Consider the following 115,343-nt stretch of genomic DNA (forward strand, 5'->3'; position numbering starts at 1 on the left):
CCGAGCGTGACCCGCGTCCATCTGCCCGGCCGGCCCCGGTGGCCAGATGCTCGTCCATCTCGGCCTCCAGCGCGGCCTGCATCAGGTGCTGGGCCAGCTCGGGCAGCAACCCGCCCTCGCCCATCAGCCGCAGTCCCTCCCCGCGGACCTTCTCGGCCGCGAGCGCGGCCAGCTCCTCCAGCAGCTCGCTGGACAGACCGTTCGGTGACACCGGCATCGACTTCACGTCGGCACCCTCAGCGCTCACGCCGACCTCGGCAAGCGACACGCTGTCCACGGTCTCGATCAGGTGACCAGCCGTCATATTCATCAGGCTCACTCCTTCGTGGAGACCCACACCTGATTCATGACACTCCCCCGATCTCCTCTCGGGCACCTGCCCCAGTACGCGCACGCTGCGTGAGACAGCAAGAGACCCCACCACGGCGGGGGTTCGTGGTGGGGCCTCGGGCAGCGCGCTCGGGGCGCGGCAGGCTACGCGGTGGCCAGGACGCGGGCTCGCTCGTTGAAGTCCGCGACCAAGGGGTGACTTCCGAAGGGGATCATGCGCCGTTGTACGTCCTGCACTGCTTCGATGGCGCGTGACGACTTGACTCGGCGGGCAAGGTCGAGCGTTCGGACGCTTGCCGAGTGGGCCGCCTCCAGGTCCCGGTTCTGCAAGTGAGAGACCGCAAGCGCCGCTTGTGACATGGCGCCACGACGGGCTCGATTCTGCGCACGTGCGTGCTGGATGGACTGCCGAGCGTGCTCCGCCGCGTTCTCTGCCTGTCCCAAGTCCCGGAAGGCGTTGGCGTGCTCACCGTGGAGATAGGCGGCATCGATGAACTTAGCCCATGCCGGTTCCTTGGCGTGGTCCACGCGGCTGAATGCCGACTCGGACTGTAGGATCGCACGGGCAGTAGCGGCCTTGTCCCCGAGTACGGCGAGCGCTCGCGCTTCCAGTGCCCAAAGGTCCGCCAGGCACGCGGCGGAGTCCACCTTTGCGAGCCCGTGCCGCCCTGCCTGGGCGAGCCGGCGCCCTTCCTCGGGGCTGCCTGTCAGCGTGGCCTGGTCGGCCATACCCGCGAGCACGTGAGCACCGAGGGCAGCGTCGTGCGATTCCTCTGCGAGCCGCAACGCTTGAATCAGGAAGCGTTGGGCGGTCCCGTGCTCGCCGTCGTCGTACGCCATCCATCCCAACAGGTACGTCTGTTCGGCCGTGGCAGCGCATAGCGCCCGCCGCACGTTGTCCGAGTAGGTGCGTCGCAACAGCGGGTAGACGTGCTCATTCATGTACTGCGTCAAGAGCAGTCGGCCCGAGCCTCCGCCCTGCATCACGTCCGTGTCTTGGAATGCGCTGAACATGTTTCGTACGTGCACGACGTCTTCAAGCCTGACTCGGGGGCCTGGTTCGGGCTTCTGATCAAGGGTGTTGAGCAGCCAGTCCCGTGACGGGCCGATACCAGCAGCAGCGGCGAAGGGTGCCGCCGCCAGGAACTTCCTGCGATCCATGTCCGCTCTCCCAAGCTCGGTCACCGACTCGACCGTCGAGGCCCAAGATGAGCTGTACGTCAGCGGGCGGTCAAGGTCGGGTTCCTCACCTAGCCCTAGGTCATACGTCGTGATGCGCCTGCCGAAGTGCTCTGAAAGCACATCGGCGATCAGCCCCGGCAGCGGAGCGCGCGGTTCCTGCCCGCCAAGCCATCGGCGGACCGCCGTTGCGTCCGGGCAGATGTGTGGGTGTCCAAGGCTCACCGCTCGGGCGTGCACGCGTCGTGCCAACTCACCCTGAGTCATAAGCGATCTGGCGAACGCGTCCGCTAACAGGTGATTCGGTTCGCGCATCGCGCCCGTCCTCTCGATGCCGGATCAAGTGCCAGGGTTTGCCACCCCTCATCAAGCTACCTCGGACGGCCTGTTGCCAGTTGGCTTGTCTAGCAACTCACCGGAGCGAAGGGGGTAGTGAATGCCTCAGCGTGACCCCGACACACAGAGAGCCCAGCCGGTCGAGGGCGGGCAGGATGAGCGAGAGCGACCGCAGGTCGGCGCTCTGGTACTGGACACCGGAGCGGACAGGGTAGGCGAGTACCGGAGCGCTAGCGCCCGTGGTTGGCTGCTGCGCCCGCCTGGCGGCGGCTCCTGGTGGTACGCGGACCCCGGCGATGTGCGGCCCGCTGGAGTGATAGAGCGGCTGCGGGCGGGGGCTGCCGTGGCCAATGCTGCCAGCCTGAGCCGTTGGACGGATGCGCTGTGACCCGCACCGTGTTCCGGTTCGTGGACCACACCGTGACGCCGGACACGGCTCCGGATGCGCCGCCGACGTGGCACCGGTTCCGCTGCCTGGGCGAGGACGAAGCGGGCCGGGCGTGCGGCGCGCAGTCGCCGGGCGGTGAGGACTTCGCGGCCGAGCAGCGCTGGACGTTCGAGCACTTCCGCGACCACCGCGACCACACCAGCTACGCGCAGGCCACCGAGCGACCGTGGCTGATCGTGCCGGGCAGGACGGGGGCGGCATGCCGACGCTGACCGCGTACTGGGGCGAAGTCATTGCGGAGGGGGCGCCGTACAGCCTCCCGGGGCGGGTCGTCCGGATCGTACTGGGTGAGCGCACCGCAGCAAACCGCCGCTTGGCGCTGCGCTGGCTGCGCGGCCAGGCCCACCGGATCGCGGACGGGCTGGACCCCGGTCCCGCCGGGATCGTCGGCACCTGCGTGAACCGGACGCCGAACGGACTCCCCGACGTGCCGCAGCAGTTACGGGACTGGTGCACCGACGACGACCGCCAGGCCGCCGCACTGGCGCAACTCACCCGGGGCGAACCCGTCGCCCTCGACATGGCCGACCACACCGGCCGCTACTACCTCGCGGTGTGGCCGATCTGCATCCCGGTGACCCTCTCTGACCTGCTCACCACCGCCCGCGCAGCAGTGTGACCCCGCGCCCCACAGACACAGGAGACGACCGACATGCGCCGCACACGAGGTGAAATACAGGCAGCTCGCGAAAAGGCGGTCGCCAGCAAGGCCGAGATCATCAGGCGGTACCGGGATGGTGAGTCGATGAAGTCACTTGGCAAGGCGTTCGAGGTGGACGAGACGTGGCTTGCGTCGCAGTTCGATGGCTGGGGCGAGCACCGATATCGGTGGACCCGATACCTCCCGCGACCTCCGTTCCCGCCGGTGGACCGCCTCACCCGGCCGGAGCGGAAACCCCAGAGCCCCCCAGGGACGGCAAGGCCCATGGCTGACACCTGATACTCCCGCCCCCTGCCGCCCGTCTGGGCGTTCTCGCAAAATCTCCCAATGATCGCGACAGGGGACGGGCCCCGCCCCGGCCGGCACGAGCTTTCCAGTCCCGCACTCAGCGGGGCGGGCTCCGCTCGATCGGACCGCCGACCGGGGCGGGTACCACCGCACAGCAGTCACCGAAGGCGCGTTGCCACTGTTCGGGGTCGTGTCCGTATGACCCCGGACGGCACCTGCCATATGTCCCGGGGCAGTTGGTCCGACCTGACCGGCTAACAGAGCCGCCCCGCCTGCCTTCCCCTCCCCAATACAGGCAGGCGGGGCCCTCAAGCAGTTCGCTAGGCCCCACACGAGCCCCGGCCACCACCGAGACGGAATGCCTTCCAGAGGTGGTCGGGGCTTCCGCGCGTCACGGCGCCGACTGCCCCCCGGACTGCTGCGGGGACTCGCCAGCGGACCGGTCAGCCACGAAGGACCCCATGCCGGGCTGAGTGGTGATCAACCCTTGCTCTCGCAGCTCTCCTATTGCTTTCCGCAAGGTCTTCCGGTTCACCCCGAACTCTGGCCCAAGCTGCATCTCCGACAGCAGGTGATGCGGCCCGTAGTCGCCACGTTCGATACGGGCGCGCAACGTCTCCGCAATCTGCTGCCACTTCGGGCGGTGGGGGTCGTACTCCATCACGAGCATGACCGTACCTGCCCGGGTCGGCCCGGCACGGCCAGGAATGACCACGGATAGCCATGGACAGGGGGGGACAGGCTAGCTACCGTCAGATGAGAAACGCCCCGACAGACCGCGTAGGACCGGTCCGCCGGGGCTCCGGCCGAACAGCTTTCTAGGAGCTGACCGACACATGCGCGATCTTATCGCCCGCGCCCTCATACGGGCGCTGCACTTGCTTACCTCCAGGAGTCGCCCCGGGCGACACGGGGCCCACCGGCTGCCGCGCCATGGTCGGGGGGCACCGGCGGAAGGCTTTACGCACCCGCCGATGGCGGGACCCGCGTCGGGCAAGTCCGGGGGGCCCCGGGACAGAAGGGCGGGCAGGCAGGAGCCTGCCCCGGTGCCTGGCCAGCGTACGGCCCCCCGAACATGCCCGACCCCACCCCCGACAGGACCCCGCCCAAAGCCTCCCGCCGCCGCCCGCTCGCAGGCTCCCCGCCCTGTTCCCCCGTTCTGCTCCCGCATCGGCCAGCCGATCCCCACGCACCTGCTTGTCCGCACAATGCCGCCCCGAGCCGAGGACATCCGGCTTGTGCGCCCATACGTGGAGGCTTGGGAGCGGACCCAAGAGCGGGAGAGGCAGCGCGAGCGGCGCACCGCAGCGGCTCTTGCCGCTATGGGCATTGACTACCCGTACCCCGCTCTGGCGGGGGTGCGGTGATCATGAGCGGTGCCGTCTTCGGAGCACCCACGTGCGGTGACCACCGCACAGCCGCCAAGACCGACCTTCCGTGTGTGCTCGACAGCAATCACCGGGGGGATCACATGGACGCCTACGGGCAGTGCTGGCCGCAGGTCACCCCTAAGAACTGCGTCCGGTGCAAGCAGCCCACCGACGGCCCGGTCCCCGTCCACACCATCGAACGAGCCAGCGGCCCGGCGTGGACCGTCTACGCCTGCCCGGACTGCGGCCCTCTGCTCACCCCCGGGACTGACCCCGACCGCTGATCAAGCACAGAACACAGATGCCCCCAGGCAGCAACGGCTGTCTGGGAGCACCTGATCTCTGCCAACCCGCATATCAAGCGTCTGACCTGGGTAAACTATGAATAGGGGAAGTACCTGCCCTGGGGGGGTTCGTTGCGTAGTTGCGCTTGTGTTCCCTGGGGTTGCCGGGAGTCTTGATCCGGGCCCGTCGGCTGTGGCATATATGTCTAGACCAATCATGGCGACCGGGAGGCACCATCGTGGCGCGGATTCGCGGGCTCGCCGTGCTCACCGGCGCCGCCGCACTGCTGTTGGCCGGGTGCGCGGCCGACCACCGGGACAAGCAGCCGCCCACCGCGCCGACCGCCGTCACCGCCCAGGCCGGCAGCGCCACCGCCGCCCATGTGATGTGGCAGCCGGCCACCGACAATGTGGCGGTGACCGGCTATCAGGTGTGGTCGGGCGGCGCCAAGGTCAAGGACGTTCCCGGTTCGCTGACCATGGTCGATGTCGCCGGGCTGCGCCCGTCCACCCGGTACGTCTTCACCGTCCGGGCCGTGGACGCGGCCGGCAACCTCTCGCCGCAGAGCACCGAGGCCACCGCCACCACGCTGTCGGCGGCCACCCAGGACGACCGGCCGCCCAGCCGGCCCACCGAGTTGCGCGGCCGGGCCGACGGACCCCGGGCCGCCGTGCTGACCTGGCGGAAGTCCAGTGACAACCTGGGGGTGGCCTCGTACGACGTCCTCCAGGGCGGGGTGAAGGTGCACAGCGTGGGCGGCGGCGGGACCACCGCGCGGATCACCGGGCTGCGGCCCGGGGTCGGCTACGCCTTCAGCGTCCGGGCCCGGGACGCGGCGGACAACGTCTCGCCGGAGAGCACCGCCGTGGACGTCACCACCCCCGCCGCACCGGGCGACGGCCCGAGCACCGCACCGACCGGACTGAGCGGCAAGGCCCGCTCGGCGGCCGACGGGTACTACCTCGACCTGGCGTGGACCCCGCCCGAGACCGGCGGCCAGGTGACCGACTACCAGGTCCACCTGGACGGAGCGCTCGCCACCACGGTGGTCTGGGGCGCGGGCCAACCCCAGGACCGGGCGAGCTACAGCCTCCCGATCGGCACCGAGCCGCATGCCTCCTACACCGTCAGGGTCCGTGCCCGGCTGCCCGACGGGGACTGGGGCGAGCTCTCCGCGCCGCTGACCGTCGCCACCGGCGCCCCCCGCCGCTGACCCCGCCCCCGCCGGGGGACGTCACCAGGCGACGGGCAGTTCGTGCACCCCGTAGACCACCATGTCCTTCCGGTACCGGATCTCCTCGAACGGGACGGCCAGCCGCAGGTCCGGCAGCCGCCGGAAGAGCGTCTCCAGCGCGATCTGGAGCTCCACCCGGGCCAGCGGCTGCCCCAGGCACTGGTGCACCCCGAAACCGAAGGCGACATGGCGGCGGGCGTCCCGGGAGAGGTCGAGCCCGTCGGCGTCCGGGAAGACCGCCTCGTCCCGGTTGGCGGTGGAAAGCATGCAGATGACCCCCTCCCCGGCGCGCACCGGGTGCCCGCCGACGACGGTGTCCTCGATCGCCACCCGGGGCAGCCCGGTGTGCACGATGGTGAGGTAGCGCAGCAACTCCTCGACGGCCGCCTTGACCTGGTCGGGTCCCTGGCGGAGCCGGTCCTGCTGGGCGGGGTCGCGCAGCAGGGCGAGGGTGGACAGCCCGATCATGTTGGCGGTGGTCTCGTGTCCGGCGACCAGCAGCAGCCGTCCCATGGCGGCCACCTCGCGCGAGCTGAGCGCGCCGCGCGCCGACAGCCGGCCGAAGATGCTCTCGTCCGGGTCGCTCCGCTTCTCCTCGGCCAGCCGGATCAGGTAGTCGAGCAGGTCGCGCTGGGCGCGGTCGACCTCCTCGGCGGCGGCGCTGGTGTCCAGCAGGATGCGGCTGCGGTCCTGGAAGAAGGCGTGGTCCTCGTACGGGACGCCGAGCAGCAGGCAGATCACCAGCGAGGGGATCGGCAGGGCGAACTCGGCGACCAGGTCGGCCGGCGGGTGGTGGGCCGTCATCCGGTCCAGGAAGTCATCGGTGATCCGCTGGATCTGCGGGCGCAGCGTCTCGGTCCGCTTGACCATGAAGTCGGCGGTGAGCATCCGGCGCAGTCGGGCGTGCTCGGGGTCGTCCATCCGGATGAAGCTCACATCGGTGGCGAGCACCTGGCGGTTGCGGGTGAGGAACGGGAAGCCGGGATGGGTGGCGTCGGCGCTGAACGCGGGGTCGCGCAGCACCGTCCGGACGTCCTCGTGCCGGGTGACCAGCAGGGAGGTCGAGCCGTCCCAGAGGGTGATCGGGGTGACCGGCCGCTCGCGCTGCGCCTGCTGGTAGGGCGGCGGCGGCGCGAACGGACAGCTGCCCCGGGCGGCGGGGTAGGCGAGGGGTTCGGCGGATTCCACGGTCGTCATCGCGGGGGTCTCTCCTTCGCGAACGGATGCGGGGCGCGATCGGATGCGGGGCGCGGACGGATGCGGGTGCGCGATCGGATGCGGGTGCGCGGCTGCCGGGCGGTCGGGCGGTCGGGCGGTCGGGTTCAGCCGTCGTGGACGGTGATGGCGCCGGCCGGGCAGAACGACGCGGCGTCGCGGACGGCCTGGTGCGCTCGGGTAGCGGGGGCGGGGTCGAGGAGGACGACGGTGCCGTCGTCCTCGGACTGGTCGAAGACCTCGGGGGCGGCCAGTACGCACTGGCCGGAGCCGCAGCAGCGCTGGGCGTCGATGCTGACTCTCACGGCGTTCGCCTCCTCGGGAGGGGCGCGGCGGGCACTCCTCGCAAGTTGTATAGGTCATGCCAAGGTAAATTAGCTGACTAAGGCAACTAACCTGCCGTCACATTAGCTCGCCCTCCGTATACACAGGAAGGGCGAACCGCCCCCCTCGCCCACTTTGGCCGGTTCGCCCCGGTGGCCCACCCCGCCCCCTTGCACCCGGACCGCTACAGTGCCCCGCATGCCGGAACCAGTCGTACGGGACACGACCGCCGCCCTGGAGCGGGTCCTGGCGTCGCTGTCCTACCTGCTCACCCGCTCGCAGGCACACGACCGGCAGGCGGCGCTGGCCGGGGTCGGGCTGAGTCGGCCGGACGCGCATCTGCTGCTGGCCCTGGAGAGCGGCGCGGGCGCCTGCCGGGTGGGCGACCTGGCCGACCGGCTGCTGGTCGAGGCGTCCCATGTGACCCGCCAGGTCGCCCGGCTCCAGGCCCGTGGCCTGGTCGAACGCTCCGCCGACCCGCTGGACCGCCGGGCCCGCCGGGTCGTCATCACACCACAGGGCACCGAGGTGCTGGCCCGGCTGCACCACGCCAACCGCGCCCTGCTCGAACAGGTCCTGCACGGCATCGACGACCCGGACCTCGCCACCACCGCCCGGGTCCTCAGCCGGATAGTCGAGCGCTACGCCCGCCGACTGCGCACCCAGGAGGAGCCACGGCCGCCGTCCGCACCGGAGCACGGGCCCGCCGACGTCCGGGCCGACAGCAGACGGGGGTTCGGCGCATAGGCTGTCGGGCATGACCACCTTCACCGCAGCCGCCGCGATCCTGCCGGTCAGCGACCTGGCCGGCGCGGCGGCGCACTACCGCGCACTCGGTTTCACCGTGGAGCCGTCCGGCTCCCAGTACGCCTTCGCCCGGCGGGGCGGGGCGACGGTCCATCTGGCCGTGGTCGACCGGATCGACCCCGCGACCAGCAACTCCGCCGTCTACCTCTCCGTGGTCGACGCCGACGTGCTGGCCCGGGAGTGGGCGGCGGCAGGCGTGGCCGGGCAGTTGGTGGACCCGGTCGGCACCCCGTACGGGATGCGCGAGGGCGCCCACATCGACCCCTGGGGCAACCTGCTGCGCTTCGGCTCGTCCGCCCAGCGGGTGCAGTCGTGATCGTCCGGGCGGCGCGGCCGGAGGAGGCCGGGCCGCTGAGCGAGCTGGCGCTGCGGTCCAAGGGGCACTGGGGCTATGACGCGGCGTTCCTGGCGGCCTGCCGGGCGGAGCTGACCCTGACGGCGGACCAGCTGGCGGCGCGGCGGACCCGGGTGGCCGAGGACGGCGGCCGGGTGCTGGGCTTCACCACCCTGGAGGGCGATCCGCCGGACGGGAAGCTGGGGATGTGCTTCGTGGCGCTGGAGGCCATCGGCCGGGGCGTGGGCCGGCTGCTGTTCGACCGGATGGCGGCCGAGGCCCGGACGCTGGGGTTCCGGCGGCTGACCATCGACGCCGACCCCAACGCCGAGCCGTTCTACCTGGCGATGGGCGCGGTGCGCATCGGCAGCACCCCCTCGGGCTCGATCCCGGGGCGGGTGCTGCCGCTGCTGGCGTACCAGGTGGTGTAGTCGCTCAGGTGGTCCGGGCGGGTGGTGCGGTCCGGTCAGGTGGTGCGGTCCGGTCAGGTGGTGCGGTCCGGTCAGGTGGTGTAATCCGCGTTGATCCGCACATACCCGGCGGACAGGTCGCAGCCGTAGACGGTGGCGGCGGCGTCGCCGGTGCCCAGCGCGACGGTGATGGCGACCTCCGGCTGCTTCATGATCTCGGTGAGCCGGGCCAGGGCGTCCTGGTCGACCTGGCCCGGGTAGACCTGGAGGCCGCCGAAGGCGACCCGGACCCGGGCCGGGTCGATGTCGATGTCGTCGGTGCACTTGCCGACCGCCATCACCACCCGGCCCCAGTTGGGGTCGGCGCCGTGTACGGCGGTCTTGACCAGCGGTGAGTTGACGACGGCCTTGGCGACCCGCTTGGCCTGGTCGCGGTCGCGCGCCTCGCCGACGGTGACCTCGATCAGCTTGGTGGCGCCCTCGCCGTCGGCGGCCAGCTGCCGGGTGAGGTCCAGGCAGACCTCGGTCAGCGCGGCGGTGAAGGCGTCGGGGTCCACCGGGCCGGCCGCGCCGTTGGCGAGCAGCGCGACGGTGTCGGAGGTGGAGGTGTCGGTGTCCACGCTCAGGCAGTTGAAGGTGGTGCCCACGGCGGCGCGCAGCGCGGCGTCCAGCCGGTCGGCGGGGACCTCGGCGTCGGTGGCGAGGTAGGCGAGCATGGTCGCCATGTCGGGCTCCAGCATGCCGACGCCCTTGGCGACGCCGACGATCCGGGCGTTGCCGACCCGGGCGGTGGCGGTCTTGGGGCGGGTGTCGGTGGTCATCATCGCGGCGGCGACGTCCAGCGGGGAGGCGGTGCGCCGTACGGGCCACCGGGCGGCGGCGGTGGCGAGCGCGTCGCGTACCGGGTCCATCGGCAGCGGGCGGCCGATGACGCCGGTGGAGCCGATCAGCACCTGCTCGGCGGGGACGCCGAGGGCGGCGGCGGCCAGGGCGGTGATCTCCTGGGCATCGCGCTCGCCCTGCTCGCCGGTGGCCACATTGGCGTTCTTGGCGACGGTGACCACGGCCCGGGTCCGCCCGGCGGGGGCGTGCCGGCGGTTGACCACGACGGCGGCGCCCGCGAAGAGGCTGCGGGTGAAGACGGCCGCGCTGGTGCAGGGCCGGTCGGAGGCGAGCAGCGCCAGGTCGTCCCCCTCCTCGTCGCGCAGGCCGATCCGTCCCGTCCAGGCGTGGAAGCCCTGCGGCCAGCCGTTGGGTGCGTCGGTCATGGGGCGCTCCTCTGCGTCGTGATTGCATAGGTATTCTGACTTACGCATAGCTTGCCGGGGCAGGGTGGTGACCGCAAGCGACTTGTCCGCCACCCACCGGCGGGTCGCACCCAAGATCCGGGTTAGTGTGGGGGCGGGGAGGGGGTGCACCATGACCGTGCTGGTGAACCTGGGCGTGGCACCGGGGAGACCGCCCGCCGCGCCGGGTCCGATCGGGGGGCCGGGGGCGTCGCGGCGCGCGACACGCGTCGCGGCTGCCGTCCGCGCGACACCGCCGGCGGCCACCATGGTGGCTGCGCCCGGCGTCCCACACCCACCGCCGACCTGGACGGTTGCCGCGCGCGGCGCCGTGAACGCGCCGGGTGCCGCACTCCGCGCGCTGCCCGCCCGGCGCCGACCACAGGAGGCCCAGCGTTGACCGAGCTGACCGGATTCACCTACCCCGAGGTCGGCGCCACCGCCACCGAGCCGCTGCCCGGCGGCTACCAGCACCTGCGTCACCGGATGCTGCTGGGCCACGGCCGGGACGTGCTGGAGGCGGCGGGCGCGGCGGTGCTCGACTGGCGGATGCACCGGGCGATGGGCGTGAAGATGTACACCCCCGCCGAGCGCGCCGCACCCGGCGTCGGCGTCGACGTGGCGCTGGGAGTCGGGCCGCTGCGGGTCCTGGCGCCCTGCCGGGTGGTCTCCACGCTCACCGGGCCGGACCGCTTCGGCTTCGCGTACGGGACGCTGGCCGGCCATCCGGAGTGCGGCGAGGAGGCCTTCATCGTGGAGATGGGCCCGGACAAGGCCGTCTGGCTGACGGTGACCGCCTTCAGCCGACCGGCCCGCTGGTTCACCCGCGCCGCCGGGCCCGTGGTGCCGGTCGGTCAGCGGCTGTACGCCAGACGCTGCGGGCAGGTGCTGCGGCGGCTCGCCATCGGCTGAGTGCGCCCCCGCCGCCCCCTCCGCTCCCACCAGTAGCCACGCACAACACCCTAGAAGGTCATGAAAAGTCCTTTACCGTCTGGTCATCAATCGTTCGTGATCGTGAAACACCAGGGCGGCAGCCTGATGCCATGGACCACCTGTCGAAGCACCACCGCTGGCGCCGGGAAGCCGTCGAGCTGTCCGCCGTCTTCCTCGCCGTCGCAACCGCCGACCTGGTCGCGGGAGTCGTGGTCCACGGCCACGACGGACCCGCGCTGCTGCTCGCCTCGGCCGGAGCCCTGCTCGGCACGGCGCTGTGCCACCTGGGGTGGGCGCACCGCCGCGGGCACGCCCCGCCCGGTCCGGACCCCACCGCCGGGCCGGTGGCCCCGGTGAGCGCGGTCGGACCCGAGCCGGCCGGGGGCGGCATGCTGTGGCGCATCCGCACCACCGTCGCGGACACCCCCGGCAGCCTGGCGGCGCTATGCGGCGCGCTCGCCCGGCTGCGGGTGGACATCGTCACGCTACAGACCCATCCGCTGGCGACCTGCACCGCCGACGAGCTGCTGGTCCGGGCGCCCGCCGAGCTGCCGCGCGCCGAGCTGGTCGGCGCGGTGCTCGCGGCGGGCGGCCGGGACGCCTGGATCGACCGGGCCGACCCGCACGACCTGGTGGACGTGCCGACCCGCATCCTGGGGCTGGCCACCCGCACCGCGCTGGACGCCGCCGAGCTGCCACTCGCGCTCCGCCAGCTCTTCGGCCCCTGCGCCATCCGCTCGCTGCCCGCCGTGCCGGACGACCCCGCCGTCCCCGCCCAGGCGGACGGCCCGGCGGCGGGCTCGGCGGACGGTACCGTGCTGCGGCTGCGCGACCCCGGCGGCGGCGTGCTGAAGCTCTCCCGGCCGCACCTGCCGTTCACCCCCACCGAGTACGCCAGGGCCCGCGCCCTGGTGGAGCTGGACGCGGTGCTCGGCCCCCGGCTGCCGGCCCACCGGGAGACCGTCACCCTGACGGCGGGCAGCGAGGTCACCGTGCGCCGGGCCGGCCCCGACGACCGGCAGGCCGCGCTGGAACTGCACGGCCGCTGCTCGGCGGAGACCCTGCGCCGCCGCTACCACGGCCCGGTCGGGGACGCGGACCGCTACCTCGCCCATCTGCTGGACCCCCGCCACGGGCAGACGCTGGCCGCCGAGCTGCCCGACGGGCGGATCGTCGCGCTGGCGCACCTGCTCTGGGACGGCGACAGCGCTGAGGTCGCGCTGCTGGTCGAGGACGGCTGGCAGCAGCGCGGGCTCGGCGGCCGACTGCTGAGCCGGCTGGTCGCGCTGGCCGCCGAGGCGGGCATGGCGGAGGTCTACGCGGTGACCCGGTCCTCGGACACCGCGATGGTCGCGGCGATGCGGCGGCTGGGGGTGCCGCTGGACTACCACGTCGAGGACGGCACCACGGTGGTCACCGCGCACCCGGTGCGGCCCGCCGAGCGGCTGGCGCTGCCCCGGTCGGGCGACCCGCTGGGCTGACAGATCGCCGGGCTGACGGGCCCGCTGGGCTGACGGCCGTCGGTACGGGCGGGGGCGCCGCCCCCGCCCGTACCGCTCTCCCGGTCGCTCCTCCCCCGGTCACTCCACGGTGACGCTCTTGGCCAGGTTGCGCGGCCGGTCGACATCCCGCTCCAGGGCCACCGCCGCGTGGTACGCCAGCAGTTGCAGCGGGATGCCCAGCAGCAGCGGGTCCAGCTCGGGTTCGTTCTTCGGCACCACGATGGCGTCGTCGGCCAGCCGGGGGTCCGGCACCCGGTGGCCGACCGCCAGCACCCGGCCGCCCCGGGCGCGGATCTCGCCCAGCGTGGTGAGGTTCTTGTCCAGCAGCTCGTCATCGGGCACCACCGCCACCGTCGGCAGCTCCGGGCCGATCAGAGCCAGCGGACCGTGCTTCAGCTCGCTCGCCGGATACGCCTCCGCGTGGACGTACGAGACCTCCTTGAGCTTCTGGGCGCCCTCCCGGGCCACCGGCCAGCCGCGCACCCGGCCGATGAACATCATGCCGTCGTGCCGGGCGTACTCGGCGGCGAGCGCGGCGATCCGCTCCTCCTGGGCGAGGATCTCCCGGATCTGGCCCGGCAGCGCCGCAAGCCCGGCGCAGATCCGGCGGCCGTCGGCGGGCGACAGGTCGTGGACCCGGCCGAAGTGCAGCGCCAGCAGCGCGAAGGCGACCGCCGTGGAGGTGAACGCCTTGGTGGAGGCCACCGAGATCTCCGGCCCGGCGTGCAAGTAGAGGCCGCCGTCGCACTCGCGGGCGATGGCGCTGCCGACGGTGTTGACCACGCCGAGCACCCGGCCGCCCTTGCGCTTGATCTCCTGGACCGCCGCCAGCGTGTCGTAGGTCTCGCCGGACTGGCTGACCGCCACATACAGCGTGTCGGCCTCGATCACCGGGTTGCGGTAGCGGAACTCCGAGGCGGGTTCGGCATGGGCGGGGACGCGGGCCAGCTCCTCGATGAGCTGGGCGCCCATCTCCCCGGCGTAGTACGCGGAGCCGCAGCCGAGGATCTTGACCCGGCGGATGGCGCGCAGCGTACGGGCGTCCAGGTCGAGACCGCCCAGGTGGGCGGTGTGGAAGCGGTTGTCCAGCCGGCCGCTCAGGGTGCGCTCCACGGCGGCGGGCTGCTCGTGGATCTCCTTGACCAGGTAGTGCCGGTGGCCGCCGGTGTCGTACGAGCCGGGCTCCCAGTCGACCGTGGAGGGCACCTTGGCGGTGGTCCTGGCGTCCTCGGTGAAGGTGCGGAAGCCGTCGGCGCGGACGGTCGCCAGCTCGCCGTCGTCCAGGTGGACCACCTGGCGGGTGTAGCGGACCAGGGCCGCGACGTCGGAGGCGGCGAACATCTCCTTCTCCCCGATGCCCAGCACTATGGGGCTGCCGTTGCGGGCCACCACGATCCGGTCCGGCCGCTCGGCGTCCAGCACCGCGATGCCGTAGGTGCCGACCACATGGGCCAGCGCACGGCGGACGGCGTCCTCCAGTTCGACGCCTTCGGCGGCGTGCGCGGCCACCAGGTGGGCCAGCACCTCGCTGTCGGTCTCCGAGGCGAAGGCGGTGCCGTCGGCGGTGAGCTTGGCGCGCAGCTCGTCGGCGTTCTCGATGATGCCGTTGTGCACCACGGCGATCCGCCGGCCACCGTCCAGATGCGGGTGGGCGTTGGCGTCGTTGGGTTCGCCGTGGGTGGCCCAGCGGGTGTGGCCGATGCCGGCCGTGCCCTTGAACCGGGCGGGCATCGCGGCGGCGAGGTCGGCCACCCTGCCCCGGGTCTTGCGCAGCTTCAGCCCGCCGGAGCGGCCGCAGACCGCGACCCCGGCCGAGTCGTAGCCCCGGTACTCCAACCGCTGGAGGCCCTCCAGCAGGATGGGGGCGGCGTCCTTGGGGCCGATGTACGCGACGATTCCGCACATGCGGGGCTCCTCCTGGTGTGCTGGTGGTGGAAGCGGCTCTCAGCCGTAGACGATGCGCCGCAGCTGCCGGGCGGACAGCTCGGGGGCGGCGACCCGGCGGGCGGGCAGCTCGTCCGCGATCCGGCCGAAGATCTTCTCGTTGGTCAGGCCACGCGCCTGGAGTTCGCCGTGGCGGCGGCGGACGTACTCCTCGGTGCTCTCGGAGAAGTACGCCAGCACCTCTGCGATCACCCGCGCCGCCTCGCCCGGTGCCAGCGGGCTGGTGCGGGTGAGGTGGGCGAGCAGGTCCTCATGGGGGTGCGGTGGGTGGGGCACGGAGCAAGAGCCTAGGCATTCCGCGACCGGAAGGCCAAGATTTCTGCCCGAATTCGGGCAGGGGAGGCGCCCTTTCGCTCCCCTGGCGACAGTTCGACCCCGGCGGGCGGCCGGGCCCACCCGGTCGGTGCCACCCTCCGGCGCGTACGATCGACAGCGTCCGCAGCGCCGACGACGCCGCCCCGGGACGCGTACCGCCCTCTCCACCGCCTGGAGCACCGACGTTGAGCCAGACCCCCGATGCGCAGACCCCCGATGCGCGGACCCCCGATGCGCGGACCCCCGATCGGCAGTTCCCCGGTGAGGGCCTTCCCGGTGAGGACTTCCGGGCCGCCGCCCGCGCGGTGGCCGACCTGGCCGCCGACTACCTCGGCGCGGTGGCCGACCGCCCGGTGTGGCAGCCCACCGACGACGCCGGGCGCGACCGCCTGCTGAACGCCCCGCTGCCCGCCGGGGGCCGCCCGCTGGCGGAGCTGCTGACCGCGATCGAGGACGAGGTGCTGCCCTACCCGATGGGCAACGGGCACCCCCGCTTCTTCGGCTGGGTGAACTCCGCGCCCGCCCCGGCCGGTGTGCTGGCCACCCTGGCCGCCGCCGCGATGAACCCCAGCTCGGCCGGGGGCGACCACGCCGATGTGCACCTGGAGCGGGCGGTGGTGCGGTGGATCGCGGAGCTGGTCGGCTTCCCGCACCGGCCCGGCGCGGGCATCCTCACCTCCGGCACCTCGATGGCGACGGTGCTCTGCCTGGCCGCCGCCCGGGGCCGGGCGGCCCGCGAGGACGGCTGGGACGTGCGCGCGGACGGCCTCGCCGGGATGCCGCCGCTGGTGGCGTACTGCACCGGCGAGACCCACTCCTGCGTACGCAAGGCCGCCGAACTGCTGGGCATCGGCAGCCGCCGGCTGCGGACGGTCCCCACCGACGCCGACGGGCACCTGGACGTGGCCGCGCTGCGCGGCGCCGTGGCGGCCGACCGGGCGGCCGGACTGCGGCCGTTCCTGGTCGCGGCCTCGGCCGGCACCGTCAACGCCGGTGCGGTGGACCCGATCGACGCCATCGCGGACGTCTGCGCGGACGAGGGGCTCTGGCTGCACGTCGACGGCGCGTACGGCGCCTTCGGCGTGCTGGACCCGCTGATCGCCCACCGCTACGCGGGCATGGAGCGCGCCGACTCGCTCGCGCTGGACCCGCACAAGTGGCTGGGCGTGCCGGTGGACTGCGGGTGCGCCCTGGTCCGGGACGCCGCCGAGCTGCGCGGCACCTTCAGCCTGGTGCCGCCGTACCTGCGCGACGAGGAGTCCGGCGGGCTGGGCTGGTTCTCCGAGTACGGCATGGAGCAGACCCGGCCGTTCCGCTCGCTCAAGGTCTGGGCGACCATCGCCCACCGGGGCCGGGACGGCATCGCCGCCGACATCGCCCGCTGCACGGCGCTGGCCCGGCGGCTCGGTGAACTGGTCGAGCGGGACCCGCTGTTGGAGCTCGCCGCCCCGGTCGAGACCTCCATCGTCGCCTTCCGCCACCGGGCGCCGGGGCTGCCGCCCAAGGCCGTGGACGCGCTCAACCACGACCTGCCGACCGCCGTGCAGCGGCGCGGCCGGGCGTTCGTCACCGGCACGGTGCTGGGCGGGCACGAGGCGCTGCGGGCCTGCCTGCTCAACCCCGCCACCACCGAGGCCGACCTTGCGATCCTGCTCTCCGAGGTCCACGCCGCAGCCGCCGACCTCGCCCGGTAGCCGGGCCGCGCCCCCCGGGGCTCACCCGGGGGCGCGGGGAACCGCGCGAACAGCCGCCGCCGTCAGGCGGCAACGCGTCGTCAGCCGCCGACCGGGACGCCCAGTCCTGCCAGCACCTCCGCGCCGGGCAGCCCCGCCAGGGCCTTGCCCGGCAGCAGCAGCTTGGAGCGGCGCAGCCCGCTGCCGATGACCAGCCAGGGCGCCTCGGCGGCGGCCGCGTCGACCAGCAGCGGCCAGTCGGCGGGCAGGCCGACGGGCGTGATCCCGCCGTACGCCATGCCGCTGCGGCTGACCGCCTCGTCCATCGGCGCGAACGACGCCTTGCGCGCCCCCAGGTGACGGCGGACCACGCCGTTGACGTCCGCCCGGGTGCTGGCGAGCACCACGCAGGCGGCCAGCGTCACGGTGGAGCCCCGCTTGGCCGCCATGACCACGCAGTTGGCCGACTCCTCGGGGCGCACCCCGTAGGTCTCGCAGAACACCGCCGTGTCCGCCGCGTCCGGGTCGGTGTCGACCACCAGGACCGATTCCACCGGCTCCGGGCCGCGCCAGGCGGCGAGCGCGGCGCCGACCGGTCCGGCGACCAGGTCGGGGCGGTCGACGGCGGGCCAGGCCCCGGCGAAGGTGCCGATCGGTGCGCTGTCCATGGCGCGCTCGTACGCCGGGCCGGCCGTCACGACTCACCGCCGGCGGGGGTGTGGACCAGGGCCAGGGTGAAGCCGTCGTAGCCCTTGCCGCCCACCGTCTGCACGGCCGTCGCGGTGACGCCGGGCTCGGCGGCGATGAGCTCGTTGAGCCGCCGTACGCCCTGCACCGACGGGTCGGGGCTGTCGGGGTCGACCACGGCGCCGCCGCGCACCACGTTGTCCACCACGATCACCGTGCCGGGGCGGGCGAGCTTCATCGCCCAGCGGAAGTACTCGGCGTTGCTGGGCTTGTCCGCGTCGATGAAGACCAGGTCGAACGGGCCGTACCCCTGCGCGGCCAGCTGCGGGAGGGTGTCCGCCGCCCGGCCGAGCCGCAGCTCGATCCGGTCCGCCAGACCGGCCCGCTCGAAGTTGGCGCGGGCGACCTCGGCGTGCGCCGGGTCGATCTCCAGGGTGACCAGCCTGCCGTCCTCGGGGAGCGCGCGGGCGAGCCAGAGGGTGCTGTAGCCGCCGAGGGTGCCGATCTCCAGGATGCTGCGCGCCTGCTGGACCCGGGCCAGCAGGTGCAGCAGCTTGCCGTGGTTGGGCGAGACGTTGATGGCGGGCAGTCCGGCGGCGTCGCTCGCCGCCAGCGCCTCCTCCAGTACGGGGTCGGTGCCGACCAGGGCGCCGGTCAGGTACTGGTCCACTGCCGTCCACTGCTGCTGCGTCATGACGCTCCTTCTCCGGCTTCTCCAGCGGGATCACTCAGCGCCCATCATCACCGACGGCGCGCCCGCGCCGCGCCCGCCCCCGGGTTTCAGCGCGGGTCACCGGGGACGGGCGGGACGGAGACGACCATGGTGAGGCGCAGCGGCCGGTCGGCGGTGTTGCGGTAGCCGTGCGGCAGGGCGGCGTCGAAGGAGGCCGTGGTGCCGGTCGGCACGGTGTGGTCCTGGCCGTCGACGGTGAGGGTCAGCTCGCCCTCGTCGACCCGGACCAGTTCTACCGTGCCGGGTGGGTGCCGGTCGGAGGCGTAGCCCTCCCCCGGCTCGATCCGCCAGGACCACAGCTCCAGCGGTCCCGGCGCCTCGACCCCGGCCAGCAGGGTGCCGGTGCTGCCCGCCGGGGTGGTCCACAGCTGCACCGCCTGCTCGGCCGGGACCAGCCGTACCGCCGTGCCCTCCGCGTAGTCCAGCAGCCGGGCGATGGACACCCCGAGGGCGTCGGCGAGCCGGACGACGGTGCCGACGCTGGGGTTGGTGCGGGCCTGTTCGATCTGCACGATCATGCCTCGGCTGACGCCGGAGCGGGCCGCGAGCGCGTCCAGGGTGTGGCCCCGGTCGGCGCGCAGCCGTTTCAGGTTGCGGGCGAGCGCCTGTGAGACGAAGTCGGTATCGGGCACGCCTGACATCCCCCTGGTCCAATAAAGTGGCTCGTGCAGTGCAGCACAGTGCACTAATCTTGCGCTGTACTCAGCGTCCATCCAACCGCACCGCCCCACCGCACTGCGAGGTAGCACCGTGCCGATCCACTCCCCGGCCACCCCGTGACCGCCCTGTTCGCGCTGCTGGCCAGCCTGCTGTGGGGTGCGGCCGACTTCGGCGGCGGTCTGCTCACCCGGCGGCTGCCCGCGCTGGTCGTGGTGGTCGTCTCGCAGGTGGTGGCCGCCGTGCTGCTGCTGGTGGCGGTGGTGGCCACCGGGGCGCTGGGCGACGCCGGGCCGCAGCTGCTGTACGCGGCGGGGGCCGGGCTGATCGGCCCGCTGGCGATGTTCTGCTTCTACCGCGCGCTGGCCATCGGCCCGATGGGCGTGGTCTCGCCGCTGGCCACCGTGGGCGTCGCCGTGCCGGTCGGGGCCGGGCTGCTGCTGGGCGAACGGCCGGGCGTCGTGCAGGCCGCCGGGATCGCCGTGGCGCTGGCCGGGGTGGTGCTGGCGGGCGGCCCGGAGTTCCGGGGCGCCGCCGTGGCGCGCCGCGCGGTGACGCTGACCCTGGTGGCGGCGTTCGGCTTCGGCGCGGTGATGGCGCTGATCGCCCACGCCTCGCCGCACGGCGGCCTGCTGCTGGCGCTCTGCGTCCAGCGGCTGTGCAATGTCGCGGTCGGCGGCGGGGCGCTGCTGCTCGCCGCCCGCCGGGACCCGGCCGCCGCGCTGCCCGCCGAGGGGCTGTGGCCGGGCGTGCGGCCCCGGCTGGCGGCGCTGGGCGTGGTGGGCGTGGCGGATGTCACCGCCAACGGCGCGTACGCGCTGGCCGCGCGCGGCGGGTCGGTGTCGGTGGCGGCGGTGCTGGCGTCGCTGTACCCGGTGGCCACCGCGCTGCTGGCCAGGGGCGTGCTCGGGGAGCGGCTGCGCCCGGTGCAGGCGGTGGGGGCCGGGCTGGCGCTGGTCGGCACGGTGCTGCTGGCCGCCGGCTGACCGTCCGGACGCCGCTGACCGTCCGGACGCCGCAGGCCCGCGCCGCCGGGGGCGGAGCGGGCCTGCGGGGGGCTTTGCGGGGTCGTCGTTCAGTCGGCGGGGGTGGCCACCGGCTTCTCGGCGGGCTCGCCGGTCGGCTCCTCCGAGGCGGCGGCAGCCATGCGGCCGGCCCGCCGCTTCATCAGCAGGAACGATCCGGCACCCAGGCAGACCGCCAGCACCAACCCCAGGTAGGAGAACCGCTTGAGCCAGTCCTCCGCCACCACGCCCAGGTAGTAGACGCCCGCCGTGGTGCCGCCCGCCCAGATGGCGCCGCCCAGCACATTGGCGGTCAGGAACTTCCAGTACGGCATGCGCAGCGCGCCCGCCAGCGGACCGGCGAAGATCCGCAGCAGCGCGACGAAGCGGCCGAAGAAGACCGCCCACATGCCCCACTTCTGGAACGACCGCTCGGCGGAGGCCAGATGCTCGGGGCCGAAGTGCTTGGGGAAGCGCCTGCCCATCCGTTCGAAGAGCGGCTTGCCGCCCTTGCGGCCGATCGCATAGCCGATGGAGTCGCCGATGATGGCACCCGCCGTGGCGCACACCCCCACCAGCAGCGGGTCGACCGTGCCGTGGGACGCCAGCAGCGCCGCACTGACCAGGGCGACCTCACCGGGCAGCGGAATGCCCAGGCTCTCCACCCCGATGATCAGCCCTACCAGTGCGTAGACCGCCCCCGGGGGGACGCTCTCGATCCACGCGTCGATGTGCAACGCCGCTACCTCCGTGGCGGTGGGTGACTGCTGCCTGCCGCCGCGAGCCTATCCCGGGCGCTGCCCCCGGCGGCGGGTCAGGCCGACGGCCGTCCGCCACGGGGCTCCCCTCCACCCTCGCACGTCCGCGCCCGCCCCGGGCGGGACGGGCGTGGCGGCGGCGCTCCGGGTCAGCGGGCGCCCGGTCCCGTCTGGGTCGCCAGGTGCTGTACGACGCAGTCGGGACCCGGGAAGATCAGCGCCTCGTGCCCGTCGTCGAAACGCACCCGGTACGGCGGGGAACCGCCCTGGCCGAGAACCTCTGTGATCCGGCCCGTCCTGTCCTGGGCACCGACCGTGCGGCCGTGGATGTGCACCATGTCTCCGATGGCGGCGTTCATGTCAGGCCCTCCTCTCACCGTGATGCCTCTCCTTCGTTGGTATCAGGCATGGGCCGCCCTGTCACCCGCTGACCGCGGCCGCCGGGCCGGCCGGGCGTGCGGAGGGGCCCCGCCGACGGCCCGGCCCGCGCCGCTCCTATCCTGATCAGCGCGTCGGCGCGGCCGGCGAGCCACCGGGTTCTAGGGGGGACCGTGTTCGGAATCATCCGGCCATGCAGACATCGGCTGTCCGAGCGACTGCGCACCGCGTGGACCGCACATCTGTGCGGCCTGTGCCTGGCGCTCCGCGACGACCACGGGCAGCTCGCCCGGACCGCCACCAACTACGACGGGCTGATCATCTCGGTGCTGGTCGAGGCGCAGTCCGCGCCCGGCGGCCCCGCCGGGCGGCGTACCGCCGGACCGTGCCCGCTGCGCGGGATGCGCACCGCCGAGGTGGCGCGCGGCGAGGGGGCCAGGCTGGCGGCGGCGGTCTCGCTGGCGCTGGCGGCGGCCAAGGTCCGCGACCATGTGGAGGACGGCGACGGGGCCTTCGCCCGGCGGCCGGTGGCCGCCGGGGCGCGGGCCGTCGCCGGGCGCTGGGGGCGGCAGAGCGCGGGCGGCGGCGCCGGGGTGGGGTTCGACACCGGCGTACTGCTGGACGCGGTCGCCCGGCAGGGCGAGCTGGAGCGGGCGGCCGGGCCCGGCACCTCGGTCCTGCTGGTCACCGAGCCGACCGAGACCGCGACCGCCGCCGCCTTCGCCCACACGGCGGTGCTCGCCGGGCGGCCGGGCAACGGCCCGGCGCTGGCGGAGGCGGGCCGGCTCTTCGGCCGGCTGGCCCATCTGCTGGACGCGGCCGAGGACCTGCGCGAGGACGCCGAGCGCGGCGCCTGGAACCCGCTCACCGCCACCGGTACCGACCTGGACGAGGCGCACCGGCTCTGCCGGGACGCGGTGCACGGCATCCGGCTGGCGCTGCGCGAGGTGGAGTTCAGCGAGCCGGCGCTGGCCCACCGGCTGCTGGCCCATGAGACGGGCAGCGCGGTGGCCCGGGTGTTCGGCGGCCCCGGCCACGGCCGCGCCACCGGCGACCACGGCCCGCAGCAGACGCCGCCGCAGGCGCCCGACACCCCGGACGAGGGCGCGCCGCCCGGCTGGGTGCCGCAGGGCCCAGGCTTCGGCCCGCCGCCGGGCGGCCGTCCGCCGGCCCACCGCAACCTGCTGGCCGGGTGCGCGGTGTGGGCGATGATGGCCTGCACCTGCCAGCTGTGCTGCCGCGAGCAGTACCCGGACCCCTGGACGGGGCGCACCCGGCACGGCGCCTGCCACTACACGGACTGCGACTGCTGCTCCAGCTGTGCCGACTGCGGGTGCGACGGGTGTGATTGCTGCGACGGGTGTGACTGCTGCGATGGCTGCGACTGCTGCGACTGCGGGAGCTGATGACAGCGGTCGGCGGCCGCCGCCACGACCCGGCGGGGCACAGCCGCGTACCCGAGACACCGCGACCGGGTACGTACCCGCCGGAACCCGCCGTCATGGCCACGGCGGGGCCGTCCGCGCCGTGCCCAGGGCCGAGCACCTGGCCGTGACCGCCGGGCCGACCGCCGCAGCGGCGAGACCCGGCCGGCCCCGGGAGATCACCACCGGGCAGGGCCGGCCCGGTGCAGAGCGCGGCGGTGGCGCTGGGGAGGACGAACTGCACGAGCAGCGGCCGCCCGCTGCCCAGCCGTTGGAGTGCCGGCGCGGAGCCGCGGCCCGGCGCGCGACGGCCGGGGCAGGACGGCGGGGATCGCGGCTCCGGCGCGGGCGGGCCGTCCGGCCACGCCCTCGTGCGCCGCCCCGGGTGCGCCGACCAGGCAGGCGATCATCCTGTGACTGCCGGTCACCGGCACGGGCGACCGTCAGCGGCAGTCGTCCGGGGCGAAGTCGAGGTGGACCACCGACGGCCGCTTGGCGCGCAGCACCGGTACGCGTGCCACGTACGACAGCAGCGCGGCGGCCGGCCCGGCGCCGCGCGGCGGCAGGACGTCGCGCACCCCGACGACGGCGGGGTGCGCGGTGCGCAGCCGCTGCTGCTCGGAGGCGTCCATGCCCCAGGGCATCGGCGGCGCCTGGAAGCCGCCGGTGCGCAGCTTCCCCTGGACGGCCAGCCGGCTGAACCAGCGCGGTACGGCGTCGAAGACCAGCCCGCCGCCGGGGAAGTGCTCGGCGCAGCCGGCGATCAGGTCCCGTACCTCGCCGGGGCGCAGATACATCAGCAGCCCCTGCGCGGTGACCAGCACGCCGTGGCCGGCGTCCACCTCGCGCATCCAGCGGTCGTCGGTGGCGGAGCAGGCCAGCAGCCGCTGCCGGGGGCCGGGCGGCAGCAGCTTCCGGCGCAGGGCCACCGAGTCCGGCAGGTCGACGGTGAGCCACTGGGCGCGGCCGTTGTCGATCCGCCAGAACTGGGTCTCCAGGCCCTCGCCCAGGCAGACCACGGTGCCGCGCGGGTGGCGGAGCAGGAAGTCGGCCACCTCCCGGTCGAAGCTGAGCACCCGCTGCGCCTGGAACCGCGCCTGGAACCGGACGGCCGCCGCCGAGGGCGCGCCGAAGCGCTCCGCGAAGGGGTAGTCCAGGGTGTCGACCAGCCGGATCGCCATCGGGTCGGTCAGCAGGGCGTCCGGCCGCCGGGCCTCCACCGCGCGGTGGTAGAGCGTCCAGAGCGCGGTCTGCGGCACCGGGGCGAGCGCGGTGGCTCCGGCGGCGGGCTGGTCGTCGGCGGTCATCGGCGCCCCTCTCCCTGCGGCCGGTCCGGCGGTGCGGTCCTGTCCGCCATTCTGGCACCGGGCCCGGCGCGGCGCCGCCGGGGCGGGATCAGGAGAGGGTGAAGGCGCCGTCCGGTGGGGGCGGCGAGGGCCGGGCCGCGCTGTCGTCCACCGGTTCGGCGGCGCCGATCAGGCGGTCCAGGGCCTCCCCGGCCACCACCCGGGCCGGGAAGGGGTCGGCGGCCAGCCGCCGGGCCAGCTCCCGGACCGGTACGGGGCGCCGCGAGCCGACCAGCACCACATTGCCGAAGCGGCGGCCGTGCAGCACCTGGGGCTCGGCGAGCAGGCAGACCTCGGGGAGCACCGCCCGTACGGTGGCGGCCTGGCCCCGGGCGAAGTCCAGCGGCGGGCCGTCGGCCAGGTTGGCGGCGTAGACGCCGCCGGGGCGCAGCACCCGGGCGGCCTCGCGGACGAACTCCACGGTGGTGAGGCGGGCCGGGACCCGGGAGCCGCCGAAGACGTCCGCGAGCACCAGGTCGGCCGAGCCGTCCGGCGCTTCGGCCAGTGCGGTCCGGGCATCGCCCACCGCGACCTCGATCCGTACGCCGGGCCCCTGCCAGGGCAGCTGCTCGGCCACCAGCTCGACCAGCGGGCCGTCTATCTCCACCACCCGCTGCCGGGAGCCGGGGCGGGTGGCGGCGGTGTAGCGGGGCAGGGTGAGGGCGCCGCCGCCCAGGTGCAGCACGTCCAGCGGGCGGCCGGGCTCGGCGGCGGCGTCCACGACATGGCCGAGCCGGCGGGCGTACTCGAACTCCAGGTGCCCGGGGTCGTCCAGGTCGACGTACGACTGCGGGGTGCCGTCCAGGGTCAGCAGCCAGGCGCGGGGGCGGTCGACATCGGGCAGCAGCCGCGCGATGCCGAGGGCGACGGCCCGGTGCACCGGCACCGGCTCGTCAAGGGGTTCTTCCGGTTCGGCCACCATCCCCCCATTGTCGACCACCGGCCCCCACCCCGAACACACGCCCGCCCATCCAGGGGCGCGAGCAACCGCGCGAACAACCACCCACCCCGGCGAACGCCGAACCCCCCGGCACCCCCCACCGCCGGTGGCACCCGACCCACCCACCCCCATAATCGGCTTGTCCACCCACTACCGGCCCAGCGAGGAGATCCGGAAGGCCCGGCTGGCGGGCTGAGCCGCCCCCCGGTCCGGCTCAGCCCGCGCGGCACGGGCGGGCGGGTCAGACCCGCCCGGGGGCGCCCTTGCGCAGCGCGCGCAGGTACTCGCGGTTCATGGCGGCGATGGACGGCAGCGGGATGCCCTTGGGGCAGGCGGTGGCGCACTCGCCGGTGTTGGTGCAGCCGCCGAAGCCCTCCTCGTCCATGGCCCCGACCATGCCCAGCACCCGCGTCTCACGCTCGGCGGCGCCCTGCGGCAGCACATTGAGGTGGACGACCTTGGCGGAGGTGAAGAGCATCGCGGAGCCGTTGGGGCAGGCGGCGACGCAGGCGCCGCAGCCGATGCACTCGGCGTGCTCGAAGGCGGTGTCGGCGGCCTGCTTGGGTACGGGGGTGGCGTGCGCCTCGGGGGCGGAGCCGGTGGGGGCGGTGATGTAGCCGCCGGCGCCGATGATCCGGTCGAGGGCGGAGCGGTCGACCACCAGGTCCTTGACCACCGGGAACGCGGCGGCCCGCCACGGCTCGACGTCGATGGTGTCGCCGTCGCCGAAGTGCCGCATGTGCAGCTGGCAGGTGGTGGTCCGCTCGGGGCCGTGCGCCTGGCCGTTGATGACCATGCCGCAGGCGCCGCAGATGCCCTCGCGGCAGTCGTGGTCGAAGGCGACGGGTTCCTCGCCGCGCAGGATCAGCTCCTCGTTGAGGACGTCCAGCATCTCCAGGAAGGACATGTCGGGGCTGATCCCCTCGACCTGGTAGGTGGTCATGGCGCCGTCCTGCTCGGGCGAGCGCTGGCGCCAGATGCGCAGGGTGAGGTTCACGCGTAGCTCCGCTGGGTGGGGTGGACGTACTCGAAGGCCAGGGGTTCGCGGTGCAGCACCGGCGGGGCGCCGTCCGCGTACTCCCAGGCGGCGACGTACGCGAAGTGCTCGTCGTCGCGGCGGGCCTCGCCGTCGGGGGTCTGGGACTCCTCGCGGAAGTGGCCGCCGCAGGACTCGGTGCGGTGCAGCGCGTCCAGGCACATCAGCTCGGCCAGCTCGAAGTAGTCCGCGACCCGGTTGGCCTTCTCCAGGGTCTGGTTGAGTTCGGTGCCGCTGCCGGGCACCCTGACCCGCCGCCAGTACTCCGCGCGCAGTTCGGGGATGCGCGCCAGGGCCCGGCGCAGTCCGGCGTCGTTGCGGGCCATGCCGCACTCCTCCCAGAGCAGTGCGCCCAGCTCGCGGTGGAAGGACTCGGGGGTGCGGTCGCCGTCGGCGGTCAGCAGCCGGTGCAGGCGGTCCTCGGTGACGGTGACGGCCTCGGTGACGGCGGGGTGGTCGGGGGCGACGGTGTCGTGCGGGTGGCGGGCGAGGTAGTCACCGAGGGTGGCGGGCAGCACGAAGTACCCGTCGGCCAGGCCCTGCATCAGGGCGCTGGCGCCGAGCCGGTTGGCGCCGTGGTCGGAGAAGTTGGCCTCACCGATGGCGAACAGGCCGGGGACGGTGGTCATCAGGTCGTAGTCCACCCAGAGGCCGCCCATGGTGTAGTGGACGGCGGGGTAGATCCGCATCGGCCGGGAGTAGGGGTCCTCGGCGGTGATGCGCTCGTACATCTCGAAGAGGTTGCCGTACTTCTCCGCGACCTCGGCCCGGCCCATCCGCTCGATGGCGTCCGCGAAGTCCAGGTAGACGCCCTGGCCGCCGGGACCCACCCCCCGGCCCTGGTCGCAGACGTTCTTGGCGGCGCGGGAGGCGATGTCGCGGGGCACCAGGTTGCCGAAGGAGGGGTAGGTCCGCTCCAGGTAGTAGTCGCGCTCCTCCTCGGGGATCTGCTCCGGCGGCCGGGTGTCGCCCTTGGCGGCGGGCACCCAGATCCGGCCGTCGTTGCGCAGCGACTCGCTCATCAGGGTGAGCTTGGCCTGGTGGTCGCCGGAGCGCGGGATGCAGGTGGGGTGGATCTGGGTGTAGCAGGGGTTGCCGAAGTACGCGCCCCGGCGGTGGGCCCGCCAGATGGCGGTGGCGTTGGAGTTCTTGGCGTTGGTGGAGAGGTGGAAGACATTGCCGTAGCCGCCGGAGGCGAGCACCACGGCGTCGGCCAGGTGCACCGAGATCCGCCCGTCGACCAGGTCGCGGGCCACGATGCCGCGCGCCCGGCCGTCGACCACGATCAGGTCGAGCATCTCGGTGCGGGGGTGCATCTCCACCGCGCCGGCGTCGATCTGCCGGGAGAGCGCCTGGTACGCGCCGAGCAGCAGCTGCTGGCCGGTCTGGCCCCGGGCGTAGAAGGTCCGGGAGACCTGGACGCCGCCGAAGGAGCGGGTGTCCAGCAGGCCGCCGTACTCGCGGGCGAAGGGGACGCCCTGGGCGACGCACTGGTCGATGATCTGGACGGAGACCTGGGCCAGCCGGTGCACATTGGACTCGCGGGAGCGGAAGTCGCCGCCCTTGACGGTGTCGTAGAACAGGCGGTGCACCGAGTCGCCGTCGTTGCGGTAGTCCTTGGCGGCGTTGATGCCGCCCTGGGCGGCGATGGAGTGGGCCCGGCGGGGCGAGTCCTGGTAGCAGAACTGGACGACCCGGTAGCCCTGCTCCGCGAGGGTGGCTCCGGCGGCGCCGCCGGCCAGGCCGGTGCCGACCACGATGACGGTGTGCTTGCGGCGGTTGGCCGGGTTGACCAGCTTCGCTTCGAAGCGGCGGCGGTCCCAGCGCTCGTGGACGGGGCCGCCGGGGGCCTTGGTGTCCGCGATGGGGTCGCCCAGGGTGAAGGCGGCGTGCCCGGCGTGTTCGGCGTGCCCGGGGTCGGCGTCGGGGTTCGGGGAGGAGGGGTTCACGGTCAGTCCACCAGTCCGGTCAGCACGGCGACGGGTACCACGAGGAAGCCCACCGTCAGCAGCGCCGCCAGGGCGTTGGCGGTGGCCTTCAGGGCGCGGTCGCGGGTGCGGTTGTTGGCGCCCAGGGTCTGGGCGGCGCTCCAGAAGCCGTGCCGGATGTGCAGGCCGAGGGAGAGCATCGCGGCGATGTAGATCACGTCCACGTACCAGACCCGGAAGTCCGCGACGATGTTCTCGTACGGGTGTCCGGCCTGGCCGCGCGGGTTGAGGGTGCCGGTCGTCAGGTCGAGGATGTGCCACACGATGAAGAGGCCGAGGATCACCCCGCCCCAGCGCATGGTGCGGGTGGCGTAGCTCGCCCGGACGGGCGGGCGGTGCGCGTACCGCTGCGGGCGGGCCTTGAGGTCGCGCCGGCTGAGCTGGTACGCGGCGACGCCGTGCAGCACCACGCAGGCCACCAGGGCGAAGCGCTGGAGCCAGAGGTACCAGTTGCTGTGCAGCACCGGCTCACCGATGGTCCGCAGCCACGCCGCGTAGCCGTTGAAGTCGGTCGGGCCGAAGAAGACCTTGAGGTTGCCGATCATGTGGGCCACGAGGAAGAGCAGCATGAGCACGCCGGTGCCGGCCATGACCGTCTTCTTGCCGACGGTCGAGCCCCACAGGGTGCGGAGGGCGGACGGGTGCGCCGTCCGGGTCGCCAGAGCCATGACATATGACGTTACGGGGCGATGCGGTCACAGGTCCAAGACATGAAACGGCTCGTTTCGATAGGCGATGGCTATCGTGGTGCGATGCAGTTGCAGCAGCTCGCCTACTTCCTCGCCGTCACCGAGACCCGCCACTTCACCCGCGCCGCCGAGCGGGTGCATGTGGCGCAGCCGTCGCTCTCCCAGCAGATCAGGGCACTGGAACGGGAGTTGGGCGCCGAGCTGTTCAGCCGTGCCCGGGGCAACATCACGCTCACCGACGCCGGGGAGGCGCTGCTGCCGCTGGCCCGGCGCATGCTGGCCGACGCGGAGACCGCCCGCCATGAGGTGCAGGAGCTGGCCCGGCTGCGGCGCGGGCGGGTCCGGCTGGGGGCGACCCCCAGCCTCTGCACCGGCCTGCTGCCGGACGTGCTGCGCGCCTACCACCACCGCCACCCGGGCATCCGGCTGCTGGTGGAGGAGGGCGGCTCCCGGGACCTGGTGCGCCAGCTGGCGACCGGCAGCCTCGACCTGGCGCTGCTCATCCTGCCGCTGCAGAGCCATGACCCGGCGCTGGCCACCACCGAGCTGCTGCACGAGGACCTGGTGGTCGTCTCGGCCGCCGACGCGGAGCCGCCGGCCGGCGGGCAGCCGGTGCGGGTGGCGGATCTGGAGGGGCGGCCGCTGGTGATGTTCCGGCGCGGCTACGACCTGCGGGAGTTCACGGTGCACGCCTGCCGGACGGCGGGCTTCGAGCCGGTGTTCGCGGTGGAGGGCGGCGAGATGGACGCGGTGCTGGGCTTCGCACAGGCCGGGCTGGGGCTGGCGGTGGTCCCCAGCATGGTCGCGGAGCGGCGGCCCTTCGTACGGGTGACGCCGTTCGCCGGGGACGGGTTGCAGCGCACCATCGGGCTGGCCCACCGCAGGGATGTGGAGCCGCCCCGGGCCGCCCGTGAGCTGCGCCGGGTGCTGCTGGAGTACCTGGACCGGGCGGCCGCCGCCGGGGCGCTGCCGGCGGGCACCCGGCCGGCGCGCCCGGGGGCCGGCGGGGAGCGCACCGAGGGGGCGCACGACCGCGCATGACCAGCGCACAGCCGACGCGTGCGACGGGGCAAAAAAGGTTGAGTAGAAAACTTGACGAGCACAGGACAAAGCTGGCTTGATTGGGGGGAACTCAGACGCATCGGCCGATGCAGGTACATGCGGTGAGCGCGCTCACAAAGGGGTTGGCGCAATCTGCCGCGACCGCGATCCCCATTCCTGGAGCCTCCTGGTGAACACACCCCTGCCCGAGCGCTGGACCAGCATCGTCCTCGGGCTCTTCCGCATTGTCACCGCCTTACTCTTCGTCTGCCACGGCGCGTCGAGCCTCTTCGGCATCCTCAACCCCTACCAGCAGCCCGCCTTCCTGGCCTGGCCCGGCTGGTGGGCCGCGCTGATCCAGTTCGCCGGCGGCATCCTGGTCGGCCTCGGGGGGCTCACCCGGCCCGCCGCGCTGCTCTGCTCCGGGTCCATGGCCTATGCGTACTTCACGGTGCATCAGGAGCACGCGCTGTGGCCGATCCAGAACGGCGGTGAGGCGCCCGTGATGTTCTGCTGGGCCTTCCTGGTGATCGCCGCCGTGGGTCCGGGCGCCGCCGCGCTGGACGCCCTGCTGCTGCGCCGCAGCGCCACCACCGCCGCCGAGTCCGCCGCCCCGGCGGGCAGCGGCCGGGAGCCGGCCGCCCTCAGCGACTGATCTCCGCATCATGGGGCGCGGGCGCGTCGACCGCGCCTCCATGCAGGCGGGTACCGAGTGGCATGCTGTACCTACTGGTATGTACAGTCACGGCATGTCCACTTCCGAGCGGCTCATCGAGTCCACCCGGCAACTCCTGTGGGAACGCGGCTACGTCGGCACCAGCCCCAAGGCAATCCAGCAGCTCGCCGACGCCGGCCAGGGCAGCATGTACCACCACTTCAGCGGCAAGGCCGACCTGGCCCTCGCCGCCATCCGGCGCGACGTCGAGCAGCAGCGGGAGCTGGCGGAGGAGGTGCTCTCGGCGCCGGGCACGGCGCTGGAGCGGATCTCCGGCTATCTGCTGCGCGAGCGGGACGTACTGCGCGGCTGCCCCGTCGGGCGGCTGGCACAGGACCCCGACATCATCGCCAGCCCGGTCCTGCGGGAGCCGCTGGAGGAGACCTTCCACTGGCTGCGGAACCGGATCGCCCAGGTGCTGACCGAGGGCCGGCAGCGCGGTGAGTTCACCCGCGAGCCGGACCCCGCCGCGACGGCGGCCGTGATCGTCTCCGTGGTGCAGGGCGGCTATGTGCTGGCCCGCTCGGCGGACAGCACCGAACCGTTCGACCAGGCCGTCACCGGGGCGCTGGCCCTGCTCGCGGCGCACTGCTGAGGGGCGCGGCCATGGACGCGATGCAGTACGAGATCACCCTGCCCGCCGACTACGACATGGAGATCATCCGCCGTCGGGTGGCCGACCGGGGGCACCTGACGGACGACTTCGCCGGCCTCGGCCTCAAGGCGTACTGCGTGCGGGAGCGCGGCGTCGACGGCTCGCCGGTCAACCAGTACGCGCCCTGCTACCTGTGGGTCTCCACCGAGGGGATGAACCGCTTCCTGTGGGGCCGCGGGTTCGGCGGCCTGCGCGACGACTTCGGCCGACCGCCGGTCCAGCACTGGACGGGTCTGGGCTTCCGGCGCGGTCCGGCGTGGGGGTCGCTCCCCCGGGCCGCCACCCGCAACCTGACGCCCGTCCCGGCGGACGCCGACCCGGTGGCGGCGGTCGACCTGGCCCTGGCCGAGGCCGCCACCCGGGCGGGCGCCGCCGGAGTGCACTCCACCGCCGTGGCGATCGACACCCGGCGCTGGGAGCTGATGCGGTTCACCCTCTGGCAGGACGCCGCGCCGGACGACGCCCAGGGCACCCGCTACCGGGTGCTGCACCTGTCCGCGCCGCAGCTGTCCGAGCTGACCGTCGGGAGGCACTGGTGAGCGAGGTGACGGCGTCCGGCCCGGCGGCGTCCACCGAAGCCCGGCCGGACCGGGCCGGGCGGGGCGGCGGCTGCCGGACGTACTGACGGACGCCGAGCCCCAGGCGAGCACCCTGCCGGGGCTTGCCGATCGGCGGGTTCGGTGGCCCCTACCCCGCACGGCTCCCGCGGATCACCAGGCGCCGTGGTCGGCCAGGCCCAGCGCCAGGACGGCCGCCGCGGTGGCGAGGAAGACGATCCCGCCCACGATGTTGCGGGAGCCCACCCGCAGGTGGGCGATGATCGCGCCGATGAAGTACAGCACCAGGCCGACGGCGGCGAGGGTGCCCAGCAGCGGCACGGCGAGCCCGGCCAGCAGCCCCACGGTGCCCGCCGCCAGCAGCATGCCCAGCACCGGCACCCACCTCCGGGGCACGCCCTTCATGTCCGCCTGGGTCTTGGGGTATTCATGGCCGATCAGGTAGGTGACGGCGGCGGCACCGTTGAAGACCGCGCCGAGGATGGTGACCGTGACATAGGCGGCGAACACGATTGCTCCGTCTCTGTGGGGAACAGTGCGGGGCACCCCGCTGTGGGATGCCGTTCTCCTGGATGACAAGCCGGCCACTCGATTGGTGACATCGGCTGGCAGCCGGGTGCGCCAGTGGTCGCGACCGCCTGGTCGCCCTGCGCCGGGACGGGGTCCCCCTGCTCCGGGACGACCGCCTCGGTGCCGCGTCTGCGCGGCCCGGCGGGCTCGGATTCCGACCAGCCGTTCCAGCATGAACCGGTCATCCGAGGACGGCTCGATGGACAACGACTGGACCAGGGAGCGGCCCTCGGGAGGTGCGCCCGGATGGTGTCGGCCTCGGCGAATCACCGCCGGCGACCGGGCAGTCCATGAGCCGGTAGCCGCCGCCGAGTGAGATCCCGACGGCGTCTTCCCAGCCGTCCGAGCTCATCGCCTGCTCCACCGCGTGCTCCGGACCGCTGTCGTCCTCGGCCGCGTACCAGCGGACGAAGGTCATCCGGCGCGCGAGGTAGGTCACCGGCAGCGGCCCGGATCTGCGGCTGGTCGGCGAAGAGCGCCACCGCCCACCCGGCCCGGTCCGGGTCGCGTTCCACGCTCACCAGCCGGACCCCCTCCCGCGCGCCGGAGGCCAGCCAGGCCAGCCCGACACCGAGCCCGGTGCCGGTCTCACCGATCGGCGCCGGGGCGCCGGCGGCGCGGGCGTGCAGCAGGCGGCCCTGCTCGGGGCGGCAGGAGTGGGCGAAGCCGTGCCGCCGGGCGGCCCCTACCGCGCGCTCCACCAGCGGCGGCAGACCCCGGCTGTCCGCGTACGCGTCCGATCCTCCCCGTGACATGGCGTCATCCTGTCGCGTCCCCGTCCCCGTCCCCGGCGGAAGCCGTCGCACATACCCCCCGGGGTAGCATGGAACCTTCCCGGCCCGGACAGGAAGAGGCACCCGGTGAAGGTGGACGAAGAGGCGACGACCGCAGTCCTCAACCGGCTGCGGCGGGCACAGGGCCAGCTGGCGGGCGTGATCGCGATGATCGAGGCGGGCCGCGACTGCAAGGACGTGGTCACCCAGCTCGCGGCGGTCTCCCGGGCGCTGGACCGGGCCGGGTTCAAGATCCTGGCCAGCGGGATGCGGCAGTGCCTGGCGGCGGGCGCGGACGGGCCGCCGATGAGCGAGGAGGAGTTGGAGAAGCTCTTCCTCACCCTCGCCTGACCGCTCCGCCGCCCCCTCGGCGCCGCGCACCGGCCGGGCGGCGGCTCACCGAGGCGCAGCCCGCTGTCCCGCAGCCACCGGTCCGCGAGGGCGCGGTTCACACTGCGGGTGCCGAGGGAGAGGTAGACGTTGCAGCCGCCGGCTGGTCCACTCGCCGTTGCGGCAGAGCCGCACACCGCACGGCTTGGCGCCCGGCAGGCCGCGCGGCGGGGACTCCCACGCCACGCCCATGGTCAGCGGGCCGAGCACCGCGACCATGGCGTCCAGTTCGGCCTCGGTGCTGTCGTCCTCGTCCTCGGTGTCCTCATCCTCGGTGTCCTCGTCACCGAAGGGCGCGGTGGCGCCGAGCGAGAGGTGCGCGCCGTCCGGCAGCGGCCGGAGCGCGGCCGGCTCCGGCCGCAGTCGTACGTCCAGCAGCAGCCGGTAGTCGTCCGCCACCACCCGGTACGCGATGCCCTGCCCGTCCAGGGCGGCGAGCAGCGCCGCCTTCACCGCCGGGTTGCGGGACACCATGTGCTGGGCCCGGGGCAAGTGGGCGATGGCATGGGCGAGTTGGTCGGCGGTGGTCACCATGTCCGGCTGCGCCCGGGGCGCGCTGAGCTCGGGGCGGCCGTGGCTGCGCAGCAGGCCACGGGTCCGGGCGAGCGCGGCGGTGGGCAGCGGCTCGGACAGCCGGTAGGGGAGCGAACTGCTCATGGGCGTGGCTTCCCCCCGGGGCCGCTGGGCGCCGCCACCCCGCGATTCAAGCAGGCCGACCGGGACGGCCCACCACGGCGACGGGGCGGTACGCCTAACCCGCCAGTGCGCTACGCCAGTCGGTGGCCCCGGCCGGGGTCTGCCGGTTGTGCGGCAGCCGGGCGAGCAGCGCGGCCAGGCCGCAGGTGCCGGACAGCCCGGAGTAGACCAGTCCGGCGCCGATGCCCGCCGCGACCCAGCGGGCGCCGGGCCGTACCCGGTCCAGCAGCAGCGCCGTCAGCACGATGCCGCCCGCCGTGAACCGGACCTGGCGGTCCATCGCCCACACCTGCCGGGCGCCCGGTATCCGGTGCAGTTCGCGGCCGGCCGCCTGCCAGGCGCCGGTGCCGCCGGTCAGCGCGGCCGCCTCGACACCGGCCTCGGCCAGCAGGTCGCGGGCCCGCTCCGAGCGGACGCCGGAGGCGCACACCAGCAGCAGACCGCGCCGCTCGGCGGCGGCGCGCAGCGCCGGGACGGCGTCGGGCAGCTCGTCCAGCGGGATGTTGACCGCCGCCGGGAGGTGGCCTGCGGCGAACTCGGCGGGTGAGCGGACGTCCACGACGGTGAAGGCGTCGGGTGTCACCTGCTGCGCGGTCAGTTCGGTGCTGGGCATGGGGTGTCCTCGGGTTCGGTGGTTGCGGGGCGTCCCGGTGGGTTGCCGCACGGGGGTGGGCCGCAGTGCCGGATATACCCCTGCCGGTATTCCCCACCGTACAGGACGACACCCCCGGGGGTATCGCCGCCCGCTGGAATGCGCGGGCGCCCGGCGGTGCTGAAGCTGGAGAACCTGCCAGTCGCTCCCCGCGAGCCAGTCGCCCGAGTGCACCGGTCGCCCAGTGCCGTGGTTGCCCCGCGCTTCCGCCACCCTGCGCTTCCGTCGCCCCGGGCGGCGGTCGCCCCCATGAGGAAGTGAGGACGCCATGACCGCTGCCGGTCCCCTGGACCAGCCCCGCCAGCCGTACTCCGCCGGTCGGCAGCCGATCGACGGCGAGCCGCCGGCGCCGCTGGTGACGTCGTGCGGTCGCCTGATCAAAGTGGCGATGCTCTGCTTCGGCTCCCTGGACCGGCCGTTCGCCCGGATCGCGCTGGAGATCGGGCCGGAGCGCGGCGGTGCCTCCCGGGTCTGGGCCGGGCTGCACCCGCAGGAGGCCCGCCGACTGGCCGGGCTGCTGCTGGAGCAGGCCGCCCGCGCGGAGCGGGAGGACGGCGGCGCCTGCGGCTGACGCCGGGTGGCGGGCGGTGACCTCGGACCGTGACGGTCCGCAGCAGCTGGCAGAGTGGGCCCGTGCTTCAGACTTCCGCGCGGCTGCTGCGCCTGCTGTCCCTGCTCCAGACCCGCCGGGACTGGACCGGCCCGGACCTCGCCGAGCGGCTGGGGGTGACGCCGCGCACCGTGCGGCGCGACGTGGACCGGCTGCGCGAGCTGGGCTATCCGGTGCACGCCACCCCCGGCTCGGCGGGCGGCTACCGGCTCGGCGCCGGGGCCGCGCTGCCGCCGCTGCTGCTGGACGACGACGAGGCGGTCGCCGTCGCGCTGGGCCTGCGGACGGCGGCGGGCGGCACCGTGGCGGGCATGGCGGAGTCCTCGGTACGGGCGCTGGCCAAGCTGGAGCAGGTGCTCCCCGCCCGGCTGCGGCACCGGGTCGGCGCGCTACAGGCCGCCACCGTCTCGCTGACCGGCGCCGGCCCGACGGTCGGCCCGGAGCTGCTCACCGTGATCGCCGGTGCCTGCCGGGACCGGCTGCGGATGCGGTTCGGCTACCGGGACCGCAGCGGCTCGCAGAGCCGCCGGAACGCGGAGCCGCACCGGCTGGTCTGCACCGGGCGGCGCTGGTACCTGGTGGCCTGGGACACCGACCGCGCGGACTGGCGGACCTACCGGGTGGACCGGATCACCGAGCCGCTGCCGACCGGCCCCCGCTTCCCGGCCCGGGAGCTGCCGGAGGGCGCGGCCGCGCGGGTCTCCCGGGGGGTGTCGACCGACGGCTACCGCTACCGGGCGCGGATCACCCTGCGGGCACCGGCCGAGGTGGTCGCGGCGCGGACCAGCCCGACCTCCGCCCAGGTGGAGCCGGTGGACGAGCACAGCTGCGTACTGCGCACCGGCTCCGACTCACTGGACGCGCTCGCCATCCACCTGGCGATGCTCGGCGCGGACTTCGAGGTGCACGAGCCGCCGGAGCTGGTGCCGCACCTGCGGGTGTTGGCCAAGCGGCTTGAGCGGGCCGCCACCGCGTCCGGCGGCTGAGCCGGGCGGGGCGGCCAGGGCCGCCCCGCGCCGGGCTCACACCTGCTGCTTGCCGAGGGCCTGCGTCCGGGCCAGCCGGCGGGCGAAGACGTCCTCGCGCTGCTCCGCCATCCGCCGCAGCGCCTCCTTGCGGTCCCGCTTGGCGAGCCGGTCCAGGTAGAGATGCCCGTACAGGTGGTCGGTCTCGTGCTGGAGGCAGCGCGCGAAGTAGCCCGCACCCTCGATGACCAGCGGATTGCCGTACTGGTCGAAGCCCCGCACCACCGCCCGGTCGGGCCGGGCGACGGTCAGCGCGGGCCCGGGGACGGACAGGCAGCCCTCGTCGTCCTCGACCAGGCGCCGCTCGCCGGGGCCCAGCTCGTCCAGGACCGGGTCCAGGATGTGCCCGACATGGCGCACCCCGGACTCGTCCCAGCAGTCGTAGACGAACAGCCGCAGATCCACGTCGACCTGGTTGGCTGCCAGGCCGCAGCCCTCCGCGACCTGCATGGTGGCGAACATGTCGTCGATCAGCCGGGCCAGCTCCTCGCTGCCGAAGCCGGACCCGGGGCGGCACGGCCGGTGCAGCACCTCCTCACCGACGACGGTGACCCGGCGCACCGAGCCGCGCTCCGCCTCCGGCGGTGTCTCCGGGTAGGAGTCCACCGGCACGCCCAGGACTCGGACGCGGCGGTCGACGGCGCCGGGGCGGTGGGCCGGTTGCTGGGACATGGTGCGGCTTCTCCGTTCGCTGAGGGTGCCCGGTGGGGCCGGGGGCGGCCGGTCGGGCGATGCCGGGGCCAGTCTGCTGGAGGCCGGACGGTGGTGGGGCCGTTTCCGGTCAGCCCGGCCCGGCGGTGGTGGCGTCGATCAGCGTACGCAGCACGCCGATGCGGTTGGTGGTGAGGGAGACGGCGCCGGTGCGCAGCAGCCGGGCCATGGTCCGGCGGACGTCCACCGTCCAGGCGCTCACCTGGAGTCCCGCGTCCCGGGCGTGGCCGACCAGCGCCGGGGTGACCAGCCCGAACGGCAGGTTGAGCAGGTGTGGGCGCAGCTCGGCCAGCAGGGCGGCCGACGGCGGGACGGGGGTCCACCAGGTGAGCGAGATCTCGGCGGCGGGCGCGTGGTGGCGTACGGCGGCCATGGCGGAGAGCGGGCCGCAGTAGACGACGTGCCGCTGGGCGCCGAACCGTTCGACCTCGGCGCAGGTGGCCGCCACCGGGCCCGCGTCGTCCAGGTCGATCATCAGCAGGGGCGGCCGCGCGGGGTCGGGCCGCCGGGTGGCGGCGACCTCGCGCAGCGCTTCGGCCAGGGTCGGTATCCCCGCCGGGCCGCCGATCCGGCCCAGTTCGGTGCGCAGTTCGGCGAGGGTCAGTGCGGCGAGCGGCCGGTCCAGGCCCCAGAGGCGGCGCAGGGTCGGGTCGTGCAGCAGGACGGGGACGCCGTCGCGGGTGAGCCGGACGTCCACCTCCACGGCGTCGGCGCCCGCGGCCAGGGCGGAGCGCAGCGAGGGCAGGGTGTTCTCACGGTGCCGGTACGGGTCGCCTCGGTGGGCGACGGCCCGGGGTGCGGGGATGTGCACGGCGGCGGCCCGGTCAGCCGGGTTCGACGACGACATTGGTGGACTTGACCACGGCCACCGCCGGGGCGCCGGGTTCCAGGCCGAGTTCCTCGGCGGACTCCCGGCTGATCAGCGAGACCACCCGGAACGGTCCGGCCTGGATCTCCACCTGGGCGGCGACGTCGCCCAGCACGACGTGGGTGACGATGCCCCGGAAGCGGTTGCGGGCCGAGGAGGGTCGGCCGGCCGCCTCGGCGTTCTCCGGCCGGGCGAGTTCGCGGGCGAAGGCGGCGAGCTGCGCGCCGGGGACGATGCGGTGGCCGTTGTCGTCCCGCTCGGCGGCGAGCCGTCCCGCGTCGACCCAGCGGCGCATGGTGTCGGCGCTCACGCCGAGCATGGCCGCCGCCTCCCCGATCCGGTAACTGTTCACCGGTCGGCCGGACTGCACCATCGGCTCCTCCTGTTCCTGCCGGACGCCTGTTCCTGCCGGACGTGGCTGTGATCAGCGCCATCCTGCCCTACGGACCACTCGGGAGGGGACTTCGCGTACCGGAGATTAAGCTGATATTCAGACCTAAGCTGCATGATTCGGGCATGACGGCAGCGTGAGTGCAGGGAGCGTTCCATGGGGCAGGGCCAGTGGCCGGACGGCGGCTTCCACAGCGACGTGACTCCCCCACCCCGCCCCCGGGCCACCGCCGCCCAACTGGGCGGCCGGATCGCCTTCGGCATCGCCGTCACCGCCGGACTGATCGCCTCGGTCGCCCTGGGCACCCCGGCCCTGCGGGGGCCCGACGCGGGCCACGACACCACCACCACGCACCACTCCGCGACGGCGCCGCGCTGAGGGGCGGCCGGGGGTGCGGGCGTCATGGCCCGGGGGGCGGCGGCGGTCTGCTTTCGAGTGAGAGTGGGTGCGGGGTTCGCGGTTGCGGGGAGTGCGGCGGGGGTCTGCGCGCGGCTGACGGCGGTGCGGGGTTGTTCGCGCGGTTCCTCGCGCCCCTGACAGGGTGCACGGCTGCGGACTGCCTACGGGTGACGGTGGGTGCGGGGTTCGCGGTTCCGGGGAGTGCGGCGGGGGTCTGCGCGCGGCCGACGGTAGTGCGGGGTTGTTCGCGCAGTTCCTCGCGCCCCTGACAGGGTGCACGGCTGCGGACTGCCTACGGGTGACGGTGGGTGCGGGGTTCGCGGTTCCGGGGAGTGCGGCGGGGGTCTGCGCGCGGCCGACGGTAGTGCCGGGTTGTTCGCGCAGTTCCTCGCGCCCCTGAGGGGGTGCACGCTTGCGGACGCCGACCCGGCGGCCACCCAGGGGCGCGAGGAACTGCGCGCCCAGCCCACCGCGAAGGCGCACCCGTCGCGCCCTGAGATCGCCACCCGGCGCCGGAAGGCGGAGCACGGCGGCCCGGTGCGCGCGGGCGGGTCAGGGGGTGCCGAAGAGGTCGTGGTGGACGGCGTCGAGGGCGGTGAGGACGGCGCCGCCCAGCACCGCGCTGCCGGGGACGGTGCCGGGGCGGACCAGGGTGCGCAGCGGGGAGAGGTCCGCGAGGCGGGCGGCGACGCGGTCGGCCAGGTCGGTGCCGCCCGCGCGGCCGACCTCGCCGCCCAGCACGACGCACCCCGGGTCGAGGACCACGCAGAGCGTGGCGGCGCCGACCGCCACCCGCTCCGCGAGGGCGTCCAGGAACGGTTCCCCGGCCGGCCCGGCGGCGAGCGCGGCCCGTACGGCGGCCTCGGCGGCCGGGGCGTCGTCCGCGTCCGGGGCGGGCAGCCCGTGCACGCGGGCCAGGGCGCAGACGGCGGCGCTGGCGGCCAGGCTGTGGAAGCCGCCGTCGCAGACGGTGGCGCTCGGCAGTCCGGCGGTGCCGGGCACCGGCAGGAAGCCGATCTCGCCGGTGCCGCCGGAGGCGCCCCGGCGCAGCTTGCCGTCCAGGACGACGGCGGCACCGACGCCGTGGCCGAGCCAGAGCAGCACAAAGGTGTCCCGGTCGCGGGCCGAGCCGAGCCGCTGCTCCGCGATGCCGGCCAGGTTGACCTCGTTCTCCAGCAGGACCGGCACTCCGAGCCGCTCCCGCAGGGCCCGTACCAGGTCGGCGTGCCAGCGGGGCAGCCCGCCCAGGTCGCTGAGTTCGCCGGTGGCGGGGTCGACCAGGCCGGGGGCGCCGACCATGATGGCGTGCAGGCCCTGCGCGGCGCCGGCCCGGCGGGCGGCGTCGGTCAGGGCCCGTACGGTGTCGTCGACGATGCCGTCGGGGGTGGTGCCGGGGGTGACCGGGAGTTCGGCGGTGGCGCGGGTGGCGCCGGTGAGGTCCGCGACGGCGATGCCGACGCCGACGGTGCGTACGTCCACTCCGGCGATGTGGGCGCGGCCGGCGACCAGGCCGTAGAGCCGCGCGTTGGGCCCGCGCCGGGCCTCCCCCGCCTCACCGACCACGGTGACCAGACCGGCGTGGCCGAGGCGCTCCAGCAGGTCGGCGACGGTGGGGCGGGAGAGCCCGGTGAGCGTCCTGAGCTGGGTGGCGGTCAGGGAGCCCCGTTCGAGCAGCAGTCCGAGCGCCAGGCGGTCGTTGATGGCGCGGGCAGTGCTGGGGGTGGCCGTACGCGCGGTGTTCATAGGTCTGCATCCTCCCAGACGTCGACAGAAACTTTTTCTATCAGGGACCCTTCCTGATAGTTTCTCTCGGGGCCCGGCCCGCCGGACGGCGACCACGCCTGCCCGCACCACCGCTCACTCGCCAACCGCAGGGTCGCGCAACCGCGCACCGGGGGAGGAAGAAGTACGAATGGACCAATCCGCCGTCCGCAGAGCCCGGATCTCCGTGGCCGCGGTCTTCGCCATGCACGGAGCCGTGCAGGGCAGCTTCGCCACCCGCATCCCCTGGGTCCAGGACCGGCTGGACCTCAGCGCCGGACAGCTGGGCGTGGCGCTGATGATGCCCGCCCTCGGCGCGTCGGTGGCGATGCCGCTGGCCAGCCGGATCGTGCACCGCTACGGGGGCCGGGCCGCCGTACGGGGGCTGCTGGCGCTCTGGTGCGCCGCGCTGGCCCTGCCCGCCGCCGCCCCGGGACTGCCGTGGCTCTGCCTGGCGCTGCTGGTGTTCGGCGCCTCGGCCGGGATGGCCGACGTGGCGATGAACTCCCAGGGCGTGGAGGTCGAGCAGCGGCTCGGCCGGTCGATCATGTCGGGGCTGCACGGGATGTGGAGCGTCGGCGGCCTGGTGGCCTCCGGCTTCGGCGTACTGGCCGCCCACGCCGGGGTCGACGCCCGGCTGCACCTGGGCGTGATGGCGGCGGTGCTGGTGGCGGGCGGGCTGGTGGCCACCCGGGGGCTGCTGGACATCCGCCCCGCCGCCGAGGAGGAGGCACCGCCCCGGTTCGCGCTGCCGCCCAGGGCCGCGCTGGCGATCGGGCTGGTCGGCTTCTGCGCGGTCTTCGCGGAGGGCGGCAGCGCCGACTGGTGCGCGGTCTACCTCAAGGACATCACCGGCGCCTCCGCCGGGTTGGCGGCGGCCTGCTACTCCGGCTTCGCGTTCACCATGGCGGGCGCCCGGCTGGCCGGCGACGCGGTGGTGCGGCGGATGGGTCCGGTACGGGCGGTACGGCTCAGCGGGGCGGTGGCCACGGCCGGCGGCCTGCTGGTGGTCGTGGCGGACACCCCGGCGCTGGCGATACCCGGCTTCGCGCTGCTCGGGGTGGGCATCGCGATCGTGGTGCCGCTGGCGTTCGCCGCCGCCGGCAAGAGCGGCAGCAACCCCAGCCAGGCCATCGCGGGCGTCGCCACCATCACCTACACCTCGGGCCTGGTGGCCCCCGCCGCCATCGGCCTGCTGGCCGAAGCCACCTCGCTGACCGCCTCGTTCGGCCTGGTCACCGTACTGGTGGCCGCCCTGGTGCTCTCCGCAGGCACCCTGCGCGGCGCGGCGACCCCGGCCACCGCACCCGCCGCAGCCCCGGCGGTCTCCGACGCCACGAGCTGAACGACACCCGGCGCCGCCCACCCCACCCGGGGCGGGCGGCGCCACCGAGCCCGGCGGCGGGTGGGCTGCTCCGGTGGAGGTCAGTCCAGCAGGCCCCGGCCGAGGACCAGCAGGCCGCCGACCAGGGCGAGGGAGAGGACCAGGCGGCGGACGTGGTGGTCGGGGAGCCGGGAGCCCAGCAGGCGGCCGGCCACCGCGCCGCCCGCGATACCGGCCGCCGTCAGCAGCCAGCCGGGGGCGGCCAGCTGGGGCGGGCCCTTGACGGCGACCGAGAAGGCGTTGACCAGTACGCCGTAGAACTGGGCGTTGGGGACGAACTCCCGGACCGGCCAGGCGGCGTTCATCGCGTACAGCGAGACGGCGGGACCGCCCACCCCGGCCGCCGAGTTGAGGAAGCCGCTGGCCGCGCCCGCCACCACGGCGCCGCCCCGGCCGCGCAGCGCCGCCACCCGTACGCCGCCGATCACCAGCAGGACGGCGGCGGTGACGGTGACTCCTATGGAGATCAGCAGCGCCCGCTCGGGCAGTCGGTCGGCCACCAGGGCGCCGACCGGGACCGTACACGCCGCCGCCAGCACCAGCGGCAGCATCGCCGCCATCCTGACCTGCCGCCAGCCGCCGCCGCACAGGCCGATCGCGCTGATCGCCCCGGCGGCGCAGTTGGACAGCAGCACGCCCTGACCGGGCCCGACCAGCAGCACCAGACCGGGCGCCGCGACCAGGGCGAAGCCCACGCCGCTCATCCGCTGCACCCCGGCGCCGAGCAGCACCACGGCGCCCAGCAGCAGTTCGGCGCCCAGCGGCAGTCCGGCGCCCAGTGGCAGTCCGGCGGTGGTCACGATGCGGCCTCCTCGCCCCCGGTGGATCGCGCCGGGACCGACCGTAGGGCCCCGGGGCCGCACCGGGACAGCGGTTTTCCCCGCCGCCTCGTACTGCCCCGCCCCGCCCGGCCTCAGACCAGCAGCCGCAGCCGGGTGGCGGCGATCCCCACCCGTACGCTCTGCCCCCAGGTCAGCTCAAGGGCGTCCGACTCCACGCCGTCCCCGAAGGCCACCAGCCGGTCCGACTCGACGGTGAGGGTGAGCCGGTCGCGCGCGCCGAGCAGGCCCTGCACCCGCTCGGTGCCGGTCGCGGGCGACGGCCACGCCTCCCGGACGAACCAGGCCAGCTCCGGCGCGGCGGGCGCGGGCAGCGCCAGCGCGCTGCGCCGCTCCAGCCAGCTGGACCGGCACCAGCCGGTGGCGCCGGTGCCGGTGCCGACCAGGACCCCGGACGACGCCTGCGCCTCCGGCGGCCCGTCACCGACCGCGAGCCGGTAGCGGGCGGTCTGGTGGCCGGGCTGCCCGAGGTAGACCTCGTTGAGGGCCAGCAGCCGCTGGGTGTCGTCGGCCACCGCCTCGACCATGGTCCGCTCCTCCAGTACGGCGGCCGGGGCGGCGGCGGCCCGCAGCAGCCGGGCGGCCCGGTCGGGGCGGTGCCGGACCAGTACGCCGGGGTTGCGGCCCGGGTCGGTGTCCACGCCGATGACGGGCTGTCCGTCGAGGTACTTGGCGGCGTTGGCGACCAGGCCGTCCTGGCCGACCACCACCACGAGATCGTCCGGCGCGAAGAGGAACCGGGCCAGGTCGGCGCGCTCCACCCGGGTGTGCCGCCAGTCCAGCGGCACGGCGGCGGCGACCTGGGCGAGGGCGGCGGCGGTGCGGTGGTGCCGCTGCTCGGTCTCCTTGAGCGAGCGGCCCCGGGCGGCCAGGAAGAACGCCGCCTGGCCGGGGGTGCCGTGCCGGGCCAGCAGCTCCTGGTACTCGGTACGGCGGTGGACGACCACCACCCGGGGCGCGAGCGCCATCAGCCCTCCCCCGGTCCGGTGGCGGCGCCCAGCCGGGCCAGCAGCCCGGTGACCAGGTCGGGGGTGAGGGTGACGCTGTCGATGCGCGGCAGGTGCTCGGCGAGCCGGAGCAGCGCCAGCGCCCGCAGGGTGGCCGGGTCGACCTGCTGGTGGGCCGTCAGCCAGGCGGCCTCGGCGGCGGCCCTGGCGTCGCCCAGCGCGCGGGCGGCGCCCGCGTCGGCCTCGGCCAGCCGGGTGCGGCGGGCCGCCTCGGCCTCGGTGCGCAGCCGGTCGGCGGCGGCGCCCTCCCCGGCCTCCAGCCGGTTGTTGGCGCCCTGCTGGGCGAGCAGCTGCTCCTCGCGGCGGGCCAGCTCGATCTTGCTGTCCAGCTCGTTCTCCGCGATGGCCCGCTCCCGTTCCACGGCGACGGCGCGGCGCTCGTAGGTGGCCCGGTCGGCCTCCTGCTGGACCAGTTCCCGGGCGGGGGTGCGCAGTGCCCGCTCCACCTCGGGTTCGGGGCGCAGCGCGACCACCCGTACGGCGATGACGGCGAGGCCGGTCTCGGTGAGCCGGGGGTCGGCGGTCAGTCCGGCGGTGACGCGTTCGCGGACGGCGGTGACGCCGTCGGTGAGGGCGTCGGCCAGCGGGGTGCGGGCGAGCAGGGCGAGGGCGTGCTGCTGGGCGGTCTCGGTGAGCAGGGCGCCGAGTTGGTCGAGCGGGGCGGACCGCCAGGCGCCGCTGTCGGGGTCGATGCCGAAGTCGACGCGGGTGGCGGCGACGGCGGGGTCGGTGATCCGGTAGGTGACGGTGGCCTGGACGGTGACGTCCTGGAAGTCGGCGGTGCGGGCGTGGAAGAGCATCGCCAGTTCGCGGTCGTCGACGGGTACTTCGGACAGGGCGGCGGTGAGCGGCCGGAACCAGAAGGCCAGGCCGGTGCCGTCGTGGGCGAGGGTGCCGCCGCGCTGGTGGCGGATGTGGGCGGTGGGTGCGGCGCGCAGGTGGCGGAAGCCGAAGCGCCTGGTGATGTCGGCCATGAGAGTCCCCTTTTCGTCACTATGACGATAGAGCCCTACTCGCTTATCGTCAACAGGACGAGAACGGAGGTACGCCGCCGCTGCCGCTACGCTCGACCCGATGCCCGAAGAGCTGCCGCAGACCCCCACCGCCACCGGCGTACGCCGGATCGCCCGCGCCCTGGTCTCCCCGCGTGCGCGGCTGACCCTGCTGGCCCTGCTGCTGGCCGGAGCGGCGGGCTCACTGCTGCTGTGGGACCCCCGGGAACTGCTCGACCACGGCTTCACCTCGCTGGTCCCCGGCGCCTGGGCGGGCCCGGCCTTCGCGGCGCTGTTCGCACTGAGCACCCTGGCCTTCGTCCCCAAGCCGGTGCTCAACGCCGCCGCCGGCGCGCTGTTCGGCATCCACCAGGGCCTGGCGCTGGCCGTCGCGGGCACCACCCTGGGCGCCGCGCTCGCCTTCGCACTGGGGCGCGGCCTGGGCCGGGAGGCACTGCGGCCGCTGCTGCGGACCAGGCTGCTGGCCGCGCTGGACCGGCGGCTGACCCGGCAGGGCTTCCGCAGTGTGCTGCTGCTGCGGATCGTGCCGGGCATCCCGTTCGCCGCCGCCAACTACGGCGCGGCCTTCTCCGGGGTGCGACCGCTGACCTTCGTCACCGCGACGGCGCTCGGCGTGCTGCCGGGCACGGCCGCGTACGTGGTCGCCGGTGCCTCGGCCGCCTCCCCCACCTCCCCCGCCTTCCTGCTGTCGACCGGTCTGATCGTCGTCATGGGACTGCTCAGCGTGGTCTCGCTCTGGCGGGCCCGCCGCCGCTGAACGAACCCGGAGGCGCGGCCGCTCCCCTGTAATGAACCGACAAGGTCTGGCCCATACTCCGGCTGCTGTTCACGCGTCAGCGCCCTGCCGGAGCAGCGGCCCTCACCCGGCGACCGCAGGCTCGCTGCTTCCAAAGCCCCGGCAGCTGACCGCCCCGGCTGGGGCGGACCCTACGGGCAGACCCGGGCGTCCGCACCGCCTGTCGGCTGCCGACCCGGGCCGCCGTCCGGGCCGCCGGGCCCGGCGACGGCCTCCCGCAGCCGGGCGAACTCGGCGGCCAGCGCCGGGGCCGGCCAGTGCGCGTTCAGGCCGCTGGGGTTGGGCAGCACCCAGACCCGGGTGCCGCCGATCGGCTCCGGCTGCGGCCCGACCGTGGCGCGCGGCGCGGCGAAGGCGGCCCGGTACGCGGTGATGCCCACCACCGCCAGCCAGCGCGGGCGGTGCCGCAGCACCTTGCGGGTGAGGATGGCGCCGCCTTCGGTGAACTCCGCCGCCCGCAGCTCGTCGGCGCGGGCGGTCGCCCGCGCCGCGACATTGGTGATGCCCAGGCCGAGTGCCAGTAGTTCGCCCTGCTCGCGGGGCAGGTACTGGCGGTCGGTGAAGCCGGAGCGGTGCATGGCCGGCCAGAAGCGGTTCCCCGGGCGGGCGAAGTGGTGGCCGGTGGCGGCCGACCAGAGCCCGGGGTTGATGCCGCAGAAGAGCACCCGCAGCTCGTCGGCGATCACGTCGGGGATGGTGCGGTCGCGGGCCGCCTCCAGCTCGGCGGGGGTGGGCCGGGCGGCGTCATGAGCGGGCAAGGGAACCCTTCCGGCGTACGGGGACTTCAACGGCGGCCTCCAGGGTAGATCCCCGGCCCGCGCTCACCCGTACCGGTCCGCCGTGGCCCGCGCGGCGGCCGCGACCCGCTCCCGCAGTTCGGGCGGCCCGATCACCTCGGCCTCCGGGCCGAGCCCCAGCAGGGCGCCGACGGCGTGGTGCAGGGACTCCACCGGCAGGGCGACCCGGATGCGGCCGTCCGGGCCGGGCCCGGCGGCCTCGTCCACCGCGCGGGCCTGGACGGGGGCGAACAGCGCCCGGACCCGCCGGGCGCCGGCCTCGGTGAGCAGCACGTCGGCGGTCTCCGTGTACATGGTCCGCTGGAAGCTGCCGGCCGAGCCGTCCCAGAAGGCCGCCAGGTCGAAGCCGGGCCGCCGGGTGAACGGCTCGCCCGGCTCGCACTCCAGGATGCGCGCCACCCGGTAGGTGCGCGGCCGGTCGTCAGTCTCGGCCACCAGGTACCACTCACCGGCCTTGAGGACGACGCCGAGCGGCCGGACGGTCCGGTCGACGTCCGCCGGGCCCCACTTGCGGTAGCGCAGCCGCAGGGTGTGCTGCCGCCAGACGGCGTCCGCGACCGCCCCCAGGTGCGGCACCGGCGAGGTCTCGCTGAACCAGCGGCCGGGGTCCAGGTGGAAGCGCTCGCGGATGCGTTCGGCCCGAGCCCCGGTCTCGGCGGGCAGCGCGGCCAGCAGCTTCAGCCGGGCGCTGGCCAGCTCGGCGCCCAGGCCCAGTTCGGCGGCCGGTCCCGGCAGGCCGACCAGGAAGAGCGAGTCGGCCTCGTCGGCGTTCAGCCCGGTCAGCCGGGTGCGGTAGCCGTCGAGCAGCCGGTAGCCGCCGTCGGGCCCCCGGTCGGCGTAGACCGGCACTCCGGCGGCGGCCAGCGCCTCCACATCGCGGTAGACGGTGCGTACCGACACCTCCAGCTCGGCCGCCAGCTCGCCGGCGGTCAGACGGCCGCGGTTCTGGAGCAGCAGGAGCAGGGAGAGCAGTCGGTCGGCTCGCATGGGGCGATTGTGCCTCGCCCGCGCCGGCCGGGGCGGACCCGGGCGCCTCGGCGGCGGTGCCCCCGGACGGCGGGCCGGTGGCCGCCCCGCCCGGCGCCCGGAAATGGGCTCGCGTCCCGGGCGGGGCGGGGGTCAGGATGTCCGGCATGACGGAGACCCGCACCCCACCCCCGTTCATCCTCGGCGAGCGCGCCATGCTCGACGCCTGGCTGGACTACCACCGCGCCACCCTGGCCCTGAAGTGCGAGGGGCTGGACGACGACCAGTTGCGCACCCGCCCGGTGCCGCCGTCCTCGCTGTCGCTGCTGGGGCTGGTGCGGCACATGGCGGAGGTGGAGCGGCACTGGTTCCAGGGCATCCTGGGCGGCCTGGACTTCGACCGGGGCCACTACTGGACGCCGCAGCGGCCGGACGGCGACTTCGACGACGTGGACGGCGCGGACCCCGCCGAGGCGTTCGCCACCTGGCGGGCGGAGTGCGCGGCCTCCCGGGCGGCCGCCGCGGGGCTGCCGCTGGAGACGCTGGGCAAGCGGCTGCGGGGGCGCGAGCAGGTGTCGCTGCGCTGGATTCTCATCCACCTGATCGAGGAGTACGCGCGGCACAACGGCCACGCGGACCTGATCCGCGAACAGATCGACGGTGTCACGGGAGAGTGACCGGGCGTCAACCCGAGGTGACGCCCGGTCGGGCGCGGAACCGTTTCAGCGGGCGGCGGCGTCGCAGCAGGTGCCCGGTGTCGCGGGTGCCGGTACCCGAACGGCGGTCCCGGGCGGGCGGCGACCGGGTGATCAGTGCGATACTCGGACAGTTCCGGCGAGTGGATGACACGTCAGAAGGCGGGTAGGCCGCCGGAGCAGAATGTGACGGGATGGGGAGGCGCGGCATGGGAGCAGTTCGTGACGAGCACCACGGGTGGCTGATGCCCTCCGGCGGCTACGCGGCCCCCGTGTACGAGGACCCCTGGGCGACCGAGTCGACGGCCCAGGCTCCGGCCGAGGCGGCGCGGATCGTCTCGGTGCGCCCCACCGGCTTCGAGACCGCCCGGGTGGTCGGCGAGCATGTGCGGGCCGGCACACCGGTGGTCATGGACGTCTCCGAGATGCCGGACGGCGACGCCAAGCGGCTGGTCGACTTCGCCTCCGGGCTGGTCTTCGGCACCCGTGGCAGCATCGAGCGCATCGCGCGCCGGGTCTTCCTGCTGGCGCCCCCCGAGGTCGAGGTGATGGTCATCGACGGCCCGCTGGACGAGACCGGGTTCTACAACCAGAGCTGACCGCCCACAGCTGACCACGCAGTAACCCCCCGGAAGCCGGTGGGCGGCCTGGCCGCCCACCGGCTTCCGTCATGCCACCGGCCTCACCCCTCGGAGACACCGACCATAATTCTGAGACATCAGTGTCTCATCTGCTCTACACTTGCCTCATGGCCATCGACCGTGACTCAGTCCTGGACGCCGCCGTCGGCGTGCTCTCCCGGCAGCCCACCGCCGCCATGGACGACATCGCCCGCGCGGCCGGGATCAGCCGCGCCACCCTGCACCGGCTCTTCCCGGGCCGGGACGCGCTGGTGCGCGAGGTCGGTGCGCTCGGGCTGCGCCGGTTCTCGCAGGCGCTGGACGACGCCGCCATCGAGCGCGGCGACCCCGTGGCGGCCGTCCGCCGACTGGTCGACGCCGTGGTCCCGCTGGCCCAGCTCTGCTCCTTCCTCACCGGGGAGAGCAAGCTCTACGAGGACACCGAGATCAACCAGTCCTGGGACCGGCTCGACGGCCGCATCCGCGCCCTGTTCCTGCGCGGCCAGCAGGAGGGCGCCTTCCGGATCGAACTTCCCGCCGCGTGGCTGAGCGAGGCATTCCTCGACCTGGTCGCCGGGGTCGGCTGGGCCGTCCAGGACGGCCGCCTCGCCCCCCGTGACAGTGTCCACGCCCTCGCCGAGCTCTTCCTCGGCGGCGCCATCAGGAGACCCGCGACACCATGACCACCGCCGTGCACCATCCCGGGGCAGCGAACCCCCCGAACCGCCCCACCACCGGTCCCGGCCGCCACCGCTGGCTCGCGCTGGCGGTGCTGGTGCTGGGCGTGCTGCTGGTGGCGGTGGACGCGACCGTCCTCTCGCTCGCCATCCCCTTCATCAGCGCCGACCTGCGGCCCAGCGGCACCCAGCTGCTCTGGATCGGCGACGTCTACTCCTTCGTCCTGGCCGGACTGCTGGTCAGCATGGGCTCGCTCAGCGACCGCATCGGCCGCAAGCGGCTGCTGCTCTGCGGCGCGGCCGGATTCGGCGCCGCCTCACTGGTCGCCGCGTACGCACCGGGGCCGGGCTGGCTGATCGCCGCCCGCGCCGTGCTCGGCGTCGCCGGGGCCACCGTGATGCCGTCCACCCTGTCGCTGATCCGGTCCCTGTTCCCGGACGACCGCGAGCGGGCCACCGCCATCGGCATCTGGGGCGCCGCCGCGACGGCGGGCGCGGCGGCCGGTCCGCTGGTCGGCGGCTTCCTGCTGGAGCACTTCTGGTGGGGGTCGGTCTTCCTGATCAACCTGCCGGTGATGGCGCTGCTGATCGGGCTGGGCGTCCGGCTGCTCCCCGAGTCCCGCGACCCCCGGCCGGGCGCCTGGGACCTGCCCGGCGTGCTGCTGTCACTGACCGGCATCATCGGCGTGGTGTACGCGATCAAGGAGGCCGCCGTACACGGGCCGCTACGGCCGGACGTGCTGGCCACCGGCCTGCTCGGCGCCGCCGCCCTGGTGGCCTTCACCCGCCGCCAGCTGCGGCTGCCGGTGCCGCTGCTGGACGTCCGGCTCTTCAAGGACCGCCGCTTCACCGCCGCCGTACTGGGCGCGCTGCTCGCCCTGGTCGGCCTGTCCGGCGTGCTGTTCTTCGTCTCGCAGTACCTCCAGCTGGTCCGGGGCTACTCCCCGATGCGGTCCGGGCTGGCCGAGCTGCCCGCCTTCGCCGGGGCCGTCGTCACCGGGCTGCTGACCGGGCGGCTGGCCCGGCTGGTGGGTGCCCGGGGCGCGCTCAGCGGCGGGCTGCTGGTGATGGGGCTGGGCCTGGGCGCGCTCGGCTGGGCCGGCGCCGACACCGGCTACCTGCTGCTCGGCACCGCCTTCCTGGCCATCGGCGCGGCCGAGGGCCTGGTGTACACGCTCAGCACCGACCTGGTGCTGGGCAGCGCCCCGGCCCCCAAGGCGGGCGCGGCCTCGGCCGTCTCGGAGACCGCGTACGAGCTGGGCGCGGCGCTGGGCATCGCGCTGCTCGGCTCGGTGGTCACCGGCCTGTACCGCAGCGGCCTGGTGCTCCCGCCGGGGCTCGGCGCCAGCACCGCCGAGCACGCCCGGGACTCGCTGGGCGGCGCGGCCGAGGCCGCCGCCGAGCTGCCGCAGCGCACGGCGGGCGCGGTGCTGGAGAGCGCGCGGCACGCCTTCATCCACGGGATGAACATCGCCGCGCTGCTGGCCGCCGTGGTGCTGACGGCCGCCGCCGTCGGCACCTGGCTGCTGATGCGCCGCCCGGCAGCCGACGCCGCCGATCAGACCGGCAGCGGCAGGTAGCCGGTGATGCGCTCGCGCAGCGAGCGCGGGTCGAGGCCGTGCGCGGCGAGGTGGTCGGCCATGGTGCCGTAGCGGCGCAGCTCCTCGCGGGCCACGCCCAGGCCGAGCAGCCGGTGCGGCCGCTGCTCCAGGGCCTCGGCGGCGAACGGCACCGAGGTGCCCGCCAGGTACGGCTCCACCAGTACGGCGTCGGTGGCCCCGCCGAGCGCGGCGCGCAGCGCGGCGCCGTCGAAGGGCCGCACGGTGGCGGCGTACAGCACGGCCACGTCCAGGCCCTGGACGGCGGCGAGCACCGCGTCGAGCATCGGGCCGACCGCCAGCACCACGCCCGCCGTACCCGGCCGGACCAGGGTGAAGCGGCCGGGGGCGACCGGCTGCGGCGCCGCGTTCTGCTGCGCGGAGAGCCGGAGGTACACCCGGCCGTCGGCGGCGGCCGCGTCGCGTAGCAGGAGCTCCACCTCGTCGGGGTGGCCGGGGATGTGCACCGTCCAGCCGGGCAGGGTGTCCAGCAGCGCCACATCGCCGGGCGCCTGGTGGGTGCGGCCGCCGGCCGGCCAGTCGTAGGAGCCCATGGCGCTGACCAGGACGGCGGCGGCGTCCTGGTGGCCGAGGTCCAGCTTGAGCTGTTCGAAGGCCCGCTCGACCAGGAAGCTGGCGAAGGTGTGCGCCACCGGGCGCAGTCCGGTCAGGGCGAGGCCGCCGGTGACGGAGACCAGCAGCTGTTCCCGGATGCCGACGTTGAGCACCCGGTCGGGGTGGGCGGCGGCGGCCTCGGTGAAGCGGTCGGCGGAGATGTCGGCGAGGACGAGCGCCAGGCGGGGGTCATCGTCCAGCAGGCGGCTGGTGGTGGCGGCGAAGCGGTCGCGCATGGTGGGCATGGCAGCGGGTTCCCTCGGGTTCGGTGCGGCGGGGGGCTCGGTCGGCTGCTGGGGCTGAGCGCTCGGGTTCAGCGCTTGGGTTCAGCGCTTGGGTTCAGCGCTTGGGTTCGACGACGGCGACCACCGCGTGCGGGCGCCCGGGGTGCGGCACGGTGAACGCCTCGTACAGCGCCGCGTGGTCGCGCCCGTCCACGGTGCGGGTGGACCAGCCCTCGACGGCGAAGCGGGTGGCGATGCCGCCGCTCCAGCCGTGGGTGGCCGAGGAGTTGTCCACCACCACGGTGTGCAGCGACGCCAGGCCGACCGCACCGGCATAGGCGATGGCCTCGTGGTTGCTGCCCTCGTCCAGCTCCGCGTCCCCGATGAGCGTCCAGACCCGGGGCTCGGTCAGGCCCTGGGCGCGCAGGCCGAGGGCGGTGCCCACGGCGAGCGGCAGACCGTGGCCGAGCGAGCCACTGCCGATCTCCACGCCGGGCAGCAGCACCCGGTCGGGGTGGTGGCCGAGCGGGGAGTCGAAGGCGCCGAAGCCGGGCAGCAGGCCCGGGTCCAGGAACCCCTTGGCGGTGAGCACCGCGTAGTACGCCATCGGGCCGTGGCCCTTGGAGAGCAGGAAGCGGTCCCGTTCCATGTCGTCGGCGCTCTCCGGCGTCACCCGCAGTACCCGGTCGTAGAGCACCCACAGCACGTCCAGGGTGGAGGTCGCCGCCGGGCCGTGCTTCTCGTCGCCGGTCATCAGAGCCATCAGGTGCGGCAGGTCGCGGTAGCCGAGTGCGGCGTCCTGGCTGGTCAGCATCATGGGACGATGATGCAAGTTCAAGTGGACTTGAGGTCAACCCCGTACCATCGGGGAGGTGACCGCACGCAACGACCGCCTGACCATCGGAGAACTGTCCGCCCGCAGCGGCCTGGCCGCCTCCGCGCTGCGCTACTACGAGGAGCTGGGCCTGATCCACTCCGAGCGCACCCCCGGCGGGCAGCGCCGGTTCGGCCGGGCGACGCTGCGCCGGGTGGCCTTCGTCCGGGCGGCGCAGCAGGTCGGCCTCTCGCTGGAGGAGGCGCGCGGCGCGCTGGACGCCCTGCCGGAGAACCGGCCGCCCACGGCGGCCGACTGGGCGCGGGTCGCGGCGGCCTGGCAGCGCCGGATCGACGCGCAGATCGCCGAGCTGGAGCGGCTGCGCGCCAAGCTGGGCGGCTGCATCGGCTGCGGCTGCCTGTCGCTGCGCAAGTGCCGGCTGTACAACCCCGACGACACCGCCGCGCGGACCGGCTCCGGCGCCCGCTATCTCCAGGGCGCCGAGCCGCCGGCCTGCGGGTAGCGGGCGGCCGGAGCCGCGCGGTCGGAACCAGGAAGTCAGAGCCGGGCGGTCAGATCTGGTCGGTCAGATCTGGTCGGTCAGATCTGGTCGGTCAGATCTGGTCGGTCAGATCTGGTCGGCCAGCAGCCGGGGACGGCTGTGGCCGGAGCGACGGGCGCCCGGACCCGGCCGGTGCAGGAACCACTCGGTGCCCAGGCAGAGCCGCCGCAGCCGGGGCTCCTCGAAGGCGGCGATCCGGGCGCCGCGCTCGAACTCCGAGGCGTGCGCCCGGATCGCCTCCCACTTCACGTCCAGCCAGGGGCGGACGTCGACGGCCGCCGAGATCCGCTCGTCGGGGGTGAAGGGCAGCGGGATCTCCATGCCCAGCTCGGTCAACTGCCGGACCAGCGACTCCGGGAGCGTGGCCAGCCAGACGGAGTGCACCGCCCACGGCGGCCCGGCGTCCGGCTGGAGCTGGGCGTGGGCGGCGGCCTCCACCGCGGCCAGCACCGCGCGGTGCACCCGGACGTGGTCGGGGTGCCCGGACACGCCGAACGCGTCATAGGTGGTCACCGCCGTGGGCCGCAGCCGGCGGATGCGGACGACCAGCTCCGCGACCAGGGTGTCGAACGGCACCTCGCACAGCGACCCCGGGCCGCGCCCGGCGGGCCCGGAGTCGCGGTGGCGCAGGATGTCCGGCTCGCCCGCGCGCAGCACGGTCAGCGCCTGGGCCAGCTCCTTGGCGCGGGTGCCGCTGGGCGCGTACGGGGTGCCCTCGGCGATCTCGCCGTCGGTACAGGTGACCACCGCCGTCGGAATCTGCTCGGCGGCGTGCTGGGCGAGCACTCCCCCGGTGAAGAGTGACTCATCGTCAGGGTGCGCGTGCACGGCGAGCAGTCCCCGCTCCCGACCCATCCCTTGCCTCCCGTCAGGCCGCACCGCCGCTGTCGCGCCGCGTGGCCCACAGCCTAGCGATCCGTGACCGCCCGTGGCCGCAGACCCTCCCGCCCGGCGGCGTCGAGCCGGGTCCGCTGGCCGGGGTCCAGGACGAGGTCCACGGCCGCCAGTGCCTCGTCCAACTGGGCCGCCGAGCTGACCCCGAGGACCGGGGCCACCATCGGGTCGCCGCCCAGCTGCCACGCCGGCACCACCTGTCCTGGTGTCGCCCCGGTCTCGGCGGCGACCTCGCGCAGCGCCCGCAGCCGGTCTTCGGTGCCGGGGTGCCGGTACTGCTCGGGCAGCGGCCGGTCAGGGCAGGTGTAGGAGCCGTTCAGCAGCGGCGAGTACGCGAGCAGCGCCAGGTCGGGTTCGGTGCGGACCAGGTCGAGCAGCGGGTCGTCGGCCCACCGCTGAACGCCGAAGTCGGCGCCGTACCGGGGTCGCAGACAGCTGTGCCGCTGCTGGACGGCCTGGAACCGGGGCCGGTCACCGGCCAGCCTGCGGGCCTCCGCGATCCGGTCGGCGGGTGGTTGCTGACGCCGACCACGCCCACGGTGCCCGCCTCGGCCAGGGCGGCGAGCACGTCGACGGCGGTCTCGGCCGGCGGGACGTGGCGGTCCTCGATGTGGCCGGGGTAGAGGTCGATGCGGTCGGTGCCGAGTCGGCGCAGGCTGCCCTGGACGGCGGCGCGGACGGCCCGCTCACCGAGCCCCTCGGCGTTGGCGGTCCACTCGGTGCCGCGCGCCGGGTCGGGCCGGGCGCCGACCTTGGTGGAGAGACCACCGTACGGTCGCGGGCCCGGCGCGCGGCCAGCCAGCGGCCCAGCAGCAGTTCGCTCTCGTCGCCGGTGCGGCCGTCGATCCAGCAGGGGTAGTTGTTGGCGGTGTCCACGAAGGTGCCGCCTGCCTCGGTGAAGCGGTCGAGGAGGGCGAAGGAGGTCTCGTCGTCCACGAGGGTGCCGAAGTTCAGCGCGCCCAGGCAGAGCGCGCTGACCTCGATCCGGTGGGGGCCGCCGATGGGGTGGTCCGCACGATGGGGGTTCCCTTCCCTGGGGAGGTCCGGTGTGCCGGAAAGGAACGCTAGGAGTTCGCGCGCTCTCCAACGCAACCCGCGCGCCCCCAGGGGGCGCACCGACACTCCGCGAACAACCCCTCCACCCACCAGATTGCAAGGAACCCTCCCAGCACCCCCGCCCACCCCAGGGGCGCGAGGAACTGCGCGAACAACCCCCCACCCACCGCACCCGCGAAACCCGCCAAGCCCCCCACCCGCCCAGGGGCGCGAGGAACTGCGCGACCAGCCACCCAGCCCCCGTGAACCAGCCCGCAGACCCCGCCCCGAACCCGCCCCAACCCAGCCCGCAGACCCCGCCCCAACCCAGCCCAGCCCAGCCCAACCCAACCCAGCCCCCTCAGCCGGTCACCCGCCCCACAATCTCCTCACACAGCTCATGCGTCACCAGCGCATCCCGCGCGGACACCACCCGCCCCGCCCGCACCGCCCCCAGAAACGCCAGGCACGCCTGCTCGATCCCCCGCTGCCGCGCCACCGGCACCCAGTCCCCGCGCCGCCGCACCGTCGGCTGCCCCCGGTGGTCGACCACCTCGGCCAGGTTGCGGACCTCCCGCTTGCTGTCGGCCCCGGAGACTTCGAGGATCTCCTCCGTCGAACCGCTCACCCGGTTCATGATCCCGAGCGCGGTGAACCCGTCCCCGGCGAGCGTCAGCACCACATGGTGCAGCTTGCCGTCCCGCACCCGGGCCCGTACGTCGGTGTGCCGGATCTCGCCGGGCACCAGGAAGCGCAAGGTGTCCACCACATGGATGAAGTCGTCGAACACGACGGTGCGCGGGTCCTCCGGCAGCCCCTCGCGGTTCTTGCGCAGCACGATCAGCTCGCGCGGCCGCTCCAGCGCCTGCGCGTAGCCGGGCGCCAGCCGCCGGTTGAAGCCGACCATCAGCGACCGCCCGGCGGACTCGGCCAGCTCCACCAGCGTCCGCGCCCCGGACAGCCGGTAGTCCAGCGGCTTGTCGACATAGACGTCTACCCCGGCGGCCAGCAGCCGGCTGACGATCGGTACGTGCTGCTCGGTCGAGGCGTGGACGAAGGCCGCCCGCACCCCCGCGCCGATCACCGCGTCCAGGTCGGTGTACCGGTGCGGGAGGCGGTAGGCGTCGCCCAGCCGGTCGAGCTTGGCCCGGTCCCGGGTCATCAGATGCAGGTCGAGGCCGGGTTGGGCGGTGAGTACCGGCAGGTACGCCTTCTGCGCGATGTCCCCCAGTCCGATCACCGCCACCGGAATCGTCTCGCCGGTCATGTCCGCTGCTCCCCTCACCGCAGGTCAGTGATCGGTGCAGCTTACGCGGGGCGCCGGCGGCCCCCGGATCAGACCCCGGCGGCCCGTACCTCCGTGTGCAGCCGGGCCGCCAGGTCGGTCAGCTCCGCCGCGTCCCGCGCGCTGCCCTGGAGGTCCAGCAGCACTTCGCGGGCGCCGGCCGCCGCGTGCGCGGCCACGTCCGCCACCAGTTGCTCGACCGTGCCGACGAACGGTTGGCGCCGGTCGGGCGCGACGGGTTCGCGGGTGAGCCGCGCATTGGCCCGTACGCAGTAGCCGAGCCGGTCCGGGTCGCGGCCGTAGGAGGCGGTGAGCTCGGTCAGCTCCCGCCAGCGGGCGGCCAGCAGGTCCGGGGGCGCGCCGGTCGGCAGCCATCCGTCGGCGCGGCGGGCCAGCCGGTCCAGCGCCCGGCGGCCGCCCGCCGCCAGGTAGACCGGGATCGGGCGGGCGGGCTTGGGGCCGACCTCCGCCTCCTGGACGGCGGTGCGGCGGCTGCGGTACGAGACCGGGTTGGGGCCCCAGACCGCCGCGCAGACGTCCAGCAGGTCATCCAGCGCCGCGCCGCGCTCGTCGAACGGGACGGCGCCCGCCGCCTCGTACTCGTCCAGCGACCAGCCCGTCCCGAAGCCCGCCAGCACCCGGCCGCCGCTCGCCGCGTCCAGCGAGGCCAGCGTCCTGGCCAGCGAGAACGGCAGGTGCAGCCCGGCGACCAGCACGCTGCTGCCCAGCCGGACCCGCTCGGTGACGGCGGCGGCCAGCGCCAGCACCACCAGCGGGTCGGCCACCGACCGGTAGGAGTCCTGCCAGGCCAGTCCGGCGATGCCGTACATGCCCTGCCGCGGGTTCTCCGGGACCAGGACCCGTTCGAAGACCCACAGGCTGTCGTAGCCGATGCGCTCGGCCTCCCGTGCCACCGCCACCACGTCGTGTCCCAGGTCGTACTGCTTCATCTGCGGCAGTCCGAGCCCCAGCCGAATCGTCATGGGCCGATCCCTGCCCAGCGGCCCGCGCCGCCATGTTCGGCGGATCGGGTGTCGGCCGGGCTCAGCCGATCCGGGCGGCGGCGGCCCGCAGCGCGTCCAGCACCGGGCGGATCAGCGGGTGCTCCTCGGCGCCGCGCCGGACGGCGGCGAAGACCCGGCGGGTCGCGGCGACGCCGTCGGCGGGGCGGACCACCACACCGGCCAGGTCCATGCCGCGCAGCGCCGAGCGGGGCACCAGGGCGACCCCGGCTCCGGCGCCGGCCAGGGCGACCACGGCCCGGAAGTCGTCCGAGGAGTGCACCAGGCGCGGCTGGAAACCGGCGTACTCGCAGGCCAGCACCACCACGTCATGGCAGGGGTTGCCGGGGTAGGGGCCGATCCACACCTCGTCCGCCAGGTCCGCGACCGGCACCCGGTCGGCGGCGGCGAGCCGGTGCCCGACCGGCAGTACGGCGTCGAAGGGCTCGGCGTACAGCGGCACCCGGGCGAGCCGCTGGTCGTCCTCGCGCGGCGCGCCCCGGTACTCCACGGCCACCGCCAGGTCGGCCTGCCCGTCGAGCACCATTGGCAGGCTCTCGTCGCCCTCGGCGTCGCGCACCCGCACCCGGATGCCGGGCGAGCTGCGGGCCAGCTCGGTGATGGCCGGGGCGAGCACCAGGCCGATGCCCGTGGCGAAGGAGGCGACGGTGAGCTCCCCGGCCGCGCCGGAGGTGTACGCGGCGAGCTCGGCCTCGGCCCGCTCCAGCTGGGCCAGTACGGCGTTGGCGTGCCCGAGCAGGATCTCCCCGGCGGCGGTCAGCCGCACGCCGCGGCCGTGCCGCTCCAGCAGCCGGTGGCCGGTCTCCTGCTCCAGCGCGGCCAGCTGCTGGGAGACGGCCGAGGGGGTGAGGTACAGCGCGGCGGCCGCGGCGGTCACCGTGCGGTGGTCCGCCACCGCCCGCAGGGTGCGCAGCCGCCGCGTATCGATCACCCGTTCATCCTGCCAGGGCGGCCCGCGCGGCGACGAACGCGGCGACCGCCCGCTCCACGTCGGCGGTGCTGTGCGCGGCGGACAGCTGCACCCGGATGCGGGCCTGGCCGTGCGGGACCACCGGGTAGGAGAAGCCGACCGCGTAGACGCCGTGCTCCAGCAGCAGTTCGGCCATCCGCCCGGCCACGGCGGCGTCGCCGATCATCACCGGGGCGATGGGGTGGTCGCCGGGCAGGATCTCGAAGCCGGCCTCGGTCATCCGGCGGCGGAACAGCGCGGTGTTGTCGTACAGCCGCTGCCGCAGACCCGCGCCGGGACCGGTCTCGCCCTCGTCCTCCAGCAGGTCGAGCACGGTGAGCGAGGCGGCGGCGATCACCGGGGCCAGCGAGTTGGAGAACAGGTACGGGCGGGAGCGCTGGCGCAGCAGGGCGACGATCTCGGCGCGGGCGGCGACATAGCCGCCGGAGGCGCCGCCGAGGGCCTTGCCGAGGGTGCCGGTGAGGATGTCGACGCGGTCCATGACGCCGTGCAGTTCGGGGGTGCCGCGTCCGCCGGGGCCGACGAAGCCGACGGCGTGCGAGTCGTCGACCATCACCATGGCGTCGTAGCGGTCGGCCAGGTCGCAGATCTCGCGCAGCGGGGCGAGGTAGCCGTCCATCGAGAAGACGCCGTCGGTGACGATCAGGCGGCGGCGCGCGTCGGCGGTCTGCTTGAGCTGCTGCTCCAGGTCGGCCAGGTCGCGGTTGGCGTAGCGGTGGCGGCGGGCCTTGGAGAGCCGGATGCCGTCGATGATGGAGGCGTGGTTGAGGGCGTCGGAGATGACCGCGTCGCGCTCGTCCAGCAGGGTTTCGAAGACGCCGCCGTTGGCGTCGAAGCAGGAGCTGTAGAGGATGGTGTCCTCGGTGCCCAGGAAGCGGGAGAGCCGCTGCTCCAGCTCCTTGTGGACCTCCTGGGTGCCGCAGATGAACCGCACCGAGGCCATGCCGTAGCCCCAGCGGTCCAGCGCGGTGTGGGCGGCGGCGACCACACCGGGGTGGTCGGCCAGGCCCAGGTAGTTGTTGGCGCAGAAGTTGAGCACCTCGCCGGGGCGGCCGCCGGCGGTGACGTCGACGGCGGCGTTCTGCGGGGTGCCGATGACGCGCTCGGGCTTGTGCAGCCCGGCGGCGCGGATCTCGTCCAGGGTGGTGCGCAGCTCGTCGCGTACCGAATCGAACATGGCGGGGAGGCTCCTTGGGTGCTCGGGTGATCCGGGCTCAGGCGGTCCAGTCGAGGATGACCTTGCCGCAGCGTCCGCTGGCGGCGTCGTCGAAGGCGGCGTCGAAGTCCTGGTAGGAGTAGCGGCCGGTGATCACCGGGCTGAGGTCCAGACCGCCCTCCAGCAGCACCGACATGGCGTACCAGGTCTCGAACATCTCCCGTCCGTAGATCCCCTTGATGGTGATCATGGAGGTGACGACCTTGGCGAAGTCGATCGGGAACTCCTGGGCCGGCAGGCCGAGCGCGGCGATCCGGCCGCCGTGCGTCATGTTGGCGATCATGTCCCGCATCGCCTCGGGGCGGCCGGACATCTCCAGGCCGATGTCGAACCCCTCGCGCAGGCCCAGCCGGCGCTGTCCCTCCTCGATGGAGGTCTCCGCGACGTTCAGCGCCAGGCTGACGCCGACCTCGCGGGCCAGCTCCAGCCGGTAGTCGCTGACGTCGGTGATGACGATGCTGCGGGCGCCCGCGTGCCGGGCGACCGCCGCCGCCATGATGCCGATCGGACCGGCCCCGGTGATCAGCACGTCCTCACCGACCAGCGGGAAGGAGAGCGCGGTGTGCACCGCGTTGCCGAACGGGTCGAAGATCGCGGCAGTGTCCAGGTCGACCGGCACCCGGTGCACCCAGACGTTGGCGGCCGGCAGCGCCACGTACTCCGCGAAGGCGCCGTCCCGGCCCACACCCAGGCCGACCGTGCTGCGGCACAGGTGGCGGCGGCCGGCCAGGCAGTTGCGGCACTTGCCGCACACCAGGTGGCCCTCGCCGCTGACCAGGTCGCCGACCGCGATATCCACCACGTCGGCCCCGGTCTCGGCGACCTCGCCGACGAACTCGTGCCCCAGCACCAACGGGGTGCGCACCGCCTGCTGCGCCCAGCCGTCGTACGCGCGGATGTGCAGGTCGGTGCCGCAGATGCCGGTGCGCAGCACCTTGATCAGCACCTCGCCGGGGCCGATGGACGGCTCGGGCACGTCCATCAGCCACAGCCCGGGTTCTGCCTTCTCCTTGACGAGTGCCTTCACGGCTGCGGCTCCTGGGTACGCGCGGGTGGGCCCGGCCGCGCGGTGGGGAGCGGGCAGGGCGGAAGGAGCCCTGCGTACGGAGAAGACCGCACCGGGCAGAGAGAAATCTGCCCGGTGCCGGGCTTTCAGTCCATCGAGGTTTTCTTAACCGGAAGCACAGCTGAGCTTCACGGTCAGCCCTGCTGCTGCCAGTCGGCGTACCGGATGCGGGACACCTCCCGGATGCCGCCGGTGGCCCCCCACTCGTCCCGGCCCAGCCGGGACAGCGGCCGCAGCAGGTCGATCCGGGGGTGCCCGTCCTCCACGACCTCCTCGCGCACCGCCGCGTGCACGACCTGCCCGAACACCACGGTGGAGTTGCCCAGCCGCAGCGTGCTGTGCAGCCGGCACTCCAGCGCGACCGGCGACGCGGCCACCCGAGGCGGCCGGACCCGCAGACTGGCCTCGCGCTCGATGCCGACCGCGTCGAACTCCCCCAGGTCGGCGGGGAAGTCGGTGGCGGTGGCGTTGATCTGCTCGATGAGCGGCTCGGGCGCGAAGTTCACCACGAACTCGCCGGTGGCCTCGGCATTGCGCAGCGAGTCCTTCCGCCCGACCACGGTGAACTGCACGATCGGCGGCTCGGTGCAGGCCACCGTGAAGAACGAGTGCGGCGCCAGGTTGGCCGTCTGCCCGTCCGCCGCCAGCGTGGACACCCACGCGATCGGCCGGGGTACGACCACCGCCGTGAGCAGCTTGTAGAACGCCCTGGAGTTCATGGCCTCAGGGTCGAAGTCGATGCGCATGCCGCTCAGTATCCATCCCGCCCCGAACCGCAGACCGCACCCCCAGCTCAGCGATCCGAGCCCCGGAGCCAACAGCGCGACGGCCGCCACCGCCATACCCCGGGAGGACGACTTCGAAGTGCCCACCCCGGCCCGGCCTCCAACCGCCCGGCGGCATACCCGCGCATCTCCTCCGATCGCTCGGGGCTTGTAGCGGGCGGCGCGGGTCGGCGTCAACTCCCCCTGCGCGGTGAGGGAGGCAGGCTTTACGCTCGCGTCCATGGCGGATTTGACCTGGGCGGAAGTAGTGGCGAAGGGGCAGGCGGACCCCGGTCTGACCTTCGCGCGCCGCAAGTGGCAGCAGGCGGGGAAGTACGTCTGGGTGGAGCCTCCCACCGTCATCGCGGCGCCCGACGGCCGGCAGTACCCGATGTGCGCCACCGTGTACTTCAAGGACGTCGATGATGTGGTCAAGCCGTACTGGCCCAGCATGGACGGCATGGTCGAGGCGAACGACTGGTACGAGGGCGTCTCGGGCCGGCCCCGCGAGGGGTCCTGACCGCCGGGTTGGGCGGCGTCGAGTCCCGCGTACTGGGAGGTGCGGGCTCGCCGGGTTCGCTCCGTGGCCGTCTACCAGCTCTCGCCTGTCGTGCCGTACTGAGCACACCTTCCTGACACCCTGTCCGGCCGGGCCCTGGTCGTCGCCGTTGAGGACGGCCGGGAACTCGGCAGCACGGTGCACGTGCACAGCCATGCTGTAGTCGCTGCCCAACGGCCGGGCGCTGCCGCCGGACTGGGCACTGCGGATACCCCAGGGCTTGCGTGACGTGCTGCGTTTCGCGATACCGGAGGCGTTGCGGGCAGTCGGCCCGTCCGGGCTGATCAGGAGTCGCAGTCGGCGCAGGGTCTCTCGCAGTGCGGCCAGGAGGGCCCGGTCCTCGGTCTGGTACCGGGGTCGCTGGTTGCCGAGTTGTCTTGCAGGGCCGTGAGTTGGTGGCGCAGGGCCAGGATCTCGATGTCCTTCCCGTGGTCGCTCATCGGTAGTTGTCGTAGGGCGGCGAAGGCATGGGAGACCGCGAGGTAGGCGAAGCGGACCAGTACGAGACCCGATCACGTCCGACTGCGGACGCGGAAGCACCAGAGAGTTGACCTGCACGGACGTAATAATCGGCACCCACAGCGAGGACACCTCGACGCCGACGAAGTGCCACCCCTCGCGCAGGGCGGCGACGCCTGCGGGTCCCGCTCCAGACCCGCCGTTGACCATCTGGTTCGATCGAGCCTGGTGTCACACCCCTCTGACCTGGGCTGACATCACAGCCCACGACACCCATGTCCTCAGAACGTCGCCGGGGCCAGGTTGGCCGTCTGCCCGTCCGCCGCCGGCGTGGACACCCACGCGATCGGCCGGGGTACGACCACCGCCGTGAGCAGCTTGTAGAACGCCCTGGAGTCCATGGCCTCAGGGTCGAAGTCGACGCGCATGCCGCTCAGTATCCCGCGCCGACCTTCGAGGGCCGCACCCCCAGCTCAACGGCACGGCCCTCGACTTGTCCGAGCACCCGCCGTGGCCGGGGGCGTCGACGAAGCCGGTGTGCCGCCGGTCCCGGGTCAGGCGCCATTTGCCGGTCTCCGCATCCTGTTCCCGGCTCGGCCGTCCGCGGCGGGTCTCGTCGATGCCCAGGACTGTGACCTGCGGCAGAGGTGCCTCGGTGACGTCGCGGGCCTGCGTGTGGAAGGCTTCCATCACGGTCGGCCGGGACAGATGCAGATCCCGTGCGGCCTGGATGACCGTGGAGCCGGCATCCCGTATGCGGCGCCCGGCCGTATCCCGCAGCCGGGCGGTCAGCCTGGCACCGGCCGGAATCTGCGGCATCTGCTCCGCGAGGGACCGGCGCGGCAGCCGGCCTCGCGACACCACCAGCGGCGCTTGTGCCGGCGGGACTCCAATCCGCTCTCACCGTAAGGGAGATCACGTGGCCGGGTCACCGCCGAGCCCTTGACCCGGGTGGCGAACACCCCGCAGGCCGGGCAGGCTCTGGCTGTCTCGTCCGTCGGCCAGCCGCTCAACCCACGCGGCGGACACCCCGTCGAGGTCGAGCAGCAACGTCGTACCGTTGACCAAGCCCGTGGCCCCGGCATGATCGTTCCGCGCCGAGAACAGAGATGATCACGCAGGCCCACGGGCATCGCGCGTCCGGGGCCGTGCCCAATGCCTCATGGCAATCGGCCGAGTGTGGTTCGCTGCTGGGGTGACTCAGGACTTGGAGACCGTCGCATTCGAATCCGCCGAGGCATTCCGGGCATGGCTCGGCGAGCACCACGCCGTCTCGCCCGGCATCTGGCTCAAGCTTCGCAAAAAGGGCTCCGGAATCGCCGCGCTGGACTACACCCAGGCGCTCGACGTGGCACTCTGCTACGGCTGGATCGACGGCCAGAAGGCAAAGTTCGACGACCAGTGGTGGCTCCAGCGGTTCACCCCGCGCAAGCCGCGCAGCAAGTGGTCCAAGGCCAACCGGGACAAGGTGGCCGCCCTGATCGAGCAGGGCCGGATGCAGCCGCCGGGACAGGCCGAGGTCGACCGCGCCAAGGCAGACGGCCGCTGGGAAGCCGCCTACGAGGGCGCGAAGACCGCCACGGTGCCGGACGACCTCACCGCGGCCCTGGCCGCCGACCCGGCCGCGGCGGAGTTCTTCGAGACACTGGACCGGCAGAACCGCTTCGCGATCCTGTACCGGATCCAAGACGCCAAGAAGGCCGAGACCCGGGCGCGCCGAATCGAAAAGTATGTGGCGATGCTGGCGAAGGGCGAGAAGCTGCACCCGTAGTCACGGCGAGGGACCGTGGCCGTGCGCTGCTGCGGACCGAACTGGTCGCCGATGCCCTGCGGGCCGCCTGCCGAATCCGTCGTCCCGGCGGTCCGGTGGTCTTCCGCTCGAATCGCGGCTGCCCGTACACCAGCCGCGACACCAGCCGCGACGCCAACCGCGAAATCACTGACCTGACCTGGCGCTCGCTCGCGCTCGGCGGCAGGTCTTCCACGTTCGTCACCACGTTCGTCACCACGTTCGCGGACGGCGGGGACGGCGGGGACGGCTGGGACGGCTCAGATCTCACCGCTGTGCGCGCGGGGGCGGCCGGGGCGCGGCTGTGGACCACCACCGTGAACAGCGGGCTGTCGGCCGGTACGGACATCGTCTTCGACGGCACCACGATGTTCGTCGCCGGTGCCGCGCGCTACGCCGCCGAGGTCCGGACCGGCGGATGGCGCCGGCAGTACGCCCCGCCAGGACCGCCGCCGAGCCGCTTCCCCATGGCGGCCGGCGCCGGCCACTGCCGTACGCCCGTCGGGACGTCGGTGATCGCGCCGGCCTCAGCCCGACCAAGCGGCGACCGGGCCGGCCACCGACCCCGAAGTGCTCGACGGCCTGGTCATGACGGACTGGGGCGAATGCCACGGCCGACAGGATCGTCTGGCATCTCGCTGATCACGGATCTCCGGGTTTCCCGGCGGACGTGAGCAGCCCATTCCCTACGATGCTGGCGGGAAGTCCCTCGGGTAGCCCAGGATGTGGCATCGGCCTTCGCGACAGGCATCACCGAGCAGACATCGGAAGGTGCAGGAGCGGAGGGGGACCGACGTTGCCGTCGCATGCCAGTCGACCTGTGGAGAGGGAGCGCTCATGACAACCCATCAAACAACCATGATCATGGTCGGTTTAGCGTTGATACTCGCGCTCGCGCATGTGCTCGGGCGCCTCGCGCGGCGGTGTGGCCAGCCGGCGGTCATCGGCGAGATTCTCGCAGGCATCCTACTCGGTCCGACCCTGTTCCATGGCGCCTTGTCGGAAACGCTCTTGCCCCCGGACGTCCGGCCGATGCTCACCACGCTCGGCAACCTCGGAGTCGCCCTCTTCATGTTCCTCGTGGGCGTCGAACTCGACTACCGGCTGCTGCGCGGGAACGGGCGTGCTGCGGCCGGGGTATCCGTCGGGTCGATCGTCTGCGCGTTCGGACTCGGTGTCCTGCTGGCGCTCCACCTGTGGAATGGCCACGCGGTCGGACACCGGCTCGGCTTCCTGCTGTTCATCGGCGCGGCCATGTCCATCACAGCGTTCCCGGTACTGGCCCGCATCCTCACCGACCAGGGCATCCAGCACACGCGGGTCGGTGCGCTGGCCATGGCGAGTGCGGCCGTCGGGGACGTGGTCGCCTGGCTCCTGCTCGCGGCCGTGCTCACCTTCACCGGAGGCCAGAACTCCTGGCACGTCCTGCTGGTCGTGCCGTACGCCCTCGCCATGGTGGGGGTGGTACGGCCGCTGCTCGGCAGGCTCCTGGCCGCGCCGGAGCGGGGCCGAGCCGACCTCGAACGTGGGGCTGGGGAGCGGGGAATCGGAGCCGGGCCACTCTGCGCGCTGACGGTGCTGCTCCTGATGTCCGGCGCGCTGAGTGAGTGGTTCGGGCTGCACTTCATCTTCGGCGCGTTCCTTGCCGGCGCGATCGTGCCACGCCATGGCACGGAGTGGCTGCGCGCGGCGATCAGGGACCGGTTTGAGACGATCATCTGGATCTTGCTGCCGGCGTACTTCGCCGTGGCAGGGCTGAAGGTGGACCTGACCACGCTGAGTGGCGGCGGACTCGGCGATCTGGGCCTGATCCTCCTCGTGGCGATCAGCGGCAAGTTCGGCGGCTCCTACCTCGGAGCACGGGTCGCCGGCCAGTCCGGGCGATCGGCGACGACGCTGAGCATCCTCATGAACACCCGCGGCCTCACCGAACTGATCATCCTTGGCGTCGGCCTGCAACTGGGACTACTCGACACGGACCTGTACTCGCTGATGGTGGTCATGGCCCTCGTCACCACTACCATGACCGCGCCGCTGCTGCGCTGGGCCTACCCGAGCCAGATGATCGACGCGGATCTGCGGGAGCTGGCCGAGGAGTGGAACAGGGCATCGAAGCACACCAAGCTCGACCTGCCCGTGGGCGCGAAGCCGTCGGAGGGGCAGCATTGACCACCGCTCCCCCGGCGGGGCTCCGCTCCTCCCCCCGGCCGCCCTGACTGCTGAGGAGTTGGGTGCATGCCCAACTCGCCCGGCCGCCCCGGAACCGTTCCCCGGCCCAGGACGGGGAACGCGAGCATGTCGTGGGCGTACCCACTCTTTCTCCTTCGTCTCTGCCACCAACGTCCATAACGTGAACGGGATTGACACGGCATGACAGGGAGATATTCTCTAGTGATCATGTCCTCGGGTCCCCGCTTCGTGCGGTGCGCACACGTCGACCTCGGTCACGTCTCCAGCACGCAGTCAGGGATCCTGCAAAGTCGGATCTCGTCAGCATCCGTGCTGGCCGGCGGAGGTGTCGAGGATGTTGAGCAGGGCGGTGAAGGGCTCGTGTGACCGGTCGCGGACGGCGGCAGTGATGGCGTTCCCGCCGCAGGCGTGGAGTCGCGCGAGGCCGGTGCTGCGCAAGGCGGCGATGTTCTCGGGGCCGTGTCCGGTGCGGGTACGGGAGCGGTCCTCGTCTCAGAGGGTGTCCCTGACGTAATGCACCTTGTTTTCGATGTGCCAGTGCGACCACACGGCCGATGCGAGGTCTTCGGGTTCGGCCTGACGGCCGGGCCGGGTCGGCGCATCCTGCGGTGCCCTGGTGAGCCAGTGGCCGATGGCGGCTCAGCAGCCGGTCCCGGCCGACACCGCGCAGGCCGCCGCTTCGACCTGGGCGCGCAGCGGGTAGCGCCGTCCGCGTCGCCGAGGCGGGTCCTGCACCTCCGGCGGGCCGTCCACCCGGGGACGGTGCGGGGCAGCACGGCGGCAGGCACGGCAGGCACGGCAGGCACGCGAATCACCGAAACTCCCTTGTCTTTATGCGAGTCGGCGGCTCACCTGCCGCAACGGAGCTTCGGTTCATCCGGTCACGCCCCCACCGACCAAAATCTTCACAAGATCACGGCGACTATGCGAGAGCCCTGGCATGGGCGTGGGGGGAAGGATTGTGGGTAGGCCGGAAAATCCGCTCGACTCGGAAGACAGTCCGATTGTGGCGTTTGCACATGACTTGAGGAAGTTGCGTTGCAGATCTGGGCAGCCCAGTTACCGGCAAATGGCCAGGGTTGCGCTGTTTTCCGCGTCAGTACTCTCCAGCGCTGCGGACGGCCGGCGGCTGCCGACGTTGCAAGTCGCGCTTGGCTACGTCCGCGCCTGCGACGGTGACCTCGGCGAGTGGGAACGGCGCTGGCGTAGTGTCGCCCGGGAATGCGATGTGGAGGAGGCGGAGAAGGACGGGCCGTTGGGGGCTGTGGAGCGGCCTGCCGACGGGGCAGCCCTGCGGGCCAGGCAGCGGGATGTGGGGGTTCCGCGCCCGGCGCAGCTCCCGCTGGGGCCGGATGAGCTCATCGGTCGCGGTGCCGAGCGCGCGTGGGCTCTCGGGCTGATGAGGTCACGACGGGGCACCCGGGTGCCGCTCATAGTCAGCGGGCGCATCGGGGTCGGCAAGACCGCATTCGTGCTGGTGCTTGCCCGGGAGATGTCGGCGGACTTCCCTGACGGTCAGCTGTATCTCGACCTCGGTGCGGACGAGATGAGAGACGTTCCGGTCTCCCAGATCATGGCAAGTGCCCTCAGGGCGCTTGCCGTGCCGCCGGAAAAGATTCCGCACAGTACGGGCGAGTCGGCCGCTCTCTTCCGGTCCATACTTTCCTCTCGTCGAATCCTGGTCGTATTGGACAATGCTCAGGGCGAGCAACAGATTCTGCCCTTCCTCGTGGAGGCACTGTGCAGTCAGATCCTGGTGACCGGCCGTGCGCGGATGCTGGGTCTCGACGGGGTGGCACGGATGGATGTCGGTACGCTCGGTCGCCCGGACGCCGTAGCCTTGATCCAGTCGATCGCCGGCCCGGAGCGGACGCGGACGGAGTGGGAGCCGGTCGTCCAGATCGCCGAGCTCTGCGACGACCTTCCCGTGGCCTTGAGCATCGTCGGCAAGCAGCTGGCTGCCCATCCCTGCTGGACGCCGGTGGACGCTCTGCGGTACCTGAGGGAAGGAGAGGGCTTCGTCGCCAATCTGCAGGTGGGGGAGCTGAGCCTGCGCGGCCGACTGGCGGCAGCCTATGGACCCCTGTCCCGGCGGGCGAAGGTGGCCCTGAGGTACGTCTCCGAACGCGGTAGTGCAGGGGTGTACCCGGGGGATCTTGCCGAGGTCCCGGGAATCGGCGGGGGGTCCCCCGTACTCGTGCTGGAGACGTTGGTGGATGCGGGTTTCCTGGGTACGGCGACCGGGTCCCGCTACACGATGTCACCACTGCTGCGGTCGTTCGTGTTCAACCACTCGGGATTGGCGGGCCTAGGAGCGTGAGGGGGTGCGGCGATGACGGGCGGGCGCACCGTGGTGCGGGTCGGCCACGGCGCGCAACTCCCTCGAGCCGGCCCGCGACCTCGGCCGGACGCGCGGTGAGCTCCTCGATCTGCGTACGCAGATGCTCGGCGCCCTGACCCGCTGCCCGTTCCCGGTCGGCGAGCTTGTCGATCAGCGGCTCGATCTGCGTGGCGGCCTCCGCGCTGTCCGGTGCGCCGGACGGGGCGGAGGAACCGGTGAGACGCCCGCGTCATGCCTGACGCTCTGTCACCTCCGCCCGCAGCTCGGGGGCTGCTCCGGGTGAGTGCGGCGGGATTGATTGTTCGGCTCCGCCACACCTTCCGATCAATCGGGTGGACAGGTCGAATAGGTCGCGGCAACAGGCGGAACACGACCGGCCCAGGGTCGCTCGATGCGGCGACCGCCGGCGGACGAACACGGGGAATGGTGGACGAACACGTATGGGCGTGTCTGACATCGGGCTCCGGTCGCCGTCGGCGGGCATGGGAACAGCCGGGACGGGCGAGGACTCCGGCGCCTCGCGCACCGCCTTCGTGTTCGCGGGGCAGGGAGCCCAGTACCCCGGCATGGGACGGTACCTGCACGACACCGACCCGGTTTTCCGCCGGACGATGACCGAGCTCGGCCAGATGTTCGGTGACCACGGCATTCCCGGTCTCCCGCAACGGTTGTTCGAACCGGCCCCCGGAACGGCCGGGATGCTGAGCGACATCCGGCTGTCGCACCCCGGCATCGTCATGGTCGAGTTGGCGCTGTTCGACGCGCTGGTGCACCGCGACGTCCGGCCGGACCTGCTCGTCGGGGCCAGCCTGGGCGAGTTCGCGGCGCTGGCCGCCGCCGGCGGGATCGACCGCGAGCAACTGGCCTCGGCCCTGGCCGGGCATGTGACCCTGCTGGAACGGGACTGCCCGATCGGCGGGATGCTCGCCGTGCTGGCCGATCCCCGGTACTTCACCGAGCGCTGGATCGACTGGGGTGCACTGGAACTCGCCGCCGTCAACACCGGTCAGCACTTCGTGGTCGCGGGGCCGGTGGACGACGTCGACCGGGTCGCGGCGGACCTGCGGACCCGCGATGTGATGAGCCAGGTGCTGCCGATCGACTACGCGTTCCACTCCTCGCTGATCGACGCCATCCGCAGCCGCTTCGAGGAGAACCTGGCCCGGCTGGACCTCCGGTCGGCCGGAATCCCGCTGGTGTCCTGCGCGACCACGACGGTCACCGGCCCGTCCCGGGAGCACCTGTGGGCCGCCGTCCGGGCGCCGATCCGTTGGCAGGAGACGGTTTCGGCGGTGGAGTCGGAACCAGGCCACCGGACGCGCTGGGTGGACCTCAGCCCGAGCGGTTCGATGCACGGCTTCCTTCGCGCCGAGCTCGGCGCCCGGGTGGCGGGCCGCAGTTGCGCGCTCACCGGCCCGTTCCTGCCCCCCCGGCCGGTCCTCGACGCCGTGGCCGAGATCGGTGTGCGCCCCGCGCCCACCCCCGCGAAAGGTCATCGAATGCTCGACCAGGTCAGGACGGGCCGCACCGCGAGCGGTACCACGACAGCCCTGCTGTTTCCCGGCCAGGGCTCCCAGTATCGGGGCATGGGCCGCGACCTCTTCCCGCGCTGGCCCGACCTGGTGCGGGATGCGGACGACGCGCTCGGCTTCTCCATCGAGCGGTTGTGCGTGGAGGACCCCGACCGGCTGCTCAGCCAGACCGAGTACACCCAGCCGGCCCTGTTCGTGGTGAACGCCCTGCACCACCGGGAACTCGTGGAGCGGGGCGAGGTCGATCCTGACCGGGTGCTGCTGGCGGGCCACAGCCTCGGCGAGTTCAACGCCCTGCACGCCGCGGGGGTGCTGTCCTTCCGTGACGCGGTGCGCGCGGTGCGGGAACGCGGGCTGCTGATGTCCAAACTGACCGGCGGCGGCATGGCCGCGGTGATCGGGCTGTCGGAGACCGAGGTGTCCGCGGTGCTGGCCACGGGCGGATTCACCGATGTCGACGTGGCCAACATCAACTCGCCGGTGCAGGTCGTCCTGTCCGGGCCACGGGACCGGCTGATGGAGACCTCGACCGCGTTCAAGGACGTCGGCGCGCGGTTCATCCCGCTACAGATCAGCGGCGCGTTCCACTCGCGGTACATGGAGCCGTCCCGGCTGGACTTCGAGCGATTCCTCGGCGACATCCCGTTCGCCGAACCGAAGATCCCGGTGCTGTCCAGCGTGACCGGCGACCCGCTGCCCCCGGACATCCGGGCGCTCCTCGGTCGCCAACTGATCAGCCCGGTCCGGTGGGTGGACCTGGTGCGCGGGCTGCTCGCCCGTGGCATCGAGGACCTGCGCGAGGTCGGCCCCGGCCAGGTGCTGACCAAGCTGAACAAGGCGATCATCGAGCACGCCGAGGGGTCCGCCGCCACCACGGAAGCCGGGCGCACCGGCTCGGCCGGACAAAGTGGCGTCCCGTCCGGCGATGCCTTGGCGCACAACCGTTCTGCGCAGCGGAACGAATCCGGGTCGCCCGCCTCCGTCGCCACCCTCCCGTCGCCCGAGCGGAGCAGCGCCGGCGGCCCGGCGTCGCTGGGCAGCGCCGACTTCCGCCGGGACCACGGTGTCGACCTGGCCTATGTGTGCGGTGGGATGTACCGGGGCATCGCCTCTGCCGACCTGGTGTGCCGGGCCGCGCGCAACGGCCTGCTCGCGTACTTCGGCGCCGGCGGCCTGTCGATGGCGGACGTCGCGGCCGCCGTCGACCGGATCACGGCCGAACTGGGCCCGGGGGCGCCGTTCGGCGTCAACCTGGTGCATGACCCGCTGTCCCCGGCCGGCGAGGAGGAACTCCTCGATCTGTGCCTGCGCAAGGGGGTGCGGCGCGTCGAGGCGTCGGCGTTCATCAAGGTGAGCGCCGCGCTGGTGCGCTACCGGCTGGCCGGGCTCCGCGCCGGGGCGGACGGCGCGATCGAGGCGGACAACAAGATCATGGCCAAGGTGTCGCGTCCGGAGGTCGCCGCGGAGTTCCTCGCCCCGCCACCCCCGGAGATCGTCGCGGACCTGCTCCGCCGCGGGCTGGTGACGGCCGAACAGGCGCGCCTGGGCGAGCGGATCCAGGTGGCCGACGACCTCTGCGCCGAGGGGGATTCCGGCGGGCACACCGACCGGCGCAACCCGCTCGTGCTCTACCCCGCGCTCGCGACGCAGCGCGACCGGGCCCAGCAGCGGTACGGCTACGCGGCGCGGGTGCGGCTCGGGGTCGCCGGCGGCATCGGCACGCCGCATGCGGCGGCGGCGGCGTTCGCGATGGGCGCCGACTTCGTCACGACCGGCTCGGTCAACCTGTGCACGGCCGAGTCCGGCATGTCCGACGAGGTGAAGGATCTCCTGCAGGAGATCGACATCCACGACACCGACTACGCACCCGCGGGCGACATGTTCGAGCTCGGCTCACAGGTGCAGGTGGTCCGCAAGGGCGTGTTCTTCCCGGCCCGAGCCCGCAAGCTGCACGAGCTGTACCGGACGCACAACTCGCTGGAAGACCTCCCCGCCGACGTCCGCGAGCTGCTGGAGAAGCGGTACTTCCAGCGCGGCCTGGACCAGGTGTGGGCGGAGACCGAGGAGTATTTCCGGCAGCGTGACCCCGAGCAGCTGACCCGCGCCGCGACCGACCCCCGGCACCGGATGGCGCTCGCGTTCCGCTGGTACTTCGGCCACAGCCAGCGGGCCGCCATGACCGGCGCCACCGCGCTCAAGCTCGACTTCCAGATCCACTGCGGACCGTGCCTGGGTGCGTTCAACCAGTGGGTGCGGGACACTCCCCTGCGCTCATGGCGGGAACGGCACGTCGAGGACCTGGCGCAGCGGATCATGCACGGCGCCTGGGACCTGCTCGCCGCCGGTGCCGGGCGCGCGCGGGGTGAGGCATGATGTCCGGCCCGCCCAGCCCGTGGGAGAAGATCGCGATCGTCGGCACCGCCTGCCGCGTCGCCGGCGCCGAGACCCGGGGGGAGCTCGCCGCGAACATCCTGCGCGGGCAGTGCGACATCACCGAGATCTCGCCCGAACGCTGGGACCCGGCCGACTTCCACACCGATGTGCCCGCGCCGGGCCGCAGCCTGTCCCGGTGGGGAGGGCAACTGCCCGACCCGTACGGGTTCGACGCCGACTTCTTCCGGATCAGCCGCGCCGAGGCCGTACACATGGACCCGCAGCAGCGGCTCGCCCTGGAGGAGTCCTGGCGGTGCGTGGAGGACTCCGGCATCCCGTTGGCCGACCTGCGCGACGGCGCCACCGACGTCTACTTCGGCATCACCTCCCGGGACCACCTGCAGCTGCCGCCCGCGCTGACCGACATCACCGAGCGGACCACGTTCGGCGGTTCCGACTACATGATCGCCAACCGGGTGTCGCACTTCCTGGGCCTGGACGGGGCGAGCTACTCGGTCGACGCCGCATGCTCGTCCTCCCTGCTGACGGTGCACCTGGGCGTGCGCTCGCTGCAGAACCGCGAGTCGGACTTCGTGCTGGCCGGCGGCGTGTGCACAAACCTGCACCCGTGGAAGTACATCTCCTACTCCCACGCCCGCATGCTCAGCCCCACCGGCCGGTGCCACACATTCAGCCGCGACGCCGACGGGTTCGTCAGCAGCGACGGAGTGGCGGTGCTGCTGCTGCGGCGGCTGTCCGACGCGCTCGCCGCCGGCGACCACATCTACGGCTGCGTCGTCGGGTCGGCGGTGAACAGCGCGGGCCCCCGCCGCTCGGTCACCGCGCCGACCAAGCGCGCCCAGATCTCGTTGATCCGCAAAGCGTTGGCGTCCGGCGATGTCGACCCCGGGTCCGTGCAGTACGTGGAGGCGCACGGCACCGGAACCCCGCTCGGCGACCCGATCGAGGTCGAGGCGCTGCGGTCGGTGTACGCGGTGGAGGGCCGACCGCCGCTGTGCGTCGGTTCGGTGAAGGCCAACGTCGGGCACACCGAGGCCGCGGCGGGCGCCGTGGGGCTGGTCAAAGTGCTGGAGATGATGGCGGCCGGCACCATGCCGCCCAGTCCCGGGGTGGGCGAGCCGAACCCGTTGTTGCGGCTGGGAGACGGGATTCGGGTACTGGACCGCGCCGAGCCGTGGCAGCCGCGTCGGCCGGAGGAGCGCCGCCGGGCCGCGGTCAGCTCATTCGGCGCGGGCGGGTCGAACGCGCACCTCGTCGTGGAGCAGGGCCCGGAGCCGGGGCCGGCGCCCGCGCTGCCGCCGGAGGGGGTACCGCTGCTGCTGTCCGCCCGGTCCGCGACCGCGCTGCGGGCCGTGCGGGAGCGCGTGGCACCGGCGGTCGGGACGGACCCGGTGAACGCGGCCTACACGCTGGCCACCGGGCGGCAGGCGATGGCATACCGGATCGGCGGAGTCGTGCGCACCGCTGCGACCGGCGCGGTGGGCGGTGCCTCAGGCGCGGCGGATGTGGCGGCGGCGCTGGGCGGGGAGGCCCGGCCGCAGCACGCGCGGTGGGAGGTGCGGGTCGGCTCCGCGCCGGTCGAGCCGGCGGACCTGATCGGGACCGCCGGTGTGTGCGGACCCGAACTGGACGCGCTGGCCGGGGAGTCCGCGGTGGCCGCGGCGGCCGTCGAGGACCTCCGCGCCGGCCGGGTCACCCCGGCGAGCCGGTGCCTGCACGCGATCCTGCTGCTGCGCGTCCTGCGGCGGTACCTCGGGATGGCGGCGTTGCGGCCGACCGCCACGGGCTGGTGGCCGGTCGCCCAGGCGGCCGGGATGCTGTCGGTGACCGACGCGCTGCGGCTGGCAGGCGGTCCGGAGCCGGACGTACGGCTGGCACCGGCTCGGGTCCCGGTCCTCGGGGAGCACGGCTGGGCCTGGCTGCGGCCGGACGTGCTCGGTTGGGCGGAACTGCGCGACCTCGTCGACCAGGTCGCGGCGCCGCCCGAGCGACTCGACCGGCTGATCCGGGAGGCGGTGCGGCTGGAGGACGCCGTGCCGCTGGTCCGGCGGAGCTTGGCCGACTGGCGGACCGCGCTGGCCGGGCACGGCATCCCGCTACCTGCCCACGGGTCCGGCGGACCTGCGGCCGAGTGGCCCGACGGCCGGGCACGGCTGGTCGCCGCGATCGCGTGCGGCGGCGTCCTGACGCGGGTGCGGACGCGGTGGGACCTGGAGCCAGGCCCGGAACCGGCCGACGCGGTGCTCGACGCGGTGCTGGCGCTGGTGGCGCACTGCACCGCCGATCCTGCGGAACTGGCCGGGTTCCTGGCCGGCGCGCACCGGCCCGCCGACGGCGCGGTGCCGCTGGACGCCGACGCCCCGGCCGACCTGCCCAGTGCGCTCCCGGCCCTGGGGCGGCTCCGCGCGGAGCGGGCGGCGGCGGCCGATCCGGTGACGTTGCGCACCGCCCCGGGCCGCGCCGACACCGGCCCGCTGCTGTCGGCCCGCCCGTGCGAGCCGTCGGCGGACGACCCCGCCGCGCCGGTGGACCTGCCCGTCGTGCCGTCGCGGGAACGCCTGTTGCCGCCGCTGGTGGACCTGTGGACCCGCGGCGCCGACGTCGACTGGCGGGCCTGGTTCGCCGAGGGGACGTACCGTCGCATCCCGCTGCCGGCCTGCGCGTTCGACCGGACCACGCTGCGGCTCACCGGCCCGGTGCGCGCGGAGCGGGAGCCCGGTGCTCCGGCCAAGGCGCCGCGCCCCGCCTCGACCTACGAGCTGATCTCGGACTGGGTTCCGGCTCCGGTCGCCGCTCCGGTCCGCCCGCCGTCGGTGCTGGTGGTGACCGCGGACCGTGGCGACCACGACGACCACCGGGGCGACTGGGCGGATGCCGGCGTGCGGTGGCTGCGGCATCGGCCGGGTGCGCAGCCGGACCGGGACGTCGCCGATCTGCGCTCCTTCGCCGCGTGGGAGTCCTGGTTCACCGCTGCGGGGAGCGCCGTGGACGGCCTGGACGCGGTGGTGTTCCTGGCCGATCCCTTCTTGGCCGATCCCTTCCTGGCCGATCCCGAGGACCCGGAGGACGGTTTCGGGGACGGCCTGCACTGGTCGGTGCCCGCGCTGCTGGGTGCGGCCCGCGCGGCCGCGCGGGTGCGGCCGGACCACGCGCTGCGGCTGGTGCAGGTCGCGCTGCCCGGCACGGCCGGGCCGGGCGTCGAGGCCGCGTGGGCGCTGGGTCCGTTGCTGGCCAAGGAGTCCGCGACGGTGACCCTTCGCTGCGTCGACCTGCGCGACCACCTGTCCCCGGACGCGCTGCGGCGGCTGGTGCTGGCCGAAGCGGCCGCCACCGGCCACCCGGTGGTCCGGATCGAGGACGGCGCGCGCCGCGCGCTGACCTACACGCCGGGCGACGCGGCGGAGCCGCCCACCACCGGTGCGCTGCCGGTGCGGCCGGGCGGCGTGCACCTCGTCTCCGGCGGTCGCGGCCACCTGGGCCGCGTTTTCGCGCGCGCCCTGCTCGCCAACCCGGACACGACCGTGGTGCTTCTGGGCCGGGCCGCAGAGGGCCCGTCGGAGCCGCGGGACGCGAGGGGTAGCCGGCTGGTGTACCGGCGGTGCGACGTGGCGGACGCCGCCCAGGTGCGGGCCGTCGTCGCGGCGGTGACCGCCGAGTTCGGGCCGGTGCGCGGGGTGATCCACGCCGCCGGCGTGCTCGACGACTGCTTCATCCGCAACCTCGACGAGCAGCGGCTCGCCGCCGTGTGCCGGCCCAAGGTCCGCGGCGCCCGCAACCTGGACGAGGCCACCGCGGACCAGCCTGTCGACTACTTCGCGCTCTGCTCCTCGCTGTCGGTGGTGGCCGGCAACCCGGGGCAGGCCGCGTACGCGGTCGCCAACGCCCACCTGGACGCGGTGGCCCGGCAGCGCAACGCGCGGCGGGCCGCGGGCGAACGCAGTGGCCGGTGCGTGTCCGTGGCCTGGGGGCTGTGGGCCGACGGCGGAATGCGGCTGGACGCCGCCCATCCGTTCGTCACGTCCGGCGCGTTCGCGCCGATGGCCGCGGACACCGGGCTCGGCGTGCTGGCCGCCGCGATCGACGGCGACCGGGACGTCGTCGTGCCCGCGCACGGCGATCCCGCGGCCGCACACCTGCTGACCAGCGCGTTCGCACCCCCGGCGGCCGCCGGTCCGGTGGCGGTCCCGGACGCGGCGGAGTCGCTGCGGCAGCTCGGCGAGCGGTATGTCCGCACCGCGCTGGCCCGGCTGCTCGCGGTGGACGAGGCCGCCGTGGACCTGGGTGCGGGGCTGGACCACTACGGGATCGACTCGATCGCCGTGCTGCGGTTCAACCAGGGCGTCGAGGACGACCTCGGCGGCCAGGAACCGACGTTGCTGTTCGAGAGCCGCACGCTGCGGCAGGCCGCGCACAAGCTCGCCGAACGCCGCCCGGAAGCGCTGCGCGCCTGGGCCGGACCGGCCGGCACCGTCCCGGTCGCCGACACCCCGGAATCCGCTGCGGAACCCGCGCCGGAATCCGGCCCGCGACCGGATCCGCGTGGACAGCGGGACGCCGTCGCGGTCGTCGGGATGGCAGGCCGCTACCCCGGGGCCGAGGACCTCGACGCGTTCTGGAACCTGCTGCGCCGGGGCGGGGAGCACATCGTGCCCGTACCCGCGGACCGATGGGACACCGCGGGTGCGCCCCCCGCCGGCGGGGACCGGGATGCCGCGAGCACCCACTGCCCGACCGGCGGCTTCCTCACCGACGTCGACCTCTTCGATCCCCGGTTCTTCCGCATCTCACCCGCGGACGCCGCCACCATGGACCCGCAGGAACGCCTGTTCCTGCAGACCGCGTGGCACGCGCTGGAGGACGCCGGCATCCCGCCGTCGACGCTCGGCGACCCGGACGACCCGGATGCCCGCCGGACCGGCGTGTTCGTCGGGGTCACCACCGCGACCCACAGCCTGTGGGGACCGCGCTACTGGGACCGTGGGGAGCCGTTCTTCCCGACCTCGATGCCCTGGGCCGTCGCCAACCGGGTCTCGTATGCGTTCGACCTGCGCGGGCCGAGCGTCGCCGTGGACACGGCGTGCGCGTCGTCGCTCAACGCGGTGCACCTCGCCATCCGGAGCCTCCGCGCCGGGGAGTGCGCGGTCGCGATCGCCGGCGGCGTCAACCTCTACCTGCACCCGTGGAAGTACGACTACCTCGGCCACAAGCAGATGGTCTCGGCCACCGGGACGTGCAGCGCGTTCGGCGCCGCGGCCGACGGGTTCGTCCCGGGCGAGGGCGTGGGCGCGCTGGTGCTCAAGCCGCTGGCCGACGCCGAACGCGACGGCGACCGGATTCTCGGCGTCCTGCGCGGGTCCGCGGCCAACCACGGCGGACGGGCCCAGGGGTTCACCGTCCCGCAGCCGCAGGCGCAGGCCGCGGTGGTGCGGTCGGCGCTGGCCGACGCCGCCGTCGAGCCGGGTTCGGTGAGCTACGTGGAAGCGCACGGCACCGGCACCCGACTCGGTGATCCGGTCGAGGTCGCCGGCCTGGCCTCGGCCCTCCGCGAGCACGGTCCGGGGGCGCGGCCGGTGCTGATCGGCTCGGTGAAACCGCAGATCGGGCATCTGGAGGCGGCAGCGGGGGTCGCTGGGCTGACCAAGGTCCTGCTCCAGCTGCGGCACCGGACGCTGACGCCGAGCCTGCGCGCGGAACCGCCCAACCGGGCCCTCGACCTGCCCGGGTTGGGCTTCGAGGTGGTGACCTCGGCGCGGCCCTGGCCGGACGACGAACCCCGGCGGGCCGGGGTCAGCTCGTTCGGCGCGGGCGGCTCCAACTGCCACGTCGTACTGGAGGAGTACCCGGCGCCCGCGCCGGCCCGGGTCGACGTGCCCGGTCGGCACGTCTTCTGCGTCTCCGCGCGGTCGGACGAGCAGTTAGGCGACCTATGCCTCCTGCTGGCCGACCGGCTCGCCGAGCCGGTCGGGACTCCCGCGGAGATCGCGCACCACCTCCAGGTCCGCCGCGAGCCGCTGTCCCACCGGCTGGCAGTGGTCACCGACTCGGTGCCGGAGCTGCGGGCCGCGCTGCGTGCGTACGGGCGGGGCGCGGCGCACCCGCTGCTGGTGCTCGGCCGGCGCGCGCCCGGCACCGGGCCGGACCGGCCCGCCGTGGACGCTGATCCGGACCGGCTGGCCCGGTCGTGGGCCGACGGCGCCAACGTGGACTGGGCGGCCCGGTGGCCGGAGCCGCTGCCCCATGTGCCCCTCCCGCTGTACCCGTTCGCCCGCGAGCGCATCGCGCTGCCGCCGCTGCCCGAGGGCCCGGCGGGCGCTCCCGGCCAACCGACCCGGTCCCCGGGCGCGGGCGCTCGTGACCTGGTGCTGCGCGGCAGCGGGTCCGTCCGGCACATCGACCTGGACGCCCGGGACGTCCTGCTCGACCACCACCGGGTGAGCGGAACCCCGGTCCTGCCCGCCGTCGCGGTCATCGGGGTCGTCGGCGCGGCCGCCGCGGACTGCGGACTCCCGTTCGCGGGGGTGCGGAACCTGGTGCTGACCGAGCCGATCACCGTGACCGGCACGCGTACCGTGTCCGTCGAGTTCACCGGCACCGCCGCCGGCGCCCGGCGGTTCGCGGTGACCAGCGACGGCCCGGCCGGTCGGCGCACGCACGCCGAGGGCGCGGTGCTGGCCACCGCGGGCGCCCGGCCGGACCGGGTCCGGCTGGCCGACGTCCGCGAGCGGTGCCCGGGTAGCGCAGACCCCGGCGAGCTGTACCGACTCCTGCACGGCCGGGGGCTGGAACTCGACGCCGCCTACCGGGGGATCCGGGAGATACGGACCGGCGAGGGCGAACTCCTGGCCCACGTGGTGCGCGACCCGGCGGCGCGCGACCTGACCGGACCGGACCCCGACCCGGCCGTGTTCGACTCCTGCCTCCAGTCGTCCGTGTTGCTCACCGGCGGAGACGAGCTGCGGCTGCCGTTCTCCGTCGGCCGGTGCGAGCTGTTCGCGCCACTGCCCGCAGAGGTGCGCTCCCGGATCACCCTCGGCCGGGTCGCCCGCGGCGCGCGCAGCTTCGACGTCGAGGTGTGCGACCCGGACGGCGGGGTGGTGCTGCGCGTCCACGACCTGTGGGTGCGCGACTTCCCGGGCACCGCACAGACCACGGGCGGCGACGAACTCGTGCTGTGCGCCCCGGTCTGGACGGCCGCCGTGCCGGACCGCCCGGCCGCCCCGGGCGGCGATCGGCTGATCGTCCTGGCGGACCGGCCGGAACTCGGGCAGCGCCTCCTTGAGGCCGGGCTGACCGCCGGCCGCGGCCGCGCCGGCCATCGGGCCGTGACCGCCGCGTGGACCACGGACCCGGGCGCGGCCTGCGGGGCGCTGGCGGACGCGCTGGCGGGCGGGCCGGAGGGCGCCGTCGACCTCGTGCTGGCCTGCTCCGCGGAGTCGGGGACGTTCGGTGACGCGCAGCCCGGTCCGGCGGCCGAGGTGGTCCTGCACGCGCTGCGCCTGCTGGCGCGGTCGCCCGGCATCAGCGCGGCCCGGCTGTTGTGCGTCGCCGTCGGCGGCGACGCGTTGCCGCCCGCGTTCGCCGCGCTGACCGGGCTGGTCACCACCGCGACCGCCGAGCTGAGCCGCTGCACGGCCGCGGTGCTGCACGTCCCGGACGGCGCCGACCCGCGCGCCGCGGTCGGCCTGTTGCTGGCCTCCGGCTGGGACCGGGTCGCGTACCGCGCCGCCGCCGACGGCGACGTGCTCGGCCGCGACTGGCGGCAGATCCCGGCCGGGGACCGCGCGCCGCTGCGGGACGAACCGGTGTGCCTGGTGACCGGCGGCAACGGCGGGGTGGGCAGGCACGTGGTCGAGCACCTGGTCACCCGGTACGGCGCGCGCGTGGTGAACGTGTGCCGCTCCGCGGTGCCGGAGGGCCTGTTCCCGCCGGAGATCCGGGCGTCGGTGACGCAGGTGCGGGCCGATGTCGCCACCGCCGAGGGCGCTGCGGCGGCCGTGACCGCGGCCCTGCGGGTGGCGGGGCGGATCGACGGGGTCTTCCACTGCGCGGCCGTGCTGCACGACGAGTTCGCGTTGGCGGCCACCGGTGACGGTGTCCGCGCCGTACTGGCTCCGAAGGTCGACGGCGCGCAGCACCTGGACCGGCTCACCGCCGGGCTCGACCTGGACGTCTTCTGCGTCTTCTCCTCCCTGGCCTCGGCCGTGCCCAACCCGGGCCAGTCCGCGTACGCCTGCGCCAACGCCTGGCTCGACGCGTTCGCGCGGGACCGGGCGGTGCGGTCCGACCGCACCGGCGGCACGTGGTCGGTGCTGTGGCCGTTCTGGCAGGACGGCGGGATGCGCGCCGACCCGGGGAACCTGGAACGCCTGCGGACCGGGCACGGTCTGCGCCCGATCGCGGCCGTGGAGGCGCTGGCCGCGCTGGACGCCGCGCTCGGCCAGCCGGAGCCGGTGGTCGCCGTGGTGCCTCGCTCGGCCCGGCTGCTGGCAGCCGTTCCGCCGTCGACACCCGTCGTCCCGGTCGAGCCCGGAGCGGACGTCACGGTGGAATCCGGTGCGGGCGGCGAGCCGGTGCGGGGCGGCGACCGGGCGGCGGCGGTGGCGAGTGCCTTCCTGGTGGAGCGGATCGCGGCGCTGAGCCAGACCGAGCCCGGCCGAGTGGACGTGGACGCGGACATCGCCGACTACGGCCTGGACTCGCTGGCCTTCACCCGGTTGTCCGGCGACCTGAACACCGAGCTCGGCATGGACACCACCCCGGCCACGTTCTTCGAGTACGCCACGGTGCGCGCGCTGGCGGCCCACCTGGCCGAGACCGGCGGCATCCGCACCGAGGCCCTGCCCGCCCCGACCCCCGCCCCGACCCCCGCCCCGACCCCCGTCCCGGCCCCCGTCCCGACCCGTGCGCCGCGCCCGGTGGTCGCGCCCCCGCCCAGATCGTCCACGCCGACCGCTGGCGGGCCGGAACCGGTGGCGATCATCGGGATGGCCGGGAAGTTCCCGCTTTCGGACGACGTCGAGTCGTTCTGGGCGCACCTCCACGACGGCGACGACCTGGTGACCGAGATCCCCGCGGACCGGTGGGACTGGCGGGAGCACTACGACCCGGACATGGCCGCGCCGAACACCACCAACAGCAAGTGGGGCGGCTTCCTCCCCGACATCGCCTCGTTCGACCACGCGTTCTTCGGGATCTCGCCGCGCGAGGCCGCCTTGATGGACCCGCAGCACCGGCTGTTCCTGCAGACCGCGTACGCGGCGATCGAGGAGGCGGGCTACCGGCCGTCGCAGTTGTCGGCCGACCGCACCGGTGTGTTCGTCGGCGCCGCGAGCCACGACTACTTCGAACTGGTCCGCGCGTCCGGCCGGCCGATGGAGGGCTACAGCACCACCGGCATGTTCCACTCCCTGCTGGCCAACCGGGTGTCCTACTACCTGAACCTGACCGGCCCCAGTTTCCCGATCGACGCGGCCTGCTCGAGTTCCCTCGTCGCGCTGCACTCCGCCATCGAGGCGCTGCGCACCGGCTCGTGCGGCACGGCGATCGCCGGCGGCGTCAACCTGATCATCTCCCCGACGATCTCGCTGTCCTTCTCCCGCGCCGGGATGCTCAGCCCCACCGGGCGCTGCCGCACGTTCGACCAGGGCGCCGACGGCTATGTGCGTGGGGAGGGCGTCGCGGCCGTGCTGCTCAAGCCGCTCGGTCGCGCGCTGGCCGACGGCGACCACATCCACGGCGTCATCCGGGGCAGCGCGGTCAACCACGGTGGCAAGGTCAACACGCTCACCACACCCAACCCGAACGCGCAGGCCGACCTGATCGAGCGCGCGGTGCGCACGTCCGGGATTTCCGCGGCCGACCTGGACTACGTCGAGATGCACGGGACCGGGACCCCGCTGGGCGACCCCATCGAGGTGAACGGACTGAAGAAGGCGCTGGACCGGCTGACCACCGCGCAGCGGCTGTCCGCACCGCCCGCGCCGGTCATCGGCTCGGTCAAGTCCGTGGTGGGGCACCTGGAGGCGGCGGCGGGCATGGCCGGCCTGTTCAAGGTCCTGCTCGCGCTCAAGCACCAGGTCATCCCGCGCAATCTGCACCTCGACCGGCTCAACGAACACATCCGGCTGGACGGGACCGGCATCCGGATCGCCCGGGACCGCGTGCCCTGGACGCCGCGCCCGGAGCACCGGCGGACGGCCGGGATCAGCTCGTTCGGCTTCGGCGGGATCAACGCGCACGTCGTCATCGAGGAGGCGCCGAAGTGAGCACCCCCGTCACCGGCCCCGCCGGGCAGGTCGTCCCGCTGTCGGCGATGACCGACGACGCCCTGCGGCAGCGCGCCGCGGCGCTCGCCGCGCACCTCGCGGGCACCGGGACCGCCAGGGCTGCCGACACCGTTCCGACCGGTGAGGTCGAGGCGATCGTGTGCGCGGACCTCGGCTGCGCGGTGGCCGACGTGCCGCCGGACGAGCCGCTGGCCGACCTCGGCGTGAGCCCCACCGGGCTGGCCCGGCTGGCCGCGCGCCTCGCCGTCGTCGGCATGCCTCGCGGCTGGGACACCTCCGCGCTGGGCGCGGCCTCGCTGACCGCGCTGCTGAGCGCCCTCCGCGCTGCGCCCACCGTGGCGGAACCCGCGATCGCGCTGGCCGACGTGGCCTTCACCCTCGCCTGTGGCCGGGAGCAGATGCCGCGGCGGCTGGCCGTGCTGGCCGGCTCCGTGCCGGAGCTGCGCGACCGGCTGACCTCGTGGCTGGCCGGCGCGGCGCCGGCCGGGGTGTTCACCGGGCCGGACGGGGACGCCGACGGGACCAGGGAACCGTCGGTCGAACCGACACCCGGGCAGCTGGCCGCGTTCTGGGCCGCGGGCGGCCGTGTGGACTGGGACGCGCGGTTCGCCGGGCAGCCGGTGCGCCGGATCTCGCTGCCCACCTACCCGTTCGCCCGGCGGCGGCACTGGATCTCCGACCTGCCCGGCGCCGCACCGCGGCCGGAGCCCCGGCCGCACACTCGGCCGGAACCCCGGCCGCAGGCCGGACCGGCGCGCCCGGAGCCGGTCGCGGCGCGGTGGAGCGCGGACGACCCGGTGGTGGCGCAGCACCGGGTGGCCGGACGCCCGGTACTGCCCGGGGTGGTCCACCTCGCGCGGGCGTACGCGGCGGTGAACGGCGCGTCCGGGGCGCACCGCGAGCTCCGCGACCAGGTGTGGTCCCGGACGGCCGAGGTGTCCGGACCGGGGCTGGCCCTGTCCGTCGAACTGCGGCCCGACGGCGACGCCACCCGGGTCGTCATCACCGGTGCGCCGCAGGGCCCGGCCGCCGGGGCGCAGTACTCCGAGGGCACCTGGTCGCGCGGCGCGGCCACGGCAGTCCGGTCCGATGTGGACGCAGTCCGGTCCGATGTGGACACCGCACGGCGCGCCTGCGGCCGACACGTGTCAGCCGAGGACTTCTACGGCGCGCTCGCCGCGTGCGGGCTGGAGTACGGGCCTCTGTACCGGGGTCTGATCGACCTCCACGTCGGTGCCGATCTCGCGGTCTGCCGGGTGTCGTCGCCGCGGCGGACCGACGAGGTGCTCGACCCGACCGTGCTCGACGCCGCCCTGCAGTCGGTGGCCGCGCTGCGGTTCGACGCGCTGCTCGCCGAACGGCGCACGGTGCTCCCGTTCGCGCTGGACCGCTTCGCGCTCTCCGGTGACCTGCCGGCCGAGGGCTGGATCATCACCCGGCGCCACCGCGTGGCCGGCGACGACCGCTTCGACATCCGGGTCACTGACCTCGACGGCCTGGTGCGGGCGGAGTTCGGCGGACTGCGGGTCCGCGAACAGCCCGGCCGCCTGGCCGACCGGCCCGGCGACCCTGGCCGGGCCGACCACCCCGGCGGCCCTGAGCTGGGCTGCTACCTCCAGCGGTGGCGGCCGGAACCGCTCTCCGGATCGGACGGACCGGCGGTCGGCCGGTCCGCGCTGCTGCTCGCGGACGGCGAGCTGGTCGCCGCGACCGCCGCGCTGCACCGCCGCTACGGCGGCGCACTCCTGGTCCGGCCGCCGGCCGGCGTCGCCGCCGGGACCGCGCCGGACATCGGCGACCGGGAGGACGTCTGGCTCGTTGCCGCGCCCGGGGACGACCCGGACCGGCCTGCCTCGGCACCCGTGATCACCGCGTTCGCCGCCCTGCGCGCCTTGCTCACCGCCGGGGTGCTGGCGCGCGCCCGCCGGCTGTTCGTCGTGCTGGGCGACGTGCACGGCGTCCGTGGCGGTGCCCCCCGGCACCCGGCCGCGGGCGGCCTGCTCGGCCTGGTCAGGAGCCTGGCGCGGGAGCTCCCGCGACTCGAGGTCCGCTGCGCGAGCGTCGACGGCGACCTCGACGAGGCCGCGCTGCTCGCGGTCGCGGCCGAACCGACGCTGCGGCCGGGCCGCGATGTGGCGTTCGCCGGGGGCCACCGGCATGTGCGGGAGCTGGAGCCGGTCCGGCTGCCCGAGCCGAACACCCCGCCGTTCCGGGACGGGGGCGGCTACCTGATCATCGGCGGCGCCGGCGGCATCGGGTTCGCGCTGGCCCGGCATCTCTGCTCCCGGTACCGGGCGCGCGTCGTGCTCACCGGACGGCGCCCGGCCGACGACGCCATCCGCGTCGGCCTCGCGGAGCTGGCCGCCCTCGGCGGCCGGGCCGAATACCGCGCCGTCGACGTCACCGACGGTGCGGCCACCGCGCGCCTGGTCGAGGAGCTCGCCGGGAGCGGACTGCTGCACGGCGTCGTGCACTCGGCCCTCGTGCTCGACGACGCGATCGCGGAACGCCTGTCCGTGGACCGGTTCGCCGCCGCGGTGCGGCCGAAGGTGGACGGTGCGGCGAACCTGTTCCGCGCGCTGGCCGGGCGTGAGCTGGACTTCGTACTGCTGATGTCGTCCACCCAGTCGTTCAGCGGCGCGCCGGGACAGAGCAACTACGCGGCCGGATCGACCGGGATGGACGCGCTCGCACGGTGGGGGCACCGGGCCCTCGGCCTGCCCGTCCGGGTCGTCAACTGGGGTTACTGGGGCTCGGTCGGCGTGGTCTCCGCGCCCGGGTACGCCGAACGGCTGCGGGCCGCAGGCTGGCACTCCCTCTCCGTCGCCGACGGGCTGGATGCCGTCGAAAGGCTCCTCGCCACGGATCTGCCCGGCCTGGTGGTGGCGCGCGCCGAGCCGGCCGCGCTGGCCGCGATCGGCCTGTCCGCGCACGCCGGTCCGGCGCAGCCGGTCTGGGCTCGGGCGGACGTTCCCGAGGTTCCCGCGGCCGGCTACCGCCGGGTCGAGCGCCACCTGGCCGAGGCGGCCGCGGCCGCGGTCGACGGCGCGGAACCGGCCACCGCCACCGCCGCCCGGTACGTCCGCGGGCTGCGCGCACTGGCGCGGCCGCACCTGGACGCGTCCGCCGAGCCGGGTGCGGCCGGCGGTGCGGCGGCGGGCGCCGCGCTCGCCGCCGAGGTCCCGGCGCTGGCCTGCCGGGTGCGGCTGGCCGAGTCCTGCCTGCCGGCCCTGCGGTCCTGGGTCCGCGGCGAGGCGACCGCGCACGATGTGCTCTTCCCAGCCGGCCGGTCGGCGGAGGTGGCCGAGTTCTACCGCGCCGACCCGTTCGGGCAGCGCGCGCACGCCGTCCTCGCCGACGAGGTCGAACGCCTGGCTGCGGCCCGGCGCGACGCGGGCCGGGCGCCGCTGGTGATCCTCGAGGTGGGGGCGGGCACCGGGAGCACGACCCGGCCCGTCGTGCAGCGGTTGCGGGCGGCCGGCCACCGGTTCACCCTCCACGTCACCGACGCGTCCGAGCGGTTGCTCGCGGGCGTGCGGGCGGAACTGGGTGCCGACGGCCTCGAGTACGGCCGGCTGGACCTGGCGTCCGACACGGACCTCGCCCGGCTCGGCCCGGTCGACGTGATCATCGCCGGGAATGTGCTGCACGCGGTGCCGGAGCTGGACGCGGTGCTGGCCCGGCTGCGCCGCGCGCTGCGACCGGACGGCGCCCTGGTCCTCACCGAGCTGGTGCGACCGTCGGTGTTCCACACCGCGGTGTTCGGCGTGTTCGACGCGTGGTGGCCGGACGGCGGCGACGCGCGGCGCGTACCGCACTCGCCGCTGCTGGACGCCGCCGCCTGGCGGGACGGCCTGGACGCCGCCGGCTTCCACCACGTCCGGACCACCGCGGTCGGCCCGGCGGGTGGCGCCCCGGTCCAGGCCGTGATCGTCGCCCCGGCCGACCCGCGCTCGGCGGTCGGCCCGGCGCCCCGAACGGAGAGCAGAGGTGCTGCGATGAACGACCGACCCGCCGCCGGCCGGACCGCGCCCGGCGGCCGCCCGGCCGGCGAGGACCGCGTCACCGGGGACCGCGTCACCGAGGTCCGAGTCACCGAGGTCCGCGTCACCGAGGTGGTCGCCCGCATCACGGCGGCAACGCTCGGCATGGCTCCGGCCGAGCTCGCCGTGGACGCCCCGTTCGCCTCGATCGGGGTGGACTCCTTGGTCGGTGTCGACCTGGTGAACGCCATCAGTCGCGAGCTGGACATCCAGCTCAAGACCATTGTCGTGTTCGACCACTCCACCGTGCGGCAACTCGCCCGGCACATCTGCGCCGAGCACCAGCCCCGCCTGCCGGACAGGGAAACCCAGCAGCCCCAGGACATCCCGGAAGCGCCGGCGCCCGTGGAGCGGGTCACGGCGGACGGGTCGTCCCGGGCGCGGGCCGTGGTGTTCGAGCGGCCCGGCGACGTACGGGACCTCACCGTGCGGGAGGTGCGGGTGCCCGCACCGGGGCCCGGACAGATCGAGATCGCGGTGATGGCCTTCCCGATCAACTTCTCCGACCATCTGGTCGCCCGGGGCCTGTACCCGATGATGCCGGACTTCCCCGTGGTGCCCGGCGTCGAGGTGTCCGGGGTGGTCCGCCGGGTCGGGCCGGGCGTGCTGAGCCCGGCCCCGGGCGACGAGGTGATCGCGCTGACCCGGCCGGAGATGGGCGGCCAGGCCACCACCGTGGTGGTCGACGCCGACTTCGCCGTCGCCAAACCGGCGTCCGTCCCGCACGAGGAGGCATGCGGCGTGCCCGCCGCCCACCTCACGATGAGCCTTGCCTTCGACACCGCCCGGCCGCGGCCGGGCGAGACGGTGCTGATCACCGGCGCCACCGGCAACAACGGCCTGATCGGCGTGCAGCTGGCCCAGGCCCTCGGGGCCCGGGTGATCGCCACCGCGGGGTCGCCGCACAAGGTGGAACACCTGCGGTCCCTCGGCGTGTACGGCGCCGTGGACCACCGGGCGGAGGACGTCGCCGCCCGCGTCCGCGAACTGACCGGCGGCGCCGGGGCGGACGTCGTGGTCAACACCCTGGGCGGCGACGTCATCCAGCAGGCGCTGCGGGCGCTGGGCCCGAACGGCCGGTACGTCGAGACCGCCGTCTTCGGCCTGCAGTCCGCCGGCGCGCTCGACCTGTCCTCGTTCACCCACAACCAGTCGTTCCACAGCCTCAACGCCAAGAAGTACTTCCTCGACCACCCCGGCGAGCGCGGCACCTACCTGGACCGGATGGCCGCGGACCTGGCCGACGGCCGGGTGCGGGTGACCACCGCCGCGGTCTTCGGCCAGGACCGGGTGCGCGATGCCTACGCGGCCAAGAGCGATCGCGACCTGATCGGCCGCGTCGTGGTGCGGACCGAGAACGCCGGCGCGCCCGAACCGCCCCGCCCCCGGCCGGACACGCCCCGCACGCGGGCCGGGGACATCGCGATCGTCGGCCTGTCGGCCCGGTACGCGGGGGCGCGGAACACCGACGAGCTGTGGACCCTGCTGACCTCCGGCGCGGACGTTCGCACACCGGTCCCGGACGAGCGCTGGGACCGGGCTCGCTACGTCGACGCCGACCGCGACCGCCTGGACACCACCTACTGCGACCACGGGTACTTCGTGGACGGGATCGACGAGTTCGACGCCGAGTTCTTCGGCATGTCCGGCCGGGAGGCGGCGCAGACCGACCCTCAGCAGCGGCTGTTCCTTCAGGAGGCGTGGCGGGCGCTGGAGGTCGCCGGCATCACCCGCGAGCGGGCGGGCGCACTGCGCGTCGGCGTGTTCGCCGGCGCCGGACCCAGCGGCTACGAGAAGCGGATGGACGCCACCGGCGCCGTGCGGGAGGCGCAGTCGTTCTGGGGGAACGACGCGTCCGTGCTGGCCGCCCGGATCTCCTACGCGCTCGACCTCACCGGGCCCAGCGTCGCGCTCAACACCGCCTGCTCCTCCTCGCTGGTGGCGATCCACGCGGCGTGCCGCGGCATCCTCGACAGCGACTGTGACACCGCGCTGGCCGGCGGCGTGTTCCTGATGCTCGACCCGCAGTACTTCGTGGTGGCGAGCAACGGGACGATGCTGGCCGCCGACGGCCGGTGCAAGACGTTCTCCGACCGCGCCGACGGGTTCGGTCCCGGCGAGGGCGTCGGCGTCGTGGTCCTGCGGCGGCTGTCCGACGCGCTGCGCGACGGCGACCACGTCTGGGGCGTCATCCGCGGCTCAGCGATCAACCAGGACGGCCGCACGAACGGCATCACCGCGCCGAGCGGCCGGGCGCAGACCGCGGTGGTGCGCGCGGCGCAGGCTGCGGCCGACGTCGACCCGGGCTCCATCGGCTACCTGGAGGCGCACGGTACCGGCACCCGGCTCGGCGACCCGATCGAGGTCGACGCCCTCACCACCGCCTTCCGCGAAGGCACCCGGGAGCGGGGGTTCTGCCCGCTCGGGTCGATCAAGACGGCGATCGGGCACACGGCGGCCGCGGCGGGCGTGGCCGGGGTGATCAAGGTGTGCCTCGCGTTCGACCGCGAGGAGATACCCGCCAGCCTGCACTGCGAGCGGACCAACCCGCTGATCGACTTCGACACCGGCCCGTTCGTCGTGGCGCGGCGCGAGCCGTGGCCGGCGGCCGGGCGGCCCCGCCGGGCCGGGGTCAGCAGCTTCGGCTTCAGCGGTACCAACGCGCACCTGGTGCTGGAGGAGCCGCCGCGTGCGACTGCTCCCGGGGACGCGGCGGCGGGACCGTGGTGCTTCGCGGTGTCCGCGGCGGAACCGGACCTGCTCCACCGCCGGCTGGCCGAACTCGCCGACTGGCTGACCGGGCCGGGCGCCCGGTACGCGCTCCCCGACATCGCGGCGACCCTGCGGCACCGGCGGGACCACGGCCCGGTGCGGTGCGTGGTCGGTGCGGCCGACCGCGCCGAGCTGGTCGCGGCGCTGCGGCGGGCGTCCGCCGGCGGGGTCGACCTGCCGGCCGTGACCTCGGTGAACCGGCGCGCCGCCGAGGCGTTCGTGACCGGCGCGGTGGAGTCCTGGCCGGGCGAGCCGGGCAGCGGGTTCCGCTGCGTCCCGGTGCCCGCGGCGCCACTGCGGACGGTCCGCCACTGGTTCGCCGAGGACGAGCAGTGGCACCGGCACCGGCCCGGGTCGGCGCCGGAGCCGGCCGCCGGTCCGGCCGAAGACATCGCGGCCGTCGCGGCCGTGATCGACCGCTTTCTGGCCGGGCAGATCGACGAGGACGAAGCCCTCACGTCATTGGGAGCCGAGGATGAGTGACCAGGCACGCACCCGCGAACTGCTGCGGGCGATGCGCTCGGGCAGCCTGTCCCGCGAGGACGGTCTCGACCTGTTGCGCGGCGGTGCCCGGCCGTCGGCAGACTCGGCCCGCACCCGGAGGCCAGACCCGGCCGGGGCCGTGGGCGCGCTGCTGGTCTCGTTGATCGCCCGGCACACGTCCACCCCGCCGGAGCGGATCGCCCGGGACGCCCCGCTGGACCGCTACGGGTTCGACTCGGTGATGGCGCTGGGCGTGGTGCGGGACCTCCGGCCGGCGTTCGGCGACCTGCCCGCCACGCTGCTGTTCGAACGCCGCACCGTGGCCGACCTGGCCGGCCACCTCGTCGCGGAGTACCCGGACGCCGCCCGCCGGCTCGCCGCCGGGACCGCCGGGACCGCGGAGACCGCGGAGACCACGGACACCACGGCGTTCACCGAGCCCATCGCGGCCACCGCAGCGCGCGAGCGGACTCCGGAACCCGGCCGGAACCGGGACGTCGCGATCGTGGGCCTCAGCGGCCGGTTCCCTGGGGCTGCCGACCTGGACGCGTTCTGGGACAACCTCCGGCAGGGCCGCGACTGCGTCGAGGAGGTGCCGCCCGGCCGCTGGGACGCCGACGCGGTGGCCGGAGCCGGCCCGGACACCGCCCACCTGCGCTGGGGCGGCTTCCTGACCGACGTCGACCGATTCGACCACTCCTTCTTCAACCTCTCCCCGCGGCAGGCCCGGTACATGGACCCGCAGGAGCGGCTGTTGCTTCAGGAGGTGTGGCACGCCTGCGAGGACGCGGGCATCCCGCGCCGCGCGCTGGCCGGCCGCTCCGCCGGCGTCTACGTGGGCGTCATGTACTCGCAGTACGAGCTCTGGGGCGCGAGCGCCTCCCCGTACCGATCGGACTACCTGGGCGCGTCGTACGCGTCCATCGCCAACCGGGTCTCGCACTTCTTCGACCTGCGCGGGCCCAGCATCGCGCTGGACACCATGTGCTCGTCCTCGCTGACCGCCCTGCACCTGGCCTGCGAGGCGCTGCGCGCCGGCAGCATCGACGCGGCCGTGGTCGCCGGCGTCAATCTGACCGTGCACCCGAAGAAGCACCAGGACCTCGGCCGGGGCGGCTTCGCGGCCACCGGCGGGCGCTGCCGCAGCTTCGGCAGCGGCGGCGACGGCTATGTGCCCGGCGAGGCGGTCGCGGTGGCGGTCCTGAAGCGCGCCGCCGACGCCGAGCGGGACGGCAATCGCGTCTGGGCGACCGTACGCGGCACCGCGATCAGCCACGGCGGCCGGACCAACGGCTACACCACACCGAACCCCGAGGACCAGACCCGCGTGCTGCGCCGGGCGCTGGCGGACGCGGCCACCGAGCCGGGCGCGGTGTCCTACGTGGAGGCGCACGGCACCGGCACCGCCCTGGGCGACCCCCTGGAGATCCGTTCCCTGGCAGGGGCGCTGGGCGACCAGGCCGGGCGGCCACGGCCGTGCGCGGTCGGCTCCGTCAAGTCGAACGTGGGGCACTGCGAGGCGGCCGCGGGGCTGGTCGGGCTGGCCAAGACCGTGTTGCAGCTCAGGCACGGCGAGCTGGTCCCGTCCCTGCACGCGGAGCCGCAGAATCCGGACCTGGCGCTGCCGGAGGGCCTGTTGCGCATCCAGACGCGCGGCGAGCCCTGGCCGGCCGAGCCGGACGGCGTGCGGGTGGCCGGGCTCAGCTCCTTCGGTGCGGGCGGCTCCAACGCGCACGTGGTCCTGGCCGAGGCGCCCGCCGAGCCGACCCGGGCGGCGCCGGCACCGGGCGACTACGTGCTCCCGCTGTCGGCGCGGTCCCGGTCGGCGTTGCGGGCCGCGGTGTCGGCGCTGCGCGCGCATCTGACGGAACACCGGCCGCGGCTGGACGACGTCCAGTTCACCCTGGTGCACGGCCGGGAGCACCTGGAGGAGCGGAGCGCGGTGGTGGCCGGTTCGGTGGACGAGGCGATCGAGCGGCTGACCCGGCTGGAGTCCGACGTGGACGGGACGGCCCTTGCGGACGGCGACGGGGGCGGGCCGCAGCACGCCTGGGCGCGGTCCTGGTGCGCGGGAGAGGACCCGGAACCGCCGGTGTCCGGCGAGTCGGCGGGGAGGCTGATCCGGTTGCCCGGCTACGTGTTCGACCGGCCGCGGCACTGGCCGGAGTCCGCCCCGGCGGAACCTGTGAACGGCGGTGCGTCCGGCGGCGCGTTCAGCGACGCGGGCGGGGTGCGGACGCTCCGGCTCACCCGAGACACCGCCGTGCTCGCCGACCACGTCGTGCGCGACGCCTGCGTGGTCCCGGCGGCCGCGCTGCTGGACCTCGTCCGCCGGTCCGTGGCGCCGGGCCAGGTCGTGCGGAACTGCGCCTGGCCGGCCCCGCTGGTGGTCCCGGACGGCGGCGTCGACGTGGAGCTGACCCTCGAACCCGGAGCGGACGGGACCACCGGTTTCGTGCTGCGCGACGCGGCCGACGGCCGGGTGCGCTGCGAAGGCACGCTGGCCCGCCGAGAGCCCGGGACGCCCGCCACCGCCGACCTGTCGGTGCCGGACCACGCCGAACGCCTGGACGGGGCGTGGTGCTACCGGCGGTTCGCCGGGCTCGGCCTGGCGTACGGGCCGTCGCTGCGGGTCCTGGAGACGGTGTGGGTGGCCGGGGACGACTGCCTGGCCCGGCTCACCCCGCCGGCCGCCGACGTGGACGTGCGCACCGTGCTGGTCGACGCCGCGCTACAGGCGCTGATCGGGTTCGGGCACGGGCAGGACCGCCTGCTGCTCCCGTTCGCGGTCAATGGCGTCGACCTGGGCGCGGACGTGGCGAGCGCCCGCTGGGTCCGGGTTACGCGCCGCGCGGACCACCGGGGTCCCGGCGCCACGTACGACATCGTCCTGGCCGGTGCGGACGGGACCGTGGTCGGCCGACTGGACGCGGTGACCGTGCTGCCCGTGGACGGTCCGGACCGGGCACCCGGTTCCGGTGCGGAACCGCGCCCGGTGCCCGGGTCCGCACCGGAGCTGTGCCACCTCACCGCACGCTGGGTGCCGGACAACGCGGCCGCGGCCGCGGCCGGTCCGCAGCGGATTCTGCTGCTCGTCCCGGACGCGGAGCTGGCCGACCGGCTCACTCGGGCGCTCACCGCCACCGGATGGGCCGGTTCGGTGGTCACCGCGCTCGGTGACGCGTCGGTCGCGGCCGACGCGGCCGGATCGGGCGCCCGCGTCGACACCGTGCTGAACCTGCTCGGCTGTGCCGGATCGCCGACGCGCCTGCTCACCCCGGAGGAGACGGCCGCGCAGGTCGGCTCGGGGTTCGAAGCGATCGTCCGCCCGGCCGCGGCGCTGCTCCGCGCGCCCGGGACGCAGCCGGTCCGCTGCCTCGACGTCCGCCCGGCCGACGACCCGTACGCGTCCTGCTCGGCGGCGGTCCACCGGACGCTGGCTGTGGAGGACGACCGTTACCGTGGCCGCACGGTGCTCACCGGTGCCGACCTCGGCGCACCGGGATCGGCGCGTTGGTGCGCCGCGGTCGCCGCGGAGGTGTTGCGAGGCGTCGACCAGGGCACGACCGTGCGGCTCGACGGCGCCGGGCGCGCGGTGCGGCGCCTCGACGTCAGCGCCGCGCCGGAGCCCGTGGCGGACGTACCGCTGCGGCACGGCGGCGTCTACCTGATCACCGGTGCCCTGGGCGGCCTCGGCCGGGAACTGGCCCGGCATCTCGCGGCGCGGTGGTCGGCGCGGCTCGTGCTGGCCGGCCGAGGTCCGGCGGACGACCGGGCCCAGGCGCTGCTGGCGGAGATCCGCGCGGCCGGCGGCGACGGCGTGTACGTGGCGGCCGACTGCGCGCAGCGCGACGGCGCACGGTCCGCCGTGGACGCCGCGCTGACCGGATTCGGTGCGCTGCACGGGGTCTTCCACCTCGCCGCGGTGCTGCACGACGCGCTCGCCGTGCACCAGGCCCCGGGATCGGCGGCGGCGGTGCTGGCGCCGAAGGTGTGGGGCGCGGTGTGGCTGGACCGGGCGACCGCGGACCTGCCACTGGACTGCTGGGTCGCGTTCGGCTCGGCCAGCGCCTACGTCGGCGTGCCCGGCCAGACCGCCTACGGCTACGCCAACGCCCACCTGGCCGCGCTGGCCCGGGAACGGGAGCGTGCCGTGCGGGCGGGCGAGCGGAGCGGGCGCACGCTGGTGGTGTCCTGGCCGCTGTGGGAGTCCGGCGGAATGGGGGTGGACGTCCCGACCCGCGACCTGCTCGCCGTCCACCTGGGCTGGCAGCCGCTGCCGGTGGCGGCCGGGATGACCGCTCTGGAGGCGGCGCTGGCCGGCGACGGCGCGGTGCACGCCCCGGTGTACGGCGACCCGGCCGTCATCCGGCGCTGGGCCGACCGGCACTGGGCGACCGGTCACGCCGCCCGCCCGGCGGGCTCCGGCCCGGCCACCCCGACCGGTGACCGGATACCGAACGCGGCTGACCGGGTGCCGGACGCGGGGGGACCGGTGCCCGACCGGTTCGTCCGCCATCTGGTCGGGATCGTGGCCGAGGAGCTGGGCATGGCTCCGCACGAGCTGACGCCGGGTGCCTCGTTCGACCGACTCGGGCTGGAGTCGGTCATGGTGATGAACCTCAACCGCACCCTCGGCGCGGACCTCGGCCCGCTGCCGAGCACCCTGTTCTTCCGGTACCGCTCGGTGGGTGAGCTGGCTGCGGGGTTGTGGGCCTCCCACCGGGAGGCCGTGGCACGTCTGGTCGGCCCGGACGACCGGCCCGAGCCCGCCGCGTCCCCACCGGATTCCACCGTGGCCGCCGCACCGGCCGAACCCCCCGCCCCGGCGGCCACGGGTGTCCGGGCGGCGGGGCGCCCGGACCCGGCGGCGGACGACCCGATCGCCATTGTCGGACTCGCCGGCCGGTACCCGCAGTCGGACGACCTGGCTGAGTACTGGGCGACGCTGGCCGGTGGCCGGGACTGCGTCACCGAGGTGCCGGCCGATCGCTGGGACCACGAGCGACTGTTCGATCCCGAGGTCGGCCGGCCCGGCCGGACCTACTCGAAGTGGGGCGGCTTCCTCCGGGACATCGCCTCGTTCGACGCCCGGTTCTTCCACATCGCGCCCAGCGAGGCCCGCCAGCTCGACCCCCAGGAACGGCTGTTCCTGCAGACCGCCTGGCGCGCGGTCGAGGACGCCGGCTACTCCCGCACCGCGCTGTCCGCGCGCCGGGTCGGCGTCTACGCCGGCGTCATGCACGCGCATTACCAGATGTACGGCGCCGACGCCGGCCTGCGCGCGCAGGGCTTTCTGCCCAGCTCGCTGGGCGCGGCCGTCGCCAACCGGGTCTCCTACTGCCTGGACCTGCGCGGACCCAGCATGACCGTGGACACCATGTGCTCGTCGTCGCTGACCGCCATCCACCTGGCGTGCGCGGCCATCCGGGCCGGCGAGTGCGAGGTGGCGCTGGCCGGTGGGGTCAACGTCATCTCCCACCCGTACCGCTACCTCCAGATGGCGCAGGGCCGGTTCGCCTCCACCGACGGCCGGTGCCGCAGCTTCGGCGACGGCGGTGACGGCTATGTGCCCGGCGAGGGGGTCGGCGTGGTCGTGCTGAAGCGGCTGTCGCAGGCCGAACGGGACGGCGACCACGTCCACGGGGTGATCCGCGGCTCGGCGATCAACCACGGCGGCCGCACCAACGGCTTCACCGTGCCGTCGGTGACCGCCCAGGCCGAGGTGATCGCCGCGGCGCTGCGGACGGCGGGCGCCGCGCCCGCGGACATCGACTACGTCGAGGCGCACGGCACCGGTACCGCGCTGGGCGACCCGATCGAGGTGGCCGCGCTGGACGAGGTGTTCGCCGGGTCCGGCGCGTCCTGCCCGATCGGCTCGGTGAAGTCGAACGTGGGGCACCTGGAGTCGGCGGCGGGCATCGCCGCGCTTACCAAGGTGCTGCTGCAACTACGGCACGGCGAACTGGTGCCGTCGCTGCACTCCGAACCGGCCAACCCGCGGATCGACTTCGCCGGCGTGCATGTGCAGCGGTCCCGCGAACCGTGGCGCAGCCGGTCCGGGCACCCCGGCCGACTGACCGCCGCGATCAGCTCGTTCGGCGCGGGCGGCGCCAACGCCCACCTGATCGTCGAATCCGGGCCCGGTTCGCTCCGCGAGGAACCCGTGCCCGAGGACGGCAGGCGGTGCGTCGTGCGGTTGTCGGCGCGGTCGGAGCGCGCGCTGCGCGCCACCGCCGCCCGGCTGGCCGACCACCTCAGTCCGTCGTCCGCGGCCGGAACGGACGGTGCGTCACGGGCCGGCGAGCTGGCGGCCGCGGTCGCCGACGTGCTCGGGCTGGCCGTGTCCGATGTGGACGTCGACGCCGACCCGGCGGAACTCGGCCTGGACACGTTCTCCGCGGCCGACATCGCGGCCCGGCTGGTGCCCACCGACCAGGCCGGAGCCCTCGCGCACCTGCTCGGCACCGAACGGTCGCTGGCCGCCGTGGCAGGACACCTCCCGGCTCGCCGGGAGCCGGACCGCGCGCCGGTCCGGCTGGCCGACGTGGCGCACACCCTGGCCGTGGGGCGGGAGGAGTTCGCCGAACGGGTCGCGTTCGTGGTGTCCGGCGTCGGGGAGCTCGTCGGCGCGCTGCGACAGTTCGCCACGACTGGCGGGTTCCCGGGCGCGCACCGCGGCTCCTGCCTGCCCGGAGCGGACCACGCCGACCGTGCGCCGGGCCTGTTCCGGGGCGCGACCGGGGACGCGTTCCTGGCCGCCGTGGCCCGCGAGGGCCGCGACGCCGAACTCGCCGAGCTGTGGGTGCGCGGCGTCGAGGTGCCCTGGCACGACCCGGCGGGCGCCCCGGCCCGGCGGATTCCGCTGCCCGGCGCCGTGTTCGAGGAGGAGCGGCTGTGGCTGCCCGAACCGGTGGCCGTCGACGCGACCCCGGACCGCACCGCCGAAACCCCGGACCGCACCGCCGAAACCCTGGACCGCACCGCCGAAACCCCGGCCCCGGCTCCGGTTCCGGCCCCGGCTGCGGTTCCGGCCCCGGCTCCGGTTCCTACGGGGCCCGCACCGGTCGCGTCCCCGCAGCGGTCGGTGGTGGAGGTGCTGGGGACCGTGCGCGCCGTGATGGCGGCGGTGCTGGAGATCCCGGCCGACGCGCTGGACCTGGACGTGCCGCACGCCGAGTTCGGGGTCGACTCGGTGCTCGCGGTGGAGATCGTGGAGCGGATCAACGCCGAACTCGTCGTCGCGCTGCGGCCCACCGACTTCTTCAACTACACCACGATCCGGTCGCTCGCTGAGCACGTCACCGAGCTCCTCCCGGACGAACCGTCCCCGCAGACTCCGGCCCCCGACGTCACCCCACCGGTGACGCCCCCCTCGGCCGCCACCGCTCCCACTGTTCCCGCCGCTCCCGCTGTCCCCGCTGTTCCCGCCGGCCCGGACGCCCCGGCCGGGGACGAGGTGGCCGTGATCGGCCTGTCGGCGCGCTTCCCCGGGGCCGACGACGTGGAAGCGCTGTGGCGCAACCTGTGCGCGGGCACGGACAGCGTGGGCCTGATCCCGCCGGAGCGTTGGGACGTCGACGACCACTTCGACCCGGACCGGTTCGCCCCGCGCAAGACCTACAGCAAGTGGGGCGCCGTGCTCGGCGACGCCGACCGGTTCGACGCCGACTTCTTCGGGCTGTCGCCGCGCGAGGCACAGCTGATGGACCCGCAGCACCGGCTGTTCCTGGAAACCGCCTGGCACGCCATGGAGGACGCCGGCTACCCGGCCGAGCGGCTGCGCGGACGCAACGTCTCCGTGCACGTGGGCGCCTCCGCCGGTGACTACCAGAACTACCTGCGGGACAACGGCGTCGCCCCGGAGGGCTACACGTTCACCGGTACCCACGCGGCCGTGCTGGCCTCCCGGCTGGCCTACCACCTCGACCTGCGCGGCCCGAGTGTCACGGTGGACACCTCGTGCTCGTCGTCGCTGCTGGCCATCCACCTCGCGTGCGAGGCCATCCGCTCCGGACAGACCGAACTGGCCTTCGCCGGCGGGGTCGCGCTGCTGTTCACGCCCGAGCTGCACGTGCTGGCCAGCAAGGCCGGGATGCTCTCGCCTACCGGCCGCTGCCGGGCGTTCGACCAGGGCGCGGACGGCTTCGTACCGGGCGAGGGCGTCGCCGTGGTGGTGCTGAAGTCGCTGCGCCGGGCGCGGGCGGACGGCGACCGGATCCTCGGCGTGGTGCGCGCTTCCGGCGCCAACCAGGACGGCCGCAGCAACGGACTGACCGCGCCCAACATGGTGGCGCAGCGCGACCTGGAGGTCGATGTCTACCGGCGGTTCGGCATCGACCCGCGCGAGATCGGGTACGTCGAGTGCCATGGCACCGGCACCCGGCTCGGTGATCCGATCGAGGTCGAGGCGCTCACCGCGGCGTTCCGCTCGTTCACCGCGGACACCGGGTTCTGCGGACTCGGCTCGATCAAGAGCAACATCGGCCACGCGCTGACCGCCGCCGGAATCGCCGGGTTCGTCAAGGCGCTGCTGTGCCTGCGCCACCGCGAGCTGGTGCCCACGCTGCACGTCGACCAGGTCAACGACCATCTGGAGCTGGCCGGATCGCCGTTCTACGTGAGCACCGCGGCGCGGCCCTTCCCGGCGCCGCCCGGCGGGGTGCGCATGGCCGCGATCAGCTCGTTCGGCTTCAGCGGCACCAATGTGCACCTGGTCCTGGCCGAGCCGCCCGCCGGGGAGCCGCCCGCCCGGCGCGCGCCGTCCGGGCCGGTGCTCGTCCCGGTCTCCGCGAAGACCGACGCGGCGCTGGCCCGACGCGTCAGCGCGCTGGCCGCCCGGCTGGCCGACGGCGGCGACCTGGACCTCGGGGACATCGCGCACACGCTGGCCGCGCACCGCTCGCACTTCGCCCGGAGGGCGGTGTTCGCCGCGGACAGCACGGCCGGACTGGCCCGCCGGCTGGCGGACGCGGCGGCCGGGCGGCCGGTGGCGGACGATGACCTGCCGGCCGGGCCGGCCGGGGTGCGGGACCGGTACCTGGCCGGCGGGGAGGTCGACTGGCGGGCGGTCGTCCCGGACGGCCGCATCGTGGACCTGCCGCTGTACCCGTTCGAGGACGCCCGGCACTGGCCGGCGCAGGCCCGCGCCCCACGGTCCGCGGCCGCCGGCGTCCCGGAATCCGGCACCGCCGACCCGGCCGCCGGGCTGACTGTCGCCGGCGACGGCCACCCCGCAGCGACGATCCTCCTGGAACCGTCGAATCCGCTGGTGCAGGACCACATCGTCGGCGGCCTGCCGATCCTGCCCGCCGCCGGGCACCTCAGCCTTCTGGTCGAGCTGGTGCGGAGCGCGTTCGGCCGGACCGACTGCACCGTCACCCGGGCCGTGTGGCTCCGCCCGGTCGTGGTCGAGGTGCCGGTGCTGCTCCGGCTCGGGCTGACCCCGGACGGCGGCGCCTGGAAGTTCGAGGTGACCGGCGAGCTCCCGGACGGCAGCACGGTGTCCCACAGCCGTGGCACCGTCGAGCTGGGCGCGGAACCGGCGGCCCCCGTCGATCTGGCGGCCGCGCGGGCCGAAGCGACCGCGACCGGTGACGCGGCCCTGCACTACCACCGGTTCACCACGCTGGGCGTGCACTACGGCCCCGCGTTCCAGACCATCACCGGGTACGGCGTCGGCCGGGACACGGTGGTCGCCGACCTGGAGCGGGTGCCCGGCGAGCGCAACGGCGTGGCGGCCGGCGTGCTGGACGGCGCCATCCAGAGCGTGCTCGAACTGCCCGGGGACGACGACGAGAGCGGCCCGCAGCTGCCGTTCGGGATCGACCGCGTCCGGGTGTTCGGCGCCGTGCCCCAGTGCTCGGTGTCGGTGGTGCGGCAGCACACCTCCGGCGAGTGCGACATCACCGTCGCGACCCCGGCCGGTGCGCCGCTGATCCTCGTGGAGGGCATGAGCTACCGGCCGCTGCGGGAGAGCGCCGAACTGCATGACTTGGAACCCGTGTGGCGGGAGATCGGCGGGGACCTTCCGACACCGCCGGTGAACGCTACGGGCGACGTGCTCCTGCTGGGCGGCGACACCCGTCCGGAGCTGGCCGACGCCCTGGCCGGCCACGCGCGGGGACGGCGGGTGCACCGCTGCTCGCTGGGCGATCCGGCGCTGGCGGACCGGGTCCGCGAGCTGGACGCCGCGGTGGAGCTGGGCACCGTCTACCTGCTGGCGGACGCCGACACCGCGACCGGGCCGGGGCCCGCGCGGGAGCGGCACGGGCTGCCGGCGCTCCGCGCGCTGCGCGCCCTGGCGGGCGGCAGGCACGCCGGCCGGGCGCTGGAGGTCGTGTTCCTCACCGTGGACGGCCACCAGGTGCGCGACGGCGACCCGATCGCGCCGGCGAACGCGCTGATGTTCGGACTGCAGCGGTCGCTGGCCCGGGAACGCCGGTCCTGGTCGGTCCGCTGCGTCGATCTCGCCGGCCGCGAGATCGGCAGCGGAAGCGGCGGCGCGGCGGCCGTCGTGGCGCGGGCGCTGGCGCTGCCCGTGCACCCGGCGGGCCGCGAGGTCGCGCTCCGGGACGGCCGCGCCTGGGCACTCGACCTGCGCCCCTCGGACGCGTCGGGGGTGGCCGCGCCGGTGACCGTCCGGCGCGGCGGGACCTATCTGATCCTCGGAGGTGCGGGCGGGATCGGGTTCAGCACCGCCGTGCACCTGGCCCGCACCGCCGCGGCCAACGTCGTGCTCCTCGGCCGCCGGCCCGCCGACGCGGGCATCCGGCAACGGCTGGACCTCGTCGAGCGGGCCGGCGGGCGGGCGCTGTACCTGCCAGTCGACGCGGCCGACCCGGCTGCCCTGCGCACCGCGGTGGCCACGGCGGTCGAGCGCTTCGGCCCGGTGCACGGCGCGTTCCACTCGGCGCTGGTGCTGCGGGACGAACCCGTGCAGTCCATGTCCGACGAGGCGTGGCAGCAGGTGTGCCTGCCGAAGCTCGACGGTGCGGTCAACCTGGTGGACGCGCTGGTCGGCCAGCCGCTGGAGCTGCTGGTGTTCTACTCCTCGGCGCAGTCTTTCCTCGGCAATGCCGGCCAGGCCAACTACGCGGCGGCCAGCACCTTCCTGGACGCCTACGCGCGGCAGCTGCGGTCCCGGGCGGTCCCGGCGGCGATTGTCAACTGGGGCTACTGGGGTGACGTCGGGATCGTCGCCGCGCCGGAGTACCGCAGGCGGATGACGGAGAACGGGGTCGGCTCGATCACCCCGGCTGAGGGGATGCTGGCGCTGGACCGGTGCCTGCGGGACGGCCGCTTCCAGACCCTGGTGGTCAAGGCCGAACCGCGCGCCCTGGCCGTCTTCGGCGGGGCCACGCCGGACACCCGGGACGAGCCCGCCGCGCCGCCCGCGCCCGGGTTCGACCCGCTGGCCGGGGCCGCGACGGTCGTGGTGCCGGGGATCGGCGAGCTGCTGACCGCACACGACGGCCTGGTACGCCGCGGACTCGCGCTGGCTCTCCGGCAGCTGGCCGGTCTCGGCGTGGCCGACGCGGACGGCTGGGTCCGGCCGGCCAAGGACTGGACGCTGTCCGGGACGATCGTGCCCGCGTTCCACCGGCAGGTGGCCGCGGTGCTGGCGCACGCGCGGGAGACCGGCGTGCTGGAGCGAAGCGGCGACCGGTGGCTGCTGGGTGCCGCCGCCCGCGAGTCCGATGCGGATGGTCTGGCCGCCGGGGTCGAGCAGTGGGGCCGGGACCACCCGGTGGTGGCTGCGCAGGCGCGGCTGCTCGCCGCCTGCCTGCGGGCCTACCCGGACCTGCTGCGCGGCGCCAAGGATCCCACCGAGGTGATGTTCCCGGGCTCGTCGATGGACCTGGTGGAGGCCGTCTACCGGGACGACCCGCTGGCCGCCGGGCTCAACGAGCTGGTCCGCAACGCTGTCGCCGCGAAGCTGGCGCAGGGCGCGGGCACGGTGCGCGTCCTGGAGATCGGGGCGGGCACGGGGGCGACCGCACAGGCGATCGCGCCGCTGCTGGCCGAGCACCCGGACCGGACCGAGTACGTCTACACCGACCTGTCCGCCGGGTTCCTGAGGCACGGGCGCCGCACCGTCGGTTTCCTGCCCAACGTGGACTTCCGGCGGCTGGACGCCGAGCGGCCCGCCGCGGACCAGGGCTTTGCCACCGGATCGTTCGACGTCGTGGTGGCCGCGAACGTGCTGCACGCCACCCGGGACCTCCGGGAGAGTCTGCGGAACGCTGCGGGGCTGCTGGCGCCGGGCGGCTGGCTGGTGCTGCTGGAGACCACGTCGGTCAGCGGTTTCGCCACCCTCACCTTCGGCCTGCTGGACGGCTGGTGGCGGTTCACCGACGACGTCCGCGAACCGGGTTCGCCGCTCGCCTCGACCGGCACTTGGACGACTCTGCTGCGGGAGAACGGTTTCGACGCGACCGCCGTGTGCGCGCCGGACGGCGTGCGGCCCGGCGACATCGGCCAGCACGTGGTGATCGGCCGCCGGGCCGGTGGCGCCGAAGCCGCCTCCGGACGGGGCGACATCCGCGCCGCGGCCGCACCGCCCGACGTACCCGAACCGGTGTCGGTGCCCCGGACCGAACCGGCGCCCGGGAGCCGGGACCGCGCGGCCACGGCGGCGAGCGTGGACGCCGTCGTGGCCAGGACACTCGGCCGACAGCCGGGCAGCCTCGACCCCGACCAGCCGTTCACCGAGTACGGCGTCGACTCGATCATCCTGGTCGAGCTGGTCACCGCACTGAACGAACAACTCGGCACCGAACTCAAACCCACCGCGTTGTTCGACCACCCCACCGTGAACGCCCTGGCCGACCACCTGGTCACGGAAGGCACACCCGCCACCGGCAGCACCGCCGCCCCGGACCCCGCCGACCCGGACCGTTCCCCACACGTGCTCGCCCAGCCGGCCCGGGGCGACGTCCGCGCCGCGGCCGCACCGTCCGACGTACCCGAACCGGTGTCGGCGCCCGGGAGCCGGGACCGCGCGGCCGCAGCGGCGAGCGTGGACGCCGTCGTGGCCAGGACACTCGGCCGACAGCCGGGCAGCCTCGACCCCGACCAGCCGTTCACCGAGTACGGCGTCGACTCGATCATCCTGGTCGAGCTGGTCACCGCACTGAACGAACAACTCGGCACCGAACTCAAACCCACCGCGTTGTTCGACCACCCCACCGTGAACGCCCTGGCCGACCACCTGGTCACGGAAGGCGCACCCGCCACCGGCAGCACCGCCGACCCGGACCCCGCCGACCCGGACCGTTCCACAGACGTGCTCGCCCAGCTGGCCCGGGGCGATGTGTCGATCGAAGACGCCCTGCGAGAACTGGAGAGCATCGGTGAGTGAGCACAAGCGGGACATCCTCCGCCAGGTGCGGGACGGCCACATCTCACCGGAGCAGGCCCGGGAACTGCTCCGCCGGCTGCCGCGCAACGGCACCCCGGCCTTGGGCACACCCACCGCCCCGGCCGTCCCGGACGCCGAGCCGGCTGGGGAGGCGATCGCCGTGGTCGGCGCCTCCGCCCGGTATGCGGGCGCGCCGGGGCTGGAGGAGTTCTGGACGCTGCTGGCCGAGGGGCGCGACGGCGTCACCGAGGTCCCGGCCGGGCGCTGGGACGCGGGCACGCTGTTCTCCGCGCAACCGGGCCAGGCGGGTACCACGAGCTCCAAGTGGGGCGGCTTCCTGACCGACGTCGACCTGTTCGACCCATTGTTCTTCAACCTGTCAGGCCGGGACGCGGAACTGATGGACCCCCAGCAGCGGCTGTTCCTGGAGGGCGCCTGGCGGGCGCTGGAGGACGCCGGCTGCGCGGGCAGCCCGCGGCTGCCGCGGCGGTGCGGGGTGTTCGTCGGCACCCCGCCCAGCGACTACCTCAGCGAGGACGAGCGGTCCGGGTCGCGCGCCGACGCCCAGGCGATGATGGGCAACGACAGCGCGATCCTGACGGCGCGCATCTCCTACCTGCTGGACCTGCGTGGACCCAACCTGTCGCTGGACACCGCGTGTTCCTCGTCGCTGGTGGCGATCGACCTCGGCTGCCGGTCGCTCCTGTCCGGCGAGACCGATCTGGTCGTCGCCGGCGGCGTGTGCCTGTTCCTCGGTCCCGGCTTCTACCTGGCCGCGAGCCAGGGCGGCATGCTGTCCCCGACCGGCGCCTGCCACACCTTCGACGCCGCCGCCGACGGGTTCGTACCGGGCGAGGGCGTCGGCGTCGTCGTACTGAAGCGGCTGTCCGACGCGCTGGCCGAGGGCGACCACATCCGCGGTGTCATCCTCGGCAGTGGCGTCAACCAGGACGGCAAGACCAACGGGCTGACCGCGCCCAGCGCGCGGGCCCAGGAGGAGCTGGAACGCGACGTCTACCGGCGGGCCGGGGTCAGCGCCGAGACGATCACCCTGGTCGAGGCGCACGGCACCGGCACCACGCTGGGCGACCCGATCGAGGTGACCGCGCTGGAACGGGCGTTCACCGCGGACACCGACCGGACGTCGTTCTGCGCGATCGGCTCGGTCAAGACGAACATCGGCCACACCGGGCAGGCCGCCGGCGTCGCGGGCGTGCTCAAGGTCCTGCTGGCCATGGAACACCGGGAGATCCCGGCCACCCTGCACCTGGACCGGGTGAACCCGGGGATCTCGTTCGACCGGTCGCCGTTCTACGCCGCCACCGAGCACCGCGCATGGCAGCCGCCGGCCGGGATGCCGCGGCGCGCCGTGGTCAGCTCCTTCGGCTACAGCGGCACCAACGCGCACGTGCTGCTGGAGGAGGCCCCGGCACGGCCCGCCGCGCCCCGGGGACCCCGGCCGTTCCATGTCTTCCTGGTCTCTGCCCGCACCGGGGACGCGCTGCGCCGGCTGCGCCACGACCTGGCGCGGCGGCTGCGCGGCGCCGCGGGCGGGGTCGAACTCGACCCGCACGACGTGGCGTTCACCCTGGCACGCGGCCGCAGGCACTGGCCCGCACGGGCGGCGTTCGTGGCCCGCGACTGTGCGGAACTGGCCGCACTGCTGGCCGACGACGACGCGGGCGACTGCGCGGCGACCGCTGGTGCGCCCGCGAACCTGCACGCCGCCGCCACCCGGTACGTCGAGTCCGGCGCCGTGCCCGAACCGGACGGCGGCTGGCCGGGCACGATTGTGCCGCTGCCCGGCCACCCCTTCGAGCGCGCCCGGTTCTGGCACGCCGAACCGGAGCCGGCCCCGGCGTCCGCACCGGCCCCGGCCGTGCGGGAACTGCCGCTGCGGGACAACCCCGGCGGTTCCCGGCCGGCCGGGGAACAGTCGTTCCTGCTCGCCGGTGACCACTGGAGCGTCGGCGAGCACCGGTTCGACGGCCGCGTGGTGGTGGCCGCCGCGACCATGCTGGCCATGGTGCACGCGGCGGCCCGCCGGTGCGGGCTGCGCGGCCGGCCGGTCGTCCGCGACGTGCACTGGTCCGCGCCGCTGGAACCGGCCGGGTCGGACGTCGAGGTGCGGCTCGCGGCCGACGGCGACGGCCACCGGTTCCGGATCGGGCCGGTCGGCTTCCCGGACGACGCCCCCAGCGCGACCGGCGTGATCGGCCCGGCCCCCGGCGCGCTCCGGGCCGCCGCACTGTCCGCACCGCCGGACGACGCGGAACTGACGCCCGGGGAGTGCTACGCGGCGTTCCGGGCGGCCGGCCTCGACCACGGGCCGCGGTTCGCGCACCTGAGCCGGCTGCGGCCCGGGGACGGCCGCGCCGCCGCCGGGATCGACACCGCCGGCCGCACGGTCCTCGACTGCGACCCCGGCGTCCTCGACTGCGCCTTCCAGGCGGTGCTGGGTCTCGACCCGGCCGGCCGGGAACCGCTCGGCCTGCCCACCGCGCTGGAGCGCTTCGAACTCGCCGACGGCGGCCTGCCCGCCACCGGCCGCGCGGTGGCCGTGCGCCGCGGCGACCGCGTCGACATCGAGCTCACCGACGACACCGGGCGGCTGCGCGCCGCGCTCACCGGGCTGGTCGTCCGGCAGGTCCCCGCCGGGGACACCGGCCTGCTGACGCTGGCGTGGCGGCCGGTCGCCGCGCAACCTGCGGACCGCACGCCCGGGATCGCACTGGCGTTCACGGCGGACGGGGCGCTCACCGGCCGTTCCGGTGAACCGGCCGCCGCGGACCGGGTCCGCGCGCTGCTGCGGGGCGGCGACGTACTGGTGGACGCGCGGCCCTGCACCGACCTCATCCGGCTGCACGCGGCCGCGGCCGGCCTGCTCCGGGACGCCGCCGGACGGGAGAGCGGCGACCCGGTGCGGGTCACCTTCCTCGTCTCCGCGCCGGAACCCGCCGCCGCGCTCGCCGCGCTGGGCGCCGCGGTGCGCGCCGAGCACCCGCTCGTCGTCACGGAGGCGGTGGAGCTCGCCGGTGCCGACCGGCCGGTGCTGCCGGTGCGACGCGGTGGCCGGTTCCGCCGCACCGCCGACGGCCTGGACCGCCACGAGCCGCGGGCGCGCACCGCGACCGCCGCCGCGGAGTGGGCCCCGTCACCCGGAACCCACCTGGTCACCGGCGGGTCCGGCCTGGTCGGCGCGGCCCTGGCAGCCGACATCGTCGCCGCCGGCGGGCACGTCACGCTGCTCAGCCGGAGCACCCCGAGCCCGGCGGTGCTCGCCGCGATCGGCACTCCGGACCGGGTCGCGCACGTCCGGGCCGACGTGACCGATCCCGACGAGCTCCGGTCCGCGCTGGACGCGGCCCGGTGGCAGCACGGACCGGTCCGCGGTGTGGTGCACGCCGCCGGAACGGTGCACAGCGCCGGCTTCACCGCCGAGGACCCGGACGCCGTGCGGGAGGTGCTGCGGGTGAAGATCCGCGGCGCCGAACACCTGGACGAGCTGACCGCCGGGGACCCCCTGGAGTTCTTCACGACCTGCTCCTCGCTGGTCGGGGTGACCGGCAACCGCGGCCAGGCCGCGTACTCCTACGCCAACGCCGCGCTCCTCGGCCTGGCCGAGACCCGCGCGCGGCGGGTCCGGGACGGTGCCCGCAGCGGCCGCACCGCCGCCGTCGCGTGGGGACCGTGGACCGGCGGCGGCATGGCCGACCAGTCCGGTGTGGACACCGGGCTCACCGCCTTCACCGCGGACACCGGCGCTGCGGCCTGGCGTGCCTGCCTGGCCGGGGAGGACACCGGCGTGGTCGCGCTCGCCTCGCCCCGGGACGCGCGCCGCGTCACCGACAACGCCGCTGCCGACACTTCCGAGGTCACGGTCGAGGACACCGGCGCGGCCCGGCCGGAGCTCGGGCCCGCCGGCGATCCGGCCGACACCGTCGAGGAGCTGCGGAACCTGCTCGCGGAGGAGCTCCGGTTGCCGATCCGCAGCATCCGGCCGGACAGCAGGCTGGAGGACCTGGGCGTCGAGTCCGTGATGATCGGCGGCATCACCGCGCGCCTGCTGCAGTGCTACGACACCGTGCCGAAGACGCTGTTCTTCGAGCACCGCACGGTGGCCGCCCTGGCCGACGCGCTCACCGAGCTGCCTCGGAAGGCGCCCGCCACCACGGACACCGGCACCGCGTGGGCCGAGCCGGACGCGTCACCGTCCGCTGCGGACGTGAGAGAGCGGCCTGAACGGGACGACGCCGATGACGCGATCGCCGTCGTCGGCGTGGCCGGCCGGTACCCGATGGCGGCGGACCTCGACCGGTTCTGGTCGAACCTGCGCGACGGCCGGGACTGCGTCACCGAGATCCCGTCCGCGCGGTGGCCGCTGGACGGTTTCTACGACCCGCGAGGCGGGCCGCTGCGCAGCTACAGCAAGTGGGGCGGGTTCGTCGACGACATCGACCGGTTCGACGCCACGTTCTTCCGCATCGCGCCCAACGAGGCCGACATGATCGACCCGCAGGAGCGGCTGTTCCTTCAGGTCGCCTGGCACGCGCTGGAGGACGCCGGTTACACGCCGGAGGCGCTGCCCCGCGACACCGGCGTCTGGGTCGGTGTGATGTACAGCGAGTACCAGTTGCTCGGCGCCTCCGAGGACGGCCGACTGGCGGCCAGTTCGCAGTCCTCGATCGCCAACCGGGTCTCCTATTTCCTGGACGCCCGGGGTCCCAGCATGGCGGTGGACTCCATGTGCTCCTCCTCGCTGACCGCGCTGCACCTGGCCTGTCAGAGCCTGCGGGCCGGCGAGGTCGGGGCCGCGCTGGTCGGCGGCGTGAACCTGAACGTCCACCCGCACAAGTACCTGCAGCTCAGCCTGACCCGGTTCGCGTCATCCGACGGCCGGTGCCGCAGCTTCGGCGCCGGCGGCGACGGCTACGTGCCCGGCGAGGGCGTCGGGGCGGTGCTGCTCAAGCCGCTGTCCCGCGCGCTGCGCGACGGGGACGACATCCGGGCGGTGATCCGCGGCTCCGCGATCAACCACGGCGGCCGCACCAACGGGTACACCGTCCCCGACCCGGTCGCGCAGAGCCGGGTGATCGGCCGCGCGCTGCGGCAGGCCGGAGTGACCGCGGACACCGTGTCCTACGTGGAGGCGCACGGCACCGGCACGTCGCTCGGCGACCCGATCGAGGTGCGCGGTCTGGCTGAGCACTTCGGGCCGGACCACCCCGTGGCCATCGGCTCGGTCAAGTCGAACCTGGGCCACCTGGAGTCGGCCGCGGGCATCGCCGCACTCACCAAGGTGATCCTGCAGTGCGAACACGGCGAACTGGTTCCTTCACTGCACGCCGACCCGGCCAACCCGGACATCGACTTCGGTGCGACCGGGCTGCACGTGAGCCGGGCGGCAGGCCCGTGGGCGGCCGCCGCAGGCAGCCCACGCCGCGCACTGGTCAGCTCCTTCGGCGCGGGCGGGGCCAACGCCGCGGTGGTCGTCGACGAGGCGCCCGCGCGGCCGGCCGGCGAACCGGGTCATGGCGAGGAGGTCCTGGTGCTGTCCGCCGACACCACCGAGCAGCTGCGGCGGGCCGCCGGGAATCTCGCCGGGTGGCTGCGCGGCACGGCCGGGGCGCCGGACCTGCCGGCCGGGGCAGTCGAGGAGATCACCCGGGCGGTCGCCGACGCGCTCTCCGTCGAACCGGCCGCGATCCGGCCCGCCGATTCATGGACCGACTGCGGGCTCGACGCGCTCGGCCGCAGTCGGCTGGAGGCGGCCGCCCGGCGGATCGCCGGCCCCGGGTTCGTGCTCGCCACCGGGATCGACTCGGTCGCCGAGCTGCTCACCGCCCTCGCCGGGGCCCCGGCGGACCCGGCCCAGCGGAACGGGTCCGGACGCACCCGGGACGTCGAGCTGGCCGACGTCGCCCACACCCTGCGGATCGGCCGGGTGCCGCGCCGCACCCGGCTGGCCGTGGTCGCCGCCACCCCGGGGCAGGCGGCCGACGCACTGGCGGACTGGGCCGCGGGTCGGGACACCGGAGCGTGCCGCGTCGGCGTCCCGGACGCCGCTGCGGCCCCGGCGTCGGCGTCCACGAGCGGCTTCCCGTCCGCCAGTGCCGCGGCCGAGGCGTGGGTGGCCGGCGCCGAACTCGACTGGGGCGAGCCGCGCGGTCGACGCCGGATCGCGGGCCTGCCCGGCTACCCGTTCCGGCCGGACCGGGCCTGGCTCGACGACGCCCACCCGCTCCCGTCCGACGGAGCCCCCGCTCCGGTCGCGGTCGCCGCATCCGCGCCAGGCACGGTCGCAGAGCCGGTTGCGGCGCCCGAGCCGGTCCCGGCCACCGGCGGATCGGCCGGATCGGCTGGATCGGCTGGATCGGAAGCATCCGACGAGCGGCTGCACCCGCTGCTGCTGGACGACCTCCGCCGCCGGGCCGCCGCGCGGATCGGCCTCGAACCCGACCGGCTCGACCCGGACCGCGTGCTCGGCGACTACGGCTACGAGTCTGTGTCGCTCAACGCGTTCCTGGCTGAGGTCCGGTCCGCGTTCGGGATCGACGTGGACGCCGGGGTGCTGTACGAGACCCGTGGTGTCGCGGGGCTGGCCGACTGGCTGCTGACCGAGCACCCGGACGCCGTCCGCCGCCACTTCGCGACCGACGCGCCCCCGACACCCGCTGTTCCGACCCCCGCTGTTCCGGCCGTCGCGGTCCCGGCCCTCGCTGTTCCGGCCGTCGCCGTCCCGGCTGACGTTTCCGCTCCCGCCGCCGTGGTGGCGGAACCCGTGGGGGTTCCGCGGACCGGTCCGGCAGGGGAGGCCGTGGCACGGGACGGTGCGCCGGACGGGGCGATCGCCGTCATCGGGCTCAGCTGCCGTTTCCCCCGCAGCCCGGACGCGGAGACGTTCTGGCGGCGGTTGCGCAAGCCGGAGAAGCTGATCACCGAGACGCCGCCGCACCGCTGGGACTGGCGGGCGCTGGCCCCGGAGGAGGGCAACGTCTACCGGTGGGGCGGCTACCTCGACGAGGAGGACTGCTTCGACGCGGCCCTCTTCGGGATCGACGACGAGCAGGCCCGGTTCATGGACCCGCAGCAGCGACTGCTGCTGGAGCAGGCGTGGGCAGCGCTGGAGAACGCGGGCTACGCGCCGTCCTCGCTGGCCGGCACGGACACCGGCGTGTTCGCCGGCGTGCAGTTCCGCGACTACCAGCACCTGTTGCACGAGGCGGAGGTGGTCAACCCCGCCACGGCCAGCGGCAACGAGGACTGCTTCGCCGTCAACCGGATCTCCTACCTGCTCGACCTGCACGGCCCCAGCGAGGTGGCCAACACCGCGTGCTCCTCGGCGCTGGTGGCCGTGCACCGGGCGGTCAGCTCGCTGCGGGCCGGTGAGTGCTCGATGGCGCTGGCCGGCGCGGTCGCGCTGAACCTGACCCCCTACGCGGCGTCGGCGCTGGAGGCGCTGAATGTGATGTCCACCGACGGCTGGGTCCGGCCGCTGGAGGCACGGGCCAGCGGGTACGCGAAGGGTGAGGGCGTCGGTGTCGTCCTGCTCAAGCCGCTGGCCGACGCGGTCCGCGACGGCGACCACATCCACGGCGTGATCCGGGGCAGCGCCACCAACCACGGCGGGCGCGCGACCACGATGATGGCGCCGAACAGCCGCGCGCAGGCCGCGGTGATCTCCAGGGCGATCGAGGACGCCGGGGTGCCGGTGGAGACGATCGGCTACGTCGAGATGCACGGCACCGGGACCTACGTCGGTGACCCGGTCGAGGTGCGCTCGCTGGACCGCGCGTTCACCGCGCTGGCCGAGAAGCGCGGCGTGACCCTGGAGCCGGGGTCGTGCGGGCTCGGCTCGGTCAAGGGGCACATCGGCCACCTCGAACCGGCGTCCGGCATCGCGGGCCTGTTCAAGGTCCTCGGCGCGCTGCGCGACCGCACCCTGCCGGGCATGCCCGGCTTCGCCGAGCCCAACCCCGGGCTCCGGCTCGACGGCACGCCGTTCCGCGTGGTCGGGGCGGCCGAACCGTGGGCCCCGGCCCGGCCGGGGGTCCCGCTGCGCGTGGGGATCAGCTCCTTCGGCTTCGGCGGCGTCAACGCGCACGTGGTCGTCGAGGAGGCCCCGGCGGCGGCCCGTCCGGAGCCGGCCGCGCCCCGTCCGATGGTGTTCCCGTTGTCGGCGCGGACCCCTCGGGCGCTGCGCGATCTGCTCGAGCGGCTGTCGGAGTGGCTGCGCACCGCCGATGTCGCGCCTGCGGCGGTCAGCAGCACCCTGCGGCACGGCCGGGACGCGCTGCCGGTGCGGGCCGCGGTGATCAGCACCGACCTGGCCGGGCTGCGCAGCGGCCTGACCGAGCTGCTGGCCTGGCCGGAGCCGTCCGGGATCGCCGTGTCCGGGGTCAGCGCCGCGGACGCCGAGACGCTGCGCGCGGCGGCCCGGACCTGGGTCGACGGCGGCCGGACCGTCCCGGGCGAGGATGCGGCCCGACGCGTCCCGCTGCCCACCTACCCGTTCGAACGGACCCGCTACTGGTACGAGGAGCGGCGCCCGGTCGGCCTGGGCCCGCAATCCACCGTGGACACAACCGGGAAGGAGCCGGCGATGGCGTCCGAGCAGAAGGCGTCCGGGACACCGCGACCGGAGCAGGGCACCGCCCAGCCGATCACCGTTTCGGCCGTACAGCAGGCCGTACAACCGGTCGCCCAGGTCGCACAGGTCGCCCAGGTCGCACAGGTCGCACAGCCGGCGGTGCAGGCGGCCGGTTCACCGACCCGCGACCGGCTCCGGGAGGTCATCGCCGACGTGCTGCGCTGCCCGGCCGATTCGATCCCGGTGGACAGGCCGCTCCGCGAGGTCGGGGTGGACTCGCTGACCAGCATCCGGATCATCGAGTCCATCCACGAGGTGTTCTCCGACGACGTGCCGTACTCGGCGCTGACCGACTACCCGACGCTCGCCGAACTGGCCGGTTTCATCGCCCCGGACGAGCAACCCGCGCCCGTGGCCCCGATCCCGGCCCAGGCCCCCGCCCAGGCGCCCGCCCCGGCACCCGTCCCGATCCCGGCCCCGGCGCCGCCGGCCGCCGCGAGCCCCGCCCCGGCCGCACCCCGGCCAGCCGCCGTGGGCCGGAAGGGCCGCTCCGGCAAGGCGATCCTGGTGCCGTTCGCGCAGGGCGGCGACCGGCAGACCAGCTTCTGGGTGCCGGGCGCGGTGGGTTTCGCCGCGGCCGTGGCCGGTCTGTCCAGGTCCCTCGGCCCGGAGTACCCGTTCTACTCGTTCCAGGCCCGCGGCGCGGACGGCCGCTCCATGCCGCAGATGTGGGACGAGATGGTCGAGGACTACCTGGAGGCGATCCTCGACATCCAGCCGCACGGCCCGTACGTGATCGGCGGCCACTCGTTCGGCGGGCTCACCGCGATGGAACTCGCCCGCCGGCTGTCCGCCCTCGGCGAGACCGTCCGCCAGCTGGTCCTCATCGACACCTTCCCACCGACGCAGGAGGTCATCGACCGCCACAAGGACGACTACGACGACGCCTTCATCATCTACTACCTGGCCAACGCGCTGGTCGACGTCGAGAACCACCCGGGCCGGTGCATCCGCAAGGAGCACCTCGGCGACCTGCCGTGGGAACTGCGCCTGCCGGTGCTGGCCCGCGTGGTGCAGGAACGGCTCGGCGGAGGCGGCCGGGTCGAGGACACCTACCACTACCTGCGTGGCGGCCACACCATGTCCGAGCACTCGGCCGGCCTCTACCAGCAGGCCAAGCTCCGTCCGTACGAGGCGTCCGACGTGTTGTTCGTCCGGGCGCTGGACGGGTTCGTGGGCCGGTCGTCGGCGTTGTACTGGCCCGCGGTCGACCTGATGGACGGCTACGACTATGTGACGCCGTGGCGGGAGAGCATCTCCGGCCGCTTCGACGTGGTCGAACTCGACGAGGACCACCTGCACCTCATCGCCGGCTGGGCCGCCGACCGCGTGGCCGAGGAGATCCGCACCCGGCTGGACGGCGACGGGCCGGCCGCGTCGTGACCGCGACCGCGACCGCCACGGTGGAACGGGAGACCAGATGACCGTTGAGCAGAGCCTGCGCGTGATGAGCAGGTACAACGACCTGTGGAGCCCGGATGGGCTGGACCGGGCGCACGAGGTGATCGACGCGCGGTTCGTCCGGTACGGCAGTTCCGGCCGGTTCGAGGGCGTGGCCGCGTTCCAGCGCTACGTCCGGCACTACCTCATCGCGTTCCCCGACCTCCGGTTCGCCGTGGACGACTGGATGTGGCAGGGCGAGAAGGTGATGGTCCGCTACAGCTTCACCGGCACCCACCGGGGTTCCTTCATGGGTGTCGACGCCACCGGCCGGCCGGTGCGGGCCGAAGGCGTGGCCGTCTACCGCGTGGTGGACGGAAAACTGCTCGAACTCTGGGACTACCTCGACCTGTTCGGGCTCGGCCGGCAGCTCGGCGTGCGGTCGCAGTCGATCAATCCGGCGCTCTCCCTGAAATGATGTGGATGCGATGACGAAGAACTACATCGGGCTCTCCAACACGTTGCACGACAGTGCCCTGGCCATCGTCGGTCCGGACGGCCGGGTGCGGTTCGCCGAGGCGACCGAGCGGTATCTACAGAACAAGAGATCGATCAACTGCGCCCCGGACTTCTTCGGCCGGGCGGCCGCCCTGGTCGAGAAGTACGGCGATCCCGGAGCGGAGCTGGTGGTCGCGGAGAGCTGGAGCGACCGCGCGCCCGGACTGCTGGAGCGGATGCTCACCGGCATCCGGCAGGAGGAACGGAAACTGGTCGAGGTCTTCGGCGAGATTCCCGACTTCATGCGCACGCACATCTCCTCCCGCGAATACCTGTGCACCGCGCAGATCAACGCCATCAGCCAGACCGGCGGCACCCTGCGGTACGAGCTGAACCAGCGCCCGGACGCGCCCTACCTCCGCGACCTCGCCACCCGCCGATACGACCACCACCTGACGCACGCGGCCGCGGCATGCCACACCAGCCCGTTCCGCGAGGGCGTCTGCGCCGTCCTGGACGCGCTCGGCGAGGGCACCTCCAGCGGCTGCTTCACCTACCGGGACGGGGAACTGCGCCGGATCGAGGACGTGCCGACCACCAGCACGGGCAGCCTCGGGTTCTTCTACACGCTCGTCTGCGTGATCTGCGGGTTCGGCCACCTGACCGGCGAGGAGTGGAAGGTCATGGGGCTTGCCGCCTACGGCAAGCCGCGCAAGGACTTCTACGACCTGTTCCGATCGCTGATCGAGGTGGACGGGCTCACCATCCGGTTCGCCCCGGACGCGGAGCTGTTCCCGCTGTTCAAGAAGGTCCACGACATCCGGCGCAGGCACGGCGAGTCGCCGTTCGCCGCCGCCGACCTCGCCCGCGCCGGTCAACAGGTGTTCACCGAGGTGTACTTCGAGTTCCTGAACAACCTCGGCAAGCTCGGGATCTCCGACAACCTCGCGCTCGGCGGTGGCTGCGTCCTCAACTCCTCGGCCAACGGCCAGGTTCTGGAACAGACGGGCTTCAGGCGGTTGCACGTGTTCAGCGCGCCCGGTGACGACGGCAACGCGGTCGGTGCCGCACTGCTGGCCTACCATGAGGACCACCCCGGCGCGGGGGTGGCCGAACCGGCCCTCCAGTCCCCCTACCTCGGTTCGGAGATGTCCGCGGACACGCTGGAGAAGGTGCGGCAGTTCGGCCCGGTGAAGCAGCAGCGGCTGGACTTCGACGAGGTGTGCCGCCGCACGGCCGCGTCGCTGGCCGACGGCAAGCTCGTCGGCTGGGTCCAGGGCCGGGCCGAGTTCGGTCCGCGGGCCTTGGGTAACCGGTCCATCCTGGCCGACGCCCGCTACCCGGATATGAAGGACAAGATCAACGCCCGGGTGAAGTTCCGGGAGGCGTTCCGGCCGTTCGCCCCGTCCATCCTGGA

General features: G+C 74.4%; 82 protein-coding genes and 3 pseudogenes (1 of these 85 running past the window's edge). 39 read left to right on the forward strand and 46 right to left on the reverse strand.

Annotation, left to right across the window (positions count from 1 at the left end):
- Together ACIQGZ_RS20005 and ACIQGZ_RS20010 are read right to left on the reverse strand one after the other, a co-directional pair.
- Positions 1 to 337 (reverse strand): annotated as a pseudogene (locus ACIQGZ_RS20005) (hypothetical protein); the annotation flags it as partial.
- A gap of 137 nt (positions 338 to 474) precedes the next feature.
- The gene (locus ACIQGZ_RS20010; RefSeq protein WP_402603427.1) at positions 475 to 1,491 is read right to left on the reverse strand and encodes a transcriptional regulator; all 1,017 of its coding nucleotides are present in this window, start codon (positions 1,489 to 1,491) and stop codon (positions 475 to 477) included.
- Between the two features lie 738 nt (positions 1,492 to 2,229).
- Here ACIQGZ_RS20010 and ACIQGZ_RS20015 point away from each other — a divergent pair.
- Complete coding sequence (locus ACIQGZ_RS20015) at positions 2,230 to 2,505, forward strand: hypothetical protein (protein WP_402603428.1); 276 nt, start codon at positions 2,230 to 2,232, stop codon at positions 2,503 to 2,505.
- Positions 2,493 to 2,912, forward strand: a complete 420-nt coding sequence (locus ACIQGZ_RS20020; protein WP_402603429.1) for a hypothetical protein — start codon at positions 2,493 to 2,495, stop codon at positions 2,910 to 2,912. The genes ACIQGZ_RS20015 and ACIQGZ_RS20020 overlap by 13 nt, the downstream gene beginning before the upstream one ends.
- A gap of 721 nt (positions 2,913 to 3,633) precedes the next feature.
- On the opposite strand, the gene ACIQGZ_RS20025 is transcribed toward ACIQGZ_RS20020, so the two are convergent.
- The gene (locus tag ACIQGZ_RS20025) at positions 3,634 to 3,903 is read right to left on the reverse strand and encodes a GntR family transcriptional regulator (RefSeq protein WP_402603644.1); all 270 of its coding nucleotides are present in this window, start codon (positions 3,901 to 3,903) and stop codon (positions 3,634 to 3,636) included.
- 780 nt (positions 3,904 to 4,683) lie between these two features.
- Here ACIQGZ_RS20025 and ACIQGZ_RS20030 point away from each other — a divergent pair.
- Together ACIQGZ_RS20030 and ACIQGZ_RS20035 are read left to right on the forward strand one after the other, a co-directional pair.
- Positions 4,684 to 4,896, forward strand: coding sequence for a hypothetical protein (locus ACIQGZ_RS20030; protein ID WP_402603430.1), 213 nt, complete (start codon positions 4,684 to 4,686; stop codon positions 4,894 to 4,896).
- Between the two features lie 239 nt (positions 4,897 to 5,135).
- Positions 5,136 to 6,110, forward strand: a complete 975-nt coding sequence (locus tag ACIQGZ_RS20035; protein WP_402603431.1) for a fibronectin type III domain-containing protein — start codon at positions 5,136 to 5,138, stop codon at positions 6,108 to 6,110.
- Positions 6,111 to 6,131: 21 nt separating this feature from the next.
- On the opposite strand, the gene ACIQGZ_RS20040 is transcribed toward ACIQGZ_RS20035, so the two are convergent.
- Together ACIQGZ_RS20040 and ACIQGZ_RS20045 are read right to left on the reverse strand one after the other, a co-directional pair.
- A complete protein-coding gene (locus tag ACIQGZ_RS20040; RefSeq protein ID WP_402603432.1) occupies positions 6,132 to 7,328 on the reverse strand; it encodes a cytochrome P450 in 1,197 nt (398 codons plus the stop codon).
- 125 nt (positions 7,329 to 7,453) lie between these two features.
- Positions 7,454 to 7,651: a ferredoxin gene (locus ACIQGZ_RS20045; RefSeq protein WP_402603433.1), complete on the reverse strand. Its 198-nt coding sequence runs from the start codon at positions 7,649 to 7,651 to the stop codon at positions 7,454 to 7,456.
- Positions 7,652 to 7,868: 217 nt separating this feature from the next.
- Here ACIQGZ_RS20045 and ACIQGZ_RS20050 point away from each other — a divergent pair, with 217 nt between their 5' ends.
- Genes ACIQGZ_RS20050 through ACIQGZ_RS20060 form a run of 3 tightly spaced genes read left to right on the forward strand, consistent with a single transcriptional unit; the run spans position 7,869 to position 9,242 of the window.
- Positions 7,869 to 8,417, forward strand: a complete 549-nt coding sequence (locus tag ACIQGZ_RS20050; RefSeq protein WP_402603434.1) for a MarR family winged helix-turn-helix transcriptional regulator — start codon at positions 7,869 to 7,871, stop codon at positions 8,415 to 8,417.
- A 10-nt stretch (positions 8,418 to 8,427) separates the two neighbouring features.
- The gene (locus ACIQGZ_RS20055) at positions 8,428 to 8,793 is read left to right on the forward strand and encodes a bleomycin resistance protein (RefSeq protein ID WP_402603435.1); all 366 of its coding nucleotides are present in this window, start codon (positions 8,428 to 8,430) and stop codon (positions 8,791 to 8,793) included.
- Entirely contained in the window at positions 8,790 to 9,242 is a 453-nt protein-coding gene (locus ACIQGZ_RS20060; RefSeq protein ID WP_402603436.1) for a GNAT family N-acetyltransferase, read from the forward strand. The genes ACIQGZ_RS20055 and ACIQGZ_RS20060 overlap by 4 nt, the downstream gene beginning before the upstream one ends.
- Before the next feature lie 71 nt (positions 9,243 to 9,313).
- Here ACIQGZ_RS20060 and argJ read toward each other — a convergent pair whose 3' ends face one another.
- A complete protein-coding gene (argJ, locus tag ACIQGZ_RS20065) occupies positions 9,314 to 10,489 on the reverse strand; it encodes a bifunctional glutamate N-acetyltransferase/amino-acid acetyltransferase ArgJ (RefSeq protein ID WP_402603437.1) in 1,176 nt (391 codons plus the stop codon).
- Positions 10,490 to 10,912: 423 nt separating this feature from the next.
- On the opposite strand from argJ, the gene ACIQGZ_RS20070 reads away from it, so the two are divergent.
- Together ACIQGZ_RS20070 and ACIQGZ_RS20075 are read left to right on the forward strand one after the other, a co-directional pair.
- A complete protein-coding gene (locus ACIQGZ_RS20070) occupies positions 10,913 to 11,419 on the forward strand; it encodes a DUF1990 family protein (protein WP_402603646.1) in 507 nt (168 codons plus the stop codon).
- 131 nt (positions 11,420 to 11,550) lie between these two features.
- A complete protein-coding gene (locus ACIQGZ_RS20075) occupies positions 11,551 to 12,921 on the forward strand; it encodes a GNAT family N-acetyltransferase (protein WP_402603439.1) in 1,371 nt (456 codons plus the stop codon).
- A gap of 99 nt (positions 12,922 to 13,020) precedes the next feature.
- Here ACIQGZ_RS20075 and glmS read toward each other — a convergent pair whose 3' ends face one another.
- On the reverse strand, positions 13,021 to 14,847 hold the full coding sequence (gene glmS / locus ACIQGZ_RS20080) for a glutamine--fructose-6-phosphate transaminase (isomerizing) (RefSeq protein WP_402603440.1): 1,827 nt from the start codon (positions 14,845 to 14,847) through the stop codon (positions 13,021 to 13,023).
- Between the two features lie 39 nt (positions 14,848 to 14,886).
- Positions 14,887 to 15,162, reverse strand: coding sequence for a hypothetical protein (locus ACIQGZ_RS20085; RefSeq protein WP_402603442.1), 276 nt, complete (start codon positions 15,160 to 15,162; stop codon positions 14,887 to 14,889).
- A 224-nt stretch (positions 15,163 to 15,386) separates the two neighbouring features.
- Here ACIQGZ_RS20085 and ACIQGZ_RS20090 point away from each other — a divergent pair, with 224 nt between their 5' ends.
- The gene (locus ACIQGZ_RS20090; protein ID WP_402603443.1) at positions 15,387 to 16,895 is read left to right on the forward strand and encodes a pyridoxal phosphate-dependent decarboxylase family protein; all 1,509 of its coding nucleotides are present in this window, start codon (positions 15,387 to 15,389) and stop codon (positions 16,893 to 16,895) included.
- Between the two features lie 80 nt (positions 16,896 to 16,975).
- Here ACIQGZ_RS20090 and ACIQGZ_RS20095 read toward each other — a convergent pair whose 3' ends face one another.
- The 3 genes from ACIQGZ_RS20095 to ACIQGZ_RS20105 form a co-directional block, all read right to left on the reverse strand.
- Positions 16,976 to 17,542, reverse strand: a complete 567-nt coding sequence (locus ACIQGZ_RS20095; RefSeq protein ID WP_402603445.1) for a YbaK/EbsC family protein — start codon at positions 17,540 to 17,542, stop codon at positions 16,976 to 16,978.
- Positions 17,543 to 17,568: 26 nt separating this feature from the next.
- The gene (locus tag ACIQGZ_RS20100) at positions 17,569 to 18,255 is read right to left on the reverse strand and encodes an O-methyltransferase (RefSeq protein WP_402603447.1); all 687 of its coding nucleotides are present in this window, start codon (positions 18,253 to 18,255) and stop codon (positions 17,569 to 17,571) included.
- Between the two features lie 86 nt (positions 18,256 to 18,341).
- The gene (locus tag ACIQGZ_RS20105) at positions 18,342 to 18,935 is read right to left on the reverse strand and encodes a helix-turn-helix domain-containing protein (RefSeq protein ID WP_402603449.1); all 594 of its coding nucleotides are present in this window, start codon (positions 18,933 to 18,935) and stop codon (positions 18,342 to 18,344) included.
- Positions 18,936 to 19,070: 135 nt separating this feature from the next.
- Here ACIQGZ_RS20105 and ACIQGZ_RS20110 point away from each other — a divergent pair, with 135 nt between their 5' ends.
- Entirely contained in the window at positions 19,071 to 19,937 is an 867-nt protein-coding gene (locus ACIQGZ_RS20110) for an EamA family transporter (RefSeq protein WP_402603450.1), read from the forward strand.
- A gap of 89 nt (positions 19,938 to 20,026) precedes the next feature.
- Here ACIQGZ_RS20110 and ACIQGZ_RS20115 read toward each other — a convergent pair whose 3' ends face one another.
- On the reverse strand, positions 20,027 to 20,692 hold the full coding sequence (locus ACIQGZ_RS20115; protein WP_402603451.1) for a DedA family protein: 666 nt from the start codon (positions 20,690 to 20,692) through the stop codon (positions 20,027 to 20,029).
- A 170-nt stretch (positions 20,693 to 20,862) separates the two neighbouring features.
- A complete protein-coding gene (locus ACIQGZ_RS20120; RefSeq protein WP_402603452.1) occupies positions 20,863 to 21,072 on the reverse strand; it encodes a DUF1918 domain-containing protein in 210 nt (69 codons plus the stop codon).
- A 192-nt stretch (positions 21,073 to 21,264) separates the two neighbouring features.
- Here ACIQGZ_RS20120 and ACIQGZ_RS20125 point away from each other — a divergent pair, with 192 nt between their 5' ends.
- A complete protein-coding gene (locus ACIQGZ_RS20125) occupies positions 21,265 to 22,497 on the forward strand; it encodes a DUF5685 family protein (protein ID WP_402603453.1) in 1,233 nt (410 codons plus the stop codon).
- 461 nt (positions 22,498 to 22,958) lie between these two features.
- On the opposite strand, the gene ACIQGZ_RS20130 is transcribed toward ACIQGZ_RS20125, so the two are convergent.
- From ACIQGZ_RS20130 to ACIQGZ_RS20150, 5 genes are all read right to left on the reverse strand, one after another.
- Positions 22,959 to 23,822 (reverse strand): class I SAM-dependent methyltransferase, encoded by an 864-nt coding sequence (locus ACIQGZ_RS20130; RefSeq protein WP_402603455.1) that lies wholly within the window; start codon positions 23,820 to 23,822, stop codon positions 22,959 to 22,961.
- Positions 23,823 to 23,910: 88 nt separating this feature from the next.
- Positions 23,911 to 24,783 carry a spermidine synthase gene (locus ACIQGZ_RS20135; RefSeq protein ID WP_402603457.1) on the reverse strand — a complete coding sequence of 291 codons (873 nt, stop codon included), beginning with the start codon at positions 24,781 to 24,783 and terminating at the stop codon, positions 23,911 to 23,913.
- 259 nt (positions 24,784 to 25,042) lie between these two features.
- Positions 25,043 to 25,798: a succinate dehydrogenase/fumarate reductase iron-sulfur subunit gene (locus ACIQGZ_RS20140; protein ID WP_402603458.1), complete on the reverse strand. Its 756-nt coding sequence runs from the start codon at positions 25,796 to 25,798 to the stop codon at positions 25,043 to 25,045.
- Positions 25,795 to 27,714 carry a fumarate reductase/succinate dehydrogenase flavoprotein subunit gene (locus ACIQGZ_RS20145; RefSeq protein WP_402603648.1) on the reverse strand — a complete coding sequence of 640 codons (1,920 nt, stop codon included), beginning with the start codon at positions 27,712 to 27,714 and terminating at the stop codon, positions 25,795 to 25,797. Before ACIQGZ_RS20145 ends, ACIQGZ_RS20140 begins: the two co-directional genes overlap by 4 nt.
- A gap of 74 nt (positions 27,715 to 27,788) precedes the next feature.
- A complete protein-coding gene (locus ACIQGZ_RS20150; RefSeq protein WP_402603459.1) occupies positions 27,789 to 28,493 on the reverse strand; it encodes a succinate dehydrogenase cytochrome b subunit in 705 nt (234 codons plus the stop codon).
- Between the two features lie 84 nt (positions 28,494 to 28,577).
- Here ACIQGZ_RS20150 and ACIQGZ_RS20155 point away from each other — a divergent pair, with 84 nt between their 5' ends.
- The 4 genes from ACIQGZ_RS20155 to ACIQGZ_RS20170 all read left to right on the forward strand — a co-directional run bounded on the left by ACIQGZ_RS20155 (position 28,578) and on the right by ACIQGZ_RS20170 (position 31,464).
- Positions 28,578 to 29,555, forward strand: coding sequence for a LysR family transcriptional regulator (locus ACIQGZ_RS20155; protein ID WP_402603460.1), 978 nt, complete (start codon positions 28,578 to 28,580; stop codon positions 29,553 to 29,555).
- Positions 29,556 to 29,745: 190 nt separating this feature from the next.
- Positions 29,746 to 30,210 (forward strand): DoxX family protein, encoded by a 465-nt coding sequence (locus ACIQGZ_RS20160; protein ID WP_402603462.1) that lies wholly within the window; start codon positions 29,746 to 29,748, stop codon positions 30,208 to 30,210.
- 94 nt (positions 30,211 to 30,304) lie between these two features.
- Entirely contained in the window at positions 30,305 to 30,865 is a 561-nt protein-coding gene (locus ACIQGZ_RS20165) for a TetR/AcrR family transcriptional regulator (protein WP_402603464.1), read from the forward strand.
- Positions 30,866 to 30,876: 11 nt separating this feature from the next.
- A complete protein-coding gene (locus tag ACIQGZ_RS20170; RefSeq protein WP_402603465.1) occupies positions 30,877 to 31,464 on the forward strand; it encodes a DUF4865 family protein in 588 nt (195 codons plus the stop codon).
- Positions 31,465 to 31,635: 171 nt separating this feature from the next.
- Here the strand turns inward: ACIQGZ_RS20170 and ACIQGZ_RS20175 are convergent, their stop codons facing one another.
- A complete protein-coding gene (locus tag ACIQGZ_RS20175; RefSeq protein WP_402603467.1) occupies positions 31,636 to 31,992 on the reverse strand; it encodes a DoxX family protein in 357 nt (118 codons plus the stop codon).
- 241 nt (positions 31,993 to 32,233) lie between these two features.
- Positions 32,234 to 32,470, reverse strand: a complete 237-nt coding sequence (locus ACIQGZ_RS20180; protein WP_402603469.1) for a hypothetical protein — start codon at positions 32,468 to 32,470, stop codon at positions 32,234 to 32,236.
- A 442-nt stretch (positions 32,471 to 32,912) separates the two neighbouring features.
- On the opposite strand from ACIQGZ_RS20180, the gene ACIQGZ_RS20185 reads away from it, so the two are divergent.
- The gene (locus ACIQGZ_RS20185) at positions 32,913 to 33,176 is read left to right on the forward strand and encodes a metal-sensitive transcriptional regulator (protein WP_402603471.1); all 264 of its coding nucleotides are present in this window, start codon (positions 32,913 to 32,915) and stop codon (positions 33,174 to 33,176) included.
- A 45-nt stretch (positions 33,177 to 33,221) separates the two neighbouring features.
- On the opposite strand, the gene ACIQGZ_RS20190 is transcribed toward ACIQGZ_RS20185, so the two are convergent.
- Together ACIQGZ_RS20190 and ACIQGZ_RS20195 are read right to left on the reverse strand one after the other, a co-directional pair.
- Positions 33,222 to 33,872 carry a hypothetical protein gene (locus ACIQGZ_RS20190; protein ID WP_402603472.1) on the reverse strand — a complete coding sequence of 217 codons (651 nt, stop codon included), beginning with the start codon at positions 33,870 to 33,872 and terminating at the stop codon, positions 33,222 to 33,224.
- A 94-nt stretch (positions 33,873 to 33,966) separates the two neighbouring features.
- Positions 33,967 to 34,524, reverse strand: coding sequence for a rhodanese-like domain-containing protein (locus ACIQGZ_RS20195; RefSeq protein WP_402603474.1), 558 nt, complete (start codon positions 34,522 to 34,524; stop codon positions 33,967 to 33,969).
- Between the two features lie 307 nt (positions 34,525 to 34,831).
- On the opposite strand from ACIQGZ_RS20195, the gene ACIQGZ_RS20200 reads away from it, so the two are divergent.
- Together ACIQGZ_RS20200 and ACIQGZ_RS20205 are read left to right on the forward strand one after the other, a co-directional pair.
- A complete protein-coding gene (locus ACIQGZ_RS20200) occupies positions 34,832 to 35,134 on the forward strand; it encodes a hypothetical protein (RefSeq protein WP_402603476.1) in 303 nt (100 codons plus the stop codon).
- A 62-nt stretch (positions 35,135 to 35,196) separates the two neighbouring features.
- Complete coding sequence (locus tag ACIQGZ_RS20205; protein WP_402603477.1) at positions 35,197 to 36,159, forward strand: helix-turn-helix transcriptional regulator; 963 nt, start codon at positions 35,197 to 35,199, stop codon at positions 36,157 to 36,159.
- Between the two features lie 36 nt (positions 36,160 to 36,195).
- On the opposite strand, the gene def is transcribed toward ACIQGZ_RS20205, so the two are convergent.
- From def to ACIQGZ_RS20220, 3 genes are all read right to left on the reverse strand, one after another.
- Complete coding sequence (def, locus tag ACIQGZ_RS20210) at positions 36,196 to 36,870, reverse strand: peptide deformylase (protein WP_402603479.1); 675 nt, start codon at positions 36,868 to 36,870, stop codon at positions 36,196 to 36,198.
- Positions 36,871 to 36,979: 109 nt separating this feature from the next.
- Positions 36,980 to 37,756 (reverse strand): glycerophosphodiester phosphodiesterase, encoded by a 777-nt coding sequence (locus ACIQGZ_RS20215; protein WP_402603481.1) that lies wholly within the window; start codon positions 37,754 to 37,756, stop codon positions 36,980 to 36,982.
- Positions 37,734 to 38,150, reverse strand: coding sequence for a molybdopterin-binding protein (locus tag ACIQGZ_RS20220; protein ID WP_402603483.1), 417 nt, complete (start codon positions 38,148 to 38,150; stop codon positions 37,734 to 37,736). Before ACIQGZ_RS20220 ends, ACIQGZ_RS20215 begins: the two co-directional genes overlap by 23 nt.
- A gap of 174 nt (positions 38,151 to 38,324) precedes the next feature.
- On the opposite strand from ACIQGZ_RS20220, the gene ACIQGZ_RS20225 reads away from it, so the two are divergent.
- The gene (locus ACIQGZ_RS20225; protein ID WP_402603485.1) at positions 38,325 to 38,546 is read left to right on the forward strand and encodes a hypothetical protein; all 222 of its coding nucleotides are present in this window, start codon (positions 38,325 to 38,327) and stop codon (positions 38,544 to 38,546) included.
- Positions 38,547 to 39,119: 573 nt separating this feature from the next.
- On the opposite strand, the gene ACIQGZ_RS20230 is transcribed toward ACIQGZ_RS20225, so the two are convergent.
- Positions 39,120 to 40,310 carry an ROK family transcriptional regulator gene (locus ACIQGZ_RS20230; protein WP_402603486.1) on the reverse strand — a complete coding sequence of 397 codons (1,191 nt, stop codon included), beginning with the start codon at positions 40,308 to 40,310 and terminating at the stop codon, positions 39,120 to 39,122.
- 169 nt (positions 40,311 to 40,479) lie between these two features.
- On the opposite strand from ACIQGZ_RS20230, the gene ACIQGZ_RS20235 reads away from it, so the two are divergent.
- Entirely contained in the window at positions 40,480 to 41,673 is a 1,194-nt protein-coding gene (locus ACIQGZ_RS20235; protein WP_402603487.1) for an MFS transporter, read from the forward strand.
- A gap of 80 nt (positions 41,674 to 41,753) precedes the next feature.
- Here ACIQGZ_RS20235 and ACIQGZ_RS20240 read toward each other — a convergent pair whose 3' ends face one another.
- The 3 genes from ACIQGZ_RS20240 to ACIQGZ_RS20250 all read right to left on the reverse strand — a co-directional run bounded on the left by ACIQGZ_RS20240 (position 41,754) and on the right by ACIQGZ_RS20250 (position 44,532).
- Positions 41,754 to 42,512, reverse strand: a complete 759-nt coding sequence (locus ACIQGZ_RS20240) for a TSUP family transporter (RefSeq protein ID WP_402603488.1) — start codon at positions 42,510 to 42,512, stop codon at positions 41,754 to 41,756.
- A 113-nt stretch (positions 42,513 to 42,625) separates the two neighbouring features.
- Positions 42,626 to 43,519 carry a hypothetical protein gene (locus ACIQGZ_RS20245; protein WP_402603489.1) on the reverse strand — a complete coding sequence of 298 codons (894 nt, stop codon included), beginning with the start codon at positions 43,517 to 43,519 and terminating at the stop codon, positions 42,626 to 42,628.
- Positions 43,519 to 44,532: an SPFH domain-containing protein gene (locus tag ACIQGZ_RS20250; RefSeq protein ID WP_402603491.1), complete on the reverse strand. Its 1,014-nt coding sequence runs from the start codon at positions 44,530 to 44,532 to the stop codon at positions 43,519 to 43,521. The genes ACIQGZ_RS20245 and ACIQGZ_RS20250 overlap by 1 nt, the downstream gene beginning before the upstream one ends.
- 100 nt (positions 44,533 to 44,632) lie before the next feature.
- Here ACIQGZ_RS20250 and ACIQGZ_RS20255 point away from each other — a divergent pair, with 100 nt between their 5' ends.
- Positions 44,633 to 45,328, forward strand: coding sequence for a TVP38/TMEM64 family protein (locus tag ACIQGZ_RS20255; protein WP_402603492.1), 696 nt, complete (start codon positions 44,633 to 44,635; stop codon positions 45,326 to 45,328).
- A 170-nt stretch (positions 45,329 to 45,498) separates the two neighbouring features.
- Here ACIQGZ_RS20255 and mug read toward each other — a convergent pair whose 3' ends face one another.
- Both mug and ACIQGZ_RS20265 read right to left on the reverse strand, forming a co-directional pair.
- Positions 45,499 to 46,125 carry a G/U mismatch-specific DNA glycosylase gene (gene mug / locus ACIQGZ_RS20260; protein WP_402603494.1) on the reverse strand — a complete coding sequence of 209 codons (627 nt, stop codon included), beginning with the start codon at positions 46,123 to 46,125 and terminating at the stop codon, positions 45,499 to 45,501.
- A 63-nt stretch (positions 46,126 to 46,188) separates the two neighbouring features.
- A complete protein-coding gene (locus ACIQGZ_RS20265) occupies positions 46,189 to 47,151 on the reverse strand; it encodes a helix-turn-helix transcriptional regulator (protein WP_402603496.1) in 963 nt (320 codons plus the stop codon).
- Between the two features lie 146 nt (positions 47,152 to 47,297).
- Between ACIQGZ_RS20265 and ACIQGZ_RS20270 the strand changes: the two genes are divergently transcribed.
- From ACIQGZ_RS20270 to ACIQGZ_RS20285, 4 genes are all read left to right on the forward strand, one after another.
- Positions 47,298 to 47,807, forward strand: coding sequence for a DinB family protein (locus ACIQGZ_RS20270; protein WP_402603497.1), 510 nt, complete (start codon positions 47,298 to 47,300; stop codon positions 47,805 to 47,807).
- A gap of 227 nt (positions 47,808 to 48,034) precedes the next feature.
- Complete coding sequence (locus ACIQGZ_RS20275) at positions 48,035 to 48,424, forward strand: cell division protein SepF (RefSeq protein ID WP_402603498.1); 390 nt, start codon at positions 48,035 to 48,037, stop codon at positions 48,422 to 48,424.
- A gap of 149 nt (positions 48,425 to 48,573) precedes the next feature.
- A complete protein-coding gene (locus tag ACIQGZ_RS20280) occupies positions 48,574 to 49,128 on the forward strand; it encodes a TetR/AcrR family transcriptional regulator (RefSeq protein WP_402603499.1) in 555 nt (184 codons plus the stop codon).
- Entirely contained in the window at positions 49,125 to 50,702 is a 1,578-nt protein-coding gene (locus ACIQGZ_RS20285) for an MFS transporter (RefSeq protein ID WP_402603501.1), read from the forward strand. Before ACIQGZ_RS20280 ends, ACIQGZ_RS20285 begins: the two co-directional genes overlap by 4 nt.
- Here ACIQGZ_RS20285 and ACIQGZ_RS20290 read toward each other — a convergent pair.
- Positions 50,681 to 51,580: a transketolase family protein gene (locus ACIQGZ_RS20290; protein ID WP_402603502.1), complete on the reverse strand. Its 900-nt coding sequence runs from the start codon at positions 51,578 to 51,580 to the stop codon at positions 50,681 to 50,683. The genes ACIQGZ_RS20285 and ACIQGZ_RS20290 overlap by 22 nt on opposite strands.
- A gap of 94 nt (positions 51,581 to 51,674) precedes the next feature.
- Positions 51,675 to 52,376: a transketolase gene (locus ACIQGZ_RS20295; protein ID WP_402603503.1), complete on the reverse strand. Its 702-nt coding sequence runs from the start codon at positions 52,374 to 52,376 to the stop codon at positions 51,675 to 51,677.
- 55 nt (positions 52,377 to 52,431) lie between these two features.
- On the opposite strand from ACIQGZ_RS20295, the gene soxR reads away from it, so the two are divergent.
- A complete protein-coding gene (gene soxR, locus ACIQGZ_RS20300; protein WP_402603504.1) occupies positions 52,432 to 52,896 on the forward strand; it encodes a redox-sensitive transcriptional activator SoxR in 465 nt (154 codons plus the stop codon).
- A 105-nt stretch (positions 52,897 to 53,001) separates the two neighbouring features.
- Here the strand turns inward: soxR and ACIQGZ_RS20305 are convergent, their stop codons facing one another.
- The 8 genes and pseudogenes from ACIQGZ_RS20305 to ACIQGZ_RS20340 form a co-directional block, all read right to left on the reverse strand.
- A complete protein-coding gene (locus ACIQGZ_RS20305; protein ID WP_402603505.1) occupies positions 53,002 to 53,790 on the reverse strand; it encodes a PIG-L family deacetylase in 789 nt (262 codons plus the stop codon).
- 53 nt (positions 53,791 to 53,843) lie between these two features.
- Positions 53,844 to 54,831 (reverse strand): annotated as a pseudogene (locus ACIQGZ_RS20310) (aldo/keto reductase).
- Between the two features lie 394 nt (positions 54,832 to 55,225).
- Positions 55,226 to 56,116 carry a Gfo/Idh/MocA family protein gene (locus tag ACIQGZ_RS20315; protein WP_402603650.1) on the reverse strand — a complete coding sequence of 297 codons (891 nt, stop codon included), beginning with the start codon at positions 56,114 to 56,116 and terminating at the stop codon, positions 55,226 to 55,228.
- 83 nt (positions 56,117 to 56,199) lie between these two features.
- The gene (locus ACIQGZ_RS20320; protein WP_402603506.1) at positions 56,200 to 57,132 is read right to left on the reverse strand and encodes a TIGR03619 family F420-dependent LLM class oxidoreductase; all 933 of its coding nucleotides are present in this window, start codon (positions 57,130 to 57,132) and stop codon (positions 56,200 to 56,202) included.
- A gap of 61 nt (positions 57,133 to 57,193) precedes the next feature.
- Positions 57,194 to 58,102: a LysR family transcriptional regulator gene (locus tag ACIQGZ_RS20325; RefSeq protein ID WP_402603507.1), complete on the reverse strand. Its 909-nt coding sequence runs from the start codon at positions 58,100 to 58,102 to the stop codon at positions 57,194 to 57,196.
- Positions 58,103 to 58,106: 4 nt separating this feature from the next.
- Positions 58,107 to 59,318 (reverse strand): glycine C-acetyltransferase, encoded by a 1,212-nt coding sequence (locus ACIQGZ_RS20330; RefSeq protein WP_402603508.1) that lies wholly within the window; start codon positions 59,316 to 59,318, stop codon positions 58,107 to 58,109.
- A gap of 37 nt (positions 59,319 to 59,355) precedes the next feature.
- On the reverse strand, positions 59,356 to 60,384 hold the full coding sequence (gene tdh, locus ACIQGZ_RS20335; protein WP_402603509.1) for an L-threonine 3-dehydrogenase: 1,029 nt from the start codon (positions 60,382 to 60,384) through the stop codon (positions 59,356 to 59,358).
- Positions 60,385 to 60,557: 173 nt separating this feature from the next.
- Complete coding sequence (locus ACIQGZ_RS20340) at positions 60,558 to 61,169, reverse strand: flavin reductase family protein (RefSeq protein WP_402603511.1); 612 nt, start codon at positions 61,167 to 61,169, stop codon at positions 60,558 to 60,560.
- Positions 61,170 to 61,428: 259 nt separating this feature from the next.
- Between ACIQGZ_RS20340 and ACIQGZ_RS20345 the strand changes: the two genes are divergently transcribed.
- On the forward strand, positions 61,429 to 61,707 hold the full coding sequence (locus ACIQGZ_RS20345; protein ID WP_402603512.1) for a hypothetical protein: 279 nt from the start codon (positions 61,429 to 61,431) through the stop codon (positions 61,705 to 61,707).
- Between the two features lie 323 nt (positions 61,708 to 62,030).
- Here ACIQGZ_RS20345 and ACIQGZ_RS20350 read toward each other — a convergent pair whose 3' ends face one another.
- The 4 genes and pseudogenes from ACIQGZ_RS20350 to ACIQGZ_RS20365 form a co-directional block, all read right to left on the reverse strand.
- The gene (locus ACIQGZ_RS20350; protein WP_402603513.1) at positions 62,031 to 62,186 is read right to left on the reverse strand and encodes a hypothetical protein; all 156 of its coding nucleotides are present in this window, start codon (positions 62,184 to 62,186) and stop codon (positions 62,031 to 62,033) included.
- 303 nt (positions 62,187 to 62,489) lie between these two features.
- Positions 62,490 to 62,633: pseudogene (locus tag ACIQGZ_RS20355) on the reverse strand (flavin reductase family protein); the annotation flags it as partial.
- Positions 62,611 to 63,024 carry a hypothetical protein gene (locus ACIQGZ_RS20360; RefSeq protein ID WP_402603514.1) on the reverse strand — a complete coding sequence of 138 codons (414 nt, stop codon included), beginning with the start codon at positions 63,022 to 63,024 and terminating at the stop codon, positions 62,611 to 62,613. The gene ACIQGZ_RS20360 and the pseudogene ACIQGZ_RS20355, both read right to left, overlap by 23 nt.
- Positions 62,994 to 63,338 carry a transposase family protein gene (locus ACIQGZ_RS20365; RefSeq protein WP_402603516.1) on the reverse strand — a complete coding sequence of 115 codons (345 nt, stop codon included), beginning with the start codon at positions 63,336 to 63,338 and terminating at the stop codon, positions 62,994 to 62,996. The genes ACIQGZ_RS20360 and ACIQGZ_RS20365 overlap by 31 nt, the downstream gene beginning before the upstream one ends.
- Before the next feature lie 29 nt (positions 63,339 to 63,367).
- Between ACIQGZ_RS20365 and ACIQGZ_RS20370 the strand changes: the two genes are divergently transcribed.
- The 3 genes from ACIQGZ_RS20370 (at position 63,368) to ACIQGZ_RS20380 (ending at position 66,163) form a co-directional block, all read left to right on the forward strand.
- Positions 63,368 to 63,976 carry a YdeI family protein gene (locus ACIQGZ_RS20370; protein ID WP_402603518.1) on the forward strand — a complete coding sequence of 203 codons (609 nt, stop codon included), beginning with the start codon at positions 63,368 to 63,370 and terminating at the stop codon, positions 63,974 to 63,976.
- Between the two features lie 95 nt (positions 63,977 to 64,071).
- Complete coding sequence (locus ACIQGZ_RS20375; RefSeq protein WP_402603520.1) at positions 64,072 to 64,668, forward strand: hypothetical protein; 597 nt, start codon at positions 64,072 to 64,074, stop codon at positions 64,666 to 64,668.
- A gap of 163 nt (positions 64,669 to 64,831) precedes the next feature.
- The gene (locus ACIQGZ_RS20380) at positions 64,832 to 66,163 is read left to right on the forward strand and encodes a cation:proton antiporter (RefSeq protein WP_402603522.1); all 1,332 of its coding nucleotides are present in this window, start codon (positions 64,832 to 64,834) and stop codon (positions 66,161 to 66,163) included.
- A 321-nt stretch (positions 66,164 to 66,484) separates the two neighbouring features.
- Here ACIQGZ_RS20380 and ACIQGZ_RS20385 read toward each other — a convergent pair whose 3' ends face one another.
- Positions 66,485 to 66,622: a hypothetical protein gene (locus ACIQGZ_RS20385; protein WP_402603524.1), complete on the reverse strand. Its 138-nt coding sequence runs from the start codon at positions 66,620 to 66,622 to the stop codon at positions 66,485 to 66,487.
- 631 nt (positions 66,623 to 67,253) lie between these two features.
- Here ACIQGZ_RS20385 and ACIQGZ_RS20390 point away from each other — a divergent pair.
- From ACIQGZ_RS20390 to ACIQGZ_RS20425, 8 genes are all read left to right on the forward strand, one after another.
- A complete protein-coding gene (locus tag ACIQGZ_RS20390) occupies positions 67,254 to 68,504 on the forward strand; it encodes an NB-ARC domain-containing protein (RefSeq protein ID WP_402603526.1) in 1,251 nt (416 codons plus the stop codon).
- 461 nt (positions 68,505 to 68,965) lie between these two features.
- Positions 68,966 to 72,430, forward strand: coding sequence for an ACP S-malonyltransferase (gene fabD, locus ACIQGZ_RS20395; protein ID WP_402603528.1), 3,465 nt, complete (start codon positions 68,966 to 68,968; stop codon positions 72,428 to 72,430).
- On the forward strand, positions 72,430 to 82,716 hold the full coding sequence (locus ACIQGZ_RS20400) for an SDR family NAD(P)-dependent oxidoreductase (protein ID WP_402603530.1): 10,287 nt from the start codon (positions 72,430 to 72,432) through the stop codon (positions 82,714 to 82,716). The genes fabD and ACIQGZ_RS20400 overlap by 1 nt, the downstream gene beginning before the upstream one ends.
- Positions 82,713 to 90,035 (forward strand): SDR family NAD(P)-dependent oxidoreductase, encoded by a 7,323-nt coding sequence (locus ACIQGZ_RS20405; RefSeq protein WP_402603532.1) that lies wholly within the window; start codon positions 82,713 to 82,715, stop codon positions 90,033 to 90,035. The genes ACIQGZ_RS20400 and ACIQGZ_RS20405 overlap by 4 nt, the downstream gene beginning before the upstream one ends.
- The gene (locus ACIQGZ_RS20410; RefSeq protein ID WP_402603534.1) at positions 90,028 to 103,398 is read left to right on the forward strand and encodes an SDR family NAD(P)-dependent oxidoreductase; all 13,371 of its coding nucleotides are present in this window, start codon (positions 90,028 to 90,030) and stop codon (positions 103,396 to 103,398) included. Before ACIQGZ_RS20405 ends, ACIQGZ_RS20410 begins: the two co-directional genes overlap by 8 nt.
- On the forward strand, positions 103,391 to 113,431 hold the full coding sequence (locus tag ACIQGZ_RS20415; protein ID WP_402603536.1) for an SDR family NAD(P)-dependent oxidoreductase: 10,041 nt from the start codon (positions 103,391 to 103,393) through the stop codon (positions 113,429 to 113,431). The genes ACIQGZ_RS20410 and ACIQGZ_RS20415 overlap by 8 nt, the downstream gene beginning before the upstream one ends.
- Positions 113,432 to 113,468: 37 nt before the next feature.
- On the forward strand, positions 113,469 to 113,906 hold the full coding sequence (locus ACIQGZ_RS20420) for an ester cyclase (protein WP_402603538.1): 438 nt from the start codon (positions 113,469 to 113,471) through the stop codon (positions 113,904 to 113,906).
- Between the two features lie 10 nt (positions 113,907 to 113,916).
- Positions 113,917 to 115,343 carry the 5' portion of a carbamoyltransferase gene (locus ACIQGZ_RS20425; protein WP_402603540.1) on the forward strand. 331 nt of this gene lie beyond the right edge of the window, so only the first 1,427 of its 1,758 coding nucleotides appear in the window; the start codon lies at positions 113,917 to 113,919; its stop codon lies beyond the right edge, outside the window.

Source organism: Streptomyces sp. NPDC092296 (assembly GCF_044755465.1).
Taxonomy (GTDB): Bacteria; Actinomycetota; Actinomycetes; order Streptomycetales; family Streptomycetaceae; genus Peterkaempfera.

Excerpts from the sequence above, each read along its gene's own strand:
- ACIQGZ_RS20285 (WP_402603501.1), top strand. The coding sequence starts at position 49,125 with ATGACCACCGCCGTGCACCATCCCGGGGCAGCGAACCCCCCGAACCGC.
- ACIQGZ_RS20305 (WP_402603505.1), bottom strand. The coding sequence starts at position 53,790 with ATGGGTCGGGAGCGGGGACTGCTCGCCGTGCACGCGCACCCTGACGAT.
- ACIQGZ_RS20135 (WP_402603457.1), bottom strand. The coding sequence starts at position 24,783 with ATGGTGGCCGAACCGGAAGAACCCCTTGACGAGCCGGTGCCGGTGCAC.
- ACIQGZ_RS20255 (WP_402603492.1), top strand. The coding sequence starts at position 44,633 with ATGCCCGAAGAGCTGCCGCAGACCCCCACCGCCACCGGCGTACGCCGG.
- glmS (WP_402603440.1), bottom strand. The coding sequence starts at position 14,847 with ATGTGCGGAATCGTCGCGTACATCGGCCCCAAGGACGCCGCCCCCATC.
- ACIQGZ_RS20245 (WP_402603489.1), bottom strand. The coding sequence starts at position 43,519 with ATGGCGCTCGCGCCCCGGGTGGTGGTCGTCCACCGCCGTACCGAGTAC.
- argJ (WP_402603437.1), bottom strand. The coding sequence starts at position 10,489 with ATGACCGACGCACCCAACGGCTGGCCGCAGGGCTTCCACGCCTGGACG.
- fabD (WP_402603528.1), top strand. The coding sequence starts at position 68,966 with ATGGGCGTGTCTGACATCGGGCTCCGGTCGCCGTCGGCGGGCATGGGA.
- ACIQGZ_RS20330 (WP_402603508.1), bottom strand. The coding sequence starts at position 59,318 with ATGTTCGATTCGGTACGCGACGAGCTGCGCACCACCCTGGACGAGATC.
- ACIQGZ_RS20380 (WP_402603522.1), top strand. The coding sequence starts at position 64,832 with ATGACAACCCATCAAACAACCATGATCATGGTCGGTTTAGCGTTGATA.
- ACIQGZ_RS20290 (WP_402603502.1), bottom strand. The coding sequence starts at position 51,580 with ATGCCCACCATGCGCGACCGCTTCGCCGCCACCACCAGCCGCCTGCTG.
- ACIQGZ_RS20095 (WP_402603445.1), bottom strand. The coding sequence starts at position 17,542 with ATGGACAGCGCACCGATCGGCACCTTCGCCGGGGCCTGGCCCGCCGTC.
- ACIQGZ_RS20180 (WP_402603469.1), bottom strand. The coding sequence starts at position 32,470 with ATGACCTTCGTCCGCTGGTACGCGGCCGAGGACGACAGCGGTCCGGAG.
- ACIQGZ_RS20100 (WP_402603447.1), bottom strand. The coding sequence starts at position 18,255 with ATGACGCAGCAGCAGTGGACGGCAGTGGACCAGTACCTGACCGGCGCC.
- ACIQGZ_RS20120 (WP_402603452.1), bottom strand. The coding sequence starts at position 21,072 with ATGAACGCCGCCATCGGAGACATGGTGCACATCCACGGCCGCACGGTC.
- ACIQGZ_RS20165 (WP_402603464.1), top strand. The coding sequence starts at position 30,305 with ATGTCCACTTCCGAGCGGCTCATCGAGTCCACCCGGCAACTCCTGTGG.
- ACIQGZ_RS20265 (WP_402603496.1), bottom strand. The coding sequence starts at position 47,151 with ATGCGAGCCGACCGACTGCTCTCCCTGCTCCTGCTGCTCCAGAACCGC.
- ACIQGZ_RS20360 (WP_402603514.1), bottom strand. The coding sequence starts at position 63,024 with ATGCCGCAGATTCCGGCCGGTGCCAGGCTGACCGCCCGGCTGCGGGAT.
- ACIQGZ_RS20410 (WP_402603534.1), top strand. The coding sequence starts at position 90,028 with ATGAGTGACCAGGCACGCACCCGCGAACTGCTGCGGGCGATGCGCTCG.
- ACIQGZ_RS20150 (WP_402603459.1), bottom strand. The coding sequence starts at position 28,493 with ATGGCTCTGGCGACCCGGACGGCGCACCCGTCCGCCCTCCGCACCCTG.
- ACIQGZ_RS20075 (WP_402603439.1), top strand. The coding sequence starts at position 11,551 with ATGGACCACCTGTCGAAGCACCACCGCTGGCGCCGGGAAGCCGTCGAG.
- ACIQGZ_RS20350 (WP_402603513.1), bottom strand. The coding sequence starts at position 62,186 with ATGAGCGACCACGGGAAGGACATCGAGATCCTGGCCCTGCGCCACCAA.
- ACIQGZ_RS20400 (WP_402603530.1), top strand. The coding sequence starts at position 72,430 with ATGTCCGGCCCGCCCAGCCCGTGGGAGAAGATCGCGATCGTCGGCACC.
- ACIQGZ_RS20195 (WP_402603474.1), bottom strand. The coding sequence starts at position 34,524 with ATGCCCAGCACCGAACTGACCGCGCAGCAGGTGACACCCGACGCCTTC.
- ACIQGZ_RS20225 (WP_402603485.1), top strand. The coding sequence starts at position 38,325 with ATGGGGCAGGGCCAGTGGCCGGACGGCGGCTTCCACAGCGACGTGACT.
- ACIQGZ_RS20295 (WP_402603503.1), bottom strand. The coding sequence starts at position 52,376 with ATGATGCTGACCAGCCAGGACGCCGCACTCGGCTACCGCGACCTGCCG.
- ACIQGZ_RS20320 (WP_402603506.1), bottom strand. The coding sequence starts at position 57,132 with ATGACGATTCGGCTGGGGCTCGGACTGCCGCAGATGAAGCAGTACGAC.
- ACIQGZ_RS20170 (WP_402603465.1), top strand. The coding sequence starts at position 30,877 with ATGGACGCGATGCAGTACGAGATCACCCTGCCCGCCGACTACGACATG.
- ACIQGZ_RS20420 (WP_402603538.1), top strand. The coding sequence starts at position 113,469 with ATGACCGTTGAGCAGAGCCTGCGCGTGATGAGCAGGTACAACGACCTG.
- ACIQGZ_RS20230 (WP_402603486.1), bottom strand. The coding sequence starts at position 40,310 with ATGAACACCGCGCGTACGGCCACCCCCAGCACTGCCCGCGCCATCAAC.
- ACIQGZ_RS20275 (WP_402603498.1), top strand. The coding sequence starts at position 48,035 with ATGGGAGCAGTTCGTGACGAGCACCACGGGTGGCTGATGCCCTCCGGC.
- ACIQGZ_RS20055 (WP_402603435.1), top strand. The coding sequence starts at position 8,428 with ATGACCACCTTCACCGCAGCCGCCGCGATCCTGCCGGTCAGCGACCTG.
- ACIQGZ_RS20390 (WP_402603526.1), top strand. The coding sequence starts at position 67,254 with ATGGCCAGGGTTGCGCTGTTTTCCGCGTCAGTACTCTCCAGCGCTGCG.
- ACIQGZ_RS20010 (WP_402603427.1), bottom strand. The coding sequence starts at position 1,491 with ATGGATCGCAGGAAGTTCCTGGCGGCGGCACCCTTCGCCGCTGCTGCT.
- ACIQGZ_RS20235 (WP_402603487.1), top strand. The coding sequence starts at position 40,480 with ATGGACCAATCCGCCGTCCGCAGAGCCCGGATCTCCGTGGCCGCGGTC.
- ACIQGZ_RS20130 (WP_402603455.1), bottom strand. The coding sequence starts at position 23,822 with ATGACCGCCGACGACCAGCCCGCCGCCGGAGCCACCGCGCTCGCCCCG.
- ACIQGZ_RS20280 (WP_402603499.1), top strand. The coding sequence starts at position 48,574 with ATGGCCATCGACCGTGACTCAGTCCTGGACGCCGCCGTCGGCGTGCTC.
- ACIQGZ_RS20020 (WP_402603429.1), top strand. The coding sequence starts at position 2,493 with ATGCCGACGCTGACCGCGTACTGGGGCGAAGTCATTGCGGAGGGGGCG.
- ACIQGZ_RS20105 (WP_402603449.1), bottom strand. The coding sequence starts at position 18,935 with ATGTCAGGCGTGCCCGATACCGACTTCGTCTCACAGGCGCTCGCCCGC.
- ACIQGZ_RS20200 (WP_402603476.1), top strand. The coding sequence starts at position 34,832 with ATGACCGCTGCCGGTCCCCTGGACCAGCCCCGCCAGCCGTACTCCGCC.
- ACIQGZ_RS20050 (WP_402603434.1), top strand. The coding sequence starts at position 7,869 with ATGCCGGAACCAGTCGTACGGGACACGACCGCCGCCCTGGAGCGGGTC.
- ACIQGZ_RS20340 (WP_402603511.1), bottom strand. The coding sequence starts at position 61,169 with ATGCGCATCGACTTCGACCCTGAGGCCATGAACTCCAGGGCGTTCTAC.
- def (WP_402603479.1), bottom strand. The coding sequence starts at position 36,870 with ATGTCCCAGCAACCGGCCCACCGCCCCGGCGCCGTCGACCGCCGCGTC.
- ACIQGZ_RS20190 (WP_402603472.1), bottom strand. The coding sequence starts at position 33,872 with ATGAGCAGTTCGCTCCCCTACCGGCTGTCCGAGCCGCTGCCCACCGCC.
- ACIQGZ_RS20040 (WP_402603432.1), bottom strand. The coding sequence starts at position 7,328 with ATGACGACCGTGGAATCCGCCGAACCCCTCGCCTACCCCGCCGCCCGG.
- ACIQGZ_RS20250 (WP_402603491.1), bottom strand. The coding sequence starts at position 44,532 with ATGGCCGACATCACCAGGCGCTTCGGCTTCCGCCACCTGCGCGCCGCA.
- ACIQGZ_RS20365 (WP_402603516.1), bottom strand. The coding sequence starts at position 63,338 with ATGCCCGTGGGCCTGCGTGATCATCTCTGTTCTCGGCGCGGAACGATC.
- ACIQGZ_RS20370 (WP_402603518.1), top strand. The coding sequence starts at position 63,368 with ATGGCAATCGGCCGAGTGTGGTTCGCTGCTGGGGTGACTCAGGACTTG.
- ACIQGZ_RS20155 (WP_402603460.1), top strand. The coding sequence starts at position 28,578 with ATGCAGTTGCAGCAGCTCGCCTACTTCCTCGCCGTCACCGAGACCCGC.
- ACIQGZ_RS20025 (WP_402603644.1), bottom strand. The coding sequence starts at position 3,903 with ATGGAGTACGACCCCCACCGCCCGAAGTGGCAGCAGATTGCGGAGACG.
- ACIQGZ_RS20215 (WP_402603481.1), bottom strand. The coding sequence starts at position 37,756 with ATGTCGTCGTCGAACCCGGCTGACCGGGCCGCCGCCGTGCACATCCCC.
- ACIQGZ_RS20345 (WP_402603512.1), top strand. The coding sequence starts at position 61,429 with ATGGCGGATTTGACCTGGGCGGAAGTAGTGGCGAAGGGGCAGGCGGAC.
- ACIQGZ_RS20270 (WP_402603497.1), top strand. The coding sequence starts at position 47,298 with ATGACGGAGACCCGCACCCCACCCCCGTTCATCCTCGGCGAGCGCGCC.
- ACIQGZ_RS20220 (WP_402603483.1), bottom strand. The coding sequence starts at position 38,150 with ATGGTGCAGTCCGGCCGACCGGTGAACAGTTACCGGATCGGGGAGGCG.